Genomic DNA, 109,674 nt, shown 5'->3' on the forward strand with positions numbered 1-109,674 from the left:
CTCGGCGAGCCGGGCACGCACGTCGCGGACGAGCTGACCCGCGTTGGCGCCGCGCAAGCCAAGGACGAGCCCCTCGACCGTCTCGCCGTTGCCGTCCGACGTGACTGCCCCATAGCGCGTCAGCGTCCCGATCTTGACGCTCGCGACGTCGTTGACCACGATCGGCACGCCTTCGCGGGTGTCGACGACGATGGCCTTGATGTCTTCGATTGATCGGATGCTGCCTTCAATTCGGACGAGGGCGCTGTCCTCGCCCTGGTTCACCCGTCCGGCGCCGTCGTTGCGACTGTTGGCTTCGATGGCGCGGCGAAACACGTCGTACGAAATGCCGCGCGCGGCAAGTGCATCGTTGCGCGGCACGATTTCGAAGGCCCGGACATAGCCGCCAAGCGCATTGACGTCCGCAACGCCGGGGACCGTCCGCAGCGCGGGACGGATCACCCAATCCAGCAAAGTTCGGCGCTCGGCGAGCGAGAGCTCAGGGCTGTCGATCGTGAACATGAACATCTCGCCCAGTGGGCTCGTGATTGGCGCAAGACCTCCGCTCACTCCGTCGGGGAAATCACGCGCGATGTTCGATAGCCGCTCCGATACCTGGTTGCGCGCCCAGTAGATGTCGGTGCCATCCTCGAAGTCGACCGTGATGTCGGCCAGTGCATATTTCGTGGTCGAACGAAGGACCTTCTTGTGCGGCAATCCAAGCAGTTCAAGCTCGACGGGGACCGTGATGCGCTGCTCGACCTCTTCGGGCGTCAGGCCCGGCGCTTTCATGATGATCTTCACCTGAACCGGAGAGACATCGGGAAACGCGTCGATCGGCAGGCCGGGCAGGAGAACGGCACCAGCGCCCATCAGCAGCAGCACACTCAGCAGAACGAACAATCGCTGCGAAAGCGCGAACGCAACCAGGCGCCGGAGCATCTATTGCCCCAGGCCGGAGAGAATGCCGCGAAGCGCCGAGATGCCGCCGATCGCGATCTCGTCCTGCTCCGTGATGGGACCGGACACCACGACATGGTCCTGGTCGTCCGCAACAAGCTTGACCGGGACCAGCCGGAAGCCACCGGCTGTGGCAACGAACACCGCGGTCCGTTCGCCCCGCCGCACCAGCCCACTGTAGGGAATTTCCCACGCGCTTTCGCCGGCGGAGAGAAAGCCGATGCGGGCGGCGGAGGTCTGACCGGGATGCAGCTCTCCATCGTTGGGGATTTCCGCGCGAACCAAAATGGTCTGGGTGGCAGGGTCGATGGTCTCGGAGACCAGCACGACCTTGCCGGGGATGGAATAGCCCTCGATCTCGACTTTCGCGCCGGTACGGATTGCTCGAATATTGGCTGCAGGGATCGCGATCTCCGCCCATAGCGGTGAGAGCCGCGCCAGCTTGACGAGCGGAGCGGATTGTTCGAGTCGCTGCCCCGGCGACACCGTGACCTCGACCACGGATGCGGTTTGCGGCGCATTGACCGTGAGCGTGCCGCTGATCGCCGCTTCCTGGCCGAGCCGAAGAATTGCCTCGTCGGACATCCCGCTCAGATGCAGCATCTGGCGCCGCTCGGCGACCACGAGAGCGGCCTGGCGCGCTTCGGCCTGGCTGGCCTCAAGTACGCGCTGGGGCACCGCCTTGCCCTCGAACAGATCCATGTTTCGCTTGAGCTGCTGGCTGGCGAGATGCTCCTGTGCGATCGCGTGCAGGTAGTCGCGCTGTTGAGAGACGAAACTTGGACTCTCCAGCGTGACAAGCGGCTGGCCGGCCGAGGCGCGGTCACCGCGCCCGACGAGGAGAGTGGCGACCATGCCGGCCACGGGCGCGCTGACGACCCACATTTGCTGTGTGGGGATCACGATCTTGACGGGATAGGGCAGCGTCAGATCGGTCCGGATCGCGACCGGGTGGGTCACGCGAACTCCGAGATTGCGCGCCTGGGCATCGCTCAGCTTCAGCTCGTCCTGCGCCATCGCCACGGAAGGTAGCAAGCTCAATGCAACCGCAGCGAGCGTACGAGCGAGCGCGCCGCGGGAAGAGGCGAGAAGGAGAATTTCGTGACGGACTCGCATGAGGAATGTCCCACGCTCACCGGCGAGCGAAGTGCTGTTCGATTGCAGGTTTGGCTTACTCCACCACCGCGTTGGTGAGTTGATCTGCCTCAAGCGGCTCAAGCGAGATACCCAATTGCGTGCGGTGGCCCGATTGCTGCCGCCCGACGCTTTGCTCTCTATCTGACCGTGCCGGGAGCTCAATTCCTGGCTCTTCATTTCGACGATTTCCATTGTCGTAACAGGGCGGTTCATTGCAGCTCCGCAGGTTGCCTGCACCAGGTGCATGTCTTGAAAAGCGGACGTTATGGGCGTGTGCTGGCCGTCCACGCTCACGACGTTCGGCTGTCTTCTTCCCGCGATCAGGCCTTCCTTGAAGTTTTGGACGGGAGCGGCAAGGGCCGAACGCTGCGGTGGAACGGGAGCCGATTCGTCGAGAGATAGCGAGAACCTTTCGTATCGGCTCCCCGGCCTCGGTTACGATGGACGCTTCCTTCCCGTGATCATCGCCTTCATCAGGTTCTCGCTGTGCTCGAAGCTCGCCACCAGGACGCCAAGCACATGGACGACGACGAGGCCGATCGTGAGGTTGGCGAACGCCTCATGCACCTCCTCGACCCATTTTGCTCCCCAGAAGGTACCGGTCGTCATCATGTAACCGGTGGTGCAGGTGACGATCAGCGTGACGATCAGCGCCACGACCATCGTGCCGCCGGCTGGATTGTGGCCGAGATAGCGTGGCGCCCTGAGCAACGCCACGTCGCGCATGTAGGCGAGCACCGCGCGCGGCGAGCGCACGAAGTCGCTGAAGCGCGCGTTGCGCGGTCCCACGAAGCCCCACGCGATCCGTAGCGCAAGCAGTCCGGCAATCGTGTATCCGGCGGCGATATGGACGTTCTCGATCTCGTCACCCGTCGCATAAGCGAGCAGAAACAGCCCGGCCAGCGACCAATGGAACACGCGCACGAAGGGGTCCCAGACCCTGACCGATGCCGGCGGCGTCTCGCCGCCGGCCTCGATCCCGTCGTTGATGGCGCTCATGGTGGCGCCCTTTACAGCTGGCCGACGATCTGGCCACTGGTCGGATCGACGAACAGTTCGACCCGGCTGCCGGACTTGTCGATCGTATAGAGTTCGCCACAGGCATTCTTGAGCTTGGCCTTCTGAACCTTGTAGCCTTGGGCTTCGATCTTGGCCTGCAGTTGTTCGAGCGGCAGCCAACGGGTCGCGGGGGCTGCCGTGCAGGGACGCCCGAGGCTGCCGGCATGAGCGGTCGCGGCGGCCGCGAGCAGGGCGCAGGCAGCAGCAGTGAAGACAGTGATCTTGCGCACGGTTCTCTCCGGTGTGTGTGGCCCGGCCACATCATGCGGCGAGGCAATGCGCGGACATTGGCAGAAGCGCCCTGACCGCCGCCTGTTGATCCACGTCAGCGATCTGTCAGGTCGATTGCGGCATACTTCGTAGATGCAACCATCTCGCTTTTTGGAATTCCTCGCGGTGCCATTGCTGGCGGGAGTTCTGCTCGCGTCGGTGCCTGCGGCAGCAAGCGACCACGATAGAGGCCCGCCCGACGCGGTGCGCCGCGCGGTCGAGGCGGGCGAGATTAAGTCACTCGCCGACATCCTCGTATCCGTCCGTGGCAAGCTGCCGGGCGAAGTTGCCGGCGTCGAAATAGAGCGCGAGCACGGCCGCTGGATCTATGAGTTTCGCCTCGTCGACGACAAGGGCCGGCTCTACGAAGCGTACGTGGACGCGCGCAGCGGCGAGATTGAACGCATCAAGGAGAAGTGATGCGGTTGCTGCTTGTGGAGGATGACCGACGGATCGCGGCCGATGTGGAGAAGGCGCTGCGCGCGGCTGGCTATGTGGTCGAGACCGTCCGCAACGGCGAGGAAGCCTGGTTCCGCGGTGACACCGAGGATTACGGCGCCGTTGTCCTGGATCTCGGTCTGCCCGGCATGGACGGTCTGGCGGTACTCAAGCGCTGGCGCGCCAACGGAAGGTCGATGCCGGTGCTGGTCCTGACGGCGCGTGGCAGCTGGGCCGAGCGCGTCGATGGGATCGACGCGGGCGCCGACGACTATCTTCCCAAGCCGTTTCGCATGGAGGAATTGCTGGCGCGGCTGCGCTCGATTGTGCGCCGCTCGGCGGGGCATGCCTCGCCACGGATTGTCGCGGGCGACGTCGAGCTCGACGAGCGTCAGATGAAGGTGACGCTGCGCGGCGCACCCGTCGCGTTGTCGCCGTTGGAATACCGCCTGATCGCCTTTCTCCTGCACCACCGCGGCCGCGTGGTGTCGCAGCAAGAGCTCGACGAGAACGTCTATGGCCACGGCGAGGACCACGAGTCGAACGCGCTCGAGGTGCTGGTTGGCCGAGTGCGCAAGAAGCTCGGTGCCGATCTGATCGAGACCAGGCGCGGCTTCGGTTATCTGGTACCGGAGACGCCGCCATGAGCTGGGGCTCGCTGCGGCTGCGACTGGTCGCTGGCGGACTTGTAGCTATCCTGATCGCGCTGACGATTGCCGGCGCCGGGCTGACGCTGCTGTTCGAACGCCACGTCACGCGCACCATCGGCGACGACCTCGACATCTATCTGAAGCAACTCGTCGCGGGTATCGACGCGGATGTGCAGGGCAAGCTGGTGGTGGGCCGGCCGCCGGCCGATCCGCGTTTTGCCGATCCACTTTCGGGCTTGTACTGGCAGGTATCGGACGACGCCGGTCAGGTGCTGCGTTCGCGTTCGCTGTGGGACACGGCGTTGGATCTGCCGCAGGATGAGCCGTCGCCGAGCGAATTGCACCGTCACGTCATCCCCGGGCCTGCGAACGCACGGCTCCTGGTCAGTGAACGCCGAGTGCTGCTCACCGTCGGCGACCGCCGCGCGCCGGTGCGCGTCGTTGTGGCGGCAGATCTCGCCCGCGTGTCGGCCGCCGGCTCGCAATTCGCCAGGGAGCTGGCGCTGGCACTCGGCCTGCTCGGGCTGGTGCTGGCGGCGGCCACCTCGATCCAGGTCGGACTGGGCTTACGTCCGCTCGACGCACTTCGCCGCGGCGTCGCGGACGTCCGCTCCGGGCAACGGAAGCATCTCCCCGTCGACGTCCCTGCGGAGGTGAAGCCTCTGGTGGAAGAGGTGAACAGCCTGATCGACGCCCAGGAACGCGAGATCGAGCGTTCGCGCAGCCGTGCCGCTGACCTAGCGCATGGGCTGAAGACGCCGCTCGCCGCACTCGCGGCCGATGTCGCGCGTTTGCGTCAGCGAGGTGAGCGGGATGTCGCCCAGGCAATCGAAGCCGTCGGCGACACGATGAGCCGTCACGTCGACCGCGAGCTGGCACGCGCCCGGGCGCGGGGGACGGCACGACAACGCGGCGGTATTTCCACGCCCCTCAGACCGCTTGTCGAGTCCCTGGTGCTCACGCTGGCGCGCACGCCGGCTGCCCAGCGGCTCGAATTCGAGACCTTCATAACCGGCGAGCCGAGCGTGCCGCTCGATCGCACTGATCTGGCCGAGGTGCTCGGCAATCTCCTGGAAAATGCCGCCCGTCACGCCAAGAGCAGGGTGCGTATTGGCGCCGATGCCTGCGCGAATCCGGCGATCTCGGTCGAGGACGACGGTCCAGGAATCGCGTCCGCTGAACGCGCCCGCGTGCTCGAACGCGGTGTAAGGCTGGATGAGCGCGGCGAAGGTGCCGGCCTCGGCCTCGCGATCGTTCAGGACGTGCTCAGTGCCTATGGATGGCAGCTTTTTCTCACCGATTCCGAACTCGGCGGACTGAAAGCCATCGTCGCGCCGGAGGACTGCCGCCGCCTCGTTGCGTGACCAGCCTGCTCGTTGCGCGACCCGACGACCCCGGGCAGCGTTGCGCTGTTTCTGTTCGTCAGCGCCTCACGATCGAGCCGGCACGGCCGATCAGGCGGGCGAGCTGGCGGAAGCGGCTGCCGACTCGGTCGGCGACGATGTCGCCGAGCCGGTGCTCGAACACCAGCATCAATTTGCGGCCCTCGCTGCGGAAATGCGTGGCGGGCAGGACGCCCGGACGCGCCGCCGAGATCAGGTGCGCGACGCGGAATGCGGCGCCCAGCAGGCGCGCGCGTTCGAGCTGGGCCGGCGTCAGCAGCCCCTGCATGGTGGTCGGCGGCTGGTTTTCCTCGCTCAGGCCGGCATAGCGATAGAACACGGACAGGCCGACGAAGGCGCGCTCGGTGTGGGTGATCGCGCCGAAATTGCCGTTGACGACGAGGCTGAGCGTCTGCTCGCCGCGATGGTCGGGATGCACGCGCCAGCCGATGTCGGACAGCAGGCACGCGGTGCGGCGCAGGCGGCGGTCCTCTTCGGTCTCGCGCAGCTTCACGACGCGCACGAGGCGGTCGGTCCAGGCGATCAGCTCGCGGGCGTGTTTCGCCGAGCGTGACAGTAACTGGTTCAGCTCCTCGGCTGCGCAGATCAGCCCGTCCTTGTTGCGTTCGGCCTCCGGCAGCTTCTCGTGCAGGAGGCCCTCACGCACACCGAAGGTCGAGAACACGATGTTCTTCGGCTTTGCAACGCGGATGACGTGCTCGAGCACCAGCGCCGCATAGGTGAGGAGCGGGCGCCGCGCATCGGCGACGATCTCGATGTCGGCGAGCATGTCGGCGGCAGCGAGGCGCCGGAGACGGCGGGAGAAGTCGAGCGCCTCGGCGGCCGAAATCGAATAGCCGTGCATCACCTGGAGCGGATAGCCGCTCTGGATGATGTGGATGCGCGCGAGCGCGCGCCAGGTGCCGCCGACGGCGTAGAAAGTGCGACCGCGGCCCGCGGTTAGCTGCGGCAACTCGTCGAGCTCCTCGCGCACGATGCGATCGGCCCGCTTGAGCGATTTGTGCGCGAGGTCCTGGAGCGCGAGACCGCCGAGCGGCAGCGTCACGCCGCTGCGCACGCTGTTCCTGCGCACGTCGATCAGCTCGAGCGAGCCGCCGCCGAGGTCGCCGACGATGCCGTCGGGAAGGTGGATGCCGGAGATCACGCCGAGCGCCGACAGCCGAGCCTCGCGCGGACCCGACAGGATCTCGATCTTCACCGCGCAGATGCGCTCGGCCTTGGCGATGAAGTCGGGGCCGTTGGAGGCGTCGCGGCAGGCCGCGGTCGCAATCGCGAACACGCGTCCGACCTGCATCACGCGGCACAATGCGCGGAAGCGCTTGAGCGAGGTCAGCGCCTTGTCGACGGCGTCGGGCGCGAGCAGACCCGTGCTCTGCACCTCGCGCCCGAGGCCGCACAGGGTCTTCTCGTTGAAGATTGGGATGAGGCTCCGCGTCAGTCCCTCGTAGACGACGAGACGGACCGAGTTGGAGCCGATGTCGATAACCGCGACGCTCGAGCCGCGCTTTCGCGGCCGCTTCACGTCGCAGATCCCCGATCAGGATTGATGACGTTCGTTCCGGCGCGTGAGACGACGCGGCGAGGATTCCTTGAGCGACTTTCCACGGCCAGACAGACTCGGATTTGTCATGAAGTAGTTGTGGACGTTGAAAGGCTCCTCGCCCTTCGCGGTCTTCATACGCGTTGACGACCCGTCCGGCAACAACTGCCAGCTCTGCTCATTGTCCTTCAGATTGGCGACCATGATCTGTTCGAGAACCTGCTGATGCACCGTTGGATTTTGCAGCGGGCATAGCACCTCGACGCGGCGGTCGAGGTTGCGCGGCATCATGTCGGCGGACGAGATATACACAGCCGCTTTCGCGCTCGGCAGGCCCTGGCCCATGCCGAAGCAGTAGATTCGGCCGTGTTCCAGAAAGCGCCCGATGATCGACTTGACGCGGATGTTCTCCGACAGGCCGGGGATGCCGGGCCTGAGGCAACAGATGCCGCGCACCACGAGCTCGACCTGGACGCCGGCCTGGGAGGCCTCGTAGAGCGCGTCGATGATGTCGGGGTCGACCAGCGCGTTCATCTTCATCCAGACCGCGCCGGTCCGGCCGTGCCGCGCATGCGCGGTCTCGCCTTGAATGTGCTCGATGATGCGCTTGCGCAGCGTCAGCGGTGACACTGCCATCTTCTCGAGGTCGCTGGGCGCGGCATAGCCGGTGATGAAATTGAACACGCGCGCGGCATCGCGGCCGATGGTCGGATCGGAGGTGAAGTAGGAGAGGTCCGTGTAGATGCGTGCGGTGACCGGATGATAGTTGCCGGTGCCGGTATGGACGTAGGTCGTGAGGCTGCCGCCCTCGCGGCGCACCACCATCGATAGTTTTGCGTGCGTCTTCAATTCGAGGAAGCCGTAGACGACCTGCACGCCGGCGCGTTCGAGATCGCGCGCCCAGCGGATGTTGGCTTCTTCGTCGAACCGCGCCTTCAACTCGATCAGCGCCGTGACGGATTTGCCGGCTTCGGCCGCTTCCGCGAGCGCGCGCACGATCGGCGAGTTGTTGGAGGTGCGGTAGAGCGTCTGCTTGATCGCGACGACGTCAGGGTCGCGCGCGGCCTGCTGAAGGAACTGCACCACCACGTCGAAGGATTCGTAGGGGTGATGGACGACGAGGTCCTTCTGCCGGATCGCGGCGAAGATGTCGCCGCCATGCTCGCGCACGCGCTCGGGGTGGCGCGGCACGTAGGGGGTGAATTCGAGGTCAGGCCGGTCGAGCCGCGTGAGTTGCGAGAGCTCGTTCATGGCGAGGACGCCGTCGACCAGGAACACCTCGTCATCGGCCGCCGACAGCGCATGCTGCACGAAGCTGCGCAACTGCTCCGGCATCTTGGCGTCGATCTCGAGCCGGATCACGGATCCGCGCCGGCGGCGCTTCAGCGCGGTCTCGAACAGGCGGACGAGGTCCTCCGCCTCTTCCTCGATTTCAAGCTCGGAGTCGCGGATGATCCGGAAGGAGCCCTGGCCGTGCAGATTGTAGCCGGGGAAAAGGCGGTTGATGAACAGGGCGGTCGCCTGCTCCAGCGAGATCAGGCGCACCGTGCCTTCGGCGGGCAGGCGGATGAAGCGGTCGATCTTGCCGGGCATGCGGATCAGCGCGTTCATCTGCCTGCCGTCGGCGGCGCGCGTGAGCTGGAGCGCGATGGTGAAGCCGAGGCTCGGAATGAACGGGAAGGGGTGGGCCGGATCGATCGCAAGCGGCGTCAGCAGCGGGAAGACGTTGTTGAGGAAATAGTCCTCGATCCAGGTCCGTTCCGACTTGGAGACGTCCTTGCCGTCGACCAGCACGATGCCGACCTCGGCCAGCGCGCTGCGCAGGTCGCGCCAGATCGCCTGCTGGTCCGAGGCGAGCTGGGAGACGGTACGGTTGATCAGGGCGAGCTGCTCCGACGGCGTCAGGCCGTCGGGGCTGCGTTCGGCAATGCCCTCGCGCACCTGGGCCTTGATGCCGGCAACGCGGACCATGAAGAACTCGTCGAGGTTATTCGCCGAAATCGACAGGAACCGAACCCGCTCCAGCACGGGGTGGCTGGGATTGACCGATTCCTCCAGGACTCGGCGGTTGAAATGCAGCCAGGACAGCTCGCGGTTGATGAACCGTTCGGGGCTCGACGCGATCGCCGGCAGGCCCTCGGCCTCCGATGCTTTCTCTTTAATTTCAATAGCTTGCGCAGAGTCCATCAGAAGTCGGTCCATCCTGTCTCGCCTCACTTTGCGACTTATGCGCAAAACCCCGGGGAGCATGTGTTACAGCGATGACGTTTCGATGACATTGATGTTCCGCCGTTCCGCCGCGTCAAGCCGTTGCAGAAGGCGTCGGGGTACAAGGGGCCGATCAGGGGTCCCGGAGCAACTCGGCGGCCAGCGCCCGGGTCACGGGGCGGCCGAGCCGCAGGGCTTCGCTGTCGAGCAGCTCCACGGCCTGCCGGGCCGCGGCCGAGGACCGCTCCAGGCGGGTGGCGAGGTAGCCGACTACGCTCTCGTCCACGGTGAGCTGGCGGTCGGCGCAGAACTTGACGATGAGGCCGCGAAAGAGCTGGTCGTCGGGGGGCAGCAGCGCGACCACCGGAACGGCCCGCAGACGCGAGCGCAGGTCGCGAAGCTCGATCTCCAGCGAGGCCGGCACCTCGCGTCCGGTGAGGAGGACGTAGGCGCCGTCCTCGCGGGCGAGGTTCATCAGGTGAAAGAGGGCTCGCTCGTCAAAATCCTTGGCCTTGAGATCCTCGACCACCAGCGCGCCGGTGGCGAGCGCGCCCGGGACGCCTGCCGCGGTCAGCGCATTGGCCGTGGTCGAGCGGGCGCCGGCTTCCTCGGCCCAGATCGCGGCGAGATGGCTCTTGCCGCTTCCTTCCGGGCCGGCCAGCCACATGATCCGGTTCGGCCATTCCGGCCAGCTGTCGATCAGGCCGAGACCAGCCGCATTGGCGGGGCCTTCGAGGAAGTTGTCCCGGCTTAGGCTCTCCGCATGCGGAAGTGCGAACGCCAATTGTCGGGGATGGACGCGGCCTGCCACGCTTGCTTTGCTCCATGCCGGCGCGCCGGCCCGTTTGAAGAGGTTCGACTTGATCGTGCGGGACTTGATCTTGCGAGACTTGGCCTTTTGCGGGGCCGCATCCCGGCTCATTTGGCCTCGATCGTGCTCATGTGCCGCAGCCACTCGACGAGATAGAGCGACACGGAGGAGAGCGTGAAGATCGTGACGAGGCCCATCAGGATGATATCATAAGGTGCCGGCTTGAAGCCGAAGGCAAGCGCCGCCAGCACCAGCGCCGCGAACGCCACCTGTGCCACGGTGTTGAGCTTGGACACCTTTGACGGCTTCATCTCGACCGGCCGGTCGAACAGCCAGGATACGATCACGGCGGCGACGATCATGATGTCGCGCGAGACCACCAGGATCACGATCCAGCGCGGGATCGCGCCCCAGATGCCGAGGGCCATGTAGATCGAGACCAGCAGTGCCTTGTCCGCGAGCGGATCGAGCAGGGCGCCGAGCTCGCTCGTCATGTTGAAGCGCTTGGCCAAAAAGCCGTCCACGGCATCGCTGATGCCGGCGATCAGGAAGACGGCGAACGCCACCTCCATTTGGCTCGACACAATGGCCCAGACGATGATCGGGACCAGCATGATGCGGCCCAGGGTAATGATGTTCGGAATACTCACGAAAGCGCTTCCCGGCACCCGGTCTGACCTCAAATCCGGCCCCCGCGGGAGGCTGAACCGGTTGATATCTACATAGTATAGGCAGGAGCGCCATGCGAGCCATTGCGTGTCCCCGGAATTCGACGTAACCAGCCGCAAACCCACTGGAAATCGGGCATGACCGACCGCAAAAACGGCCTCACTTACGCCGATTCAGGCGTCGATATCGACGCGGGCAACCGCCTGGTCGACCTGATCAAGCCGATGGTGCGCGCCACCGCACGGCCGGGCGCCGACGCCGAGATCGGCGGCTTCGGGGGCCTGTTCGACCTCAAGGCGGCCGGCTTCAAGGACCCGGTCCTCGTGGCCGCGACCGACGGTGTCGGCACCAAGGTCAAGATCGCGATCGAGACCGGGCTGCATGGCGGCATCGGCATCGACCTCGTTGCCATGAGCGTCAACGACCTCGTGGTGCAAGGCGCCGAGCCGCTGTTTTTCCTGGACTATTTCGCCTGCGGCAAGCTCGACCCCGAGGCCACCGCCGCGATCGTCGCCGGTGTCGCGGAGGGGTGCCGCGAATCCGGCTGCGCCCTGATCGGTGGCGAGACCGCGGAGATGCCCGGCCTCTACAAGGACGGCGATTATGACCTCGGCGGCTTTGCCGTCGGCGCTGCGGAGCGCGGTACGCTGCTGCCGCGCAAGGACATCGCCGCTGGCGATGCCGTGATCGGTCTTGCCTCATCGGGCGTGCATTCCAACGGCTTCTCGCTGGTGCGCAAGATCGTGGAACAATCCGGTCTCGGCTTCGCGGCACAGGCGCCGTTCGCGCCCGTGATGACGCTCGGCGGCGCGCTGCTGACGCCGACGCGGCTCTACGTCAAATCCTGCCTGCGGGCGATCCGCGAGACCGGCGCGGTGAAGGGGCTTGCCCACATCACCGGCGGCGGCTTCACCGACAACATCCCGCGCGTGCTCCCCAAGCATCTCGGCGTCGGCATTGACCTCGCACGTCTGCCGGTCCTGCCGGTGTTCAAATGGCTGGCCGCGCAGGCCGGCATCGCCGAGCTGGAAATGCTGCGCACTTTCAATTGTGGCATCGGCATGATCGCGATCGTCGAGCCCGACAAGGTCGATGAGGTCGTCGAGGTCTTCACCGACGCCGGCGAGACCGTGGCGCAGCTCGGCACCGTGATCCCTGCCGAAGGCGAGCACCGCGTCGTCTATAACGGCCACCTCGATCTGGCGCTGTGATGAAGCGCCGCGTTGCCATCCTGATCTCCGGACGCGGCTCCAACATGGCCGCGCTGATCAGGGCCGCCGCCGCCCCGGATTTCCCGGCGGAGATCTCGCTGGTCATTTCGAACAAGGCCGATGCGCTCGGACTGGAAAAGGCGAGGGCGAGCGGGGTGAAGACCGAGGTGATCGAGAGCAAGCCGTTCGGCAAGGATCGCGCCGGCTTCGAGAAGGTGTTGCAGGCAGCGCTCGACCGGCACGGCATCGAGCTGATCTGTCTCGGCGGCTTCATGCGCCTGTTCACGGCGGAATTCACCAGGGCCTGGTACGGGCGGATGCTCAACATCCATCCCTCGCTGCTGCCGTCCTTCCCCGGCCTCGATCCGCACGGCCAGGCTCTGCGCGCCGGCGTCAAGCTGTCGGGCGCGACGGTGCACTTCGTGATCCCCGAGACCGATGCCGGCCCGATCGTGATGCAGGGCGCGGTGCCTGTCAGCGACCACGACACGGGGGATACGCTGTCGGAGCGCATCCTCGAAGTCGAGCACCGCATCTATCCCGAAGCGCTGCGGCTGCTCGCGACCGGCAAGGTCCGGATCGAAGGTGATGTCTGCAGGACCGACGGAAGCGCGGCGTCGGAGAATTTTCTGGTGTCGCCGGTGGTGCGCTGAGCCAATCCGGCTTACTCGATATAACCTGCCGCCTCGCCTTTGCAGACATATCCGTAGATGCGGAAACCCGCGGCCGTTTCCTCTCCCGCAAAACGGATGCGTTTCAGGATTGCGCGGACAAGTTCGCGTTGATGCGTTGTCTCGGTGGATAGTTCAGCCCATTCCATCCAATCCCATCCGCTGCTCGTCCAGTGATAGAACCACTCGCCATCCCACTGGCTCAGGCCTCCGGTTTCCAGGTTTTTGCAGCGAAATCGAGGTTGATCGGACGAGGCAAGATCGAGCACGGCCTCGCGCAGCTCGCGCCATTTGGTGTCATTGGCGACCGAGTAATATCCGGATTGCTCAGTCATGCGCTCGTTCCAAACAAAATCCCCCGGCAGAGCCGGGGGCAACGTCATGATCTCTCGCTTGTCAAACTCGAGAGAAATCAGGAGACCTTGAGGTTCTCCGCGGATGTCTTGCCGCGGTTCTCCACGAGGTCGAATTCAACCGCCTGGTTCTCGTTGAGGGTGGAGAGTCCAGCACGCTCGACGGCGGAGATATGGACGAACACGTCCTTGTCGCTGCCGTTCGGCTTGATGAACCCATAACCCTTGGTCGGGTTGAACCATTTGACGGTGCCCTTTTGCGGCATCGCTAGTCTCCTCCACTAGATAAAAAAAGACGCGGCCGCTTTTTCGCGTGCCACGCCACAAACGGGCTTGCGGAAGTCTGTTCGAGTCTTGAGTCTCAATGTCGCGAAACGCACAGCAGAGCGGCCAATTCCGATTGTGTCCGATATTGCAACATGAAAATCGCGCGTTAGCAAGCAGAGCGCGAATTTCAAGATCGGGGTGGGTACCATCGTCTGCTATTTGCGACCTGTGGCCGCGGAACCACAATCGAGGGCAATAGCCTCGGCGACCGCGGGCCAACCGGTTGACCCTCCGTGGCAGTTCGGCACAAATCGCCACACGGCACGAGCCGCTCGTGTTGCATTTTTGCGGGCCGCCCTTTGCTTCGGGATTTTGTCGTCATGCGCTGCACCTCGCAGCCGTCCGGGACACGGCAGACGATCGGGCTGGACCGCGTCCGCCGGATCGCGGCAGCGGTCGCCAGGACCTTTGCAGCCAGGACCTTTGCAGCCATCGCGCTTGCGCTGGTCGTGACGATGTCGGCCGCGACATCCGTCCTCGCGCAAAGTCCGACACCCACTCCGACCCCGACACCCACGCCGACGCCCACGCCGTCGCCGACCCCGATCCCGATGCCGACCGCGACCAATTACGATCAGTCGGCCGGCAACAGCATGCTCAATTTCGGCTCGGGATTTCTGGAGCGGCTGGGCAACCAGGCCGCCAATGGTTTCAGCCGATCGTTCCGGACCAATCCCGGCGGCGGCGGTGCCTCCGCGAGCACGGAGGACCCGCGCTACCGTACCTGGTTCGAAGGCTACGGCATCTCGGTCCGCACCGACGCGCAGGGCGATTTCGTCGGCGACAAGCGCAGGACGTTTGGCGGCGTCGCCGGCCTCGGCGCGCGGCTCGCGCCCGGTGTCAACATCGGCTTCTCCATCGACCAGAGCCACACCGACATCGACGTGCCGCTCGCGCTCCAGTCGGCCACGCTCGACCTGACCCAGCTTGGCTTCAATGGTTCGGTCGACAAGGGCCCATGGACCTGGGCCTTTGCCGTGGTGCACGGTTTCGGCAAGGTCCGGTCCAGCCGCGACACCGGTCTTGGCCTTGCGACTGCCGGCTATAGCGCCGCGGTCGACGGTGCGCTGACCGAGATCAGCTATTACTGGACCAAGGACCAGATGCGCATCGTGCCCAAGGGCGCGCTGGAATATGTGCGCGCCACCAGTGCCGCGTTCCAGGAATCCGGCGGTCTCGATCCGCTCAGCGTCGGCTCGACGGCGCTCTCCCGCGCACGCGCGATGATCGGCGCCGAGATCGGCCGCTACTTCATCTTCGACCAGAAGATTCTGGACCTCTCGGCCTACGGCAAGCTCGTCGACAACTTCCACCAGGATCTGGGATCCATCCAGGTCAGCCTGGGCGCCCAGAGCATCGTGGTCCCCGGCATCGGCGAGAGCCGCTACGGCGCGGATGCCGGGGCCTCGGCTTCGCTCAGCCTGACCAACGTGGCACGGCTTTACGTCAATTACGACGGCAAGTTCCGCAACGAGCTCACCTTGCACCAGGGTACCGTCGGCTTCGAATACAAATGGTGAGTTGAAGCTCGTCCGCGCTCAGGTCGGCGTTGCCGCGACATAGCCCTCCAATCCAAACCCCTCGCGCGCGGCCGTCATCATCGGTACCAGCGCATTCGGATGGATGAACTCGTCGCGGAAGCAGGGATAGGTCCTGGCGTCGAAGATCTTCTTCAGCCAGTCGACCACAACCTTGTGACGCTCGGAGGTGCGGAACTCCCTGTGATAGGTGAGCCAGAGATCGGCGTGGTGGCTGACGCCGAGATCGACGGCAACGAGCGACGCACCGAGTGCGATCGACACCGTCGGCAGGAAGCCGATGCCGGCGCCGCGTTCGACGGCATAGAGCACGCCGACCGACGAATTGGTCTTGATCCCGACGATGCCCTCGAGCGAGTTCAACCCGAGCACACGGGCATAGGCGCCGTCGTCGACCTGCGGCGCGCTCTGCTTGATGATGCGGTGGTTCTTCAATTCGGCGAGCGTTGTCGGCACGCCGTAGAGAGTCTCGTACTCCTTGGAGACGAAGGGATAGATGTGGAGACGGCCGAGCTTGGCGACGATCAGATCGGGATTGGTCGGCGGCTCGAGCTGGATCGCGATATCGGATTCGAGCCGCGCGACGTCGGCCTGCTCCATCGCGCAGCGCAGGTCGACCGTGATCTTGCGGTAGGTCTTCTGGAAGTCGATCAGTCGCGGCAGGATCCAGAAATTCCCGGGGCCTTCCGTCACTGCGACGCGCACGGTGCCCGAGGTGTCGTTCGACGATCGCGAGGCGCGGCGGAAGACGTTGAAGGCATGACGCTCCATATGCGCAACGTCGGCGATCATTGCGGTGCCTTCATCGCTGAGCGTGAGTCCGCTCTGGTCGCGCAGGAACAGCTTGCACCCGATCCTCTCTTCGAGCCGATCGACGCGGCGCATCAAGGTCGTGGAGGTGAGCCCGAGCTCTTCGGCCGCATTGCGGAAACTTTTATATTTTGCGCACGCTAAAAATAGCTTTAAATCGTCCCAGGACGCATCCAGGGCTTCTTCACGGTGCTGCATCATCGCAGCACCCCGGTGCAATAACTGCTGCATACTCCTGATCCCCAACCGCTAAGCTCATCGTCGTAGCGGGGCACGAAAGCCTCGAACGATAGAGGCGTGATATGAGTATGGAAAGGGGCCCGTTTGCCGCAAGGCATGATTTCGATGCCTTGCCGCTGAGCCCGGATATCGACGTGCGCTGTGCGCAATTCTCCGAAATCGCGGCGCTTTCGGATATGGCGCACCGGCTCGTGCCGGGCGTGCAGATCGGCGCAGCGGAGCTTGCGAGGTACTTCACGTTCGACCCTCAGAGTATCCTCGCGTTCAGCCGGAAGGGCAACCTCGTCGGCGGCATGGCCTTCCTGTTTCTCAATGATCGCGGACACGATGCACTGCTGCTCGACGAGATCTGCCTCACCGCGCCCGAGACGCGCCATCTCGCGTCGGCGGACGAAGACGTCGCAGCCATCTACATCTGGGCGATCGCGGCGACGGGCCGCGGAATCGCCGGTCTCGGCAAGGCCGCGGCTCATCTGCGGCAGATAAGGTTTCGCGGCGCGGATTGCTATGCGCAGCCGTCAACGGTGGCCGGACGCGACATCATGAAGGCGACAGGCTTTGCGCCTGTCCCGAGCTTTCAACCCGACCTTTGGTGCTACGAGCGTCCCTGGCATCGGCAGCCGGTGTGCATGCCAGGCGCGATCATCCAATCAAGGAGCTTTGCAGATGCACGGTACTAGGATTCCTCTCGCCAAGCCCTGTTCCCGCGCCATCACCATCCGTCTCGCGCGCGATCCGAACGATCTCATGCTGGTGACCGCCATCCGCTCGGCGGTCTATCTCGCCGAGCAGGATTGTCCGTTCGAGGAGGAGTTCGACGGCAACGACATGGTCGCCGCGCATTTCATCGGCTTCGTCGGCAACGAGCCTGCGGGCTGCCTGCGGGTGCGGTTCTTCGGCGATTTCGCCAAGGTGGAGCGGCTCGCGGTGCGTCACCAATATCGCCGCTCGCGCGTCTCGTTCAAGCTGGTGCAGGCCAGCGTCGATTATGTGAAGCGCAAGGGCTTTCGCAAGATCTACGGCCAGGCGCAGGACCGGCTGGTCGATTTTTGGGCCCATTTCGGCGCCAAGCCGCTCGGTCACAATCGCAAGATCACGTTCTCGGATTTCTCCTACACAGAAATGCTGCTGGAGATCGAGCCGGGCCCGGACGCCATCACGCTGGACAGCGATCCCTATGTGATCATCCGTCCCGAGGGCGATTGGGACCGGCCGGGCGTGCTTGATGCCTCGGCGGGGCGGGCGGTGACCTCACCGCTGCGAGACCTCGCATTTGCCGACCGTTGAAACTGGTGCAGCTGCGCGCAACGAAATGCTGGCTTCCATGCAGGATGATCCGCCGATACTGGTCTGTGCGGATCTTCAGGTCGAATATCTGACCCCCGGCCGTCGCCATGTCGTCCTCGACGGCGATGCGGTGACGGCGCGTTGCCTGGAACTCCTCACGCTGTGGCGCAGCAATTTGTGGCCGGTCATGCACCTGAAGCGCATCGCGCAGGCGGCCTGGTTCAATCCGGCATCCGGGCTGACCAATTGGATCGCGGAAACCAGGCCGCGGCCGGGAGAGATGACGTTCGAGCACCCGCTGCCGTCCGCCTACAGTTCGTCGCGGTTTGTAGACTACATGTCCAGTATCCGCATCACGCGCTGCATTCTGATCGGCTTTTCCCTGGACGAGACCATCCTGGCCACCGCCGTCGACGGGTTTCATCGCAGCCATCGCTACCAGGTGGTCACTGACGCCGCGGCTTGCCGGCAGCCGGGCACGGACGATGCCGCCGCCTACAGGCACGCGGTAGTGAATGTCATCGGAAATTTTGCTACAATGCAGTCCAGCGCCGAACTGATCAGAACCAGCGGCGCCGTTGCGGTGTAGGCGTCCGCAACCGGCGGATGGGGTGAGAGATTGTCACGGGGAGAGGAGCTCAAGGAGCTGGCGAGCGATCTGTCGCGTGCCGCCGAGAAGGCGCGCAGGCTTGGTCTGCCCACGACACTCTACTTGCTCTCGATGGCGCTGGTGGAGGTGAGGGAAGCCGGTGCCGCCGCCGACGATGGTGGCGACGACGGCGCGGCGTGAGAGCTGCCACCGTGCGGCTCTGTGATGTGCGGCTCTGTCATGTGCGGCTTTGTGACATGCGGCTTTGTGCATCGCTGCTGAGCGTTTGCTGCCGACGAATTGGCGTTGCATGTTTTGCGCTGTCGCAATAGCCAAGGTACTTGCCATCAAGTGATGACGCCGGCTCTGCCTGCGACGTGACGCTTTCAAGGATCTCCGCAAATGTCCATGCTGCCCAATTCGCAAGAGGCCCGGGATGTGGCCTATCAGCTCCATCCCTACACCAACGCGCGCACGCATCAGCAGGCCGGTCCCCTCGTGATCGAGCGCGGCGAGGGGCCTTATGTCTTCGACGCGACGGGCAAGCGCTATTTCGAAGCGATGGCCGGCCTGTGGAGCGTCGGGCTCGGCTTCAACGAGAAGCGGCTGGTCGAGGCGGCGCACAAGCAGATGCAGGCGCTGCCGTTCTACCACACCTTCTCCGCGAAGTCGCACGGGCCCTCGATCGACCTCGCCGAGAAGCTGGTCGCGCTCGCGCCGGTGCCGATGAGCAAGGTGTTCTTCACCAATTCCGGCTCGGAGGCGAACGACACGGTCTTGAAGCTGATCGCCTACCGCTCCAACGCGCTCGGCCAGCCCCAGCGAAAGAAGGTGATCAGCCGCCTGCGCGCCTATCACGGCGTCACCATCGCCTCCGCGAGCCTCACCGGCCTTCCGAACAACCACCGCTCGTTCGATCTGCCGCTGCCGAACATCCTGCACACGGGCTCGCCGCATTTCTACAAGGACGGCGCCCCCGGCGAGAGCGAGGAAGATTTCGCGACGCGCCGCGCCGAGGAGCTCGATGCGCTGATCCAGAAGGAGGGGCCTGACACGATCGCCGCCTTCTTCGGTGAGCCGGTGATGGGGGCGGGCGGTGTCATCGTGCCGCCGGCGACCTATTGGGACAAAATCCAGAAGGTGTTGAAGAAGTACGACATCCTGCTGGTCGCCGACGAGGTGATCTGCGGCTTCGGCCGCACCGGCAAGATGTTCGGCTGCGAGACCTATGGCATCAAGCCCGACGCGATCGTGGTCTCCAAGCAGATCACCTCGAGCTATTTCCCGCTGTCGGCGATCATCCTGAACGATCGCATGTTCGAGCCGATCGCGGACGAGAGCAACAAGATCGGCGTGCTCGGCCACGGTTTCACCGCGGGCGGCCATCCGGTCGGCTCGGCGATCGCGCTGGAGAACCTCAAGATCATCGAGGAGCGCGGCCTGGTCGCGCATGCCGCCGAGCTCGGCGCCTACATGCAGGGCAGGCTGCGTGAGCTTACCAGCCACCCGCTGGTCGGCGAGGTCCGCGGCGTTGGCATGATCGCAGCCCTCGAGCTCGTGCTCGACAAGGGGCGCAAGACCGCAGCGGCGACGCCGGGCGCAGTCGGCGGCATCGCCAGCCGCATGCTCCAGGAGCGCGGCGTGATCTCGCGCAACATGCTGGATGCCATCGCCATCTGCCCGCCGATGATCGTCAACAAGGCGCAGATCGACGATCTGGTCGCCGCGATCTCGGGCGTGTTGAACGACATGAAGGGGGAAGTGGCGAAGCTGACGCCGGCGTAGGGGCTCGCTCTCTCCGCGTCATTGCGGGGAGCGAAGCCACCAAGCAATCCCGACAGTCTCCGCGAAGGCAGACCGGATTGCTTCGCTCCGCTCGCAATGAAGATGTGGAAGCAGCGAGGCTGATCGCTAGATAGAGCGTGATGAGATGAGGCTTGATCGCTGCAACGACGGAGGTGCACTCCCGCTCGCGGGAGAGGGTCGGGGAGAGGGTATTTCCGCAATGGGACAATCCCCAAGAGGAGAAAGCCCTCACCCGGCGCTTCGCGCCGACCTCTCCCGCAAGCGGGAGAGGTGAAGGAGCCGCGGCAATCGATTCAAACTAAAGCCATTCCGCTTTAAGCCCGCTGCACCCCGATCACGCGGCCTTTCTCGATCGCCAGTGCAAGCTCGCCGCGCTTCAGTTTCAGGGCGGCGTCGCCGAACAGCTCGCGGCGCCAGCCGCGCAAGGCCGGTACATCCGCCTCGTCGTCCGCCGCGATCTCCTCGAGATCGTCGACGGTCGCGATGACCTTGCTTGCGACCGCGTGGCGCTCGGCGGTCATCCGCAGCAGCACCTTCAGCAGCTCGACGATGGCCGCGCCGTTGGAGTTGTTGCGCGGTTTCTCCAGCTTGGGCAGCTTCGAGAAATCCCGCGCCAGCCCGCGCTCGACAGCGGCGATGATGTCCGCGCCCCATTTCGATTTCTCGAATCCCTTCGGCACCGAGCGCAGATGCGCGAGCTTCTCCAGCGTGGTCGGCGCGTGGGTCGCGATGTCGGTGATCGCCTCGTCGCGCAGCACGCGGCCGCGCGGCACGTCGCGGCTCTGCGCCTCCTGCTCGCGCCAGGCCGCGACCTCCATCAGCACCGCGAGGTCCTTGGGCTTGCGCACCCGCGTCTTCAGCCGCTCCCAGGCGCGCTCGGGATGGAAGTCGTAGGTTCTGGGCGAGGTCAGGACTTCCATCTCGATGGAGACCCACTCGCTGCGGCGGCGCTTCTTCAGGTCGGCGTCGAGCGCGGCGAACACGTCGCGCAGATGGGTGACGTCGGACACCGCGTAATGCATCTGCTCCTTGGTCAGCGGCCGCCGCGACCAGTCGGTGAAGCGGTGGGTCTTGTCCGGACGGTGGCCGGTCACCTTCTCGACCAGCGCGTCGTAGGCGATGCTGTCGCCGTAGCCGAGCACCATCGCGGCAACCTGGGTGTCGAACACCGGATGCGGGATGATATTGGCCTGGTGCCAGATGATCTCGATGTCCTGGCGAGCGGCGTGAAACACCTTCAGCACGCCCTCGTTGGCCATGAGCTCGAAGAACGGCTTGAGGTCGATGCCTCCGGCCAAGGTGTCGATGACAACGGCCTCCTCCGCGCTGGCCATCTGCACCACGCACAGCAGCGGGTAATAGGTGGTCTCGCGGAGGAACTCGGTATCGACGGTGATGACGGGGTGCTTGGCCAGCCGGCTGCAGGCAGCCGCGAGGTCAGCGGTGGTGGTAATCAAATCCATGAACGGCCCATGACACTTGACACCAGCCGTTCTGCCGAAAGTGCTGTGATGTCAAGGGGCTCTGAGCGAATTCGAGCCTTGCTTTTGGGCCGGAGGCACCTTTTACCGACGATAATCCTATTCGTACCGGACCCGCTGCGAGGATTTTCGCGCGCAGGGCAGCGCCACCACGAGGACGCACATGGCGACCAGAGCCAGTCCCAGGAACTCGATAACCAACAGATCCACGGCGAAATCTCCAGAAACATTGATAGATTTGTCGGGGGTACGTTGAGGGTCTGTTAATTCTCGTGGTTACCGGCGGCGTGGGCAGCCGGATGGTGGACGGGGAGTTAATTGGCGGCAAGACCACTGTCACGTCATCAGCTTCGGCAGGACGGCGGCCAGGGTGTCCACGGCGCTGCGGACCTTTGGCGGCAGCCGGGGCGAACGGGGCCACAGCGCGTGGCAGTCGTAGAGGAATTCAGGCTGGCCGCCGAAGAGGCGGACCAGCGCACCGGTGTCGAGGCGTTCGCGAACCAGCCAGTAGGGCAGCCAGGCGAGCCCCATGCCTTGCGCGGTGGCATCGGCGATCGCCTCCAGATCGTCGAGCCTCAGCCTGCCTGCGGGCATGATCTCGCGCGGAGACTCGCCCAGCTGCGGAAACAGCCACGGCCTGACGCGCCCGGAGCGGCGATAGATGATCGCCTGATGTGCTGCGAGATCGTCGAGCGATTTTGGCTTGCCGTGCGTCCGCAAGTACGAGCGCGCGCTGCACACCACCATGCGCTGGCTTGCGATGCGCCGCGCGATCAGACCGGACTGGTCGTCGAGATCGCCGGTCCGGATCGCAAGATCGTAGCCGGCCTCGATGATGTGAGCGATCGGATCGCCGAAGGAGAGGTCGAGCTCGAGATGCGGATATTTCCGCGCCAGCTTCATCAGCAAGGGGGCGATGCAGTGCCGTCCCAGCAGGGCCGGCATGGTCACGCGCAGCCTGCCGCGCGGCTCGGATAACTCGTCGGTGACGACGGCGTCGGCGGCTTCCGCCTCGGCGAGTACCGCGCGGCAGCGCTCGTAATAGGCCTGGCCGGCCTCGGTCAGGCTCTGGCGCCGCGTGGTGCGGTTGAGGAGGCGGACACCGAGGCGCTCTTCGAGGAAGTGCACATGCTTGCCGACCATCGGCCCCGACATCTCCAGCGCGTCCGCCGCGGCCGCGAACGAGCCGAGATCGACAGCCCTGACGAAGGCGGCCATGCTGGTGAGGCGGTCCATGATTGAAAACTCCTGGTTTCGACTGTTCGCTTGGTTAAGCGATTTATCGGCTTCCGCCGGATCGGCATAGCTCCATTCAATTCAACTGTTTAGGAGTGTATCCATGGTCCGCGCCGTTCGCTTTCATCAACATGGTGGTCCCGAAGTGCTGCGCATCGAGACCGTCGATGTTCCGCCACCGGCAACCGGCGAGGTGCAGATCCGGGTCAGGGCACTCGGTCTCAACCGAGCCGAAGCCCTGTTGCGGAAGGGGACCTATATCGAGACCGCGACATTTCCGTCGAGGCTGGGTCTGGAGGCGGCAGGCGTCGTCGAAGCGGTCGGGGATGATGTGACCAGCTTCGTGCCAGGCGATGTCGTGAGCATCGTCCCGCCGCTGTCGATGGTGCGATGGCCGGCCTATGCCGAGCTTGCGACGTTTCCGGCCGAACTCGTCGTGAAGCATCCGCCGGAGCTTGGCTTCGAGGCAGCTGCTGCGGTCTGGATGCAGTATCTGACGGCCTATGGCGCGCTGGTCGACATCGCCGGACTTGGGCCAGGGGACGTCGTTGTCATCACGGCGGCATCGAGCAGCGTCGGGCTCGCGGCGATCCAGATTGCGAACCGGATCGGCGCTGTCCCAGTCGCCCTGACGCGGAGCTCGATCAAGCGGCGGCCCTTGCTCGATGCCGGCGCCGCTCACGTTGTTGCCTCGGAGGAGGAGCCTATCGGAGCGCGACTGCTGGAGATTGCCGGTTCAAAGGGCGTCCGCGTGATATTCGACGCGGTCGGTGGTCCCGCATTCGAGCCACTGACCGCGGCGATGTCGCCGGGCGGGATCCTGATCGAGTATGGCGGCTTGAGCCCCGAACCGACGCCGTTCCCGCTCTTCAACGTGCTCGGCAAGAGCCTGACACTGCGCGGCTACCTCGTGCACGAGATCATCCGCGATCCCGTGCGCCTTGCGAAGGCAAAGGCGTTCATTCTCGACGGGCTGTCGGACCGAACGTTAGTGCCGGTCGTTGCCAGGACGTTCCGGTTCGAGGAGATCGTCGAGGCGCACCGCTTTCTGGAGTCCAACGCGCAGTTCGGCAAGATCGTGGTGACGATCTGAGATCGCGTCACCCAGCGACGGATTCGGCGCTCCACACTGTGGAGCGCCGAGGTCGTATGCGCGTGCTGTCGGCGGCTTTACGGCAGCTTCAGCGAGGTCTCGGCATTGTATGGCTTGAGCGTCTCGTCGGCGGCCTTCTGGGCGGCGGCGAGGGCTTCCTTCGGCTGCTTCTTGCCGTTCAGGACCAGCATCACCTCGTCCTCGAGGTTCTTGCGGACAGGAACGGTCTTGTAGGTCGCGAACCACGGCTTGGCGACGTCGAGCTGCTCGACGGCGGTCTTGGCGTCGGGGTTCTTGTTGAGGAAGTCGACCATGTCGGGCGTCTTGTAGGCGGCCATGTTGGGCGCGAAATAGCCGGTGGCGCGGCTCCACCAGGCGCTCTTCTCGGGCGAGGTCATCCACTTGATCAGCGTCCACGCGGCCTTCTGCCTGTCGGCCTCGAGCCCTGCCGGCATGATCAGCGAGGCGCCGCCGATCGGCACGGCGTTGCGGACGTTGCGCGGGATGAAGGCGACCTTGTAGGCGAACTTGGCGTTGTCGCGCACGTAAGTCAGCGAGCCCGTCGACAGCATCATCATCGCGGCATTGCCGGAGATGAAGGAGGTGCTGACGGCAGGGCCAGGCGTCGCGCCGGGTGCGTGGACCTTGTGCTTGTAGATGAGGTCGTTCCACCAGGTGAGCGCGCCGAGCATCGAGGGCGTGTCGTAATAGACCTCGCCGCCGAACTCCTCGTTGTAGTAGCGCCCGCCATTGCTCATGGTGAGCGTTTCCATCATCCAGCCGCAATAGTCGTAGGCGCAGGGGATCGCGATGCCCCATTGGGTCACCTTGTCGCCCTCGCGCTTGGTCAGCTTCTTGGCCCAGTCGGTGAGTTCGGCCCAGGTCTGCGGCGGCTTGTTCGGATCGAGGCCGGCTTCCTTGGCCTTGTCGGCGTTGATGTAGAGCAGCGGCGTCGAATTGTGGAACGGCACGCCGTAGACCGAGCGGTTGATCACGGCGTTGCCCTGCAGCGCCGGGAAGAACTGGCCCAGGAACTTCTCCTTGGTGGTGCCGTCCGCAGCGATCAGGCTGTCGAGATTGGTGAGCTCGTTCTCGATCTGCATGTCGAGCAGGAAGTTCGCCGACATGATCACGGCAGCCGGCGGCTTGCCGGCCTTGATCGCGGCGCGCGTCTTGATCAGCGTATCGTCATAGGATCCGGTGTAGACGGCGGTCGCCTTGACGCCGGGATGGGTCTCGTTGAACTCCTTGATCAAGGTGCCCATGTCGCGGGCGAGCTTGCCGTCGACCGGAACGGGGAAGAACAGATCGATCTCGGTCGGGCCTTCGGCCATCGCCGGGAACGCGAGGGCGCCAGCCAAGGTGCCGGCCATGGCGAGGCCGAGCATGAGCCTGCGGGAGAACAGCATCGGAAAATCTCCTATTTGATGCCTGAGGTGACGAAAGAGCTGATGAAGCGTTTCTGGAAGATCAGGAAGGTGACGAGCAGCGGCGCGATCACCATCAGCGTGCCCGCGGCGATGGTGCCCCAGGCCTGCGTGCCTTCGGCGGTCTTGGTGAACACCGAGAGGCCGACCGTGAGCGGCCGCTTGTCGGGCGAATTGATCACCATCAGCGGCCACAGGAAGTCGTTCCAGTGGCTGGTCACGGAGATGATGGCGAAAGCCGAGAAGCTCGGCATCGACAGCGGCACGTAGATGTGGCGGATGCGCTGGAACAGGCTGGCGCCGTCGATCAGGGCGGCGTCTTCCAGCTCGGTCGGGATCGCCTCGAACGCCTGGCGCATCAGGAAGGTGCCGAAGGCCGAGGCGAAGAACGGCATCATCACGCCGGCGAGCGTGTCGTAGAGGCCGAGCTGCGCCACGAGCTTCAGGTTCGGCACGATCAGCAGCACCGGCACCAGCATCAGCTGCATCAGGAACAGGTAGAAGATCAGCGTCTTGCCGGCGAAGTTCAGGCGGGCGAAGGCAAAGCCTGCCAGCGTGATCGTGACGAACTGCACCAGCAGGATGCCGGTGCAGATGATCGTGGTGTTGAGGGTGTAGCGCGGGAAATCGCCGATCTCCCAGGCATCCCTGACATTGTCGAGCGTCGGCTTCAGGCTCGGCATCAGCTCGGCCATGGCGTTGATGCCGTCCGAGGCCGGGCGCAGCGTCGCCACGACCATCCACAGGAACGGGATGAGCCAGACGATCGCAAGCAGCACCGTCAGCGCGAAGCCGAGCTTCGGCGTGATCTCGCCCCGGGTGGCGAGCGGGGCGTCCCTGAACAGGCGGTCGAGCAGCTTCATGACCCGCCCTCGCGGTTCGCCATGGTCCGGAAGGAGAGCACGGTGAGGCCCATCAGCGCGGCGAGCGTCAGCAGCGTCGCCGCCGAGGCCTTGCCGATGTCGTAATGCTCCACCGCCTGCTGGTAGATGTAGAACAGCACCAGATTGGTCGAACTGGACGGCCCGCCCTGGGTCATGACGAAGACGTGGTCGACCTGCGTCACCGCGTTGAGGATTGCGATGACGGTGACGAACAGGAAGGTGGGCTTGAGCTCCGGCAGGATGATGTGGCGCAGGCGCTGATATGGGCCGGCGCCGTCGAGATGCGCGGCTTCCATCACGTCCACGGGCACGGCCTGGAGGCCGGCGAGGAAGAACAGCATGTAGTAGCCGGCGTTCTTCCAGATCGTGATGACCATGATCGCATAGAGCGCGATGTCGGGGTCGCCGAGCCAGTTCGGCAGCACCGGAAGCAGCCGGCCGATGTAGTAGTCGAGCAGGCCGACATTGGGCAGGAAGATGAACAGGAACAGCGCCGACGCCGCGACCATCGGGATCAGCACCGGTAGGAACAGCGCGGCGCGCAGCGCGCTGTTCACGGCATGGGTGCGCGCAAGCGCCAGCGCGAACAACAGCGCAAGCGCGATGCTCGGCACAGCCGTGCCCACGGCGTAGATCAGGTTGTTGACGACGGCACCGGTAAAGGCAGGATCGGCCAGCACCGCCGCGATATTGTCGAGACCGGCGAAGCGCAGCGGCGCCTTCGGTGTGGCGCGCTGATAGAGCGCATCGATGAGCACGCGGCCCATCGCGCCATATGTGAACAGCGCGAGGAAGACCAGCGAGGGCAGCAGCAGCAGATAGGCCGGCAGCGAGGCTTTGACGCGGGCGGTGAGGCGCTTCAGCACGTCGAGGCGTGGCGCCGCCGAGGTCGCGACCGGGAGAGCCGCGGGTTCGGCGAGGCTCATCTCACCGCGCCGGGAAATTGAGCGCATAGTCGCGGCCGTCCATTCCCGCGGGCGGGGCGAACGGGAAGCGCAGATTCTCGTCGAGGAAGTCATGGCTGTGCACGACGAGGCTCTCGTCGTCGATCAGCACGACGCCGTAGGCCGGCGGCTCGTGGCTGGCGAGGTGCGGCGCGCTCTGGTCGAGCTCGAACCAGACCTGATGGTTGGTGCCGCGCAGGGTCGAGAACGGGATCTTGCCCCAGCTGCCGAAGATCGGCCGGTGCACATGGCCGAAGAAGAGATGGCGGATGCGCGCGCGATAAGGCGCGATCACCTCGGCGAATTCCGCGCTCTGCTTCAGCCCGATCTCGTCCATCGCGTGCACGCCGACCGGGAAGGGCGGATGGTGCATGAACACGACGAGCGGCATGTCCGCGGGCGCAGCCGCGAGCGTGCTCGCCAGCCAGCCGAGGCGCTTGGCGCACATCTCGCCGGCATGGCTGGTCTCGTCCAGCGTATCCAGAAACACGAACAGGCCGTGCTCGGTGGTGCGCGTGCCCTGCACGAAGCCGTTGGCATCGCGCGGCGCGGCCTTCAGCGCATCGAGGCAGGTGACACGGCGGTCGTGATTGCCGACCATGGCGATGTAGGGAATCTTCAGTGCAGCCATCGCCTCGGCGAAATTGGCGTAGGATTCCGGCTCGCCCCAATGGGTGAGATCGCCTGTCACCACTGCAAAGGCGGCATCGGACTGATGCTGGTTGATGTCGGCGATGGCGGCGTCCAGCCGGGCGCGCGGGTCGAGGCCGTAGAGCTTCAGCCCGGGATTCGCGAGATGCGTGTCGGTGATGTGGATGAATTTGAAGGGCATGGCGCGCTGTCGGGACGGTTGGAGGATGGACGTCTCCGGCAAGACGACCCTGACAGGCGGTTAGAGCGCGTGTGTTTCAGTTTGATGACAGTGGTTCCGCGGGACGCGACGTGTCCACAATGCCCGCGGACAGAAATGGACCAGCGCAAGGCGCAATCCCTGCCGTGGATCAATTCAAGATGGTGGTGCGCGGTTGAAGCTTGCCTCACGTCCCGCAGAACGTCTGCAGCACCCGCTGATCCGGCAGCGGCGGATCGGCGTAGGCGGCGTAGTCCGGCTGGTCCTCGAACGGCCTCGCCAGCACCTTCACCAATTCCTCGAACGGCGCGTAATCGTCATCGTTCACCGCGGCCTGGATCACGGCCTCGACGCGGTGGTTGCGCGGGATGAACATCGGATTGACGGCGTGCATGGCCGCTTGCCGCTCCGCCGCTGTCTGCGGTTCGAGCACGAGACGCGCGCGCCAGCGTCCGGCCCACTCGTCGAACGCGCCGGGCTCCATGAACTGCGCGCGCACGTCGGCGGCGTCATCACCGGCGGCGTCACAGAGCTTGCGGAAGGTGAGCGTGAAGTCGGCCTGGTTCTTCGCCATCGCATCCAGCAGGTCCTGGATCAGCGCCTCGTCGCCGTCGCGCTCGGTGAAGAGGCCGACCTTCCCGCGCAGGCCGGCCTGATAGGCCGCGCTGAACGTGTCGGAGAAAGCGCCGAGAATGTCCTGGGCTTCGGCGACCGCCTTCTCCTGCTCGTCGGAGAACAGCGGCAGCAGGCATTCGGCGAGGCGCGTCAAATTCCACAGCGCGATGCGCGGCTGGTTGGCATAGGCGTAGCGGCCCATCTCGTCGATCGAGGAGAAGACCTGCGCGGGATTGTAGGCGTCCATGAAAGCGCAGGGGCCGTAATCGATGGTCTCGCCGGAGATGGACGTGTTGTCGGTGTTCATCACGCCGTGGATGAAGCCGACGAGGAGCCAGCGCGCGATGAGATTGGCCTGACGTTCAACGACGGCCGCGAGCAGGGCGTGGTAAGGGCGCTCGGCTTGCAGCAGGTCCGGATAGTGGCGGGTGATGACATGGTCGGCGAGCCGGCGGATCGCCTCGGTGTCGCGGCGGACGGCGAAGAACTGGAAGGTGCCGACGCGGATATGGCTGGAGGCGACGCGGGTCAGCACCGCGCCGGGCAGCGCGGTCTCGCGGATGACGTGCTCGCCCGTGACGACCGCGGCGAGCGAGCGCGTGGTCGGGATGCCCAGCGCGTGCATCGCTTCGCTGACGATGTACTCGCGCAAGACCGGACCCAGCGCGGCGCGGCCGTCGCCGCGGCGGGAGAACGGGGTGGGGCCCGAGCCCTTGAGCTGGATGTCGCGGCGGACGCCGTCCTTGTCGATGACCTCGCCGAGCAGGATGGCGCGGCCGTCGCCGAGCTGGGGGACGAACTGCCCGAACTGGTGGCCGGCATAGGCCATGGCAATGGGATCGGCGCCGGCGGGAACCGTCTTGCCGGCCAGGATCTCGGCACCCTCAGGGGTCTCCAGCAGGTCCGGATCGAGCCCGAGCTGGATTGCCAGCGGCCGGTTCAGCTTGATCAGCCGGGGGGCGGCGACCGGGGTCGGCGCGACGCGGGCGAAGAAGCTGTCCGGCAGCGCCGAATAGGAGTTCTGGAAGGGGAAATGCACCGTCATGGGCTCAAGATAGGGCTGGAACGCCCGATGGCAAAGGCTCGGCCCGTGAAAATGGGCACTTCTAGCCCAAAACAGGGCGTTCCCTTGGTTGCCGCCTTGATCCTAGCGAGGTAAACCCTGCCGCAAATTCGGACCGGCCGTGACAGGCCGTTCGATTCGCATCCTCCGACATTGATTTTGGGACGACCATGCATCGCTACCGGTCACATACATGCGGCGCTCTCCGCGACAGCAACATCGGCGAGACGGTCCGCCTGTCAGGCTGGGTCCATCGCGTTCGCGACCATGGCGGCGTGCTGTTCATCGACCTGCGCGACCACTACGGCCTGACCCAGTGCGTGGTCGATCCGGACTCGCCGGCGTTCTCGCTGGCCGAAAAGCTGCGCTCGGAATTCGTGGTCAAGATGGACGGCAAGGCGCGCCGCCGCCCCGAGGGCACCGACAATGACGATCTGCCGACCGGCAAGGTCGAGGTCTATGTCAGCGAGATCGAGGTGCTGGGCCCGGCCGGCGATCTGCCCCTGCCGGTGTTCGGCGACCAGGAATATCCCGAAGACATCCGTCTGAAATACCGCTTCCTCGATCTGCGCCGCGAAAAGCTGCACCAGAACATCATGACGCGCGTCGAAATCATCAAGTCGATGCGCAGGCGCATGGAGGGGCAGGGCTTCTTCGAGTTCAACACCCCGATCCTGACCGCGTCCTCGCCGGAAGGCGCGCGCGACTTCCTGGTGCCGTCGCGCATCCATCCCGGCAAGTTCTACGCGCTGCCGCAGGCGCCGCAGCAGTACAAGCAACTGCTGATGATGTCGGGCTTCGACCGCTATTTCCAGATCGCGCCCTGCTTCCGCGACGAGGACCCGCGCGCCGACCGCCTGCCGGGCGAGTTCTACCAGCTCGACGTCGAGATGAGCTTCGTGACGCAGGAGGACGTCTTCGCCGCGATGGAGCCCGTCATCACCGGCGTGTTCGAGGAATTTGCGAAGGGCAAGCCGGTCACCAAGGGCTGGCGCCGGATTCCGTTCGCCGAGGCGCTGCGCAAATACGGCAGCGACAAGCCGGACCTGCGCAACCCCATCGAGATGCAGGACGTCTCCGAGCACTTCCGCGGCTCCGGCTTCAAGGTGTTCGCGCGCATGCTCGAGGGTCCCAAGAACCAGGTCTGGGCGATCCCGGCACCGGGCGGCGGCAGCCGCGCGTTCTGCGACCGCATGAACTCGTGGGCGCAGGGCGAAGGCCAGCCCGGCCTCGGCTACATCATGTGGCGCGAGGGCGGCGAGGGCGCAGGCCCGCTCGCGAACAACATCGGGCCCGAGCGCACCGCCGCGATCCGCGCACAGCTCGGCCTCAAGGAAGGCGATGCCGCCTTCTTCGTCGCCGGCGATCCCGACAAGTTCTGGAAGTTTTCGGGCCTTGCCCGCAATAAGGTCGGCGAGGAGTTGAACCTCACCGACAAGGAGCGGTTCGAGCTCGCCTGGATCGTGGACTTCCCGATGTACGAGTACAACGAGGACGACAAGAAGGTCGACTTCTCGCACAACCCGTTCTCGATGCCGCAGGGCGGTCTCGACGCGCTGAAGTCGCAGGATCCGCTGACCATCAAGGCGTTCCAGTACGACATCACCTGCAACGGCTACGAGATCGCCTCCGGCGGCATCCGGAACCACGTGCCGGAAGCGATGGTGAAGGCGTTCGAGATCGCAGGTTACGGCGAGCAGGAAGTGGTCGACCGCTTCGGCGGCATGTACCGTGCCTTCCAGTACGGCGCGCCGCCGCATGGCGGCATGGCCGCGGGTGTCGACCGCATCGTGATGCTGCTGTGCGGCACCACGAATCTGCGCGAGATCTCGCTGTTCCCAATGAACCAGCAGGCCATGGACCTCCTGATGGGCGCGCCCTCGGAAGCCACCACCAAGCAGCTCCGCGAGCTGCACATCCGGGTGAACCTGCCGCAGAAGTGAGTGAGGCAACGCCTCTCCTCATGCACGGAGAGGCGCGCTCTCTCCTCCGCGTCATTGCGAGCGCAGCGAAGCAATCCAGAATCTTTCCGCGGAACGAGTCTGGATTGCTTCGTCGTAAGAGCTCCTCGCAATGACGCGGAGCAGAGAGCCGCCTGTCTCTTCCTACAGCCCCGTCGACGCCTCGATCTTGAACTGCGCCAGCGCGATGATCGGTTCGTTGTCGAGGACATCGATCAGCTGAAGCAGCGGCAGCTTGCCGAACGGAGTCAGCTTGATGGTGAGCGTTTGCCCTGAGGTCGCGACGAAGCCGGCGAGCGCATCGACCGCGACCTTGGCATCGAGATTGGAGGCGGCGATCTTCTCGCCCTGCGCCCGGATCGTCGCGACGATGGCGCTACGCGCGGTGTCACGGCTGACATTCTGCATGCGCGCGAACTGAGCCACGACCAGATCGACCACGCCGCGGTCGCGCAAGGACAGCTCGATCGCGCCGGTCTCGACCTGCGTCAACTGATCCATGGCCTCCGACCGGTCCGTCGTGGTGAAGAGGTCGCGCGGCACGTTGGCAAGCGCAAAACTGACCTGCGCTTTGGCGAGGTTGCCGAGATCGAGCGTGGCGGGCGCCAGCGCGAAGGCGCTAGAGGATTCCGTCCAGGCCGCGCCGAGATCGAGGTCGATCGCGAGCTTGTCCACGCCTGCCACGATCAGCGGCTGCAGCGCCGGATTGGCGGGATCGGTCGGTGTGACCATCTTCACGACCAGATTGGCCTTGCTCGGGATCGATCCCACCAGCTGGCCCCAGTTCAGGCTGATCGTGTCGACGGTGATGGGCTGCCGCGCGGTGTTGTGGGGCGCAACCACGCCCTTGACCTCGGCGCCTTCGAACACCCGGAACAGGCCCAGCATCTGGTCGGGCGAGGGCGGCTGCCCGGGATTGCTGAGACCGGAGGCCCAGTGCATGAAGTTCGGCATGCTGAAGGATTTGAGCGCGAAGCGCTCCATCTTGAACTGCCCCTGCGGCGAGGGTGCATCGACGCCCTCGATCGCGAATTCGTCCTGCCGGTAGCGGATCGCGTTGATCTTCCCTGTTCCCTGCGGTGTGCCAATCGAAGTCTTGCCGATCTCGGCCTTGCCGATGCGAATACCCTCGTAGAATCCGGCGACCTTCTCCATCAGCTCGCGCGTTTGCGCCTGCGTTGGCGGGGCCGACTTGTCCTGCGGCAGCATGGCAAACATCTCGAACAAATGGAGCTTCGACGGCTGCACGTCGATGTCTTCCATGGCGAAGCCGTCGACATCCATACGCAGGCCCCGCGCGGACTTGAGCACATAAGGGCCGCTCGAGATTTGCCGGTAGACTCGGCGGTAGCTGTCGTCACCGCTCGTCTGCGGATCGAGTGCGGCGAGGATCGGGGTCGAGTCGAAATCATTGACGATGATGCCGGAAATCTCGCCAGTCAGCTTGTCCGCCTTGCCCGGCTGCGTCACGTTGATCGTGAAGGTGGCGCGGTCCGTCTTCATTGCATCGACCTTGCCGCGGCCGAGGTTTTGCAGCGCGAGGCCGGAATAGACGACTTCACCGCTGCCGACGCTGCTGCCGGCGTCGAAGCTGGTGTTGATGGACGGCATCGTCACGGACGTGGCCGTCACGCTCGCGAACTGGTCGAGCACGAACCGGTACATGTCGCTCAAGGAGCTCGATGCCGGCACGCTTTGAACGCGGAGGGGACCCGCATAGTCGCGCAGCGTCACCTGCGGGATCTTGTAGGCCACTTTCAGCTTGCCGGGTCCGACTTCGTCCAACCCAATCTCGACGCCCGAGATGTCGATGCCGTCAGCAGCGAAGCGCGTCTCGCCGGTCTGGCGGACGCCGGTGCTCCTGAAGGCGCCGATCTTGACGTGCCCTTGCGACGGGTTGCCGGGCACGACGACGATGTCCTCGATCGTCAGCGTCCGGGTCGCGAGCTCGAACGTGATCTTGCCGTGGCTGGCCTTGCCGCCGCCCGAGCGCATCTGCTCGAAGGCTGCCTCGACCTCGCTGGTGGCCCGGTGCTGGACGTAGAGATTGAAGCCGAGCCATCCGCCGGCGCCGAGCACGGCTGCCACGATCAGGCCGATCAGGATTCGCTTCATTCCCAGCTCCAGTTGCTCGTTCTGCACCGCGCAACCTGCCATATTCGGCAAACGCCGCGCGGTCCAGGGAAAGCTATGGTTTTCAGACAGTTGACTGCGCGCCCTGTTGATGGGGGCGCAATCGGATGTTGCCACCGGGGCACCCGGCGTGCTTCATCCCGTTTCCATGACCCGGAAATACCGTTTCGCTTGGGCGGCAGCTCCGGATCATGCATTTTGATGCCGGTAACGTGAGGCGAGACTCCGCATGTCGTCCTATTCTGATGATCTCCACCAGGCGGCGCTGGCCTATCATCGTCTGCCGCGCCCCGGAAAGCTCGAGATCCAGGCAAGCAAGCCGCTTGCCAACCAGCGCGACCTCGCGCTGGCCTATTCGCCGGGCGTGGCCGCCGCCTGCACCGAGATCGCCAAGAACCCGGCCGAGGCGGCCACGCTCACCACCCGCGCCAACCTGGTCGCGGTGGTCTCCAACGGCACCGCGGTGCTCGGCCTCGGCAATATCGGCCCGCTGGCCTCCAAGCCGGTGATGGAGGGCAAGGCGGTCCTGTTCAAGAAATTCGCCGGCATCGACGTGTTCGACATCGAGATCGCCGCCGACACCATCGACCGTGTGGTCGAGACGGTGGCGGCGCTTGAGCCGACCTTCGGCGGCATCAATCTGGAAGACATCCGCGGACCGGAATGCTTCGAGATCGAGGCGCGCTTGAAGGAGCGCATGAAGATCCCGGTCTTCCATGACGACCAGCACGGCACCGCCATCATCGTCGCCGCGGCGATCACCAACGGCCTCAGGCTGAACGGCAAGAAGCTGTCGGAGGTCAAGATCGTGGCCTCGGGGGCAGGGGCCGCCGCGCTCGCCACGCTGAACCTGCTCGTCTCGATGGGCGCGCAGCGGAAGAACATCTGGGTCTGCGACATCGACGGTCTCGTGCATGAGGGGCGCAATACCTCGATGGACCGCTGGAAGGCGGTCTATGCGCAGAAGACCGACAAGCGCACGCTCGCCGACGTCATCGGCGGCGCCGATATCTTCATCGGGCTCTCGGCACCCGGCGTGCTCAAGCCCGAGATGGCCAAGGCGATGGGCGACAAGCCCTTGATCATGGCCCTTGCCAATCCCGTACCGGAGATCATGCCGGAAGAGGCGCGAAAGGCGCGCCCCGACGCGATGATCTGCACCGGCCGCTCCGACTACCCGAACCAGGTCAACAACGTTCTCTGCTTTCCCTTCATCTTCCGCGGCGCGCTCGACGTCGGCGCCACCGCGATCAACGAGGAGATGAAGCACGCCGCCGTCGAGGCCATCGCGCAGCTCGCGCGCGAGGCGCCGTCGGATGCCGTCGCGCAGGGCTTCGACACCGGGGAGACGCAAGGCTTCGGCCCGGGCTCGCTGATCCCGAGCCCCTTTGATCCCAGGTTGATTTTGCGCATCGCGCCGGCAGTGGCCAAGGCGGCGATGGAATCGGGTGTCGCGACGCGGCCCATCACCAATTTCGACGAATACACCGCGCTGCTCGAGCGCTTCGCCTTCCGCTCCGGCCTGGTCATGAAGCCGATGTTCGCCAAGGCCAAGACCCAGCCGGTGCGCGTGATCTATGCCGAAGGCGAGGACGAGCGCGTGCTGCGCGCGACACAAGTCGTGCTGGAGGAGAACCTGGCCCGGCCGATCCTGGTCGGCCGTCCTTCGGTCGTGGAGGCGCGCATCAAGCGCTTCGGGCTCTCGATCCGCGCCGGCAAGGACTTCGACCTCGTCAATCCCGAGGACGATCCGCGCTACCGCTCCTATGTGCAGTCCTATGTCGAGGTTGCCGGCCGCCGCGGCGTCACGCCGGATGCAGCCCGCACGGTGGTGCGCACCAACAACACCGTGATCGCCGCGCTCGCGGTGACGCGTGGGGAGGCGGATGCCATGCTTTGCGGCGTCGAGGGCCGCTACATGAGCCATCTGCGCCACGTCCGCGAGATCATCGGCTTCTCGCCGGGGATCAGCGACTACGCGGCGCTCGCGCTGCTGATCACCAGCAAGGGCGCCTTCTTCATCGCCGACACGCAGGTTCGGCCCAACCCGAGCGCGGAAGAGCTCGCGGAGATCGCATCGCTCGCCGCGGTCCACGTGCAGCGCTTCAACATCAAGCCGAAGATCGCCTTCGTCTCGCACTCGGATTTCGGCAGCTACGACACCGAGTCCTCGCGCAAGATGCGGCGGGCGACCCAGCTGTTGAAGGAGAAGCATCCGGAGATCGAGGCCGACGGCGAGATGCAGGGCGATACCGCACTCTCCGCCGCTGCGCGAAAGATGGTGCTGCCGCACTCCAAGCTGGAGGGCGAGGCCAACATCCTGATCATGCCGACCCTCGACACCGCCAACGTCGCCTATCAGATGATCAAGTCGCTGGCGGACGCGCTGCCCGTCGGCCCGATCCTGGTCGGCCCGGCACGCCCGGCACATATCCTGACGCCGTCGGTGACCGCGCGCGGCATCCTCAACATGACGGCTGTTGCAGTCGTCGAAGCGCAGGAGCGCGCCGCCCGGCAGCAGCCGACGTTGTTCACGTAGTTGCTTCGTACCCCCTCAAGATATTTAGGGAGCGCTCGCTCGGCAAACTCGTCATGCCCGGGCTTGTCCCGGGCATCCACGTTCTTCGTCCCGCGAGGCAAGCCGTGGATGGCCGGGTCAAGCCCGGCCATGACGCCGAGAGCGTTTTGGCCGATCACACTGCTCTCGGTTCGATTCCGCTAAAGCATGATCCGGAAAAGTGCGTAGCAGTTTTCCGAAAAGATCATGCTTAAACAACAACCTAAAGCGCGATGACGATTCATCCTAATCGCATCGCGCTTTAGGGAGCGCGAACCGAACGGAGCGCCGCTCCCTTTTGAATTCCTCGCAGCTCTCCATTTCCGCGTTTGAAAACCGCGAACGGACTCTTCATAATCCCCTCAAGCGTTCCGTGCTGTAGCGCTTTGCCAAGAGGCCGATCATGCCAGCGTTCGTGACTTTCGGGCGAATCCTGTTCGCCGTTCTGTTCATCTACACGGGCGCGACCAAGCTCTTTGCCATCCAGGCGACCGCGGACTTCATCGCCACCAAGCTCGTAGTGCCTGATATCATCGCGCCTTACGCCACGCAGGTCGAGACGGCGACGGCCATGACCACGCCGCAGCTGCTGGCGATCGCGGTCGGCGGACTCGAGGTCATCGCAGGGCTGATGATCGCGCTGAATCTTGGCGCGCGCTTCTTCGCGCTGCTGCTGATCATCTACGTCGCCGTCGCGACCGTCCTGTTCTACGATTTCTGGAACCAGACCCCGCCGGACAACGCCAAGATGCTGGTCGACGCGCTCAAGAACCTGTCGATCATCGGCGCGCTCTGCATGATCATCGGCTACGGCCGCACCACGCGTCCGGCCGAGGCGGCCTACGGCGACGTGTAGCGATCAATGCGTCCTTGGGGGCGCGATCTCGCGCATCCAGCGGGAAATCGTTGCGCTGCCCGTTGCATCGGTGCCGTGCTGCAGGCCGAGCAATGCGGCCTCGCGCGCTGCGCGGGGCGTAATGCCGTAGGCTGCCTTGAACGAGCGCGTGAAATGCGCGTCGGTGCCGAGCTGCCAGCGCCGCGCGACCTCGCTGATGCGCGGACCACGCGAGCCCGAATTGGCGAGATCGAAGAACGCGCGGTGCAGCCGACGGCTGCGAATGTAGTCCGCGATGCCGCCGACGGGCGCGAACAACCGGTACAGTGAGGCCCGGGACAGGCCGAAATGGGCCGCGATCGAATTGGCCGACAGATCCTCGCTGGCAAGGCCAGCCTCGATATATTGCCGAATCCGCATCAAGGACGGGCTCGCAGCGACGGTATGGTCGGCGTCAGCGTCGCCACGTTCGAGCTCGTTGCGCAGGCACGCGGCCAGCAGCGAGACCGTGCCCTCGACCACCGATTGGCATTCGTCGAGCGTCATGCGGGGAGCAAATTCGACCAGAGCGGTGAGATGTCCCGCCAGCAGTCTTGCGATCACGCTGCTGCCCGGCAGGACCAGGCCGTGCAGGTCGTCGACTCGCAAGAGATGGGTGCCGAACATCGGGCGCGGCACGACCAGCGTGATATTCTCGAAAGCCGTCGCCTTGGTCTCCAGGGTCTGGGCGAGGTCGAACAGGCAGATGTCGCCGGCACGCACACGGATCGGCCGGGTGCCCGCGACGCCGTCATAGCCACCCTTCAGATAGAGCTGGAGAATGATGTGGTCGACGCCGCTGCGCGCAATCGTTTCGGGGGTGCGGCGGAAACGCTGGCCGCTGGCACGGCTCAGCCCGATCAGCACCGGCCCCATGGCGTAGGAGCTGATGTCGGCGCGAAACGGGCCCGGTTCGTCGGCGGCGAGCTCGTCGACGTCGAACAGCGTGGCGACAGATTCTCGCCAGGCGGCGACGTTCGCATCTGCCTCCATCCGATCGGCAGTGAAGCCGAATGCCGGTAGCAGGGACGAAATCGCGGCTGCATCATCAGTCAGTCCGGAGGCGTCTGTCGGACCTGTCGTCGTGCAGTCGTCGTTCATGGTGTCCGTGGTCGCGTCTCGATCATCGTTGAGGCCGGAGCCGGCCAGCCGGGCCAGTCATCGCAAGGATATCCGGAGGCCGCGGAGGGCGTCGGCGGGAGACCCGAGCCCCGGCGTATATGGTGATCATTCCGCAGAGGGAAAGCGGCTCGTTTGTATACCAATGATGCCGTCTCGGGGCAGGCAGCACCCAATTGGCGTCTTCCGCCACGATCCAGGCCGTCCAGTCTTGCGCTTTTGTCTCAGTCTATTGATCCGGTGTTTCTCAGTCGTCAGCTCGTATTGACGCAGCACCACGGACGTCGGCTATAGCGCCATCACCGCCGTCGGGGCCGATTATCGGGTCTCGGCCAATATGCTAGCTGGCTTTGCGCTGGCCGGCGGCGGCGCCAATTTTTGCTTGATGAACCCGCGGGATACACAAAGGTGTCCTGATGCCGGTACTGTGCATGGGGTTGTTCCTCCGATTCTTGCCGGAGCCTCATCCCACCGGTGCGAGCGAAAGCCAGCCGGCCATGCCGGGAGGCTACTCCGGCCGCCACGGCGTCACGGTCACCTCATGTGCCGCGTCGAGCACGTACGGGGCGCCCGGCTTCAATCCGTGCGAAGCCAGCACCTCGTGAGGCGTCCGCGCCGGCACGCCGCCAAAACAGCCTTCGCCGCCAGGCAGCCGCACATGCGGGGCTTCCGATAGCCAGAACGCGTCGTAGCGGTCCATGAACATGTCGAATACGCCCGGACCGCCGATGATGGCGATCATGCCGGAGGCGACGTCCGCGAAGGCGCAGGCCTCATCGAAGCTTGCGTGCTGCGGATTCCACAGCGTCGCGTTCGGCATCTCCGGGTCGACGGTGAGGTCCCTGATCTTGCGGGTCAGGATCAGCCGCTTGCGCTTCGGCGAATTCGGCTGCTGCTCGTGCGAGTGCCGGCCATGCACGATCAGCGCGGCGCGATCGAGCGCCTGCTCGAAGAAGAGCTTGTCGCCTTCGAACTTCAGGCTGTCGGGCATCACGCGATCGGCGTCGGCAAGCATGCCGTCCGCCGAGACGATGACGTAGCCCTCGATACGGAAAGACAACGGCCTTCTATTCGGAAACGGTCGTCACCACGGAATTGACCGGGCGCTGGCTCACCGTCGGCAGCTTGGCGTCCTTGAGCAGCTCCTGGTCGTATTCCGGCAGTGTCGATGCCGGGAACTTGGCGCGCATCGCCACCACCTTGTAGCCGCCGGCCTTCAGCCGCTTGAGCAGCTCGGGCAGGGCTTCCGCGGTGTGCTTCTGGAAGTCGTGCATCAGGATGATGCCCTTGCCCTTGGTCTCGAGCTTCTTCATCACGGTCTCGACGACCTTCTCGGGCTTGGAGGCCTTGAAGTCGAACGAGTCGATGTCGCAGGAGAAGATCCCGACATTGCGGTTGCCGAGATAGGTGACCATCTCCGGCGGATGCTGGAGCGCCGGGAAGCGGAAGAACGGTGAGGGCGAGATGCCGCCGAGCGCCCATCTCACGGCGCTGAAGCCCTTCTCGATCTCGTCCTTGCGCTGCGCTTCTGTGAGCTTCTTGTTGTTGAGATTGGCGTGCGACCAGGTGTGGGCACCGACCGTATGGCCGGCCGCGTAGACCTGCTTCAGGATCTCCGGCTCATAGGTCGCGTGCTTGCCGATGGAGAAGAAGATGCCGGTGGTGCATTCGTCGGCGAGCGCCTTCAGCACCGCGGGCGTGTTGCGCGGCCAGGGGCCGTCGTCGAAGGTCAGCACCACCTCCTTGTCGCGCAGGAAGTCGAGCTCCTTGAAATGCTCGAAACCGAAGCCGGGACCGCCCGTGGTGTCGATCTCGACGGTGCGGGCGACGCCGAGCGCCCCCGGCGTGTTGCAGGCCGCGCGCGCCGGTTGCGGCGGCTGCTTGGGCGGAGGCGGATTGACGAACCCAGCTGGCGCGGCGCCTGTCGCGGGAGCGGCGGCCGGAGTCGTCGCGGGCGCCGACGCGACCGGCGTCGCCGCCGGTGCGGCTTGCGTCGCGGCTGCCGGCTTCGCGGCCGGTGTCTGCGACCATGCTGCGCCGGTCATCGCAACCGACATCGCGCCTGCCAAAATCAGTCCTGCCGCCACACGCATGGTGTTGTCCTCGAGATTGGCCCCGTTGTCCCGCCGCGGCTCTTCGCCTGTGGCAAAAACCGTCCTGCCCCAAACGATCCTAGCCTAGATGGTGCGGCATCGCCATTGCAACGGCTGTTTGACGCGCCCCGACACTTGTGCCCAGTCGGATGGCGCGCACCTGCGTCAGCTGTCGGCCAGCGCCCTGGCAATGGCCGTTTTGATCCGCGTGTCGGCCGGTTCGACCGCGGACGCAAAGACGTCGGCGATATAGCCGTCGCGGCCGATCAGGTATTTGTGGAAGTTCCACTTCGGAACTTCCTTCGGTCGCGCCTCGGCGGCCCATTTGTAGAATGGATGCGCTTTCGCTCCAATCACCACGGCCTTGGCCGTAACCGGGAAGGTAACACCATATTGGTGGTGCGCGGTCTCCGTGATCTCGGTTGCGCCGCCGGGCTCCTGGCCCCCGAAGTCGTTGGAGGGCACGCCGACCACGGTGAGCCCGCGGGGGCGGAATTCGTTCCAGAGCTCTTGCAGGCCGGCATATTGCGGCGTGTAGCCACAGAGCGAGGCAGTGTTCACCACCAGCAGCGGTTTGCCGGTGAACGCGGCGAGGCGGATGTCGTCGCCAGACAATGCGGGGAAGGAGAAGGCGTAGGCCGAGATCCGGCTCATGCCGCCATCGGCGAAAGCGCGTGCTGCCGGCGCGATCGCGCCTGCAACCGTTGCGACGATCATGGTCCTGCGATTCATCATGACGGCGTCCCCCGAAATGATCCGGGCCGCATGTTACCCCGGCGGCACGACCGGACTGCTCAACACCGCGTTATCGGGAGCGACGAACCCTAGTACAGGCGGACGATGAAATCGGTGCCTTCGCCGGTCTCGCCCTGGTTGATGCCTTGGTCGGAGACGATGATCGAGCCGCCGGACGTCAGCATCTCGTTGATCTTCGTCATGGTCTCGGCGGGGATCGCGATGCGGTCGAGGGCCTCGGCCGGACTGTCCGGCGTGACCACGGGCCTGGCGGCGACGGGGATCACGGCGGCGCCGCGCTGGCGGCGCACGAGGCGGCTTTCGTCCTCGCGTGCCGCGGAACGGGCGGAGACGGGCAGCGACACCACCGACCAACGCAGCGAATTGGCATCGGCCTTGTCGACTTCGGCGGTGAAGACATGCGTGCCGAGCGGCCGGTCGCTCGCGGCGATCGTGACGGGCACCTCGAACAGCGGCGCAAAATTCTGCCGCACATAGAGCTTCGAATCCTTGCGACTGATGAAGACGGCAATCTGGCCGGCCCGCCTGGGTGTTTCCGGCTTTGCGGCTGGCGCCGGGTCGGCAACGCGGGTCTCGTCCTTCTTTGCGTCGGGTGAAGCACCCATTGTCGGCGCCGTGGCCGGTGCGTTGGGCGTCTTCGCAGAGTCCACCGCCTCCGTCTTGACAGGCTCGGCTTTGACCGCCTCGGGCTTGTCGTCGTGACCTGGCTTGACTGTACCGGATGCCTCGGCCGTCTTGGCCTTGTCGGCCGGTGCGACGGCTTCCTCGCGCGCGAGCGCGCTGCCCGTGGTCACATCCGACATCACGGCATGGCCGACCGACGCGCGCAGGTCGAGCACGCTGTCGGCACTTGCAGTCTTCGCCTCCACGGGCTTGGTTTCGGCGGCACCCTTGTCGCCCTTCTCGCCGACAGTAGTCTGCCGCTCGAGGCTCGCCGTGGGCTGCGGCGGCACACGCACGGAGGCGAGCAGGGGATGGGAGAAGCTGTGCGGCGTCATCTCGCCGGGCGCGACGATGACGCGCGCGCCCATCCTGGTCCAGTTCCACATCTTCACCGCGAACGACATCGGCATGCGGATGCAGCCGTGCGAGGCCGGATAACCCGGCAACACGCCGGCGTGCATGGCGACGCCGGACCAGGTGATCCGCTGCATGTACGGCATCGGTGCACCGCTATAGATGTTGGAGCGGTGGAATTTGTGCTTCTGGATGACGCTGAACACACCCATCGGCGTCGAATGGCCCTTCATGCCGGTCGAGACCGGGGATTCCGCGAACGCGCCTTTGCTGTCGTAGACCGTCACCTTCTGCCGGTCGATCGAGACAACGATGACGAGCGGTCCTTGCGGCTTGGTGCCGGCTTCCTTCTCGGCTGTAACTTCTTTCTTGCCGACTGTGCGGCTCTTCTGCGGCTTCTGGCGCAGCGGCTCGGGACGCTGCCGGGCGTAATAGGAGCCGTCGGAATAATCCGTCCAATAGTAGAACGCTGCGTTTGCCTGGCTGGTCGTGCCGATGCCGATCGCGCCCGCCGCCGTCAAAATGGCGACCTGCCAAAGCTGCGCCGACTTGGCGGAAGAACCCGACCTGTTCACGCTGTTCATCCTCGAATCCATAATCCAAAATCAGACGTTAGTCTCACAAAGGGGATACGCGTTCACCAGCAAGGTGGTTCTGCGATCAGTTACTTTTGTCCAAGCCGTAGCAAAAAAGCCTCACGGAGCGGTAAACGGCGGCCGCGACCGGTTGCCTGTCACCTTCCTGTCGGGCTGTCGCGTTCCTACATTGCGGGGACTTGTTACCGGAGAGCTTCATGTCATCTCGTTTCCCCGGTCTTTCGGGCATCCGCTTGAAAGGCCTCGCTTTATTCCTCCTGGCTCTGACTGCGCCGATGGCGTCCGCATCTGCCGCCGACGAACCCGATCTGATCTTCCGCCGCTCGACCGTGTTCAAATGGATGAGCCCGAACGACAAGCTCGCGACTTATGGTCTCGACGATCCGGAAGTCGAGGGCGTCGCCTGTCATTTCACGGTGCCGGAGAAGGGGGGCTTCAAGGGGTGGCTGGGCCTTGCCGAGGAGGTCTCGGACATCTCGCTCGCCTGCCGCCAGGTCGCCCCGATCAGGTTCAAGCACAAGATGGAGCAGGGCGACGACATGTTCCGGCAGCGGCGCTCGCTGTTCTTCAAGAAGATGCAGATCGTGCGCGGCTGCGACGCCAAACGCAACGTGCTGGTCTACATGGTCTATTCGGACAGGCTGATCGAGGGGTCGCCGAAGAACTCGACCTCGACCGTGCCGATCATGCCGTGGGGACCGGCGGACACAAACGTCCAGAAGTGCGGCGAGTTCTTCACCCAGTGACGCCCTTGCGTTCACTCAGTGACGCGCTTGCGTTGGCTCAAAGACGATTGCCCGGTTTCGCGAGATGCGAACCGGTCAGCCGCACGAACATCTGAGGTACAGCCTCGAAGCCGCGGCTCGATTGCAGCGCCATTTCGCCAGCGTTGCCGCGAACGGGTGGTTCATCTCCGCGATCCCTCGGTGGATCCGCATCGCGCGGCGTTGCGCGATTTCCCGCCATCATGGTGGCCATCCCTCACGTGAATGCGCCCGATGAATCGGGCGTCTCGGTTTCGATGGCTTGGGTCGCGGCCGAACCGCCCCCGGTTCAATAGGACCCGGCCCTCGTTTGCCGCCCTGTTCAGCAGAAAAACGTAAAATGCGTATGAAGCGCTTGAGGCGGGAGCATGACGGCGCCGGTGCAAGGTGCGTTTCCGCGCTGGAGCCGGAACTTACCGGACCACTTTGAGCTGCAGCGAGACCTCTCTGAAATGACTGGCATTTTCCGAAAATCGTTTCGTCGTCACGGGCGGGACGAAACAATTCTCACGAAGACGAAACCATTTTCAGCTTTTCGCGCATCACGCGCGAAACCGCCCATGGTTATCAGCGTCACAACGACGACGGCGCACCGCCGGCCACCGAATTGGGATAAAAGATCATGCGCGCGCTCAGCTTCATCCTTGCTTTCGGTTTCGTGCTCGCCGGCTCCTCGTTCGCGGGGGCGCCTGACGGTAATCTCCCCGGTGTCGGCACCTTCCAGTACAGCGGCTCGCCCGTCACCATCACGCCAGCGCAGCCGATCGTGATCGCCGCGCGCCTCTGACCGCACACAAGACAACAGCCGGCAAGGCCATCATGTTGCTTCGTCTCTGCGCCGCGGCGTTCGTGTCCCTTCTGACGATCGGTTCTGTTCAGGCGCAGGTTCGCACACCCTCCCGGCTGCCCGATCCACGCAGCGAATTCGTGCGCCAGTGCGCGCCGCGCATGCTCGGGCGCTGGGAGCATCCGGAAGCGGTTTGCGGCTGCCTCCACGACCATGCCGCCGCTGCCGTTGAGGACCGCGATCTGCGCGAGGCGCTGCTGCGCGGCATCACCGAGACCGGCGTGCCGACGATCGAGACCGATTGGGTGCCGGTATCCAAGCAGGGTGAGATCGGCCCGACCTTCACCAAGATCGCCAAGCCGACCTTGCAGTGCATGTTCGATCCGGCGAAGTAGCTTCTCAGCTGATCATTTCGATTTCGGCCCGTGCCGCGGCACGCAGGAACTCGTGCGCGAGACACCCTTGTCCGTCATCTTGGCGCCGCGCACCTCCTTGACCTGACCGGCGGGGCAGGTTCCGTCATCCACGAGCACACGCTGCCCGAGCTTCAGATCGACAATGTCCTGCTCGCGTCCGACGCTGCCAGCACGCGCCGTCGAGGCAAGCGCGGTGGCGATCAGGAGCGAACAGCAGGCGGTGCGAAGAAGTGACATGACGGAAGCTCCCGGAATTGAAGCTGCAATGTAGGGGCCGGTCAGCGATTCTGATAGTGAAGCTTGGTTACGCCCGCCGGCCCGATCTGCTCTTGGCGTGCAAGGCTGAGCGCGATTCCCGCGCGAGCCGATCGGCGGACGCCACGAGTTGCGGAATTGCATGCCCCGAAAATCCCAGCACGAAGCCGGGCAGTGGACGCGCGCGCGAATAAGTGTCGGCCAATAGCCAGCCCTCGGCGCCGGCCGCTCGTTTGGCCAGCGCTGCCACCGACAGGTCGACCGAAGGATCGAACCGGGCGACAAGATGCAGTCCGTGGGATGGCACCGGCACGGATAGAGCGCCGTCGGATCTCGCCTCCAGCGTCTCGGCCAGCGCATCACGCGCCTCCCGATAGAGTTTTCGCACGCGCTTCAGGTTCGCGGCGAAGGCGCCGGAATTGAGCATGTCGGCCACCGCGCCTTCCATCAGCGTGCCGGGAAAGCGATCGAGCGCCGCGCGTGCTGCCGCCACGTCCGCGATCAGGCGTTCGGGCAGGGCGCAATAGCCGATGCGCAGGCCCGGAAACAGCGTCTTGGCAAACGTGCCCAGGTAGATCACGCGCTGGAGGCGATCGATGCCGGCGAGCGACATCAGCGGTGCGCCGTCATAGCGGAACTCGCTGTCGTAGTCGTCCTCGAGCACGAATGCGCCGGCGTGCCTTGCCCAATCCAGAAGTTCGAGCCGCCGCGGCATCGACATCTGCACGCCAAGCGGAAATTGATGCGACGGTGTGACGTAGGCTGCGCGCGCGGACGGCGCCGCGATGCGGCCGTTGGCAACACGCATCCCGTGCTCGTCGACGGGGACTGGCACCGCGCGATAGCCGCAATGCGCTATGGTTTTTCGCGCGGCGGGATAGCCGGGGTCCTCGCACCACACCTGGTCGTTGGACCTCAGGATCGCGCTCAGCACGATGCGCAGCGCGTGCAGCGTGCCCGAGGTCAGCATGATCTGATCGGGATCGCAGCGCAGGCCGCGCGCCGACAGTAGATGATCCGCAATCGCCGCGCGGAGCTCGCGGCTGCCGCGGGGATCGCCATAATGCAGGTGCTCGGCCCCGAACGCACGCATGCGGCGGCCGACGAAGGCGCGAAAACGCTGCACCGCGCGCTCGTCGATATGGGTGCAGCCGAGCGCGAACGCGCCTTGCCCGGGCGTTTCGACAACCACCTTCGGCTTGTTCCGCTCGGCGACCCGCGCAGGGATTCGTGCGGCGACGAACGTTCCGGAGCCAACGGTTGCGTCGGCAAAGCCGTCGGCGATCAGGCGCTCATAGGCGGTGACGACGGCGTTGCGCCGGAAGCCGGTCTGCTTGGCCAGCGTGCGCGATGGCGGCAGCAGCTCGCCGGGCTTGACGAGGCCGGAGACGATCGTCTCGCATAGCGCCTGATAGAGCCGGTGCGCGGCAGAGGCGCCGGCCGTGATGTGCGGCCCCGTGAGGTCGAGGGGCAGCTCGGTCTTGCCGGGCGCGGAGGAATTGGTCGGAATTTTTCGCATGGAATTGGAACTATCGCAGACCAAAAGCCCCGCTACAACTGCGCTGGAATTCTTCCAATCCGAGCGGGAGCGGCCGTGAGCCAGACTGAGACCTCAAATTCCTATCCGACGTCGGTGCGCAACCAGGTGAAGCGCCGGCACGACCGAGGCTTCTACGATTACGCCACGGTCCACCGCATCCTGGATGCCTCGATGCTGTGCCACGTCTCCTATGTGGTCGACGGCCAGCCCTATTGCACGCCGACTTTCTTCTGGCGCGAGGGCACCAGGCTCTACTGGCACGGCTCGAGCGCCAGCCGCATGCTGCGCAACCAGAGCAGGGGCGAGCGCGTCTGCCTGACGGTCGCCCATCTCGACAGCCTCGTGCTGGCGCGCTGCGGCTTCAACCATTCCGCCGACTACCGCGCGGTCATGGCCTTCGGCACGGCCTATCTCGTCACCGACCCCGAGGAGAAGGAGCGGGCCGTGATCGCCATGGTCGATCGCTTCTTCCCGGATCGCACCGCCGGCCTGCGGCAGAGCACCGCGCAGGAGATCAAGGCAACCTCCTTCATCGCGATGGAGATCGAGGAAGCCTCGGCCAAGATCCGGGCCAAGGGTGTCGCTGACGACGACGAGGACTATGCGTTGCCGATCTACGCGGAGCGCATTCCGGTCCGCACCGTGCTCGGCGCCCCGGAGCCGTGCCCGCGCCTGCTCGACGGGGTGAGCCGGCCCGCGACGCTGAATGGCTATTCCGAAGGCCGGCTGCTCGAAGATGCATTGCGGGATGCATATTTTGTGGAGTACCCGAACGGCTGAAATCGGCTAGTTTGCGCACTCCTTGAGAACCATTGAGATGCCTGGAGTTGCCCTGATGAATGCCGAAACGCAGCAGAGGATTCTTGACGCCGTCGACAGCGGCTTCGAAGCTCAGCTTGCAACCACCCGCGATTTCGTTGCGATCCCTTCGACCCGCGGGGCGGAGGGGCCGTGCCAGGACATGATCGGCGATCTCCTGCGGCAACGCGGCTACGAGGTCGACGATTGGCACATCAATGTCGACGATTTGAAGGATCTGCGCGGCTTCGGTCCGATCGAGCACGATTTTTCGAAGGCACGTTCCGTGGTGGGCACTTACCGTCCGCAGACCAATGGCGGTAAGTCGCTGATCCTGCAGGGGCACTGCGACGTGGTGCCGGCCGGCCCGCTGGAATTGTGGGATACGCCGCCATTCTCGCCGGTCATCAAGGACGGCAAGATGTTCGGCCGCGGCGCCTGCGACATGAAGTCGGGCACGATCGGTGCGCTCTATGCGCTGGACGCGATCAAGGCCGCCGGCTTCAGGCCGACGGCGCGGATCCACTTCCAGTCCGTGATCGAGGAAGAGAGCACCGGCGTCGGCGCACTTTCCACGCTGCAGCGCGGCTATCGCGCGGACGCCTGCTTCATTCCGGAGCCGACCGGCGGCAAGATGGTGCGCTCGCAGGTCGGCGTGATCTGGTTTCGCCTGCGCGTGAAGGGGCATCCGACCCACGTTGCCTTCGCAGGTTCGGGCGCGAACGCGATCATGGCGGCGTATCACCTGATCCAGGCACTGCAAAAACTCGAGATCGAATGGAACGAGCGCGCCAAGGCCGATCGTCACTTCAAGACGCTCAACCATCCCATCAACTTCAACCCGGGCATCATCAAGGGCGGCGACTGGGCCTCGAGCGTGCCGGCCTGGTGCGACGTCGACTGCCGGATTGCGGTGTTGCCGGGCTGGTCGATCGCCGATCACCAGAAGGAGATCATGGCTTGCGTTGCTGCTGCAGCGCGAAACCACCGCTTCCTGGCCAACAATCCGCCGGAGATCGAATGGTCGGGCTTCCTGTCGGAAGGCTATGAACTGACCGACGCCGCCGCGCCGGAAGCTGCGTTCGGCAAGGCCTTCAACGCCGTCTATGGCGGCGCGGTCGAGGACCTCGTCTTCACCGCGCTCACCGACACGCGCTTCTACGGTCTCAATCACGGCATTCCGAGCCTGTGTTTCGGGGCCAGCGGAGGCGAGATGCATGGCTTCAACGAGTTCGTCGACCTGGAGTCGCTGAAGAAGACGACCAAGGCGATGGCGCTGTTTATCGCCGAATGGTGCGGAGTGGAGAAGGCCTAGCGCGGTCGAGCGTCGCTCTCTCAACCGTCGCTGCGAGGCGCAAAGCGACCAAGCAATCCAGGCTGCCACGGCGGCAGGATCCTGGATTGCCTTGCTGCGCTCGCAAATGAGGGAAGCGGCCCATCAGATCCCCATTCAGGCGGAATATCTTGTCCGCTGCCCGAAACTCGGGCGTGCCCGAATCCTTTAAGCTTAAAATAAAGACTAGGAGGGCGACCTTGCCGGTGGCAGACTGACGTTCGGCTCGCTGGCCTTAAGTCCGCCGAGGAAAGCACGATGCGCGATTGGGATGACGCTTATGCCAATTCGGCCCATATCCCGGGCTCGGACAAGATGCCGGCGCTGTGGGCGGAGCGGGCGGCGACCTACCGCGCCGGGCTGAAGGAATTTCGCCCGGACATCGCCTATGGCGCCGGCGAGCGCCAGAAGCTCGACCTGGTCCTGCCCGACGGCGACAGCAAGGGCCTCGTCGTGTTCGTCCATGGCGGCTACTGGATGCGCTTCGACAAATCGACCTGGACCGATCTCGCCGAAGGCGCGCGCCATCATGGCTGGACGGTGGCGCTGCCGAGCTACACGCTGGCGCCGGCCGCGCGCATCTCCGACATCACAGCCGAGATCGCCGCCGCGATCGCCAAGGCGGCCTCGCTCGTCGCAGGTCCGATCCGGCTCGCCGGCCATTCCGCCGGCGGCCATCTCGTTACCCGCATGCTGTGCGACGACAGCCGCCTCGAGTCCGCCGTCTACAACCGCATCGCCGGCACGCTCACGATCAGTGGCCTGCACGATCTGCGTCCGTTGCTGAAGACCAAGATGAACGAGACGCTGCGCATGACGATGGAGGAGGCGACGCTGGAAAGCGCGGCGCTGCATCTGCCGCGCGGGCATTCGCCTGTGACCGCCTGGGTCGGCGGCAGCGAGCGGCCCGAATTCATCCGCCAGTCCGATCTGATGGCCAATGTCTGGACCGGCTTCGACGTGCCGACCCGCCTCGTCGTCGAGCCCGGCCTCAACCATTTTACCGTGATCGACGGGCTGAAGGATCCGTCCTCGCCGATCACCGCCCGCCTGGTCGGCCTCGACTGACGAAGCATGGAAGATCGATCGAAAGGGCCTGCCATGACGTCCAGCGACTACGATCCCACGAGCGAAGGCGCCGAGACCGATTTCACCCGGCGGATGTCGTATGGCGACTACCTTGCGCTGGATGCGATCCTGGGAGCGCAGCATCCGCTGTCGGAGGCGCATGACGAGATGCTGTTCATCATCCAGCATCAGACCACGGAGCTATGGATGCGGCTGGCCATCCACGAGCTCAGCGCCGCACGTCGGGCCATCGCGAAGGACGAGGTGCAGCCCGCCATGAAGATGCTGGCGCGGATGTCGCGCATCTTCGAGCAGCTCAACGGCGCCTGGGACGTGCTGCGTACGATGACGCCCAGCGAATATACCCGCTTCCGCTCGCAACTCGGGCAATCCTCGGGCTTCCAGTCGCGGCAATACCGGCTGATCGAATTTCTGCTCGGCAACCGCAACCACGCCATGCTGAAGCCGCACGCGCACGATGCGGAGACGACGAAGCTGCTCGAAGCCGAACTTGCGACGCCAAGCCTCTATGACGAGGTGTTGCGCCTCGCCGACCGCAACGGGCTCACGATGCCTGCGGCGGTGCTGGCGCGCGATGTCCGCGAGACCCACAGCCTCAACGAAGGCGTGCTGCAGGCCTGGCGTATCGTCTACGAGGCGCCGGAGACGCACTGGATGCTCTACGAACTGGCCGAGAAGCTGGTCGACTTCGAGGACTATTTCCGCCGCTGGCGCTTCAACCACGTGACGACGGTCGAGCGCGTCATCGGATTCAAGCGCGGCACCGGGGGCACTGGCGGCGTCAGCTATCTCAAGCGCATGCTGGAGGTCGAGCTGTTTCCCGAGCTCTGGCGCGTGCGCACGATTCTGTAGGGATGTCCATGACTCGGCTTCGCGTCTATGACGACACCAGGGCGTTGTTCCATTTGCCCGACGGCGTGATCTATCTCGACGGCAACTCGCTGGGTGCGCTGCCGCTGGGCGTTGCCGAGCGCGTCAATCGCGTCATCACGACCGAATGGGGCAACGAGCTGATCCGCGCCTGGAACACCGCCGGCTGGTACGCCCAACCGCGTCATGTCGGCGATCGCATCGCGCGGCTGATCGGCGCGGAAGCGGGCTCCGTGATGGTCGGCGACACGCTGTCGCTCAAGGTCTACCAGGCACTCGCCGCCGCGCTCGACATGAACGCCTCGCGCAAGGTGACCCTGTCGGATACCGGCAATTTCCCGACAGACCTCTACATGGCCGAGGGCCTGATCGAAACGCTTGGGCGCGGCCATCAATTGCGCCTGGTGGCGCCGGAGGAGATCGAGATCGCGTTGTCGGAGGAGGTCGCGGTGCTCTACGTCACCGAGGTCGACTACCGCACCGGCCGCCGCCACGACATGGCGAAGCTGACCGCGAAGGCGCACGCTCTCGGCATCGTCACGGTCTGGGATCTCGCGCATTCGGCCGGTGCGCTGCCGGTCGATCTCGCGGGCTGCGGCGCCGATTTCGCCGCGGGGTGCACTTACAAATATCTCAATGCCGGTCCCGGCGCGCCGGCCTTCCTCTACGTCGCACCGCGCCATGCCGACAGCGCTCGCGCCGCGCTGTCTGGGTGGATGGGCCATGCGAAGCCGTTTGCGTTCGAGCTTGCCTATGCCGCCGCCGGCGGCGTCGAACGCATGCGCGTGGGCACGCCGCCGGTGCTGGCCATGGCGGCGCTGGAGGCCTCACTCGACATCTGGGACCGCGTCGACCTCGCCGAGGTTCGCGCCCGCTCCCTGGCGCTCGGCGATCTCCTGATTGCCGAGGTCGAGCGCCGCTGCCCGTCTTTGAACCTGGTCACCCCGCGCGCTCATGAGCGCCGCGGCTCGCAGGTCTCCTTCGCATTCGAGGGCGGCTACGCCGCCATGCAGGCCCTGATCGCGCGCGGCGTCATCGGCGATTTCCGCGCGCCCGACATCATGCGGTTCGGCCTCACGCCGCTGTATATCGGCGAGAGCGAGATAGTGAGGGCGGCCGAGATCATTGAGGATGTGATCGCAGGCGAGGTGTGGCGCCGGCCGGAGTATCAGGTCGTGAACGCCGTGACGTGAGCAGGGAGGACCGGCGCCGCGGGCGGATCCTCCCCGCATTCATGCGCCGAACGTGCCGTAAGGCGCGAAATGCGCGTCGTAGGACGGGCCCTTGATGATGCTGTGGAGCTGCCGACGGCGAGCCCCCATGTTGCCGCCGTCATAGAGCGGGAAGCACATCGCATCGTTCATGAGTTCTGCCAGCGGGTGCATGTCGGTGTAGCTGTCGACCCCGACCACGCGCATGCAGTCGTAGACGACGTCCACGCAGGTCTCCGAGCAGAACACTTTCGTCATCACGGCGAGCTCGTGCTCCTTTCCGCCCGACAGATCGTATTGCTGGCAGGACTTCCAGGTCAGGTAGCGGCAGGCCTCGATCTTCATTTTGATGTCGGCCAGCATGTAGCCAACGGTCGGATAGTCGATGATGGGGTGCGGCCCGGAGCGGGCATCATTCCTGGCAAAGGCGAGGGCATGATCGAAGGCAGCGCGCATGACGCCGACGCAGGCGGCGCCGATCAGCGCGGCGGTCCAGGCGAAGTTGGTGGAGACGATCTTGATCCCGTCGCCGGGCTTGCCGATGATGTTGTCGGCGGGGACGCGGACGTTCTCGAACTTCATTCGCGGCGAGATCGTCGCCCGGTGTCCCGCCGTATCCAGAATTCCCGTCACCTGCACGCTGGGCAGGTTGCCTGGCACCATGATGACGGCTAGCGACTCCTGCGCGCCCTTGGTGGGATCGGTTCGGCACACTACTGCATACAGATGGCAGTTCTTGCCGTCCCAGCCGGTCCCATTCGTCGTGTAGTGCTTCTCGCCGTTGATCACCCATTCGTCGCCCTCGCGCCTGGCGAAAGTTTTCACGCCGTAGCGCGGATCGACGGCATCGAAGTTCGCGCCGCCCGTCACCTCGGTGAAGGCGAGCGCGCCGAGCCGGGTTCCATCCTCGATGAAGTCAGGCAGGAAGCGCTTCTTCTGCGCCTCCGTCCCGAAGAACACGATGGGTTTGACGCAGAGACCGGTCCCGAGCAGCGTGCTGGGCACGTTGACATCGACCGCGGCCAGCTCTTCGGCGGCGATGGCGAAGTCGAGTGCGGGAACGTCGGTGCCGCCAACCTCCTTGGGAAACAGTCCCTTGACGAAGCCGGCTTCGACCGCCTTCTTGTGAAACGGCCGCGTTGCATAGAAGCGCTCGTCCGGCTTGCTATACTGGCGGATCGTCGCGCGGACGTCCTTCAGCACCGTGTTGGCGAAGCTGCGCGCGCCTTCGCGAAGCGCGGCTTGCTCCGGGCTGAGCGTGAAATCAATAGGCATGGCTTCCTCCTCAAGACCTCGAGACATATCGACGCGCCGTCCCGTGGCGCGCCCTGATTGACGGGAAGAAGCCTATGTGCGTGCGCAGTAACGGTCTTGCCCGACAGCGCCCGGGCTTTGTGCTGACAGTGAACGAACTGTATTGGGCAGTCGTTCTGTCTCATCCGTTGCCGAATGTTTGTGCTGCGTGCTGGTGCTGTTCTGGCATGGAAAGTGCTTTTTCAGATACAGTGTCACTGTGTCGAGGATTTGCCATGGAGACCTGGACCACGAACGATCTGCCCGAGCGCGATCAGTTCAGCTATTGGAGAGAGGTCCTCTGCGAGGCCTATATCGCGCTCAATCCGGTGCGCGAGCCCGCGGTGGGCGGCTTTGCCGGGCATGTCACGGCCCATCCGCTTTCGACGATCAACGTCACCACCATCTCCTCCGGCCGTCAGAAGATCTATCGCGGGCGCTCCGAGATCAGCCGCATGCCGACGGAAGTCTATTTCCTCAATCTCCAGCTCCGAGGGCAATGCTGCATGCAGCAGGGCGGCCGTGCCGCGCTGCTCAATCCCGGCGAGTTCTCGATCGTGGACTCGACAGAGCCTTATCTAAACGACTACTGCAGTGACGATTGGGAGCAGTACTCGTTCCGGATTCCGCGGCATCTGCTGCGTCCGCTGCTGCGCAATCCCGACAGGGCGACGGCCACGATCGTCGCCGACAATGGCGGGATTGGTACTGTCGCCATCGATCTGCTCAAGTCGATCGTGCGCAATGTGGAGGGGCTGTCGCCGACCGGCGCAACACTGAGCAGCAGCATGGTCGAGCTCGTGGCCATATCGCTCGGTGCAACGCAGGCGACCCAGGAGATGGCGCGGGGCTCCGCGCGGCGGGCGCTATGTGCCTCCCTGGTCACTCACATCGAGACGAACGTCGCCGATCCCGAGCTGGCGCCGGCCAAGGTCGCCGACCATTTCGGCATCTCCGTGCGCTATCTGCACAAGGTCCTGGAGGAGGGCGGTCGCTCGTTCGGCCGCCTCGTCCTGGAGCAGCGCCTCGAGCGTTGCGCCAGGGATTTCGCGAAGCAGAAGGCGGATAGCGAGACGGTGACCGAGATCGCCTTGCGCTGGGGCTTCAACGACCTCTCGCATTTCAGCAGGACATTTCGCCAGCGGTTCGGAAAGACGCCGCGGGAATATCGCAGTGAGCGAGCGTGAACCGCCCCGGCGTCCTGTCAGGCAGCCCGCTCCAGCCGCCTGAATGCGCTGTCCATGTAGAGCAGGGGATCGACGTCCTGCTCGGCGATTCCGACCTGCAAGACCTCGCCCAGGAAGATGGTGTGGGTCTCGTAGGCCAGCCGCTGCACCACCTTGCAATCGAACGCGGCGAGCGCCGAAGCCAGCACGGGCGCGCCCGTGATCTGCGTCTGCCAATCGCCGGACGTGAACCGCTCTGCGCGGCGCGCTGATTTTGAAAAGACGTCGACAAGGTCGAGGTCGGCGGCGGCCAGCAAGTTGACGGCATAGACCTCGGACCGATCGATGACCTCATGCGCCGAGGCGTTCCTGTTGATGCAGACCAGCAGGGTCGGTGGCGCCGTGCTGACCGAGCTGATCGCGGTTGCAACCAGCCCGGCCCGGTGTCCGGCGGCGGCGCTCGTGATGAGTGCGACGCCGGAGGCGAATCTTCGCATACCCGACTTGAAGGCGTCGGCCCTCGACATCGCGTCGAAGGCAGGCTCGGAACGGTCCATGACAGTTTCGTTCATCATGCGCGTTCCGTCTGCCACTTGACGCCGGTGCTGCCTGCACTCTTCTCGCCGCCGCCCTTGAACGCCCCGCGATAGCGCGCGGCGGGGTGGCGGTCGTTCAGCCGGCCGCCGCTGCCGGGGAACATCTTCTCGCGCAATGTGCCCGGTGCGTATTCGCGCTGGGCAAGGCCGCGCTTCTGAAGCACCGGGATGACGTGTTCGATGAAGTCGCGATAGGAGCCCGGAAAATACTGGCAGATCATGTTGATGCCGTCGACGCCCGCATCCTGCCAGGCTTCGAGCTGGTCGGCGATGCTCTCGGGCGTGCCGACGATGCGGCTGTTGTAGGACAGCGCGTAGGCGAGGTCCTGGACGCGCGCCTTCTTGCCGGGGTTGCTGGCCTCGAACATGCTGATGAATCCGCGCAGGCCCTCGATGTTGGCCTGATCGATCGGCATGTCGCGGTCGAGCATGCCGAGGTCGATGCCCATGTCCCGGCTGATATGTGCGGCGAGCCCGTCATAGCTCACGCCCTTGTCGATCTCATCGGACTTGCGCCAGGCCTCTTCCTCGGTGCTACCCACGACGAAGGAGAAGCCCTGGATGAATTTCAGGTCCTCCGGGCGCCGCCCGTTCGCTTCCGCGACGGCGCGGGTCGCCGCGATGCCCTTGCGCGCGCCTTCGATGGTTGGATAGAGCACGAAGGTGCCTTCCGCATTGCGGGCAGCGAAGGACTGGCCCACCGGCGAGGCGCCGGCCTGGTACAGCACCGGCGTTCGCTGCGGTGAGGGGGAGCAGAGATGCGGCCCCAGCACCCTGTAGCGCTCGCCAGAATGATAGATGCGATGGATCTTGCTGGCATCGGCATAGACGCCGTTCTCCCTGTCGCCGAGCACCGCGCCTTCGTCCCACGAGCCTTCCCAGAGCTTGTAGACGACTTCCATGTACTCGTCGGCGCGGCGGTAGCGCTCGTCATGCGGGATGATCTCGTCGAAGCCGAAGTTCTGTGCGGCGTTGTGGCTGACGCTGGTGACGATGTTCCAGCCGATGCGCCCGTTGCTGAGATGATCCAGCGTCGACAGTCGGCGCGCAAAGCTGAACGGGTGCTCCGACATGATGGAGCTGGTGAAGGTAAGACCGAGATTTTCGGTGACGCCGATCAGTACCGCGGAGAGCGCAGCAGAATCGTTGCAGGGGATCTGCAAGCCTTCCCTGATGTAGGTGTCCCACGATCCCTTGTAGGCCGGATCGATGCCGACGACGTCAGCGAGGAACAGCGCATCGAAGCAGCCTTGCTCCAGGAGCTTGGTGAGCTCGATCCAGGTGCCGAGCTTGTCGAAATGCATCTGTGTGCTGTCGGGGTGGCGCCAGAGTCCGTGATAGATGTGGGAGACGACGTTCATTGAGAAGCAGTTGAGGATCAGACGATTGCGCATGGAAAGCCTCTGGGGTGCGAAGGGTTCGTCGGATCAGACGCTAGCGGAGGGCCGACGGAGCGTCTTGCTTATGTGCGCCCGGCGTTTGTGCTGGGAAGGAATAGCGGGGCAGCCGAGCATGAGGCGTTCGAGAAGAATTCTATGTGCTCGCGATGTCGAGCTTGAAGCAGCAGAACGCTTTAAACCTCTGACCGTCATCCTGAAGCGCGAGCGAGCCTCGAAGGCGACGGCGCGGCTGCATCGGGGCCGCATCCTTCGAGGCTCCCAGCACGGTGCTTCGCACCGCGCAGTTCACACCTCAGGATGACGGGGTAGACAGGCTCGAGTGCGTCCCCCACAACGCCGTCACGATTGCCTCGAGGCCGTCCGTCAGTGCCGCTGGTCCCGGCTGCAATATGATCGGCGACTTGATCTCGACGATGCGGCCGTTGCGCACGGCGGGGATGTCGCTCCAGCCATCGCGCGCACGGATACGGGCAGGGGCGACCTTCTTGCCGCACCAAGAGGCGAGGATGACGTCAGGTGCGGCCTCGCGCACCGCCTCCGTCGAAACGATGCGATCCTTTGCCGCCTGCCGATGCCGCAGTTCCGGGAAGACATCCGCGCCCCCAGCGATCTCGATCAACTCGGACACCCAGCCGATGCCAGAGATCAACGGATCGTCCCATTCCTCGAAATAGACCCTTGGTCGAGGCGAGGGGCGGGGCGTAGCTGCGATCGCCGCGACGCGCCGCCCCAAGCCTTGCGCGAGCTCTTCCGCGCGCCCGGCGGCGCCAACCAGTGCACCCAGCGTGCGGATCATCGCCAAGATTCCGGCGACGTCGCGCTGGTTGAAGACGTGCACATCGATGCCGGCGCGGACGAGGTCGGCGACGATCCCAGCCTGGAGATCGGAGAAGGCCAGTACGAGGTCCGGTTCCAATGCCAGAATCTTCGGGATGTCCGCCGACACGAAGGCCGACACCCGAGGCTTCTCGCGCCGCACCTGCGGTGGGCGGACGGCGTAGCCGGAGACGCCGACGATGCGATTCTGCTCGCCGAGCAGATAGAGCGTTTCGACCGTCTCTTCGGTCAGGCAGACGATGCGGCGGGGCGGGAAGTGGCGCATGGGAGGAGCATATGCGCAAATGCGGGCGTCGATGTCAGCATGGCCATTACCTCGGACGTCATTGCTTTGCCGCGCGAAGCAATTCACCCTGAAAGCACAACGAATTGGGAGGAGATGTGATGACGCCGCTCGAGAAACTTAAAGCGATGAAGATGCCGTTCGCCGAGCTCAAGGGCGTCGAGTTTGTCGAGGCCGAGAAGGACCGCGTGGTGGCGCGGATGACGGTCCGGCCCGATCTCTGCACGCTTCACCACACCATCCATGGCGGGGCGGTGATGGCGCTCGCCGATTCCGTCGGCGCGGCGGCGACCGTCATCAACCTGCCCGAAGACGCCAAGGGCACGACCACGCTGGAGAGCAAGACCAATTTCATCGGTGGGGCCAAGGAGGGAACCATGGTCATCGCCACCGCCACTCCGGTTCATCGTGGCCGGCGGACCCAGATCTGGACTACCCGGTTGGAAACCGAGGAGGGCAAGCTGGTCGCTGTGGTGACCCAGACGCAGCTGGTCCTGTAAGACTACGGGAGTTTGATTTCATTAACGAATTAGTCGCTCCCGCTGCCTCTAACTTGGGCAGGTGTCCGTCTTGAAAATTATGGTGCGATGCACAATATTGGGGGCCTAGGGATTCGAACGCCTCCTCGAGGGACACCAAGAGGAGTTCTGACGTGGTACTTGAAGAGACTGTCCGCACCGCTCCCGGCTATGTACGGACCTTGATCCAGCAGGAAGAACTGCCGCTCCTGCGCGATCATCTGCTGAGGCTCGATGCCGGCAGCCGACACGACCGTTTCAACGGCTTTCTCGACGACAGCTTCATCGAGCGTTACGCCGCCCGCTGCGCCGAGGACGGCACCGTGATCGTTGCCTATATCGTCGACGGCGTGGTCCGCGGCGCGGCCGAACTGCATCCGCCGGAAGATGATTGCTTGCCCGAAGTCGCCTTCAGCGTGGAAGCGTCTGCGCGCCGCCAGGGTGTCGGCACAGTGCTGTTCCGCCGCCTGATCGCGGAGGCGCGCTGGAAAGGCTACAAGCAGCTGCGCATCACCACGGGTGCCGAGAATCACGCGATGCGGGCGCTCGCCAGGAAGTTCGGGGCGCATCTGGCTTTCCGCCAGGGCGAATCGACCGGTACGATCGACCTCGCCAAGACGCCTGAGGCTGAGCTCGCCGATCTCGCGGCCTCGCCATTTACGGCCGGGCGCGCGCTTCTCAGCTTCAACAGCACTTGCTGGAAGCTTATCTCGAGCATGTACGGCAATCGCGCCGCATAGCCTGGAAGGTAACGGACAGGAATCAAAAAGCGGACCGGCACGGCCGGTCCGCTTTCGTATTCTGGGCGGTGAAATGAACGCTCAGGTGCCGGTGCGCTTGTCGTTGCCGAAACGGCGGACGACGCGGCGCTCGACCACCACGGAGCGCTGCGCGCCCTGTTCGCCGGCGATGACGCGCGTGGCAGTGATGCGGCTGTTGGTGCGGGCCTGCTTCTTTACCTCGGCCTGAACGACGTCGAGCGGCATTCCCATCAAGGCTGCGGCGATCTCGGCCTGCTGCGCCTGATCGTCGGTGATGCCGACGGCGGCGAAGATCGCCTCGTCCAGCGTGGGCGGATCGTGGCGCACGCGCCGCGTGCCATATTTGGTGTTCCAGTCTGCGCTCATAACGGCCTCGTTTGATGCCGGGATACCTAGTGCCCTGAATGTTGCATTGCAATATGAAATCGCTGTGGCAGCTCAGCTATGCACCGTTCGGGTGTCATGGCGGTGACGCAGCACCTGCGCCGACCTCCACCCGTTGCTGAGGCCAGCGCTTCAGAGCTGCGTCTCCGGCGTCGGTGAGCCGGTAAATCCCCCGCTCAGTGCGTTCGAACCAGCCATACACATTGTTAAGCAAGATCTTGCCGGCATCGGGACAGCGTTCGCGCACCTCGCGCACGCGCTTCGGGCCCTCGGCAAGCGCCGAGGCGCAGGCCAGTGCCTGCTGCCGATAGGCCGTCATGATCGGTGCACGGGTGCTGCCGCCGAGCACGGGATCGCCCTGGCGCCGCTGATGCTCGGCGACGAGGCGCGAGCGCACCTTCGGCTCCCGGCGTGGTGCCGCACTCGGCGGCTTCACCAGCACTTCGACCTGGCCGCGATCGGTCACCCCGAGCATGCCGAAGCCGAGACGGCGGCAGAGATTGCGATAACGCGCATCGCTCTCGCGTCCCTTGCCGCGCGTCGACATCTTCGCCGCGATCCAGACCTCGTCGCCGGCCGGCGCACGGTCGACCGCCTGCAGGATCAGCTCGAGATTGAAGACAAGCTTGAGCTCGCCGATGACCACGACCGGCGGATCGCTGGCGCTGAGACCGACGAGATCACAACCGCCGATCTCGCCCTTGACCGTGAAGCCGAGCTCTTCGAGGAAGCGTTTGACGGGCAGGTAAAGCGCGGTTTCCAAGGGAGTTCCGATCGCAGAATCAGTTGCGGCTAGTCTAGTGCCTTCTCGTCTCCGATTGAATCGAGCCGGTGTTCGGACGATCCGATCAAGACGCGATCACACCCGTCCACCTACCGGAATCAGCGCACCGGTGACGCCGCTCGCGGCGTCGCTGGCGAGGAACAGGATGACCTCGGCGAGCTCATGCGGCGTCACCCATCTCGAGAAATCGGCCTTGGGCATGTCGGCGCGATTGGCCGCGGTGTCGATGATCGAGGGCAGTACGGCATTCACGGTGACCTTGCCTTTCCATTCGTTGGCGAGCGCCTCGGTGAGGCGATGCACGCCGGCTTTCGAGGCCGCATAGGGCCCCATGCCGTTGCCCGCCTGGAGCGCGCCCATCGCGCCGATATTGACGATGCGGCCGGACTTGGACGCGGCGAGGTGCGGCAGCGCCGCGCGCGAGGCGTTGAGCGCGGTGAGCACGTTGAGCGCATGCATGCGCTGCCACGTCTTGATGTCGCCGTCGCCGACGGTCTCGAAGGCGAAGCCGCCGGCAATGTTGATCAGCGCATCGAGGCGGCCGAAATGCTTTGCCGCCGTCTCAACGGCCGTCGTCGCCTGCGCCGGGTCGGACAGGTCGACGCCGCCGATCTCGATGCGGTCGGCGCTTGCGGGGGTTTGCGATGGCGCGTGATCGATGCCGGCCACGCGCGCGCCGCGTGCCTGCGCCGTCTCGGCGACCACCTTGCCGAGCGCACCGAGTGCGCCCGTCACGATCAGGACCTTGTCTTGCATCATCGTTCTCCCGGCACGGGGGCCGATTGTAGATAGCGCTCCTTCAGCGCGGTCCGCTCTGCTGTGCCGAGCTTGAGCCCGTCGCGCAAATAGGTTTCGAGATCGCCATATTCGCTGCCGACCGCTTCGAAAGCTGCTGCCAGGTACGAGGTTTCGACGCTGCCGATCGCGTCGAGAACATCGGCCGGAAGGTCGGAGGCGTTTGAGGCGTCGCGCCTGTAGTGCCGGTTGGTCAAGAGGTAGTCCTCGGCAATGACGTCGTCGGGCACGCCCAGCGCATGCAGGATCAGCGCGCTGGCAAAGCCGGTGCGGTCCTTGCCGGCGGTGCAGTGGATCACGAGCGGCGCGCGGTCTTCCAGCAAATGGCCGAACAGCGCACGAAAGCAGTGCGTGTTGTGGCGAACATAGTTCCGGTAGGACTCGCGCATGAGCTCGAGCGCCACCGGCGCGGTGAGCATGCCCCGGGCGAGTTCGCCGCGCAGCGCGGCGACGACGGTCGGCTCGATCGGCAGCGAATGCACCGTGATCTCGTTCACGACGCAGATGCCGGCTGCGCGCTCCTCCAGGCCGCGGAAATCGAATGCGCTTCTGACGCCGAGCGCGCGTACGATCTCGACGTCGGCTGCGGTGAGCTGGCCGAGATGATTGGAGCGGAAGATGTGTCGCCAGCGCGTGATGCGGCCATCGGTGGTCGGATAGCCGCCGAGATCGCGAAAATTGCTGGCGCCTTGCAGGGCGAGATGGCGGGCAGGGGAGTCTGACATGAGATCAGCTTGGGTTATGTTCCATTGGACGCACGGCGGGCGTTCTCGAGCGCTACTAGAGGGGGCGATCATGGGCTGCCACAAGGCCATTCTTTTGGCGGTCACCATGCTGGCGGGCGGAATTTGCCACGCGCGGCTGGCTGATGCGCAGACGTTCCGGACCTATCGCTGTGCCGATGGTACACAGTTCATCGTTGGCTTTTATGATGGCGACAAGCGCGCCTTTTTGCAGATCGACGGCGAGCCCGTCACGCTCGCCAAGCGGCTGGCGGTCTCTGGCGCGCGCTATTCGGGGGCCGGTATCACGCTGACCATCGCGAAGGCAGGGACCACCACGGTCAAGCATCTGAAGCGGCCGGTCACGGCCTGCGCGGTGATCTGAACGGCGTGGTTCAGGCAGGAATCAAAAAGGGCCGAAACACCGTTGTTTCGACCCTTTCGAACTGCCGCCAGGCGCCTGAGAGAGCAGGCGGTTTCAAACCAACCACAGGCATCAGCGATCCCATTTCGGCTTGGCTTCGTCGACCGCATCCTGGTGATACCAGCTGTCGCTGCAGATCGAGACGTTCGAGGGCAGCGAGGCGTGATCGGCGGGAAAGCGGGTCTCGCCATAGCGGCGTCCCCCGAGGGCCGCACGGCCGCCGACGGGGAATTGGTAGATCTGCGCAGATCCGTGACTCAGACCATTGTTCATCATTACGATTTCTCCTTGGTCGAAGCGCCTTTGGCCTCCATGGTGCGCCCGACTCGTTCGATTGTGGTTACCGGAATCCCCATATCGGCCGCCCTTCCCGGATTGGAAAGTGCTGAAAAGGAAATCAGTTTCCGCCCATTTTGTGGGCAGGCAGCGTTCTGCATCCCCTAAGGCACTGTGTCGGTGACTAACGCCTAGGCCATTCCAAAGGTTGCTAGGCAGGGGTGTGCAGCTTTGCGAAAGTTGCCGGACGTTGATGCGCGTTTCATCGGCACCCTCCGGCAGCGACCCGGCTGCTCCAGAATCAGGCGTTTTTCGCGGGATTTTTGCGGTGCAGCTACACGCAAAGGTGCGCGGCTATGACGCACGCGGCTGCCGGGGATGCGCCGGCAGGCAGGAGCGGCCGGTCAACGTGGAAAACCGCCTGAACTGCGGCTTTTTGGCACGTAAAATGCTTGGGAAGGGCCGGCCGATGATGGCCGGGTACAAAACGTGCGGGGGCCTCCAGGCCCCCAACCTTTCGCATCATCTACAGAGAGGCTCAATGACCAAGTACAAGCTCGAGTACATCTGGCTCGACGGATATACGCCGACTCCGAATTTGCGCGGCAAAACTCAGATCAAGGAATTCGCGTCGTTCCCGACGCTCGAGCAGCTTCCGCTCTGGGGCTTCGATGGCTCCTCCACCATGCAGGCCGAAGGCCACAGCTCCGATTGCGTGCTGAAGCCGGTCGCGGTGTTCCCGGACGGCGCGCGCACCAACGGCGTGCTGGTGATGTGCGAAGTCATGATGCCCGACGGCAAGACCCCGCATCCGTCCAACAAGCGCGCCACCATCCTGGACGACGCCGGCGCCTGGTTCGGCTTCGAGCAGGAATACTTCTTCTACAAGGACGGCCGTCCGCTCGGCTTCCCGGAATACGGCTATCCGGCGCCGCAGGGCCCGTACTACACCGGTGTCGGTTACAAGTTCGTCGGCGACGTCGCCCGCAAGATCGTCGAAGAGCATCTCGACCTCTGCCTCGCTGCCGGCATCAACCATGAAGGCATCAACGCGGAAGTCGCAAAGGGCCAGTGGGAATTCCAGATCTTCGGCAAGGGCTCCAAGAAGGCCGCTGACGAAATGTGGATGGCCCGTTACCTGATGCTGCGCCTGACCGAGAAGTACGGCATCGACATCGAATTCCACTGCAAGCCGCTCGGCGATACCGACTGGAACGGCTCGGGCATGCATGCGAACTTCTCGACCGAGTACATGCGGACGGTCGGAGGCAAGGAGTATTTCGAGGCGCTGATGGCCGCCTTCGACAAGAACCTGATGGACCACATCGCCGTCTACGGCCCGGACAACGACAAGCGTCTGACCGGCAAGCACGAGACTGCGCCGTGGAACAAGTTCAGCTACGGCGTTGCCGACCGCGGCGCGTCGATCCGCGTTCCGCACTCCTTCGTCAACAACGGCTACAAGGGCTATCTGGAAGACCGCCGTCCGAACTCGCAAGGCGACCCCTACCAGATCGCTTCGCAGATCCTGAAGACGATCGCGTCCGTGCCGACCGACAAGAAGGCCGCGGCCTAAGATCCTCCCGGCCCGGGCTGGGGGGCTGGCCCGGGTTGGTCTCAATCCGCCGGAGCTGCAAGGCTCCGGCGGATTTTTGCATTTGAATGACGGCCGTTTCCCTGCCTGCCGACTGCGGCTCCGCGAAACTTGTCCATTGCCGCCGAAAGCGGGATAGAGTGCTCCAGGACGCGCGCAGGGCCGGGGACACGGCTGGTGTTTGAAGGCTTCTACAAGGTGAGATTTCAGCTCGGCGATGCCGTCGGCCGGAGCGTGATGCATGCCGGCAACGGCAAGATGCTCGGCGGCAATTCGGCCTTCGCGCATATCGGCACCTACGTGAAGACCAGCGAGGGTGTGGACGTCGTGATCAGCACCGTCCGCCATAACCCGGATCCGAGCTACCGCGCCATGGCGGGCACGGACGATGCGACCTTGATCGCGAAGGGCTGGGCGGACGGCGATCTCTATCGCTTCAAGGGCGAGCTGAAGGAGCTGCCCGGCGTGCCGTTCCAGTCGGTGATGACGCCGATCACGGAGGACGAAGTGCCGATCGCCGGCGGCGTCGGCGATGCCGGCATCGCCGACGGTCTCTACTCGATCCATCTGCGGATGCTTGACGGTCTCGACGGAGGCCTCACCGGCGTGATGCTGCTCAACCAGGGCCGCATCCTCGGCGGCGACGCATCGTTCCACTATCTCGGCAGCTACACCGCCGCGAAGGGCCGCTGGAAGGGCCAGATTCTCAACCAGGAGCACACGCCGGCCAAGGACGATCCGATCTTCGGCGGCCATGAGGTCGGCATCGGCTTCTCCGGCATCTACGATGCGGAGCAGGCGGTGCTCGAGGCGACAGCGCTTGCCGGCAAGCGCAGCCTGCGCCTGACCGCCGCGCTCAAGCTGATGCATCGCGCCTGATCGCGCCAGGAACCGCTCATGGAAAACGTTCGTCTGCTCTCGACGCTCGGCCTCATGGGTGCAATGCGCAGCCTGTCCTCGGCCTTCGAGACTGCAACCGGCATCCATGTCGATGCCGATTTCGCGCCGACCCTGGCGCTGCTCAAGCGGTTGCGCGAGGGCGCGGCCGCAGACCTCGTCATCCTCACCCGCGAGGGGCTCGACGAGATGATCGGCGAGGGGCGCGTGATTGCCGGCAGTGCGGCCGATCTGGCGCGGTCCTTCGTCGGCATCGCCGTGCGGGCCGGGCAGGCGCACCCCGATATCGGCAGCGAAGCGGCGCTGCGCACAACCCTGCTCGCAGCGCGGTCCGTCGCCTATTCGCGGCTGGGTGCGAGCGGCGTGTACTTCGCCGAGCTGATCGTGCGGATGGGGATCGCGGCCGAGATCAACGCCAGGGCCACCATCGTCGAGCAGGGATTTACGGCGGAGCGGCTCGTGACCGGCGAGGCCGACCTCGCCGTGCAGCAGATCAGCGAGCTGAAGCAGGTTGGCGGCATCGAGGTCGTCGGCCCGATCCCGCACGATTTGCAGACGCCGGCCGTGTTCTCCGCCGGCCGCATGACGAACGCGAAACATGACGACGCCGCCGACCGGCTGCTGCGCTATCTGGCATCGCCTGATGTCGTGCCCGTGCTGCGCCAATCAGGACTCGAGCCTTGAATTTGCCGGGACGGGGACGCAACGTGATGACCATGCGGACTTACCTCCTTGCCATGCTGTTCGCGCTCGCCGTGCCTCTGACGGCGCAGGCGCAATCGGCCGATCTCGTTCTGTGCGACCGGGTCGCCGCCGATCCCAGCGATCCCGACAAGCCGGCCGACGTGAAGGGCGTGGCGGAGATTGCGGTCTCCGACATTGCAACCGCGGTCAGGTTCTGCAAGCAGGCCGCGCCATCCTCGCGGCGCGCGATGTTCGCGCTCGGCCGCGCCTATGCGGCCAACAGGCAGACCGCGGAGGCGATCGCGGCCTGGCGCAAGGCCGCCGACAAGGGATCGAGCGCGGCCATGGTCGAGCTCGGTATTGCCTACGCCACCGGCTCGGGCGTCGCCAAGGACGAGGCGCTAGCGCGAAAGCTGTTGGAGAAGGCGTCGCAGGCGGGCAACCCCCGTGGCGTCAGCAATCTCGCCGCGCTCGGCGGCGCAGGTGGCGCCGCGCCGGCCGATCCCGCGCAGGCGCGCGCGCTGCTCGGCAAGGCTGCCGAGACCAACGCGGAAGCGCAGTACCAGCTCGGCCTGATGCTCTCCGAAGGCACTGGCGGTGCAAAGGACGACGTCGCGGCGCGTGCGTTGTTCGAGAAGGCAGCGGCACAAAACCATCCCGGCGCATTGGAGCGGATGGGCGCCTTCGCGCAGGAAGGCCGCGGCGGGCCCAAGGACAAGGACGCCGCGAAGGCCTATTACGAGCGCGCCGCGGCGCTCGGCGACGAGGACGCCAAGAAGGCGCTGGAGCGCATTCGCTGTCCCTATGCGATCAAGGACAAGCAGGGCAAGCTCGTCACCACGTTGTGCTTCTGAGCAGAGCCAGGACCTGACGGAACCTGGCTCGCGCGTACGTCGTTGACGTCCGGACAAAACGGAGCGCGATCATGATCCGCAAACTGGCATCGGGCGAATACCGCCTCTATTCCCGCAAGGTGAATCCGAAGACCGGCAAGCGTCGCAACCTCGGTACGTTCAAGAGCCGTGCAGCCGCCGAGAAGCACGAGCGCGAGGTGCAGTACTTCAAGCGCCATTGACGTGTGGAGGGCCTTTTCCGCGCGCCGGACGCAAAAAGTCCCAAAACAACCCCATGCACAGTAGCCAAGTCATTGAAATCACACGGCTGCTGATTTTTCGAAATCGATTTGACCCGTCAGGCAAAACAGGGGCATAGTGGCATGGTGGCGGGCGGGCGTCCGGTGACCGGTCCTGCGCGGAAAAGCCGGTGGCTTCAGTGCGGCGACGATGCTAGGTAGCCCGCAATTCCTTTCCGATATTGTGGGTTCAGGCGTTGCTGGACGGGCTCTATAAGGTTGAATACGGCGTGAACGATGCGTTCGGCTGCAGCATCATGTGCCTGCATGACGGCAAGATGCTGGGCGGCAATTCGGGCTTTGCGCATCTTGGCACCTACGACGAGCGCGATGGCGAGATCATCGCCGAGGTCATCACCGAGCGGCATAACCACGATCCAAACTACAAGCCGCTGCTCGGAGCCGATGTCGCCTCGATCGGGGCGCGCGGCCGGCTCTACGGCAACCAGATCCGTCTCGAGGGCGGCGCGAATACCATGCCGGGCGCCAGATTCTGGGCCAATCTCACGCGGCTCGACGATGGGGCGCTGCCGTCGCGCGGCACGATGGGGCAGGGCGGCATCGCCAACGGGCTCTATGGGATGAGCCTGCGCGCGCTCGATGGGATCGACGCCGGACTGTCCGGCGTGATGCTCCTGATCGATGGCCGCATCCTTGGCGGCGATGCGTTCTTCTACTATCTCGGCTCTTATTCCTCGGCGGACGGCCGCTGGAAGGGCGAGATGCTGAACCAGGAGCACACGCCGGCGAAAGGGGAGAACCCCGTGTTCGGCGGCTACGAGGTCGGTATCGGCTTCTCCGGGACCTGCACGGAAGACAGCGGCGAGCTCGAAGGCATCGCGCTCGCCGGCAAGCGCAGCCTGCGCCTCGCAGCCTCGCTCAAGCTGATGCGAAGAGCTTAGGACTGTTTGCCGGAATCAAGCATCCCTCACGCGTGGCCTGCGTGAATGGGCCAGTGGCTCCGGCAATTCGGAATCCACTTTTACACGCCGGGTCGTATCCCGAAGCGGCCGAGGCCAGGGAGTTTGAGCGCCGGGCGCCGGATGTCGAGGCCGAGCACGGCACCGAAGAAATTGATCTCCAAGCCTTCGACCCAGCCGATCGAGAAGCCAACGTATCCGGCAAGCGAAGCATACATGCCTGTGCCGGACGCCGTTACGCCGAACCATCTGCCGGTATACGGGAAGTCCTTGCCGATCGCGGTCGGCGGCAGGACGGCTCGGAGCTCAGGGACGGAGTCGAGTGCGGCCTGCACGAAGGTGTTCGAATTGGGACCAGGCCAGACGCTGTAATCTCCATAGGATCGAAACTTGTAGTTTTCGATCACATCTCTGATTTTCGGGATCAGCGCCTCGGCGCGCTTTCCATCTACGGCTACAATGGTTTCCGGCGCGGCGCCGAACCACCGCCCGTCCGGTGCGAAGCCGTTGGTGCGGATCGGCTCGCCCCACGCCGTGTAGTCATACCGGGTGTAGGTCGCCGCATCCTTCTCTTTTACGACGATCCAGGTGTGAATTGCGAAGATGCTGCGCCATCTCACTGTTCTCGCCCCGAATACCCGTACTACGGCTTCGCGATGATCGGCCGCGGCGGTCAGGAGTCCCGCGCTCGACCGATCGGCCGTTTGCCAATTCTGGCGGCCATCGCCCAGCCAGAAATATCTCGCCGCTGATGCGGTAAGCGGTGCGACGACGAGGAACAGAAAGATGAGCAAGGGCTTCTTCAAGGGAGCAGTACGGCAGGGGCTTCGACCAACCATATAGTTCGCATGAATACCGCCGCCATAGCTGCTCCCATTGGTTCCCAACGCGCTTGTCGCCAGAGCCGGACGGGACCTGAGATCAAGTCGTTGTTCCGCAACCGCACCAGGATTGGAGCGCGCCCATGGACATGAAGGAAGCCGCGGCAATGACAGAAGCCTCCGGGCTGACGGACGATCAGGGCGGTATAGAGCAGGCTTCGAGCCCGCGGCCGGGTTCCGGAGAGCAAAGAGGGGCTGCCAGCCCGCAGCTCCACGCGCCCGCGTCGGACTCCGCAAAGCGATGGGCCGACCAGTTGCGCGAGGTGACAGTGAAGGCGCCTTTAAGGTCCTTGCTTGTTGCTTTCCTGGCCGGAGCATGGATCGCTCGCCGCCGATAGGAGCGCGCGCCTTGCGCGTTTCATCACGAGGAACCCAGCGATTTTCGGAGCTGGCTGGCAGATGGAGGGAGAGGACAAATGAGGCTTCTGGCGGCGGCCGTGACCATTCTTCTGGGCACCGTTTCGTTCTCCATGGCGCAAAGCTCGGGAGGTTCTTCAGGCGGTTCTTCATCCAGCGGCGGCGCGGGCGCAGCTGGTTCGAGCGGCGCGGGTGGCTCGACGCTCTCGAATGGGACGACGCTCAGCGGAACTGGCGGTTCGCCAGGCCCCAACACGCTCAATGCAAAAAATCGGGGAGTGACGGGCGCGAAACTCGGTGCAACCCCTTCTGATCAGGACGGTGGTGGATCTCGACCGACTTACAACACGCCGGCCGCCAACGCTGCCATCCAGCAGCTCGGAAATACCAATACGGGCATCCTCAAGAAGTGACGATCATCAATACCGGGCGGCGGTTCGACCACCTAGAGGTAGGTCATCGGGGTCTATAATCCCCAAAGCTGCGGTTTGAACGACTGTATTGCGGCCGGGTGGTGCGCTGGTCCCGGGCTTCCCCTGGAAGCCCGTATGGCCTATGACGCTGCAACGCAAAAATCCCCCCAAAAGACCTCATGATCCGCCTCGACAACGTCAGCAAGCAAGCCGGCCACCAGATCCTGTTCATCGAAGCTTCCGCCGCCCTGAATAAGGGCGAGAAGATCGGCCTCGTCGGGCCGAACGGCGCCGGCAAGACCACATTGTTCCGGATGATCGCCGGCGAGGAGCTGCCCGACGAGGGGCAGGTCTCGACCGATCGCGGCATCACCATCGGCTATTTCAACCAGGACGTCGGCGAGATGAGCGGCCGCAGCGCGGTGGCCGAGGTGATGGATGGCGCGGGCCCCGTCAGCGAGGTTGCGGCCGAGCTGCGCGAGCTCGAGGCCGCGATGGCCGATCCCGACAAGGCCGACCAGATGGACGAGATCATCGCGCGCTACGGCGAGGTGCAGCATCGTTTCGAGGAGTTGGACGGCTATGCGCTCGATGGCCGTGCGCGCGAAGCGCTGTCCGGCCTCGGTTTCAGCCAGGAGATGATGGACGGCGACGTCGGAAAACTCTCCGGCGGCTGGAAGATGCGCGTGGCGCTGGCCCGTATTCTCCTGATGCGTCCCGACGTGATGCTGCTCGACGAGCCGAGCAACCATCTCGATCTCGAAAGCCTGATCTGGCTGGAAAAATTCCTGCACGACTACGAAGGTACGCTGCTGATGACCTCGCACGACCGCGAGTTCATCAATCGCGTCATCTCCAAGGTGATCGAGATCGATTCCGGCTCGCTCACAACCTATACCGGCGATTACGAATTCTACGAGCAGCAGCGGGCGCAGAACGAGAAGCAGCAGCAGGCCCAGTTCGAGCGCCAGCAGGCCATGCTGGCCAAGGAGATCAAGTTCATCGAGCGCTTCAAGGCGCGCGCCTCGCATGCCGCCCAGGTGCAGAGCCGGGTGAAGAAGCTCGACAAGATCGAACGGGTCGAGCCGCCGCGCCGCCGCCAGAGCGTGGCGTTCGACTTTCTGCCGGCGCCGCGCTCGGGCGAGGACGTCGTCGCGCTCAAGAACGTGCACAAGGGCTATGGCAGCAAGCGCATCTATGATGGCCTCGATTTCATGATCCGCCGCAGGGAGCGCTGGTGCGTCATGGGTGTCAACGGCGCCGGCAAGTCGACGCTGCTCAAGCTGGTCGCGGGCGCGAGCGAGCCGGACCAGGGCACGGTGGCGCTCGGGGGCAGCGTCAAGATGGGCTATTTCGCCCAGCACGCGATGGACCTGCTCGACGGCGAGCAGACGGTGTTTGAGTCACTCGAATATGCATTTCCGACCGCCGGGCAGGGCTCCTTGCGCGCGCTCGCCGGCTGCTTCGGCTTCTCCGGCGACGACGTCGAGAAGCGCTGCCGCGTGCTGTCCGGCGGCGAGAAGGCGCGCCTCGTGATGGCCAAGATGCTGTTCGATCCGCCGAACTTCCTGGTGCTGGACGAGCCGACCAACCATCTCGACCTCGCCACCAAGGAGATGCTGATCAATGCGCTGTCGGATTTCGAGGGCACCATGCTGTTCGTCTCGCATGACCGGCATTTTTTGGCGACGCTGTCGAACCGGGTGCTGGAGCTGACACCCGAGGGTATCCACCAGTATGGCGGTGGCTACACGGAATATGTCGCGCGCACGGGGCAGGAGGCGCCGGGATTGCGGAGCTAGCGCGTGCTAGCGGTCGGTCAGTCACTTCTCCCTGCGGGAGGGGTGACTTGCCGGTTGACATCGCGCGGTCAAGCTCACCGCTTCAGTTCTTGCCTGCGATCTTGGCGATTGCCTCGATCTCGTTGGTCCAGATGCCGCCGGAGTAGCCTTGGGGAAGCCGCGCGAACACTTCCGGCGTATCGATGCCGGTGGAGTACTCGCCGCCGCTGTAGGGACCGAGCGCGAACACCGCGCTGTTGACGTCGTTCATGCGTGCGAGGAAGCGATCGGGCCAGCCCCATAGCCAGGGAGCGGCGTTGATCGGCACCAGCACCATCGCGTTGCGGCAGGCCGCCGGGACGAGGCCGGTCCAGCCATAGCCGATATAGCGGGTCAGGCAGCTCCGGATAGCCCTGCGCGAGATCGTGCGGACATCGGGGGTGAGACGACGGATCTCGTCGATGGGCTCGTCACCGCCATAGACCATGACCATCCGGCGCCGCTCGGCCGGCAGTGCGTTCAGCACGCCGGCAAGTCTCTCGCCTTCGTCCGGGTCGCGGCTCTTCACGTTGATGAGGAGCTTTCTGTCGGGGAAGGCGGCGAACACTTCCGATAGTGTCGGCATCATTCCGACACCCTTGCCGCGGAAGGGGAAGGTCTTGCCGCCGTCGGCGGTGTAGCCGTAACCGATGTCGAGTGTCTTCAGCTTTGCCATGCTCTGCGCGCGGGTGACGCCGTTGCCGTCGGTCCGGCAGTCGAGCGTCCAGTCGTGGAAGACGGCAAACTCGCCGTCGGTGGTCGGGTGCACGTCGAGCTCGACGACATCCGCACCAGCCTCGAAGCTCGCGCTCATCGAGCGCAGCGTGTTCTCGAGATAGTCGTGCGCCGGCGGCAGCATCCGCGCGGCGGTGCAGGTGTCGTTCTTAAGGTCCCGCTCGTCGAAGCGTTGCGCCATGCCGCGATGGGCGAGCAGGACTGTCTTGCCGCCCTGATGCGGTGCCAGAAGGCTTGTGTTGTTGACGTAGATTCCAGCTGCGACGGCAATCGTGATTGCCGCGGTCACTCTCAGTTTCCTGCCCACCGGACATTCCTCATTCCACGATCTATATCTCCGGTGTTTGAGGTTGATTTGCGGCACTCCGCGCATGGCGGCCCCGTGCAAGCGTTGTCTTGAATGCTCCGAGTCCGGTCGCTACGCTTTCACTAAAAAGGGAGCGAACACCATGAAGCAGTTGCGGATCGGCGACATCACCATCGATGCGGTGATCGAGCGGGAGGGGCCGTGGCGGCGGCCGCAGGATTTTTTCCCGGCTTATGACGAGGCCGTGTTCGCCCGCCACCTGCCGACGATGGAGCCGGAGGTGTTCGACGCTGCGCGCGGCATGATGGTGATCACCTATCAGACCTTCGTGGTGCGCACGCCGCGCTACACGATTCTGGTGGACACCTGCACCGGCGAGGAGAAAGGACATCCGGCGCCCTTCGATTTTCCCGGCAAGGAGCGCTGGCGCAACGAGCTGTTCGCGCTCGGCATTGGCTTCGACCAGATCGACTACGTCTTCTGTACGCATCTTCACATCGACCACACCGGTTGGAATACAACGTTGCGCGACGGCCGCTGGGTGCCAACGTTTCCGAACGCGAAATACGTCTTCCACAAGGACGAGTACGCGGCCTGGGAGGCCGAGCATGCCAGGGGCAACAATCCGCCGGGCACGGTCTTCCGCGACAATTGCCTGCCGATCGTCGAGGCCGGGCAGGCGCTGCTGGTGGATGACGACTACGCGCTCGACGACACCGTGACGCTGACGCCGACGCCGGGGCATTCGCCCTCCCATTGCTGCGTCAACATCTTCTCCAAAGGCCAGCGCGCCGTGGTCGCGGGCGATCTCATGCATCACCAGATCCAGTGCCGCGAGCCGGACTGGTCGGCAAAGCCGGACTGGGATGCAAAACAATCAGCGGTGTCGCGGCGAAAATTCTTTGCGTCGGTTGCCGACACCGACACGCTGATCCTGCCGATCCATTTTCCAGCGCCGACGGTGGGGCTGATCAAGCCGCTGGACGGAGCGTTCGATTACCGCTTCAAGCGGGAGTGACTCTTTCCGTCATGGCCGGGCCTGTCCCGGCCATCCACGTACTTTGCCGCGCGGAAACAAGAACGTGGATGCCCGGGACAAGCCCGGGCATGACGCGTTCGTGGAGCAACTGCTCGCTGAAGGAGCAACGGATTCGCAGCGCGCCTTACGCGCCGGTCTCGCACTTCTTCATGAAGCTGTTCTTGGCGGCGCCGGCGAGCGGCTTGCCATCGGCGCTGACCGCCTTGGGTGCGCAGGCGTCCGCCTTGCACTTCTTCAGGAACGAGGTCTTGGCGGCGCCGGCAAGCGGCTTGCCGTCCTTGCCGACGGCTTTGCTCTCGCAGGTTTCCTGCGCGAAGGCAGAGCCCGCCGCAAAGGTGGCAACGATCGCCGCCAGGAATATCCGCTTCATCATGGGTGTCTCCCTAAACCAGAAATGGTGGCCGGATTGGAGCCGGGAATCATGGCGCAATCAAGCAGGATGAGCGGACGTCGTCCGGTCGCCATGCAGTTTTTTCCAGCGCGGTCGGAGACCGTCATCCTTGTTGCACTGCTCGCTGACCCGGCCCCGCGATCCTGCTAGCGTTGTCCGGTCGAGATGGAGAGGGAGCATCATGATGGACGCCGTGATCCCGAAAGACCAGGCTGCCGCCGATCGGCATTCTCACCTGGTTCGGCCCCAAGACATGGACTGGCAAAAGACTCGCTTTCCGGGGTGCGAGGCCAAGACGCTGCTGTTCGATCGCCGCACGGGCCTGATGACCGCCCTGATGCGCTTTGCGCCGGGATCGGCGCTGCCGGACCACGAGCATGTCGGCATCGAGCAGAGCTGGGTGATCGAAGGCGCGCTCGTCGACAAGGAGGGCCCGGCCGAGGGCATCGCATGCAAGGCCGGCGAATTCATCTGGCGCGAGGCGGGCAGCCGTCACGCCGCCTGGTGTCCGGACGGCGCCTTGATCCTGGCGATCTTCCAGGTGCCGAACAAGTTCTTCGAAGCCGACGGCCGCGTCGTCGACGCCGCCGGTCAGGACTGGGACGAAACCTGGGGGCATACCGGCGCGCAACGGGCATCTCGCGGCTAGCACCTCCTCAGGCGCCTCGCGCGAGCAACGTCTTGAAGTCGGCCCGCGCGCGCTGCGCTTCGGCGCGTGCGACGTCCGAGGTATCGCCCATGCCGAAATAGCCGTGGATCAGGCCGGGGCCCTCATGATGCTTGACGCGGACGCCGGCGGCTTCCAGTGCCCGCGCATAAGCGGCGCCCTCGTCGCGCAAGGGATCGAACCAGGCGGTGGTCACGATGGCCGGCGCGACGCCCGCAAGCGAGGCGGCACGCAACGGCGAGACGCGCCAGTCCGTGGCATGGCCGGGATCGGCGAGATAGTGGCCGCAAAACCATTCCATCGTGGCGCGCGTGAGGAAGTAGCCTTCGGCATTCTCGGCGCGCGAGGGATAGCGCGCGTTCTCGCGCGCATCGGCGTAAGCGCCGAGGACGTCGGTCACGGGATAGACCAGCATTTGCGCGGCGAGCCTGATGCCGGCATCGCGGCAGGCGATCGCGGTGGTGGCTGCGAGATTGCCGCCGGCGCTGTCGCCGGCAACGCCGAGGCGCCTTGCATCGCCGCCAAATTCCGCGACGCGGTTGAAGACGTCGCCGACTGCGGCGAAGGCGTCCTCGAAGGCGCCGGGAAAGCGCGTCTCGGGCGGACGGCGATAATCGACGGAGACGACCACCGCGTCGGTCTCGATCGCAAGGTTGCGCGCCTGCCGGTCGTGGGTCTCGAGGTCGCCCGCGACCCAGCCGCCGCCATGGAAGAACACCACGGTCGGTGCCGGCGTGGTGCCGACCCGATAGACGCGTGCATCGAGCGGCCCGGCGCCGCCTTTCACCTTGATGTCCTGCACGGTATCGACGGGCGGAGGCGGTATGGCCGCGCGCGAGGCAGCCAGTGCGCGCAAGGAATCGCGGGCGCTCTGTGGCGTCATCGTGGCGGGATCGCGCATCGGCATGAGCGGAATGATCTGGGCGATGACGGGATCGAGCGGCGCGGCCATGACGGGTCCTCCGGGATTCTTGGTCTTGCTTGCGGGCCAGCATAGATTTTGCGCGCGGCGTCGGCAACCGGCGCCGCAACGCCGGACGAACGGGCAGGGAGGTTCAAGAGTGGAATTCGAAACGCTGGTCCAGTCGCGCCGCAGCGTGCGCGGCTTCAGGAACGAGCCGGTGCCGCGCGCGGTGATCGAGGCGATCATCGAGAGCGCCAAGCGCGCGCCGTCGTCGATGAACACCCAGCCCTGGCATGTCCACGTGCTCGCCGGCAGCCCGCTGGAAGAGGTGCGCCGCCGCAACATGGAGGAGATGGTCGGTGGCGCCAAGGTCAAGCGCGACATCGTCAGCCACGGCGAGTACCAGGGTGTGCACCGCACGCGGCAGGTCGACATCGCCAAAAAGCTGTTCGGTGCGATGGGAATCGCGCGCGACGACAAGCCGATGCGGCAGGACTGGGTGTTGCGCGGCTTCCGCCAGTTCGACGCGCCGGTCTCGCTGGTCCTGACCTACGACCGTGTGCTTGATCCCGGCGCGGTCTGCCATTTCGATCTCGGCGCGCTCTGCTACGGCATCGTGCTCGCGGCATGGGACCGCGGCCTCGGCTCCGTGATCAACGGACAGGGCATCATGCGTTCCGACATCGTGCGCGAGGTCGCCAGGATTCCGGAGGACGAGGTCATCATGACCTGCGTTGCGATGGGCTATCCCGACGACAGCTTTGCCGCGAACGCCGTTCGCTCGGACCGCGAGCACAACCACGAGTTCGTGCGTTACGTGGGTTTTGCCGATTAGCACGACAGGAGGAGATTATTCTCTGGCGGAATTTTTTGGTGCGGAGACCCAAGCGGCCTCTTGCAATCTCGAAGGTGCAGGAGGAACAATGTGCGGACTGAGAGGTTTGTTGCTGGCGCGAGGGAATTGACATGCGGCGGCTGGCTAGCCTGGTTCGACGGTTCTTCGGTCCGCGACTCCGGCACAAGATCGATGACGATCCAAGTCTTCCTTTCACACCCGAAGAGTTCGGCCGGCTGATACGCAGCGGCCGGCACGAGGACATGAAGCTGCTGGCCGAGGGGCTGGCTTGCCGATCAATCCCGCGCCGCGCCAGCCATCGCGCTACTCATTAGGCCGCGTTCGAGATCGGTCTGCCGTGCTCACCGCGTGAGCGCGACCTGCTTGAATGAGTGGACCAGCGCCTTCTCCAGCTTCCCGTTCATCCCACAGAGAATGTTGTAGGCCTCCGCGCGTGGCATGGTCGGCTTGTAGTGCCGGTGCTCGATCAGCGCCGCGAAAATGTCCGAGATCGTCAGAATTCGTACGATGTCGCCGATGCTCTCGGCGCAGAGCGCGTCGGGATAACCGCTCCCGTCGAGGTATTCGTGATGATGGCGAACAGCATCGAGGATCTCCGGCGAGATCCCGTCATGCCCCTTGAGAAACTCGTAGCCGGCGGCCGGATGCGTTTCGATCAGCGCGCGTTCGGCGGCATCGAGGCGGCCGGGCTTGTCGAGGATGGCGAGCGGTATCTGCGCCTTGCCGATGTCGTGGAACATGGCAGCCGAGTAGAGACGTTCCAGGTCGGCCCTGCCGACGCCGAGGCTCAGTCCGAAGTCGATGGCCACGCCGGTCACGAGCAGGCAATGCTGATAGGTTCCTTCGTGATGGCGCCGTACCGTCATGAGCCACTCCGTCAGGCCATGCTGGATGATGCGGTCGGCAATCTGGCGACCGGCTTCCTTGGTGCCGTCGACGTCGAGCGGTTGGCCCAGGGTCACAGCCGTGAACATCGATGCGATCGCGGTCGCGGCGGTCTCGACGGCGTTGTCCGGTTGCGACGTGTCGCCTGACGAAGCGGATGGACCGTCCGCCGGATCGGCCAGCGCCGCCAGCAGCCTGGTCCGGCTGACTGTGCCGGGAAGCACCAGCGTCGCCCCGAGCGCATAGGCTTGCGAGATGCAGACGTGGGAGGCGTGCTCGAGCAGGAAGATGCGCTTCCTGGCCTTCGCCAGCTTGCCGGCCCGCTTCTTGATCGCGGCGATGTTATCGACGTCGCGCAGCTCCGCGCGGATGACGATGGCGGCCGGCGTCTGCGACAGCCTGGAATCGGCATCGAGTCGCTCGCCGGCAATGGTGAATTTCTCTTCGAGGATCGAGCAGACGCCCGAGAGCTTGTCGGACGTGTCGGCCAGCACATGCAGGAAGGGGCGATCCGTTCGCGTCTGACGGATGCCGCCCTCACCATTGACCGGGCCGGATCTGGTTGGCGCGTGCTGCACGATCTGACCTGCACTTTTCGACTGTATGGATGTCAAACACCAGGTGGAATGTTCGAATCTATTTGCTCTGAGCCGCGGTCTGCGCAGGCGCTGGTGCGCCTGCAGGTTTCTTCTTGCCGTCAGCCGTAACGAAGTGAACTCCAGCCGTGGTGCCGTCGATCCAGACCAGTTCGCAGCGCCGATAGGCGAGGCCGGTCGACGACAGCAGCATGAAGAACTCCTTGGCCTGGAGCACGTCGAGCGTGCCCTCGACCTCGATCTTGGCGCCGCTTTGCGACACGTCCAGCAATACGCAACGGCGTCGCCAGGTGCCGTCCGATCCCATGAGATTGACCGGCTGCCTGTGGTCCATTTTCACGCGAGAGGCTTTGCGACCGTCGAATTTCATCGGCTAATCCCCATCTTTGCGCCGCGATGTTCCCGACTGCTCTCCGTGGCGTTCGCGGCAATTTCCCCCCAACGCACCGTCCACTGGCTTGTTGATAGAAGCAGTGTCTCGAAAATATGCTGCGCGCGTTCGCGCTCGGCGAAGGAAAGCCTTCTGCCGCAGCGATTGCCCAAGATGGCCAACGTGGTCTGCCAGTTCAGCCGCGAGGCACGGCAGGCCATCACGAGACCCTCGCAATCGTCGTCGGTCATGACATGCTCGACGATTTCGATGGGAGCCCCCGAAAGCACCGATAGGGCCGTGACGAGGTTGGCGGTCTCGCCGCGGATGGCGAAGCGGTTGACCGTGGAATCGTTGAGCTTGCCGATGCGGTTGAGCGCGACGATCTCCGGCCGCGCGCTTGCATAGGCGGCCGCGCAGGGCAGCTTGGGGACGATTGGCGCGGCCGCTGCGGCTTGAAGCGAGACGGTCGCCTTCGGCCCTGTGCCGGATTTCGGAGCCGGTGAGGCCGACAGCAACTTCCGCATGACCGCGTCTGGCGTGTCCGGTCTGAGTGCCAGCGCCTTCGTGAGTCCATCATCCGTCAGGCACTTCCCGACCAGCGCGGCGTAGGCGGCGTCAGAGAAGCGTGCCTCGGTATTGGCGATCAGCGCAATACAAACGCCGCGGGCGCCGCCTTCGATCAGCGTCTCGATCACCGGCGGATCGATCGGCGCGCGGGCGGCGATCGCGCGTTGCTGCCGTTCGCCGCTCGAGGCCGCGATCGATTTGAGCTCGGCTGTGGACAGTGACTGCGATCTCAGCAAGACGGGGCACGCCACCTCCGGATCGTGGTGTGAGGCGAGACGCCGCACGGTCTTCGGCGGAGCCACCGCGAGCTCCGCGAGTGCCGTGCTGAGCTCAATCAACGCATTGGCCTCAACCCGCTCCGTCAGCCGCAGCAGAACGCCGTCGACCACACTCGCGAGCAATTCCTGAGGCCGGTCGCGGCTGCCGGTGAGCAGCTGCATGATGCCGGAAAGAATGCGAGCGCAGCGGTCCTGCGGACACGTTGCGACCGCGGCCTCCAACTCGACCAGAACATCAGCAGGCGAATTTGCCGTCATGGCAGGGGCCTGAAAATTGAAATAACTTTGACGATCAAACGACCGGTATTGCGCCTCAAAGTCGTTAATTTTGAATTTTAGATATCGAAGGTCGGGTATTTGAGCACCATCGGCGGTGCGGGAAACGCTATCGAAATTCGGCGAGACAGGACGGGCCCGCTTGTTCTTTCAATGAGCTCCTCGCCAATTGCTCAGGACACGTTAAGATTGATCCTTTCAGGGCAACGGAAAACCGAAGGGGGAAACGAACCGGCACCGCGGCCTGACGCACGTCCACGCGACGTTGCGTGTCCTGTTTTCATGAACAGCATTGACGATGTACCGAGATTGGCAATCAAAACATTTCGCTTCGCAGACGTCGACGAATTTCGAAGTGCGATACGCGGGCTGAATTTCGAATTCACGCCTTTCGTACGGAGGATTTCGGCTGAGCAGACAATCCTGTCGTTGCCCGGCTGCGACGTGAATCTGACGCAGACGTTTCCGCGAATGGTCGATGCGCAGCTGGTCGAGAATTGCACGGCGATCGGCTTCACGATGGACGACCTCGACGTACCCGTTCGCTTCAATGGCTCGCAGCGCGCCCGACCGGTCGTGGTCATTGGCAGCGGCGGCGCCGCCTACACCACCGTTGAGGAAGTGCAGCGACAAATCGCCTCGGTGGTTTTCAGGCCGGAGGTGCGGGACCGAGGCTGGCCGGCCACGCTCTCGAGCTTCAAGATTTTCGAAGTCTCGGCGGCTGGCTTGCACCGGCTGCGCACCGTGGTTCGTGAGGTGCTGGCCGAGGCGTCCGGCCCGGCCGAGGCACCGGAGCTTTCGTTGAAGGGCGCGGCAATGAAGGAGTCCCTGCTCGGAGCCGTCGACGAGGCCTTCGAAAGCGTCGTCTCGGCCCGCTGGACCCTCGGCCCCAACGACGAGCGGAATTTCAGGATGTTCCAGGATATCCGCGCACTGCTGACCGAGGATATGTCGCAGCCGATCTACAGCGATGAGATCGCGCGCAAGCTCGGGCTGTCCGTTCGCACCATGCACGATGTCGTCCGCCGCTATCGGGGCATGAGCCTGCACCGCTATTTGCGCCTGCGCCGGCTGTGGCTGGTGCGGCGGCAGCTTCTCGCCGGCGCTGATAGCGTCAAGGCGGTCGCGCTGGCGTTTGGCTTCTGGCATCTCAGCGATTTCTCCAGAAGCTACCGCGTCCAGTTCGGCGAGTCGCCGTCGCAAACGCTGGGCCGCGGTCGCGGACGATAGTCCGACAAATCGAGTAGGGACGGGCGCCGGTTTCGTGCTACCGTCCGGCCATGAGCAATCGCATTCTCGTTCTCTACGGTTCCTACCGTTCCGACCGCATGGGCATCCGCCTTGCGAATTTCGTCATCGATCGGCTGCGCGGCCGCGGTGAGGAGGTCGAATTCATCGACGCCAAGGCGATCGGCCTGCCGATGCTGGACCGAATGTACAAGGAATATCCCAAGGGTGCCGCGCCCGAGGCGCTGGAGAAGCTGGCCGGGCAGATCCGCGGCGCCGATGGCTTCGTCTTCGTCACCGGCGAGTACAATTGGGGCATCCAGCCCGGCCTGAAGAATCTCACCGACCACTTCCTCGAAGAGTGGTTCTGGCGTCCGGCCGCGATCGTGAGCTATTCCGCCGGCCGACTGTCCGGTGCGCGCGCGGCGACGGCCTGGCACGGCACGCTTTCGGAGATGGGCATGGTGGTGGTGTCGAGCACCATCGGCGTTGGTCCGATCGCGCAGACATTGTCGGCGGACGCAGAGCCGATCGGTGAGGGCGGCAAGGCGCTGGAGCGCTCGTTTCCCCGCTTTGCCGACGATCTCCTGTGGTGGATCGAGGCAGCGAAAGCGCAGCGGGCGCGGAAGGCACCGCCTTATTAGGCGGCCCTGACCTCGCCGAGGAAGCGGTCGAACTGTCCGGCGAGATCGCGCGACTGCGTCGAGAGCTGCTCGGCGGCGCCCAGCACCTCTTTCGCTGCAGCTCCCGCGTCGTCGGCGGCGCGCTGCACGCCGGAGATGTTGCTGTTGACCTCCTGGGTGCCGCGGGCGGCCTCCTGGACGCTGCGGGCGATCTCCTTGGTGGCCGAGCCCTGCTCCTCGATCGCGGCGGCGATCGCGGTGCCGATCTGGTCGATCTCGCCGATGACGTCGGCGACGTTGCGGATCGCAGCCACGGTCTCGTCGCTTGCGGTCTGGATCGCCGTGATCTGCTCGGAGATCTCGGTGGTGGCCTTGGCGGTCTGGCCGGCCAGCGACTTCACTTCGGAGGCGACCACGGCAAAGCCGCGGCCGGCATCGCCGGCGCGGGCGGCCTCGATGGTCGCGTTCAGCGCGAGCAGGTTGGTCTGTTCGGCGATGCTCTGGATCAGCGTGACGACGTCGCCGATCTTCTGGGCGCCCTCGGCGAGCGCGCGGGCGGTGTCGCCGGTGCGGCGGGCGTTGTCGACGGCGCGGGCGGCGATCTCGGTGCTTTGGGCGACCTGACGGCCAATCTCCGCGATCGAGGAGGTCAGCTCTTCGGTGGCGCTGGCGACGGTCTGCACGTTGCTTGAGGTCTGTTCGGAGGCGGCGGCGACCACCGCGGCCTGGCTGTTGGTCTGCGCCGCCGTCGAGGTCATCGACTGCGCGGTGCTTTCCATGGTCGCCGAGGCCTGGGACAGTCCGCCGACGAGCTCGGTGACCTTGGCCTCGAAGGCACGGGTGAGATCGTCGAGCGCCTGCGCTCGGCGCATCTTGCCGTCGTTCTCGGCCTGCTTCTCGGCGGCGAGCCGGTCGGCCCGGATCATGTTGTCCTTGAAGACCTGAACCGCCGCCGCCATGGCGCCGATCTCGTCGGTGCGCTCGGCGCCGGGGATCTCGCCGGCAACGTCGCCATCGGCAAGCTGTGTCATGCGCGTCGTCAAGCCGACGATCGGGGCGCAGACGCGGCGGCGGACCATCACGATCATGCCGGCGCTGGCGATCAGCACGGCGAGAAGGCCGGCCAGCGCGATCGTGAAGCTGGTGCGCGCCGCCGAGGAAGCGCCGGCGAGGATCTCGTGCGCGTTGTCGTAAAACGCATCGCGAACGCCGATGATGGAGCCGAGACCCTTTTGCGACGCCGCGTAATAGGTGTCGACGTCGTGCTCATACTTGCCGCTGACGGCACCGTCCTTGACCAGCTTGAGCTCGCGGCCGAATTCCTCGACGTAGCGCGAATTCAGCGTCTCCAGCGCCGCGCCGACATTGGCCGGGGTCGCCGGATTGCCGCGCAGCTCCATCAGCGCCATCACGATCTGGTCGCTGCGGCCCTGCATACGGGCGACGTCAGCCTTCTCAGCGTCGGTTGCGACCTTCTTGCCGCCGACGAGGTTCTTGTGCACGCTTGCATTGAGGCCGCCGATGTCGCGCAGCGTCATGGCGATGTTGGCGTAATTGGCCTGGCGGTAGGCATCGCCATTGAGAATCGCCATGCGGCGAACCTGCTCGTTCAGTAGCGCGGTGACGTCGGCATTGAGCACGGCATTGTCGGCGACGACCTTGCGGGCCGCGTCCTTGCGCGCGTCCGCAGGCCCCGCGATGGCCTTGTCGATCGCCTCGCGCAGACCGGTGAACTTCGAGTTGATGGCGTCGATGCTGCCGCCGATGGCGTTGCCGTCGTCGAATGGGCCGGGCAACTCCTTGCGCAGCGCGTTCATCCTGTCGCGGGCGCCGTTGGTTGCCTTGCGCAGCCTGTCCTGCTCGGCAAGCTGGGCCGGATCGACAGTGGCGGGGCCATAGAGGATGTTGGTGGAAAAGCCCCGCTCGGGATTGAGGTAACGCGGAATGTCGCTGACGGCGCGGACAATCGCCAGCCGGCCTTCGGCTTCGCTGATCCGATCCGTCGTCTGGTATTTGGTCACGGCGACGTAGACGGCAAGGCCGCCGCCCACGGTCGAGAGCGAGACGATGGCGCTGGTCAGGAGCGTACCGATTTTCATGATCTGTCCGGCAATGGCTTGCGACGAGAGTTAAATTTGCACGGACAATAAATACCCCGTGTTAATCTCGGGTTACGCTCCCTGGCGGCCAATTCAGCCGGATGCGCGGTCGAGCCGCGACAGGATCTCAAGCGTGGCGCCGTCGCGTTCACCCGCAAAATATCGGGTAATCGCCTGATCGAAGATCGGCTCGTCGGACACGGCGCCGAACAGCGTCATCGACGAGCGGAATTTGGCGTCGTCCGGCGCGCCCAGGATCGCGTTGATGGTCCGTCCCTCGACGGCGAGCACGAGCCTCGTGCATTCGATCAGGCGCGCCCCGAGGACGGGATGGGCGAGATAGGCCTTGGCCTCCGCGCGGGATCCGATGGCATAGCGCTGCGACATGGCGCTGAAGCCGAGGCCTGCGACCTGCGGGAAGATGAACCACATCCAGTGAGTCTGCTTTCGACCCCGGGCCAGTTCGGCCTGGACGTCGCGATAGACCGGGTCCTGGGCCCGGACAAAGCGGTTGAGATCGAAGAGATCGGTCATTGGATACCTTTGGGAGGCTTGCCGGCCGCGATTATGCCTAACTTTTGGCTCCCAATGTGGTAGCTGGTATAGAGTCTCCGGGTGGGGGTGGGCACCCCCGGGGTCGATTTGGGGATCCGATGGTTTCCGACGCAGCAAACGCCGAGAGGCTGTTGTCGCGCCGCCGTGTGGGGCGGGCCGAGACGATTTTACTGTCTGTGGCAGCGGTCGCGCTGGCGCTTGGCGTCGCCGCGTGGATTTCTGATATCGGCGATTCGACCCCGCTGGTCTCTGCCGCGTTGCCGCCGGCCAATGCTCCTTCGTTCGAGGACCGTTTCGCGTCGGCTTCCGGCAGCCCGCCGGCCCGCGAGTTCGGCCTGCGGGCGTTCGAGCGCTCCGCCGTGAATGCGGTCCAGCTCAAGCTGCGAGATGCCAAGGCGATGCTCGCCCAGAGGCTTCAGGGCGACGACTGGCGCTCGATGCTGACCGATGACGAGCAGTCCGCAGCCGAAGAGGCGAGGCCCTCGCACCGCGCCGACGCCATCCCGATGCCGCGCTCGCGTCCGGTCCAGGCAGATCTGGCCGCCCAGATCGCCTCCAGCCAAGCCTATGCTGATACCGGCTCCAGGGCCGACAACCGCAACTTCTTTGAAAGATTCACCGACAAGATCAAGCTGGCTTCGTTGACGCCGGATAGCGGGCTTCTGACAAAGGCGCCGGATCTCGCCTCCCTCGGCTACGACTCGCGAACCGCGGTCTACGACATCTCGGCCAAGGCGGTCTATCTGCCGAGCGGGGTGGCGCTGGAGGCCCATTCCGGCCTGGGCGCGCTGATGGACGACCCCGACCACGTCGACCGGCGGATGGTCGGCGCGACGCCGCCGGCAACCTACGACCTCAAGCCGCGCGAAAAGCTGTTCCACGGCGTCCGGGCCCTGCGCATGACGCCGACTGAGGGCACCAGTGCGCTTGGCCGCGTCGGTCTGCTCACGCACAACTACTTGCTCGGGCCGCGCGGCGATTCCAACGGCTGCGTCTCGATCAAGGACTATGACCGTTTCCTGAAGGCCTACGACAATGGCGAGTTCAACCGCCTGGTCGTGGTGCCGAGCCTGCGCGGGACGGCGACCGCTTCGCAGCGCGCGAGCACCAATTCCTGATCTTGCCTGCGACGGCGGGGCTGCCGTTTCCCCTTCGTTAAGCCGTCCTCGCCCAGAAGCAGCCCATGAGTGATCCATCAAGTTCCGAAACCCCGCTGCGCACGACGTTCAAGATCAAGCTGAACGGTGACACGTTGGCGATCGCGACCGTCGGTCAGGCCTATCAATTCCTCACCAACTTCAAGTCGGTCGAGTGGATGGAATTTCGCTCCCTGCACGAGGACGCAGTCGCGGCCCTGGAAGGCGCCGCCGGTAACGCTATGCTGGCGGTGCAGGCGACCAACGCCGTGCGCGCATTATTCGTCAGCGCCAAGCTGCTCTGAGAGCTCCGCAAAGCCTTCTCCTCGCAACTTGAACTCCGCTATAGGAACGGGCAAACGGTCCGCGAAGACCGTCGCAACGCCATTTGTTTGAAACTTGCTTCAAGGGAGAGACCCCATCATGAAACGCCGTACGTTCCTCAAGGGCGGCGCGGTCGCCGGCGCGACGACGCTGGTTGCTGCACCTGCGATCGCGCAAAGCGCGCCCGAGATCAAATGGCGCCTGACCTCGAGCTTCCCCAAGTCGCTCGACACCATCTACGGCACGGCGCAGACCTTCGCGAAATACGTCGCTGAGGCCACCGACAACAAATTCCAGATCCAGACCTTCTCGGCGGGCGAGCTCGTGCCCGGCCTCCAGGCGCTCGATGCCGTCAGCACCGCATCGGTGGAGATGGCGCAGACCCCGCTCTATTTCTACATCGGCAAGGAGCCGGCGCTGGCCTATGCCACCGGTGCGCCGTTCGGCATGAACCATCGCCATCAGGAGTCGTGGTGGCACTTCGGTGGCGGCGCCGACCTCACCAACGAGGCGCTCAAGCCCTTCAAGGCGCACGCCATCCTCTGCGGCAATTCCGGCACCCAGATGGGCGGCTGGTTCCGCAAGGAGATCAAGACCGTCGACGATCTCAAGGGTCTCAAATTCCGCATCGCCGGCATGGGCGGCCACGTGCTGGCAAAGCTCGGGGTCGTCCCGCAGCAGATCGCGGGCGGCGATATCTATCCGGCGCTGGAGAAGGGCACGATCGACGCGGTCGAGTTTGTCGGTCCCTATGACGACGAGAAGCTCGGCTTCTACAAGGTCGCCAAATATTACTACTTCCCCGGCTGGTGGGAAGGCGGCGCCATGCTGCACATGGTCGTCAATGACGAGAAGTGGAATTCGCTGCCCAAGCACTACCAGGCGATCGTCAACCAGGCGGGCGCGGCGGCCGGCGCCTGGATGCTCGAGAAGTACGACAGCGTCAACCCGGCCGCGCTGAAGCGGCTGATCGCGAGCGGCACTGAGCTGAAGGCGTTCCCGCAGCCGGTGCTGGAAGCCTGCTACAACGCGACCCAGGACCATCTGAACGAGCTCGCCGCCAAGAGCGACCTGTTCAAGCGGACCAAGGAGAGCCACGACGCGTATATGAAGGAGCTGCTCTTCTACACGCAGATCGCGGAGAATTTCTACGACAATTATCTGCTCAGCAAGATGCGCAACAAGAGCTGACGTGAGGGGCGCGGTGTTCACGCCGCGCACCGTCATTCCGGGGCGCGCCTCTTGGCGCGAGCCCGGAATCCATTTCACCGCGTGGTTTGCTGCCCGATGGATTCCGGGTTCGCGACTTCGTCGCGCCCCGGAATGACAGCGGACCGGCTGTTTACGCCGTCCCTAACCCCAGTTTCGCATAAATCCGCCTTGCATAGGCTCCGAACGCATCGGTCGTCTTCAGCGGAAGATCGCGCGGGAAGGGCAGGTCGATCGCGAAATAGTCGGCCATCCTCGCCGGGCCCGCCGTCAGCACGGCGCAGTGCGAAGACAGGAAGACGGCTTCCTGGATCGAATGCGTGACGAAGATGATGGTCTTGCCGCTCTCGCGCCAGATCCGCAGCATCTCCAAATTCATCTGCTCGCGCGTCAGCGCGTCCAGTGCGCCGAACGGCTCGTCCATCAGGATCAATTTCGGATCGTGGATGAAGGCGCGCGCGATCGCCGTGCGCTGCTGCATGCCGCCGGAAAGCTGTTGCGGATATTTCTGCTCATAACCGGCAAGGCCGACCAGATTGAGCAGATCGCGCGCCCGCTCGCGCGCGGCCTTCATCGGCAGGCCGACGATCTCGGCGGGCAGGAGCACGTTGTCGAGGATGGTCCGCCATTTCAGCAGAAGCGCCTGCTGGAACACCATGCCGATGTCGCGGGTCGGATCGAATGGGCTCCTGGCATTGCCTATCCTCACGGTGCCGCCGTCGGCGCCATGCAGGCCCGCCAGGATCTTCATCACCGTCGTCTTGCCGCAGCCGGACGGGCCGACCAGCGAGACGAGTTCACCTTCCTGCACGTCCATGGTGACGTCGGACACCGCCAGAAACTCGGCGCCGCCGCTGCGATAGACCTTTCGGACGCCTTGCAGGCTGATGAAGGGCTCCGAGCTCATGCCAGCCATTTGTTCAAATTCGCGGCGACGAAAGCATCGTCGCTGAGGTCGGCGTGCTCGCGGCAGACGCGGTCGATCTCCTCCTTCTGGCCGGGGCTGAGCCCCTCGTTTGGATCGAGGCACCACAGACCTTTCATCAGGCCCTGGCGCCGCAAGACCTCGTGGCAGCCGGCGATGCATCCGTGGAAATTGTTGGCGACGTCGAAGAACGCGCTGTTGCAGTCGGTGACGCGGGCATCGAGCGCGAGCAGGTCGGCGGGCACGCTGTCCCTGTGCCGCGCCGCCTTGCAGCGTGCAAACTGCTGGATGGCGCTCGCGGTCCAGACCGACCAGTGGCCGAGCAGCCCGCCCTTGAAATAGGTGCGCGTGGTGACGCCCTTGTCGCGGAGATCGAACGGCAGCATCAGGTCGAGCAGGATGTGGTCGTCATTGCCGGTGTAAAGCGCGACGCGGTCGAGCGCGCCGGCGGCTGCGACGCCGCGCAGAACATCGAGGGTACGGTAGCGGTTGAACGGTGCGATCTTGATCGCAATGACGTTGTCGATCGAGGCGAAGCGCTGCCAGAACCGGCTCGACAGGACGACGCCGCCGACGGCCGGCTGAAGATAGAAGCCAACCAGCGGAATCTCGGCGGCCACGGCGGTACAATGCGCGATGATCTCGTCCTCGGAGGCGCTCTTCATCGCGGCGAGGCTGAGCAGGCCCGCATGATAGCCGATGTCGCGTGCAGTGCGGGCCTCGGTGATCGCCTGGGAGGTCGGGCCGGCAAGGCCTGCGACCATCGCGAGCGGACGCTTGGTCCAGCTTGCGGCGGTCTCGGCGGCGAGCTCGAGTACGGGACGGTAGAGGCCGACGTCCCGGATCGCGAACTGCGTGGTGTGCACACCGACGGCAAGGCCGCCCGAGCCGGCGTCGATGTAATAGCGCGTCAGCGCACGCTGATGCGTCTTGTCGAGCTGTCGCTCGGCGGTGAGCGCGAGGGGATGCGCCGGCAGCACGGTGCCGTCGGCGATCAGCTTGCGGATTTCGCTGTTGATCTGGCTGTGGTGCATGATGTCCTATCCGAATTCGGGGCCGGCGACGGCGAATGGCATTTCCTCGGCCATGGCGGTGGCGGGGCCGAGACGCATGCGCTGGAAGGGTCGTTCGATGGTCCAGCCGGACGCTGTCAATCCGTCCAGGAATGCGGCTTGCGACGCGACGGCGTCGAGCAGGAGCGGTCCGTCCTGCGACCGCGCGATCGCACTGACCAGGATCAGCGCGGCTGTGGTGTGATCGGCGAACAACGGGCCGATATGGCACGCGGCTCGGCCGTCCCGCACCAGTGCGATGGCGCCGTTCGTGGAGACGATGCGCGAGCCGGGTCGCTGTGCGAACGCCGAGAGAAGGGCGGTGCGGTCGAGGCCGGTCGCCTGCCGGTCCCGCGCGCGAAGTGTATCGAGCGTTGCGGTTGACGGAGCTTGCCCGGACGCGGACGCAGATTTCACCAGCTTCAGCCGGCGCAATTGCGAGGTCGGAGCGAAGCCGAGCGGCCCGTAAACCTTGGCGCCGTCGGGCGTCGCATCGAGCCAGCACGTCAGCCCGTTCTTGCGCGCCGCCTCGAGGCAGGCATCGACGAGTTGCGTGGCAAGACCGCGGCGGCGGTGGCTTGCCGTCACCAGCACCATGCTGATCCACGCATTGTTGCCGGAATAGGGCAGCAGGGCCGCAGTCGCGACCAGCCGTGCGCCGTCGCGGATGCCGAATACGACGCCTTCACTCAAGAAGAAGCGCCAGTCCTCGATCGTCTGGTTCCAGTGCGCTTCGGTCGAGAGCGCAAGGCCGGCGGCGGCGTCCTCGACGCCGAGCCGGACGATGCGCGGACCGTCAGTAGCGGCCATCGCGCACCTCGTATTTGGTGGGCTTGCCGAGGCTCGGCATGGCGCGAGAGACCCAATCCGCGGTCCAGGCGATCAGTTGCTCGGTGTCAACGACGGGCAGGCCGAACAGTTCGACCGCCTTCGACGTGTCGGTCAGCCAGGCCGTCGGCTCTTCCTTGCCTGTCAGCACCGGCGCGCGGCCGAACCTTGCGCCGAACTTCGCCGCGAGATCGCGCACCGCGAGGATCTCGTGGCCGCTGACGTTGATCGGCGAGGTCGGCGTCGTGCAATGCGCGAGGCAGCGCAGCGCCTGGGAGGACGCATCGCCCTGCCAGATGAAGTTGACATGGCCGAGGCTGACGTCGATCGGTGCGCCCGTCAGCACTTTCGTCGCGATATCGTGCAGCACGCCATAGCGCATGTCGATCGCGTAGTTGAGGCGGAAAAGGCGCCCCGGCGTGCCGAATTTGTGCGAGAAATATTCGAACATGCGCTCGCGGCCGACGCAGGACTGGGCGTATTCGCCGGGCGGGTTCGGCGCCATGTCCTCGCTCGAGCCTTTGCCGTCGACCGGCACGAACGGATAGATGCAGCCGGTCGAGAACGCCACGATGCGCGAGGAGGGGAAGGCCTGCGCGACCAGCGCCGGCACATGCGCGTTCATCGCCCAGGTCAGCGACAGATCGCCCTCGGCGCCGAACTTGCGGCCGGCCATGAAGACGATGTTCGGTGCCTTGGGCAGCGCTGCAATCGCCTTCTCGTCCATCAGGTCGCAGTTGATCGTTTCGATCCCGCGCGCGTGCAGCCAGTCCTTCACGCCGGCGTCGCTGAAGCGGGCGACGCCGATGACGCGGCGATCCGGCGCGGCGGCTTTCGCAAGGCCCGCCAGCGTCGGGCCCATCTTGCCGGCGACGCCGAGGATCATGATGTCGCCCTCGACCTTCTTGAGGTCGTCGATCAGCGCCTGGCTCGGCCGGCACAGGAGATCGTCGAGTGCCGCGATGTCGGGAATGGTCTTCGGCAGCGTCTGGCGGGTGAGCAGCATGGGTACTTCGTCCTTGGTCTTCAGGTCTGCCTGGCGTCGCCGACCACGAACATGCGTTCGAGGGCGAGGACCAGGCCGTAGAGAGCGACACCAAGCAGCGTCAGCAGCACGACCGCCATCACCATCGCGGGCGTGTCGAGCGAGGACTGCACCTGGATCATGAGGTAGCCGAGGCCGCGCTCGGAGGCGATGAACTCGCCGACGATGGCGCCGGCGACCGCGAGGATTGCGCCGACCTTCATCCCGGAGAAGATGTAGGGCAGCGATCCCGGCAGCTGGATCTTGCGGAACAGTGTCCAGCGCGATCCGCGCAGCGATTTGACGAGATCGAGCAGGTCCGGCTCGACTTCGCGCAGGCCGCGCGCGGTGGTGAGCAGGATCGGGAAGAAGCAGATGCTGAAGGCGATCAGGATGTTCGGCACGATGCCGTAGGAGAACCAGACGATGAAGAGCGGGCCGAGCGCGACCTTCGGAATCATGTTCAGCGTGACGAACAGCGGCAGCAGCACGAGGCTGAGCAGCGGTGCCCAGCTGAAGATCACGGCAAGCGCGACGCCGACGAATGCGCCGAGCGCGAAGCCGCCGAGGATCTCGATCGCCGTCACCAGCGTGTTGGCGCCCCAGGCATAGCCCGTGGTCCCCAACGTCTGAATTGTCGCAAGCGGGGAGGGCAGGATGAATTTCGGGACCTGGAAGGCATCGACCGCGACCTGCCACAGCACGAGCACGGCGAGGTGCACGATCAGGATGATCGCAAAGCTGCGCGAGGTGCGTGCCCCGTCTCCTGCCACCGCATGCTCCCTGTTGCCGACAGCCACCCTGCTGCGTGTCGCGAGCCTAGCCGGACTCGAGGGAAGTTTCAACCAGTTGGTTGATTAGGGCCGGAGCGACTGGAGCACGAGGTCGGCGACGTGCCGGCGGCGGGCGCGCCGCTGGGCCCGGCTCGACAGGTCCTTGCCGAAGATCGCCGACAGCGTCGGCGTGTTGGAGAAGAAGAAATAGCTGAGGCCCGCAATGGAGATGTAGAGCTGGACGGGATCGATCCCCTTGCGGAATACGCCAGATCGCACCCCCTCGTTGAGGATGTGGGAGACGCTTTTGACGAGCGGCGAGTGCATCGCCTCCAGCCGGGTCGAGCCGCGGACATGACGGGCGCCGCCGCGGTTCTCGTCGTTCAGAAGCACGATGAAATCAGGGTTTGCCGCCAGGTGATCGAACGACGCCTCGATCAGCTTGCGGATCGCCTTCTCCGGCGGCAGGCCTTCGAGATTGAGCCTGCGCTCCTGCTCGCGGATGTCCTCATAGACCCATTCGAGCACGGCGAGGTAGAGCGCGTCCTTGTCGCCGAAATAGTGGTAGACGAGCTGCTTGTTGACGCCGGCGCGCTCGGCGATCTCGTCGACACGGGCGCCCGCAAAGCCGTGCCGGGCGAATTCCTGGCGCGCCGCGGTCAGGAGCTTCCTGCGGGTGGCGACGGGGTCGCGGCGCTGCGGCACGGTGTCGCCAGATCGTTTTGCGGGCATTTCCAACCAAACAGTTGACAAGTGGAGGGCGGGCTTGTTGCATTGGTATCCTCACAAGGGGAGAGCGACAAGCCGGGTCGCGGCAACGAGGAGAGATGCGATGAAGCGTTTGCAGGCGGCGGGCTCGGCCCTGGTGTTGGCTCTGGCGCTCGGTGCGACGGCGATGCCCGCGCATGCGGGAGAGGCCGTCAATCTGATCCTGAACTGGACGCCGACGGCCGACCACTCGCCGTATTATTACGCCAAGGCGCAGGGCTGGTACGAGAAGGCGGGCATCGACCTCACCATCGAGACCGGCAAGGGCTCCGGCGTCTCCGCGGCCAAGGTCGGCTCCGGCGGCTCGCCCTTCGGCGTCGCCGATCTCGCCACCATGCTGGTGGCCAAGAGCAAGGGCGCCGACACGGTTGCGGTGATGAGCGTCTATGCCAATACAGGCCAGACTTTCTACTGGCTGAAGAGCTATGGCGTGAATGGCGTCAAGGATTTCGCCGGGCACAAGATCGGCAATCCGCCCGGCGATGCCTCGCGCGTGATGTGGCCGGCCTTCGCCAAGGCGGCGGGGCTTGCGCCCGACTCCGTCGGCTTCGTCAATGTCGGGCCGACCGCCAAGATCGCGGCACTGAAGAGCCACACGGTCGATATCATCAGCGACTTCTACAACGAGCACGATCTGAAGGTAATCGAGTTCGGCGGCGATCTCGGCTACGTCAACTGGAAGGACATCGGGCTCAACCCTTACGGCAATTCCCTGATAGTCAACGGCGCTTACTTGCAGAAGAACCCGAAGGTCGTCGAAGACTTCGTGCGCGTCACGCAGAAAGCCTTCGCGGCATGCGTCGCCGACGTGGCTCCGTGCCTGAACGCGCTGCTCGAGCAGGTCTCGGGGCTCGACCGGGCCAACCAGGAGCGCCAGTGGGAGCGCATCAAGTTCCTGATGACGGACGAGTTCACGACCACCAAGGGTCTCGGCTGGATCGACGGCGAGCGGATGAAGAAGGACTACGACCTCGTCCACACTTATCTCGGCATGGAGAAGCCGTTTGACGTGACGACGGCGTTCACAACGAAGATGCTGGATCCGAACATCAAGATGGATGCGAGCAAGGTGAAGAAGTGAGCGGCGCTTGACTGCTAGCTGCGTCAGCCCTTCTTCATGTCGTAGACGTGTTCCGGCCCGGGAAAGGCACGCGACCGCACGTCGGCGGCATACCGTTCGACCGCCGCTTCGATGGCCGGACCGAGATCGCCGTAGCGCCGAACGAATTTAGGGGTTCGTGGCGAGAGCCCAAGCATGTCCTCGAGCACGAGCACTTGGCCGTCGCAGGCCGCGCTCGCGCCGATCCCGATGGTGGGGATCGCGATCGTTTCCGTGATCTTGCGCGCCAACGGCTCGGCCACGGCTTCAACGACGACTGAGAACGCACCGGCATCGGCGACCGCCTTCGCATCGTCCTCGATCGGCCCCCAGTCGATCTCGTTGCGCCCCTGGGCGCGAAACGAACCGAGCGTGTTGATGGATTGCGGCGTAAGGCCGATATGACCCATCACCGGGATGCCACGCCCGGACAGGAATGCAATCGTCTCCGCCATGCGCACGCCGCCTTCAAGCTTCACCGCGCCGCATTGCGTTTCCTTCATGATCCGTACCGCGGAGTTGAACGCTTGCTCTCTGGAAGCTTCATACGATCCGAACGGCATATCGACCACGACCAGCGCCCGCCTGGATCCCCGCATCACCGCAGCGCCCTGAAGGATCATCATGTCGAGCGTGACCGGCACCGTCGTCTCGAAGCCGTGCATGACGTTGCCAAGGGAATCGCCGACCAGAATGACGTCGCAATGCTGATCCACCAGCGCCGCCGTGTGCGCATGATAGGAGGTCAGCATGACGACCGGCTCGCCTTGCTTGCGGGCGCGGATGTCCGGGGCTGTCTTGCGTCTGATGGAAGACTGAATTGACATGATCGGCTCCGTCTGCGGGACGCGCATCGAAACCAGATGGCACGACCGTGTCAATCCGGGTGAGGGGTCCTGCAATCACATGGATGGCGCGACATGCGAGGGCAGCGGGCGTGCGCCGTCTCCACGGCCGCTTCCGCGTGACTGCTGCACTCATAGTTCAAGCGAGCACGCCTGACTTTCGTCTTCGTGGCCCAGCGTAGCGGTCCTGACGGTGCGCTGCGGAGCCGGGGCCCGGGCCCATGTTGGCGGTGAGCGTGACCGGCTTGGGCGCGCCATGCGCAGCAGAGTTGTGCGTCGCAGCGCGTGTCCGGACACGACAACGACGGTCCAACCAGTTCAGGTCCCCACGCAACCCCACGGAGACATTAACCGACCGTTAACCATATCCGCCGCATCGTTAACCATTCAATAACAGGGAACGAGTCGGCCGCTATGCAGGCTGCAGCAAAAGTCCAACGTCAAATGGTGCGCCTGCGCGGGCGCTCCTATGTGGCCTTCGTGTTCACGCCGACGGTTCCGATCCAGGACTGGCTGCAGGAGATCGATGCCACCATCGCGCGTTCGCCGGGCTTCTTCGCCGGCCGGCCCGTGGTGATCGACCTGTCCTCGGTCGATCTCAGCCAGTCCGGCATCGGCCATCTGCTCACCAGCCTTCAGGACCGCAACATCCGCGTGCTCGGCATCGAGGGCGTGGAGGAGGGCCGGCTGACCTCCGGGATGCCGCCGCTCTTGTCGGGCGGGCGCAGCTGCGTGGTCGAGCCGAGCGCGCCGAAGAAGGCCGACGTGAAAGTGGAGACCAAGCCGACATCGTTGCTCCTCGAAAACCCCGTGCGCTCGGGCCAGACCGTGATCTTCCCGGAAGGCGACGTCACCATTCTCGGCTCGGTCGGGTCCGGCGCCGAGGTCGTTGCCGGCGGCTCCATCCACGTCTACGGCGCGCTGCGCGGCCGCGCCATGGCGGGCGTGAACGGTCACACCAGCGCGCGCATCTATTGTCAGAAGATCGAAGCCGAACTGCTTGCAATCGATGGGTTCTACCAGACCGCCGACGACATCGACGAGGCCTTGCGCGGGCGGCCCGCCCAGGCCTTCCTGCAAGGCAACACCATGCGAATTACTGCGCTGAACTGACCAGAAGGAGATAATTGAGATGGCCAAAGTACTGGTCGTGACATCAGGCAAGGGCGGGGTCGGCAAGACCACGACGACCGCCGCGCTGGGAGCGGCGCTCGCGCAACGCGGCGACAAGGTCGTCGTCGTCGATTTCGACGTCGGCCTGCGCAACCTCGACCTCGTGATGGGCGCCGAACGCCGCGTGGTGTTCGATCTCATCAACGTGGTGCAGGGCGTCGCGAAGCTGCCGCAGGCGTTGATCCGCGACAAGCGGCTGGAGAATCTCTGGCTGCTGCCGGCCTCGCAAACCCGCGACAAGGACGCGTTGACGGAAGAGGGCGTCGGCAAGGTCATCGCCGATCTGCGCAGTCGTTTCGACTGGGTGATCTGCGACAGCCCGGCCGGCATCGAGCGCGGCGCCTCCATGGCGATGCGCTTTGCCGACGAGGCCGTGATCGTCACCAATCCGGAGGTCTCCTCGGTGCGCGACTCCGACCGCATCATCGGCATGCTCGATTCCAAGACCGTGCGGGCCGAGAAGGGCGAGCGCGTCGAGAAGCACATCCTCATCACCCGCTACGATCCCTCCCGCGCCGCGCGCGGCGAGATGCTGACCATCGACGACATCCTCGAGATCCTGGCAACGCCGTTGCTCGGCATCATCCCGGAGAGCCAGGACGTGCTGCGCGCCTCCAACGTCGGCTCGCCCGTGACGCTGTCGAATGCGGACGGCGCGCCGGCACGGGCCTATATCGACGCGGCGCGGCGGCTGTGCGGCGAGACGGTCGCCATGCAGGTGCCGGCCGAGCGCAAGGGCTTCATGGATCGCCTGCTGCGACGGAGGGCTGCATGAGCATGGGTTTGCTTCGGCTTCTCCGCGGCAACAAGGCCACTGCACCGGTCGCGCGCGAACGGTTGCAGATCCTGCTTGCCCATGAACGCGGAATGCGCGGCCAGCCCGATCTGCTCGGCGTGCTGCGTGAGGAAATTCTGGCCGTCGTGTCCAGGCATGTGACGCTGGACCCGACCAAGGTCATCGTCCGGCTCGATCGCGGCGACGAGGTTTCGACCCTGGAGGTCGATATCGAGGTGCCCAACGATTTCGAGCGCAAGAAGGTGGCGGTCGCGTAAGGTTCCGCGGCCGAGGACTCCCGGTTTTGGGTGGGTGAGAAGGCGGTCCGCCGGGCATGGCGGGCCGCCTTTGTCTTGCTTACATCGACGGGACGGAACGAGCTCGGGGCCTCGATCGTTGTGAGACACCCGCGGTGGCAGTTGCGTGCTGCACCGCAGTCCCCTCGAGCGAGAGACCGCCCATGATGTCCGAGGTCCAGGTTCATACCGTTGCCCGGCAGATGTTCGAACAGCACGGTCTTGCTGCAATCGCGAAGGCCGCCGAGCAGGCCCAGGCCTGCGAGGGCCGCGGTGAGACCGAAGAGGCCAGGGAGTGGCGTCACATCGTGGACGCCATGAAGATCATGCGCGGCCCGCATCAGAGCTGACATTCGTAAGCGCGAGCGTCTTCAACGCTCCCCGCGATCGCTGCCTTGCGGCGACGTGCGGTTCTGTGTCTGTGGCTGCCCGCGCTCGCGTGTCTCCTTGCAGGGGAGTGGCTCCCACGAGCCGTCCGGCGCCTGCTGATAGGCACTGCATGAGGACGAGGTGGATTTTTCCTCGCCTTTCTGGGCGTCGGAATTCCTCGCCTGTACGGGCGCAACCAGCACCGTGGCGGCCGCAATCGCGCCGGCGAAAACGAAATGGATACTCCGCATGAGGACCTCCTGTTCGAATTCGAAGAGGTCGCATGCTTTCGAGGATTGTGACGATTTTGGGCCGGAGCAGTGGTTCCGTCGCGGAGTGCTTAATGCGGCGAGTGCTTAATGCGGCGAAAGCCCCGGCTCGCTAGCCGCCCTTGCCGCGGATCAGGCCGGCGAGGTTGGTCTTCTGGGCTTCGCACCAGCCGGGCATGCCGAGCCGGCGCTGGTCCATGTCGGTGGCCTGGGTCGCGACCGCGACCTCGGCCATCAAATCATCGTCCTGCTTCTCGCCCAGCTTGCCGCCGGTGTGCATCCAGGCAATCGCCTTGCGCACCTTCTCGGTGGTGCCGTCGGGCAGGTGCATCTGCTGCGCCTTCTGCACCAGGTCCTGATAGACGAGGTCCGTGTTGGGGCACTCGACCTTGGCTGCGAAGGCCTGCAAGACCATGGTCACATAGATCGACCGCGGCGGCGCGTCGGCGGCCTGGGCCGGTGCAGCCAGCAGTAACAGGCCCGTCATCAGAAAACCGGTGCGCATCCCTGGAACCTCCTCCGTTTTTTGAGAGGCTAGCGTCCGTCGCGCCGCTCCGCAATGGTGCGCGGCGCAATTGTCGTCGGTCCAGGCGGTGGGCTAACCTGCCGCTCCCCAGCCTCGGAGCACGACATGAGCCTGTTCAGCACGCCGTTCGATCCAGCACGCGACACCGCGCTCGTCACCGGCGCGGGCAATGGCATCGGCCGCGCGATCGCGCAGGCCCTGGTCGGCGAGGGCGTCCGCACCATGTTCGCGGATGTGAGCGCGGAGCGGGTGCACGCCGCGATCGGCGCCAGCGAGCAGCCCGCTCTGGCCGTGCCCTGGGTCGGCGATCTCGCCAGGCTCGAGGCCTGCGACGAACTGCTGGCTGCCGCACATGCGGCGCTGGGCGAGGTCACCCATTTCGTCCACAGCGCCTCGCCGCCGCGGCGGGAGGCCGATCATGCCCTCGGGGTCGATCGCAGGACCTGGCAGGAGATGCATGCCGTCAATCTCGACGCGGGCTTTCACCTGGGGCGTGAGCTCGCAAAACGGCTGATCGCGGCGAAACGACCGGGCTCGTTCTTGTTTCTGACCTCGCTGCATGCCGGCACCCCGCGCAACCTGCCGCATTATTCGACGGCGAAGGCGGGGCTGGCGATGCTGGTGAAGGAGTTGGCCAAGACGTTTGGCCGCCACGATATCCGCGTCAACGCACTGGTGCCCGGCGCGATCGCGGCCGGTGGTTTCGTTGCGGATCCCGCGCTGGCGCGGCACATTCCGCTCGGGCGTCTCGGCGAGGCCAAGGACCTCGTGCCGATGGCGCTCACGGTGCTGTCGAACAAGCTTTCCGCTTACGTCACCGGCGCGGCCTTCGTCGTTGACGGCGGATTGTCGCTGACGAACTGGTTCGAGCCGCCGACGCTTGAAGAGTAAAGATCGTTCCGATTTCGTCGGAACCAACTTTGACGTCTTGGTTTGACGCGTTTCTCAACGCGAACCGGCATCCACTTCGCTTGAAGACGCTGTGCTTAGCGCTGCCAGGCCGGCACCGGATCGAGCGGCGTGCGATAGAGCTCGTTGTGATCGCGATCGGTGACGCGCACCGCGCAACCCTTGTGCTGCAGCTCTGGCTTCACCTGCGACAGCTCGCATGCCAGCTGATCGGCGCGATCGGAGGCAACCTCGATGTCTTCGAGGATGATTCCCCCCTGGTTCTTGAACTCTTCACCAACCACAAGATCGAAAGAGTAGTAGGGCATCTGAGTTTCCCCGTGTGACGATCTGAGCTTCAGTGCAAGTCTCAACACATCCCGGATGATACCACTGAGTCGATAGCTGCCGAATGAACAGGCCGCGCAATCTCTGAGCTTATGGCGCAGAAATGATGTGCAGCATGTGAGTGCGTTAACATTTTATTAAATATGGCTGCGCGACCATGAGGCATGGAATTGCAGCAGAACCGGGCTCCGGGAACCGGCAGCTGCACGAGAAGGCCGGCGGCATAGATCCCGACGGCCTTTTCTCTTGTACGGAAGACGAGCGAGGCATCGCTTCCCGTAGTCGCCCGGACTCAACGGATCACATCGACTCGGACAACGTGCGCGAGATCGCGACGTCGTGCTGTCGCCTGGCATTGCCTAAAGCGCGATGCGATTAGGATGAATCGTCATCGCGCTTTAGGTTGTTGTTTAAACATGATCTTTTCGGAAAACCGCTGCGCACTTTTCCGGATCATGCTTTAGAGCGCGATGAAATCAGGACCAATCGTCATCGCGCTTCAGGTTGTTGTCTTGAGCATGGTCTTTTCGGAGATCCGCTGCACGCTCTTCCGGATCATGCTCTAACGCAGCGGCATTGGCGGACGCACGATAGGTCCATCGTCATCGGCAACGGCTTGCGTCGTCGTGGCCGGCGCAGCTGGCGGCGGGACCGCGGCGGCCTGCGATGGCGGCGGCGGAGGTGCGAGCGGCGCGGGCGAAGAGGCCGGCATGGAGTTCCGTGCCACGGCCGGCTTGGGCTTGCGAACCGGAGGCGCGGCAGGCTGCGGCGGGAGCGCAGCGGCGCGTGCGCGCGGATCGACCGGTGGCTTCGCTTCGGCTGCCGGCTTCGGTGCAGGCGGCTTCGCGATCTCACGCGCCATCTGCTCCTGCCCGGCCTTCAGCTCGGCGATGCTGGCCTTGAGCTGCTCGATCTGCTGCGCCATCGCGGCGAGATCGCGCGTCATCGATTGCACCGACTGCGTTGTGTCGACGGGCAGTGTCGCGGCAGGCGCGACCGCGGCAACTTGAGCGGCGGGCGGCGGCGCAGATTGGTTGGCTGATTGATCCGCCGTGGCTTCCACTGCGGCCGGTGGGGCCTGCGCGGCGGCGACCGGCGCGGTCTGCGACGTCGCAGGTAGCATCGAGGTCGTGGGCAGCAACGAAGCCAGTGCCGGCGTCCATTCGGCCAGCATTTGCGTTGCCGTTTCGCCGTGCTTCTCCCAGGCGATGCTGGCGGCCACGCTGGCGCCGGCAAACAGGAACGCGACGGACGCACCGCGCAGCCACCTGCCGACCGAGGATCGCTTCTGCCTGGCAGGACCGTCGCTGGAGGTGACGCGGACAGCCGTGTCGACCAACGGTGCCGCGGCGGGCTTTCCGTAAACGACGTTGATGGTGGGCTCGGGCGCACGCGCCGGCTCCGGAGTGAACTTAGGCTCCGAAGTGAGCTTGGGCTCCGGAGTGAGCTTGGGCTCCGGGGTAAACTTGGGTTCCGGACGCGGCGCGATCTCCGGCGCCAGCGCAGGAGACGCGCTTGTAGACCGCGAGGCCGGCACGATCTCGGGAGAGATCTGAACCGCGTCGTGGGGGTCGTTGTCCTTGACCGTGTCCTTCACGATCTCATCGACGATTTGCTTGGCATTCAGCGTCGCGAGCATCGCAACTCCTTTGAAGCCTAGTGTTTGAAGCCTAGGTCGTCCGCATTGGCGCGGCGCCGATCGGTTGAGGTGAGCCCATCCCGAGCCCCGTGGCTCACGAGTCCAGCCGGGTTTGACCAAAGCAAGGCGAGGGGATGGAGATGATGCGACGGTCCTCCGCCGTTTGTGGTGATGGAACCCGGTTGATCGAACACGCGCACGTGTTCCTCTCCCGCCTTGTTTTCAGCACGATTTTGGCGATATGTGGCGGTGCTGGGGGTGCTGCTATCCGCTATCGGGGGGGCCGGCGGTGCCAAGATCTCTACTCGTTTTGTTCGTCGCAGCCTTGTTGCCGCTGGGCGGCTGTATGCAGACGACACTCTCGCCATCGACGGATGCGAGCATGACGCCGCGCGACCGTCAGTTGCTCGCGCATACGCCTTACGCTCAGGCGAAGGTGCCTGAGCAATATCTCCGCCATATCGTGGACTACCACCGCAAGGAACAGCCGGGCACGATCCTGGTCGATACCGATGCGCGCTATCTCTATTACGTCCTCCCCGAGGGCAAGGCGATCCGTTACGGCGTTGCGGTCGGCGAGGAAGCCATGGCGTTCTCCGGCGTCGCGCGGGTCGGCCGCCTGGCGGAATGGCCGGACTGGGTTCCGACGGCGGACATCCAGGCGCGGCTCGGCCCGTATCCGGCGCGCGTTCGAGGCGGTCCCGCCAATCCGCTCGGTGCGCGGGGCATCTATCTGTATGTCGGCAACAAGGACACGCTCTACCGCATCCACGGCACCAACCAGCCCGAATATATCGGCCAGGCGATCTCGTCCGGCTGCATCCGGATGCGCAATGAGGACGTCATCGATCTCTACGACCGGGTAAAGCTCAATTCGACGGTCGTGGTGCTGCCGCCAGGGCAGAACGCGCAGGCCGAGACGGGCACGCGCTGGCGCGGTTGAGGGCCGCGCCGTCGGCTGGCTTGATTTCCGCCAGCCGTTACTTGGCTTAGTTCTCAGGCCGCGCAACACGCCATTGCAGCGTCGTGGCAATGCCGTTGGCGTCGCCCGGCGCCTTGTCGGCGGGTGAGGTGTAGAGCGGACGGTAGCGGTACGCCCACATCTTGCTGCCGTCGTCGCGGCTGATCACGGTGAAGTCGCCGACGGCCTTGGCGTCGGCCGTCGCCGCCAGCGGAACCCAGCTCTCGGTGCACTTGCCGTTGCAGTTCGAGGTCTTTCCGGTGGTGTCGCGCTCGTAATAGTAGAGCGTCATGCCCTTGAGGTCGACGAGCTTGGCGCCCTGCTTGGTTAGGATGACCTTCGCCGGCGCGACCGCCGGCTCGACCTTCGGCGGAGGAGGGTCGCCGCCGCCATGACCGCCGGCGACCGCCTGACCGCCCGAGAGCGCGATGGCTGCAACCACGATGAGCAACCTGAACATCCGAAACACCGCCCTGCAAAGTTAATCGCGCGTTAAGCGCCCAATGCGGCCGAGGTTAGCAGGCGAAGGTTAGTTCCTGGTTTCATGCGCTGCGACAAATTCAGGCATGACTTGGGATTAGACTTGCGCGTCGCGTAGCGGGGCCCGGCTGAGCTCATTGCCGGCGGCAATGGCCTTGCGCAGCAGTCGCATCAGCTCCTCGCTCTCCTTCGCGCTGAGGCCACGCAGCATGATGCGCTGCGCGGATTCGACGGCCGGCGTGATCTTGCGCAGCGTGCGCCGGCCTTCATCGGTGATCTGGAGCTCTCGCGCGCGGCGGTCGCGGCTGGAGGGGTGGCGCTCCGCGAGGCCCTTCTGGACGAGGCGATCGATCACGCCGGTGATGGTGGTGCGGTCGTAGGCGATCAATCCGGCGAGCGTCACCTGATCGAGTCCCGGATTGGCCTTGATGGTCGCGAGCGCGGCGTATTGCACCGGCGTGAGATCGAATCCGGCGTCTCCGACCTCGGCCAGGAACACCGCCACCGCGATCTGCTGGAAGCGGCGCGCCAGATGCCCTGGCATGTCGTTATTGTCTTTCACCGACGTCTCCGTGGAGGGCAGGGAGGTTTTGAGGACCGTTGACAAGTATACTGATCGTCAGCATACTGAGCAATATCCAAACAGAAATTTGACGGGAGAGGTGCTCATGCAATTCCATCTGAATGGATTTCAGCCGGGCGACCCCGAGATTGCCGATCCCGCCGAGCGCGTTCAGGCATCGGGCGCAACGGGCGCCGTGCCTGACGAGGTCGATGTTCTCATCGTCGGCTGCGGACCTGCCGGCCTGACGCTGGCCGCCCAGCTTGCGCAGTTTCCTGACATCAAGACCTGCATCGTCGAGCAGAAGCCGGGCCGGCTGCTGGTCGGCCAGGCCGACGGCATCGCCTGCCGCTCCATGGAGATGTTCCACGCCTATGGCTTCAGCGAGCGGGTGCTGAAGGAGGCCTACTGGGTCAACGAAACGACGTTCTGGAAGCCGGATGAGCGGATGCCGGAGAAGATCGCCCGCAGCGGCCGGGTTCAGGACGTCGAGGACGGGCTGTCGGAATTCCCGCACGTCATCCTCAACCAGGCGCGCATCCATGACTGTTTCCTCGACGTCATGCGCAGATCGCCAACGAAGCTCGAGCCGTATTACAGCCGACGCGTGCTTGATCTCCATGTCGATCCTGTCGCCGATCATGCCGTGAGCGTGCGCCTCGAACGCGTCGATGCCGCGCACGAGGGCAAGGTCGAGACGATCAAGGCGCGCTACGTCGTCGGCTGCGACGGCGCACGCAGCACGGTGCGCAAATCGATCGGGCGCGAGCTGCATGGCGATTCCGCCAACCACGCCTGGGGCGTGATGGACGTGTTGGCGGTGACGGATTTCCCGGACATCCGATTCAAGTCGCTGATCCAGTCGGCCAGGGACGGCAGCCTGCTGATCATTCCGCGTGAAGGCGGCTACATGGTCCGCATCTATGTCGAGCTCGCAAAACTCGATGTCGGCGAGCGCGTTGCGAGCCGCAACATCACCGCCGACGACGTGATCGCCAAGGCGCAGCGGATCCTGAAGCCGCATACACTGGACGTGAAGGAGATCGCCTGGTGGTCGGTCTACGAGATCGGCCAGCGCCTCACCGACAAGTTCGACGACGTGCCGGAGGCCGAGACCGATACGCGCCTGCCGCGCATCTTCATCGCCGGCGATGCCTGCCATACGCACAGCCCGAAGGCGGGGCAGGGCATGAACGTCTCGATGCAGGATGCCTTCAATCTCGGCTGGAAGCTCGCCGGTGTCCTCCGGAGCCGGTGCGCCCCAAGCCTGCTGCATTCCTATTCGGCGGAGCGCCAGGCGGTCGCGAAAGAGCTGATCGATTTCGACCGCGAATGGGCGGGGATTCTCGCCTCGGCCGCCAAGGCCGGCGGCGCCGATGCCGCCAAAACGCAGGACTATTTCGTCAGGCACGGGCGCTATACCGCGGGCACGGCAACGCATTACAGGCCATCGGTGCTCACCGGCGTGGCTTCGCATCAGCACCTCGCGCAGGGCCTCGTCATCGGCAAGCGCTTCCATTCCGCGCCGGTGATCCGGCTGGCGGACGCCAAGCCGGTCCATCTCGGCCACGCCGCGCAGGCCGACGGCCGTTTCCGCATCTACGCGTTTTCGCCTGCGGAGGATCCTGTGGCTGCCGGCTCGGCCATTCGCGCGCTGTGCGGCTTCCTCACCGAAGCTCGGGAATCACCATTGCGGCGATACACGCCTGTTGGCGCCGACGTCGACAGCGTGATCGACCTGCGTGCCGTCTTCCAGCAGGATCATCGTCAGCTTGCCGTCGCGGCGATGCCGTCGCTGCTGCTCCCGCGCAAGGGCCGCTATGGTCTGATCGACTACGAAAAGATGTTCTGCCCGGACCTCAAGGGCGGCCACGACGTTTTCGCAATGCGAGGGATCGATCGAAAGAGCGGCTGCATGGTCGTGGTGCGGCCCGACCAGTATGTCGCGAATGTGCTGCCGCTCGACGATTATGCCGGGCTTGCATCGTACTTCGACCGCTTCATGCTGAAGGTGATCTGACGCCCGGTGTCGAGTTCCCTGCACGTACAATTTAAGAAAGTTCTTCGCGGGCAGATTTCATCGATCGTAACATGTGTATCCAAAGATGCAGTCATCCACTCGGGGCAGCGGGGCACGGGAGGATGAAATGAGTCAGAGTCAGGCGGAGACGCGCCGTCAGCAGAATGTCGCTAAGCGGTCGATGACCAAGGAGGCCCAGCAGTTGGCCGGGTTGATTGCCGGACTGCGCAAGTCCCTCGAAGCGATCCACAAGGAACGGACGAGCACAAAGCTCAGCGGCGCCGAAATGGGTTTGCTCGACGAGCGTCGCAACAATCTGTTGCTCACCATTGCAGCCCTCGATGACCGCCTCTCGGCGGTGCAGGGCCTGATCAATCTCGGCCGCCCCCACGTTATCCGCGTGCATTAGCGCCGATCCGGCGCAGCAGGATTGGCTCCGTTGCCGATGGCGCGGGGCGTGCCCATACCGCCTGCGGATGGCACCAAATTGCCACGCTCCCGGCGAATTGCCGCCAAAACCCGCTGTCACGAGAAGGCTGGGGGCAGGGCGACGCTAGGGGATGCGAATTGGCCTACAAAATGGTCGCAGAACGCGACAACGAGAAGTACAGCTTCGCCCGCGAGAGCCGGTTGGTCATCGTGGCGAAGGCAAAGGTGTGGGCGAGCGAGGGATGGCGGGTCGTCATCACCGACCAGGACGGCAAGGCCTACGCGCCGCCTGAATTCGATCAGCAGTCGGCGGCGTGATCGCGAGACGGGGCGAGGGGACGACAGTTTGACGTCGTTGTTTCGACCTTGGCGCGGCCTGACTGTGCCTCTGATGACTGTCGCAGCCGCCATCGTGCTGACGGTGACGGATGCTGCCGCGCAAAATCTCGACGCCGGCAAATCGCCCGCGAAGCTCTTTGCTGACGGCTGCGCGACTTGCCATCGCAGTCCGCGCGGTCTCGCCAAGGGCCGCTTCAGCCTGACGCTGTCCTGGTTCCTGAAGGACCACTACGCAACCAGCGCCGACTCGGCCAGGGCACTCGCCGCCTACCTCGTGTCGGTCGATGAATCGCCGCCCCGGGGTGCGGCCAAGCCTGACGCAAAGCCGCCTCGATCCGCGCCGCGTCAGCCCAAGCCGGTGCAGAGCCAGTAGGCGCGCCCCATCGGGCCGGCATCAACGCACCGTGGTCTCCGAAAACAGGTTGATGACCACGACCCCGGACACGATCAGCGCGATGCCGACGAAGGCTGCGGCGTCCAGGATCTGGCGGAACAGCACGAAGGAGACGGTGGCGGTCAGGATGATGCCGACTCCGCCCCAGATCGCATAGGCGATGCTCAACGGGATGACCCGGATCGCCACCGACAGCGCGTAGAACGAGGCGACGTAGAACAGCACCATCGCCAGCGTCGGCCAGGGACGGGTGAACTGCGCGGACTGCTGCAGGAACGCCGACGCGGTGACCTCGAACACGATGGCGAGGGCAAGAGCCGTATAGGCGTTGAAGACGGAGCTCATGCGGAGACTAGGCCGACGATGGCTGACATATGACGGCGCATACCACGCGGGGGTGACGTGCCTGCGACAGCCTGGAGCGCGGCGCAAAGGCTCTGTCGGTCGGCCCGGATGACCAAGCCGCCGCGCGATGAATCGCGCAGCGGCTCCGTGACACAGCGACGGTCGAACGTGGCTTCAATCGATCCGCACCGAAAGCTCGATGTCGTCGGCGAAGGCCGTGGACATATAGCCGCTTCCGGGCTTGCGCATGCGGGAGAGATAGTCCGGGCTGTCGTCGGCGTTGTCGGCGACGATGATCGCGCCCGGCTTGAGACGGTCTTCGAGCAGATCGAGGATATCCTGGTAGAGCGCCTTGGCACCGTCGAGCAGCACGAGATCGATCGTTTCGGGCAGATCGGACTTCAGCGTCGTCAACGCATCGCCTTCGCGAATGTCGACGAGATCGATCATGCCGCCGGCCGAAAGGTTGTCCCGGGCTCGCGCCGCCTATGCCGACGCCATGGCCGACATGTTCTGCGCCTATCTTGCGAGGTTGTCGCGGCGCTGAGGGATTGCTGGCATCAGCGTTCGAAGGTTGATTGTTATTCAGATTTCGGGGGATTATGGGTTAACCTCGCCGCGTTCGTCATCCATTCATCGAGCACCCGCGCCATGCACGTTCTCCGCGCCCAGTTCCGCATCGAGACGCAGCGCGCGCTGGAATTTGCCGCATCTCGCGGCTTCGGCGCGATCGTGGCGGCGGACGAGCGCGGGCCGCGGGCCTCGCACGTGCCATTCGTGCTGACCGAGCGCGGCGGGCACACTGTCGTGCAGATTCACTTCACCGCCAAAAATCCGCTTGTGGCGCTGGCCGATGGCAGCAGACGATTTCTGCTGATCGTTACCGGCGACGATGCCTATGTCTCCAACGACTGGTATGCCTCACGCGACAACGTCTCGACCTGGCTTTACGAAGCGGTGCACCTGTCGGGCGTGGCCCATCTGCGCGGGCTCGACGAGAACCGCGGACACGGCGATGCACTGCTCGCAGTCTCCGAGGCGCGCTTACCGAAAGAACCCTGGGACCTCGCGCAGATGGAGCCGGGCAAGCGCGAGAGCATGCTGGCTGCGGTCCGCGTCGTCGATCTCGTGGTGGATGAGGTCGAAGGGCAGGCCAAGCTCAACCAGCACAAGAGCGATGCTGACCATGTCGCGGTTGCCGATCGATTGGCGCGGTCGGAGGAGTCGGGTCACCGGCGGCTGGCGCGCAAGATGCAGGCGCTGCGGCAGGGGCTTGGATACGAGATGCCGTAACGCTTGCCCAACGCAACGTTTGACCTTACGGACCTTCCTCATGCTCGTCATCTCCATTCAGAGCCAGGTGGTCCATGGCCATGTCGGCAACAGCGCGGCTGCCTACGCCGTGCAGGCGGAGGGCGTGAACGTTGCGGCGGTGCCGACGACGCTGCTGTCAAACCATCCGCGCTACCCCAGCCTGCGCGGGCGGGTGCTGGAGAGCGACCTCGTCGCCGATCTCCTGAAGGGCGTCGAGGAGCGCGGCCTGGTCGACGAGGCTGCGGTGCTCGTCACCGGCTATTTGGGCTCGCCGGGCAATGCTGCCGTGATCGCCGATTTCGTCGAGCGGGCGCTCACGCGGAATGCGAAGCTCGTCTATCTCTGCGATCCCGTGATCGGCGATGACGGCCGCGTCTATGTCGCGGACGGCATTTTGGATGTGGTTCGGCACCGGCTGCTGCCGGCGGCGAACCTCACGACGCCGAATCAGTTCGAGCTCGAGCTGCTCTCCGGTCTCACCATTGCCGATGCCCAGGGCCTCCGCGCGGCGTGCTCCGCGCTGGCAGCGGCGGGCCGCGTCGACGTGGTCGCCACCGGTTGCATGCTCGCTGACACGGCGGCGGGGCAGGTGGAGACGATCCTGTGCGCCGACGGGCGATTGTCGCGCTTTGCGACGCCGCGCTTGCCGATCCGCCCCTACGGCACCGGCGACCTCCTCACCGGTCTGATCGCGGCGCATCTGGCCAAGGGCGAAGCGATGGAGTCGGCGGTACGGCTTGCGGTCGACACGATCTTTGCGGTGCTGGTGCGCACGCAGGACGCCGGCTCCGCCGAGATACGGCTCGTGCCGTTGCCGACGCGCGGGCCCGACGCCTGACGGTTCAGGTCGCGCGCTTGACGGCCGATTGCGCCGACTTCTGCTGCTTGGCCGGGCTCTTCTGCTCGCGTGCGGCGTGCGCCTTGGGCGGCTTGGCGCTGGCGACCGCCCGCGTCTTCTTCTGCCTGACGTTCGCGGCTTCCTTGCTGTCGGTCGTAACGCCGCGGCGCGAGATGTATTCCTTCCCGTCGATCGGGCCGACATGCGGCGGATCGCGGCCGAGATAGGGGCGGCCGATGCCGTACGCCTTGCCGTTGGCATCGACCCACTTCCACAGGATCTCGGTCGAGACCCAGCGCTGCGCGCGGTTGTTGCCCTGGGTGCTGACGATGTCGGCGGCCATGCCGTGGCCGTAGCCGCCCCGTGTGCTTCCGCCGTGATAGGACCGGTCGGAGGCGGCCTTGAGGCCGCTCGCGATCGACTGGCGATAGTCGTCGCGGAATGCGCTGGTGATTCCCGGCGACAGGCCGGCGGCTTCGGCTGCGAGCAGCGTGCGGAACAGCTTTTTCTTGAAACTCTTGTCCATGCCGCCGATGACGTAGTCCAACATCGACATGCCGGCGCGCTCGGCCGCCTTCGGATCCTTCCAGCCGAAGTCCTGATCGACCAGCTTCGTGAAGCTCCGCATCACCGTGACCGTCTTGCCCTTGCGCTTGACGGTGACGGCGCGCCGCTCCTGAACCTTGATCGTGTCCTCCTTGGCGGTGCGCTGATAGAGCGCCCAGAGGTAGCGGTCGATGCAGGCCTCGATGACGAAGCATTCGTCGAGCACGGCGACGGTGTCGGCCGGCGGAGATGGCTTGGCCGCAGGCGTGGCGGGGCCGCTTGCGATCGCCGCAGGTGACAGCGCGTCCGTCGTCACGATCTCGGTGGGATCGGCGGATGCGAGCTTGACGGGCTCTGGGTCTGGCGCGGGAGTAGGGTCAGCCTCGCTGACGATAGCTTCCGGTTCAGGCGCAATCTGCGGTGCGGGCGCCGCCTCCGTCGGCAGGATCAGCGCCGGGTCGGCTGAAGCGAGCTTGACGATTGAGGCATGCTCCTCCGGCGTGTCCTGCGACGTCGCCATCGAGGCAGGCGCCGCAGCGACGGCGGCGGCGATGTCGGCGGTCAAGGCGATGCCGTCCTCGATCGTTGCAGCGCGCGGCACGTCGGCGAGCTCAAGGCGACTGACATCCTTGACGCGCGAGACGGCAGCCACATTGGCGCCGCTGTTCTCGATGAGGGCAGGCGCATGGGCGGAGAAAGACAACACCAGCCAGCCGGCGAGAACGGCCGAGGGGCACGACACCGCCACCAGAAGAGACCGCCGATCGTTCATGATCCCTGCCTCCAAACGGTTCTGTCCGAACCATCTTGTCCGAACAGTCATGATGCAAACGGTTGACGAAACAGTCTTGCACGGAAAGGCACGCAGTTCGTCGATTGTTCGGGGGATGGTGTGGCGGCGCAATGGCGCAATCGGCGGCTGCGGGCTTTTCGCGGCGGGTGTTGCCGAGCTGCAACGCGAGGGTTCCACGCGGTGCCTTGCCCGAGGCCGTGCCGCAACTTTGCGGACGCTGCTGCGTTGGAGGCGCCATGACGCATCCCACGCTTCGTCCCATGGACGCCTTCGATCCCACCGAGCCCGCCATCCTGCACGATCGACTTTCGGACACGATCATCACCTGGACCGCCGATCAGGCCGATGACTACCGCCGTGCCAGCAGGCCCGGTGGAGATGGAACCGTAGTCTGGAAGACCTATCTCTTCGATGGCTGGGGCAATGTGCTTGGTGGCTGAGTACCGCCCGCGGAAACGCCATGTCGCGGCCAGCGTGATTCGCCCAAGGCCCTGTACGCATTAGGCATATCGCCATGCGTCGCGCGCGCTGTTGCGATGCAACAAAGTATATCGCAATGCAGCAATTTGCGCCTAAATATGCTCCGACCTTCACCTTCGGAGCATCACCATGAACAAGAAGACTTTGACGATCGCCGCCGCCATCCTGACGATCGTGGGCGGCAGCGCCGCCGTCGCCGCCGAGCTGCCGACCTACGAGGCCAACGGCCTGCCGGTCTCTCCGCTGCAGGTGCGCGTGATCGGGGCTGCGCATGTCGAGCAGCAGGTCGCCGCGCCCGCCACGGTCGCCTCGGTTCACCAGGCGAAGGTGCTCGGCCCCCGCAAGGTGACGACCGCGGACGTCACCACGGGCGCGGCCCGCTAAGCCTGAGTTTGCCTGAGGCAGCTGGGCCTCGCGCAGAGCGAGATTCAGCGCTTCGGGCGGCCACTGGCATCACGACGCCGCATGCGCATTGCGCCGGCGGCAGTCACGGTTCTGCGCGGCTACGCGGCATCGTCGCGATGCCTGCGTGCCAGCCCTGCAACCGCGAGGGTTGAGCGGCTCAGCGCGCCGACATATCGCTTGATCCATGGATCAGCGGGCGAGCGGCGCTGACGCTCTCACTCAGAAGAACGATGCAGCGCCGGCACTGCTCGGCGTGGTCTGCGGCCTCGCCGCGGCGCTGTTCTGGGCGCTCGGCTTTGCCGCCACGCGGCACGGCCTCAAGGTCGGCTTCACGCCGGTCGATCTCCTGGTGCATCGCTATGTCTGGTCGGGCATCGTGTTCCTGCCGCTGGTCGCGCGTGCGGGCATCTCCGATCTCTGCGGCATCGGCTGGAGCAGGGGCCTCGTGCTGATGGTGCTCGGCGGCCCG

At 64.9% G+C, this 109,674-nt stretch carries 119 protein-coding genes and 1 pseudogene (2 of these 120 only partly in view); 59 read left to right on the plus strand and 61 right to left on the minus strand.

All coding sequences use genetic code 11. From position 1 onward, the window contains the following. The 4 genes from ACM42_RS25175 to ACM42_RS25190 all read right to left on the minus strand — a co-directional run. Positions 1-921: the 5' end (the start) of an efflux RND transporter permease subunit gene (locus ACM42_RS25175; protein WP_271530417.1), read on the minus strand. The gene continues 2,154 nt to the left of window position 1, outside the view; only the first 921 of its 3,075 coding nucleotides appear in the window; it begins with the start codon at positions 919-921; its stop codon lies off the left edge, out of view. Further along, positions 922-1,956 carry an efflux RND transporter periplasmic adaptor subunit gene (locus tag ACM42_RS25180; protein ID WP_271530726.1) on the minus strand — a complete coding sequence of 345 codons (1,035 nt, stop codon included), beginning with the start codon at positions 1,954-1,956 and terminating at the stop codon, positions 922-924. It lies immediately after the preceding gene. 555 nt (positions 1,957-2,511) lie between these two features. Next, a complete protein-coding gene (locus tag ACM42_RS25185; protein ID WP_271530418.1) occupies positions 2,512-3,075 on the minus strand; it encodes a cytochrome b/b6 domain-containing protein in 564 nt (187 codons plus the stop codon). Positions 3,076-3,086: 11 nt separating this feature from the next. Further along, positions 3,087-3,365, minus strand: coding sequence for a PepSY domain-containing protein (locus ACM42_RS25190; RefSeq protein WP_271530419.1), 279 nt, complete (start codon positions 3,363-3,365; stop codon positions 3,087-3,089). A 133-nt stretch (positions 3,366-3,498) separates the two neighbouring features. Here ACM42_RS25190 and ACM42_RS25195 point away from each other — a divergent pair, with 133 nt between their 5' ends. The 3 genes from ACM42_RS25195 to ACM42_RS25205 are packed head-to-tail and all read left to right on the plus strand — an operon-like array spanning position 3,499 to position 5,857. After that, positions 3,499-3,825, plus strand: coding sequence for a PepSY domain-containing protein (locus ACM42_RS25195; protein ID WP_271530420.1), 327 nt, complete (start codon positions 3,499-3,501; stop codon positions 3,823-3,825). Beyond that, positions 3,825-4,490 carry a response regulator transcription factor gene (locus ACM42_RS25200; RefSeq protein ID WP_271530421.1) on the plus strand — a complete coding sequence of 222 codons (666 nt, stop codon included), beginning with the start codon at positions 3,825-3,827 and terminating at the stop codon, positions 4,488-4,490. Before ACM42_RS25195 ends, ACM42_RS25200 begins: the two co-directional genes overlap by 1 nt. Next, a complete protein-coding gene (locus ACM42_RS25205) occupies positions 4,487-5,857 on the plus strand; it encodes a sensor histidine kinase (RefSeq protein ID WP_271530422.1) in 1,371 nt (456 codons plus the stop codon). The genes ACM42_RS25200 and ACM42_RS25205 overlap by 4 nt, the downstream gene beginning before the upstream one ends. A gap of 58 nt (positions 5,858-5,915) precedes the next feature. On the opposite strand, the gene ppx is transcribed toward ACM42_RS25205, so the two are convergent. The 4 genes from ppx to ACM42_RS25225 all read right to left on the minus strand — a co-directional run bounded on the left by ppx (position 5,916) and on the right by ACM42_RS25225 (position 11,105). Then, entirely contained in the window at positions 5,916-7,418 is a 1,503-nt protein-coding gene (ppx, locus tag ACM42_RS25210; RefSeq protein WP_271530423.1) for an exopolyphosphatase, read from the minus strand. Positions 7,419-7,433: 15 nt separating this feature from the next. Continuing rightward, complete coding sequence (locus ACM42_RS25215; protein ID WP_271530727.1) at positions 7,434-9,623, minus strand: RNA degradosome polyphosphate kinase; 2,190 nt, start codon at positions 9,621-9,623, stop codon at positions 7,434-7,436. Positions 9,624-9,777: 154 nt separating this feature from the next. Beyond that, a complete protein-coding gene (locus ACM42_RS25220) occupies positions 9,778-10,455 on the minus strand; it encodes a DnaA ATPase domain-containing protein (RefSeq protein ID WP_271530728.1) in 678 nt (225 codons plus the stop codon). A 107-nt stretch (positions 10,456-10,562) separates the two neighbouring features. Then, positions 10,563-11,105: a CDP-alcohol phosphatidyltransferase family protein gene (locus ACM42_RS25225; protein ID WP_028180509.1), complete on the minus strand. Its 543-nt coding sequence runs from the start codon at positions 11,103-11,105 to the stop codon at positions 10,563-10,565. Between the two features lie 156 nt (positions 11,106-11,261). On the opposite strand from ACM42_RS25225, the gene purM reads away from it, so the two are divergent. Next, positions 11,262-12,335 carry a phosphoribosylformylglycinamidine cyclo-ligase gene (gene purM / locus ACM42_RS25230; protein ID WP_028180510.1) on the plus strand — a complete coding sequence of 358 codons (1,074 nt, stop codon included), beginning with the start codon at positions 11,262-11,264 and terminating at the stop codon, positions 12,333-12,335. Continuing rightward, entirely contained in the window at positions 12,335-12,988 is a 654-nt protein-coding gene (gene purN / locus ACM42_RS25235) for a phosphoribosylglycinamide formyltransferase (RefSeq protein WP_271530424.1), read from the plus strand. Before purM ends, purN begins: the two co-directional genes overlap by 1 nt. 11 nt (positions 12,989-12,999) lie before the next feature. Here the strand turns inward: purN and ACM42_RS25240 are convergent, their stop codons facing one another. Further along, positions 13,000-13,389 (minus strand): DUF6678 family protein, encoded by a 390-nt coding sequence (locus ACM42_RS25240; protein WP_271530425.1) that lies wholly within the window; start codon positions 13,387-13,389, stop codon positions 13,000-13,002. Between the two features lie 29 nt (positions 13,390-13,418). Further along, a complete protein-coding gene (locus ACM42_RS25245) occupies positions 13,419-13,625 on the minus strand; it encodes a cold-shock protein (RefSeq protein ID WP_028180514.1) in 207 nt (68 codons plus the stop codon). 381 nt (positions 13,626-14,006) lie between these two features. Here ACM42_RS25245 and ACM42_RS25250 point away from each other — a divergent pair, with 381 nt between their 5' ends. Continuing rightward, on the plus strand, positions 14,007-15,206 hold the full coding sequence (locus tag ACM42_RS25250; protein WP_271530426.1) for an autotransporter outer membrane beta-barrel domain-containing protein: 1,200 nt from the start codon (positions 14,007-14,009) through the stop codon (positions 15,204-15,206). Between the two features lie 18 nt (positions 15,207-15,224). Here the strand turns inward: ACM42_RS25250 and ACM42_RS25255 are convergent, their stop codons facing one another. Beyond that, complete coding sequence (locus tag ACM42_RS25255; protein ID WP_271530427.1) at positions 15,225-16,265, minus strand: LysR family transcriptional regulator; 1,041 nt, start codon at positions 16,263-16,265, stop codon at positions 15,225-15,227. A 71-nt stretch (positions 16,266-16,336) separates the two neighbouring features. Here ACM42_RS25255 and ACM42_RS25260 point away from each other — a divergent pair, with 71 nt between their 5' ends. The 5 genes from ACM42_RS25260 to ACM42_RS25280 all read left to right on the plus strand — a co-directional run bounded on the left by ACM42_RS25260 (position 16,337) and on the right by ACM42_RS25280 (position 19,935). After that, positions 16,337-16,954 (plus strand): hypothetical protein, encoded by a 618-nt coding sequence (locus ACM42_RS25260; protein ID WP_271530428.1) that lies wholly within the window; start codon positions 16,337-16,339, stop codon positions 16,952-16,954. Continuing rightward, complete coding sequence (locus tag ACM42_RS25265; protein ID WP_124158925.1) at positions 16,941-17,561, plus strand: GNAT family N-acetyltransferase; 621 nt, start codon at positions 16,941-16,943, stop codon at positions 17,559-17,561. Before ACM42_RS25260 ends, ACM42_RS25265 begins: the two co-directional genes overlap by 14 nt. A gap of 25 nt (positions 17,562-17,586) precedes the next feature. Continuing rightward, entirely contained in the window at positions 17,587-18,150 is a 564-nt protein-coding gene (locus tag ACM42_RS25270) for an isochorismatase family protein (protein WP_271530729.1), read from the plus strand. A gap of 30 nt (positions 18,151-18,180) precedes the next feature. Continuing rightward, the gene (locus ACM42_RS25275) at positions 18,181-18,351 is read left to right on the plus strand and encodes a hypothetical protein (RefSeq protein WP_271530429.1); all 171 of its coding nucleotides are present in this window, start codon (positions 18,181-18,183) and stop codon (positions 18,349-18,351) included. Between the two features lie 201 nt (positions 18,352-18,552). Next, positions 18,553-19,935: an aspartate aminotransferase family protein gene (locus ACM42_RS25280; RefSeq protein WP_271530430.1), complete on the plus strand. Its 1,383-nt coding sequence runs from the start codon at positions 18,553-18,555 to the stop codon at positions 19,933-19,935. A gap of 335 nt (positions 19,936-20,270) precedes the next feature. Here ACM42_RS25280 and rnd read toward each other — a convergent pair whose 3' ends face one another. Together rnd and ACM42_RS25290 are read right to left on the minus strand one after the other, a co-directional pair. Beyond that, positions 20,271-21,419 carry a ribonuclease D gene (gene rnd, locus ACM42_RS25285; RefSeq protein WP_271530431.1) on the minus strand — a complete coding sequence of 383 codons (1,149 nt, stop codon included), beginning with the start codon at positions 21,417-21,419 and terminating at the stop codon, positions 20,271-20,273. Between the two features lie 354 nt (positions 21,420-21,773). Further along, on the minus strand, positions 21,774-22,673 hold the full coding sequence (locus ACM42_RS25290) for a LysR family transcriptional regulator (RefSeq protein WP_271530432.1): 900 nt from the start codon (positions 22,671-22,673) through the stop codon (positions 21,774-21,776). A gap of 103 nt (positions 22,674-22,776) precedes the next feature. Here ACM42_RS25290 and ACM42_RS25295 point away from each other — a divergent pair, with 103 nt between their 5' ends. Next, entirely contained in the window at positions 22,777-23,766 is a 990-nt protein-coding gene (locus tag ACM42_RS25295) for a zinc-dependent alcohol dehydrogenase family protein (protein WP_271530433.1), read from the plus strand. A gap of 77 nt (positions 23,767-23,843) precedes the next feature. On the opposite strand, the gene ACM42_RS25300 is transcribed toward ACM42_RS25295, so the two are convergent. The 5 genes from ACM42_RS25300 to ACM42_RS25320 form a co-directional block, all read right to left on the minus strand. Beyond that, complete coding sequence (locus ACM42_RS25300) at positions 23,844-25,175, minus strand: ABC transporter substrate-binding protein (protein WP_271530434.1); 1,332 nt, start codon at positions 25,173-25,175, stop codon at positions 23,844-23,846. 11 nt (positions 25,176-25,186) lie between these two features. Next, positions 25,187-26,056 carry a carbohydrate ABC transporter permease gene (locus ACM42_RS25305; protein ID WP_271530435.1) on the minus strand — a complete coding sequence of 290 codons (870 nt, stop codon included), beginning with the start codon at positions 26,054-26,056 and terminating at the stop codon, positions 25,187-25,189. Beyond that, positions 26,053-27,003, minus strand: a complete 951-nt coding sequence (locus ACM42_RS25310) for a carbohydrate ABC transporter permease (protein ID WP_271530436.1) — start codon at positions 27,001-27,003, stop codon at positions 26,053-26,055. The genes ACM42_RS25305 and ACM42_RS25310 overlap by 4 nt, the downstream gene beginning before the upstream one ends. 1 nt (position 27,004) lies before the next feature. Beyond that, a complete protein-coding gene (locus ACM42_RS25315) occupies positions 27,005-27,853 on the minus strand; it encodes a phosphodiesterase (protein WP_271530437.1) in 849 nt (282 codons plus the stop codon). Positions 27,854-28,058: 205 nt separating this feature from the next. Then, complete coding sequence (locus ACM42_RS25320; protein WP_271530438.1) at positions 28,059-29,531, minus strand: protein adenylyltransferase SelO; 1,473 nt, start codon at positions 29,529-29,531, stop codon at positions 28,059-28,061. A gap of 188 nt (positions 29,532-29,719) precedes the next feature. On the opposite strand from ACM42_RS25320, the gene aspS reads away from it, so the two are divergent. Next, positions 29,720-31,492 (plus strand): aspartate--tRNA ligase, encoded by a 1,773-nt coding sequence (gene aspS, locus ACM42_RS25325; protein WP_271530439.1) that lies wholly within the window; start codon positions 29,720-29,722, stop codon positions 31,490-31,492. A 162-nt stretch (positions 31,493-31,654) separates the two neighbouring features. On the opposite strand, the gene ACM42_RS25330 is transcribed toward aspS, so the two are convergent. Beyond that, a complete protein-coding gene (locus ACM42_RS25330; protein ID WP_271530440.1) occupies positions 31,655-33,625 on the minus strand; it encodes a hypothetical protein in 1,971 nt (656 codons plus the stop codon). 247 nt (positions 33,626-33,872) lie between these two features. Between ACM42_RS25330 and ACM42_RS25335 the strand changes: the two genes are divergently transcribed. Both ACM42_RS25335 and ACM42_RS25340 read left to right on the plus strand, forming a co-directional pair. Further along, the gene (locus ACM42_RS25335) at positions 33,873-36,182 is read left to right on the plus strand and encodes an NADP-dependent malic enzyme (RefSeq protein ID WP_271530441.1); all 2,310 of its coding nucleotides are present in this window, start codon (positions 33,873-33,875) and stop codon (positions 36,180-36,182) included. A gap of 421 nt (positions 36,183-36,603) precedes the next feature. Further along, positions 36,604-37,056 carry a DoxX family protein gene (locus ACM42_RS25340; RefSeq protein ID WP_271530442.1) on the plus strand — a complete coding sequence of 151 codons (453 nt, stop codon included), beginning with the start codon at positions 36,604-36,606 and terminating at the stop codon, positions 37,054-37,056. A gap of 3 nt (positions 37,057-37,059) precedes the next feature. On the opposite strand, the gene ACM42_RS25345 is transcribed toward ACM42_RS25340, so the two are convergent. The 5 genes from ACM42_RS25345 to ACM42_RS25365 all read right to left on the minus strand — a co-directional run bounded on the left by ACM42_RS25345 (position 37,060) and on the right by ACM42_RS25365 (position 42,643). Beyond that, the gene (locus ACM42_RS25345) at positions 37,060-38,175 is read right to left on the minus strand and encodes a helix-turn-helix domain-containing protein (RefSeq protein WP_271530443.1); all 1,116 of its coding nucleotides are present in this window, start codon (positions 38,173-38,175) and stop codon (positions 37,060-37,062) included. 526 nt (positions 38,176-38,701) lie between these two features. After that, positions 38,702-39,253, minus strand: a complete 552-nt coding sequence (locus ACM42_RS25350; protein ID WP_271530444.1) for a dihydrofolate reductase — start codon at positions 39,251-39,253, stop codon at positions 38,702-38,704. A gap of 7 nt (positions 39,254-39,260) precedes the next feature. Beyond that, positions 39,261-40,286, minus strand: coding sequence for a polysaccharide deacetylase family protein (locus ACM42_RS25355; protein ID WP_271530445.1), 1,026 nt, complete (start codon positions 40,284-40,286; stop codon positions 39,261-39,263). 165 nt (positions 40,287-40,451) lie between these two features. Continuing rightward, on the minus strand, positions 40,452-41,021 hold the full coding sequence (locus ACM42_RS25360; protein ID WP_271530446.1) for a glutathione peroxidase: 570 nt from the start codon (positions 41,019-41,021) through the stop codon (positions 40,452-40,454). Positions 41,022-41,110: 89 nt separating this feature from the next. After that, entirely contained in the window at positions 41,111-42,643 is a 1,533-nt protein-coding gene (locus tag ACM42_RS25365) for a L,D-transpeptidase (RefSeq protein WP_271530447.1), read from the minus strand. 209 nt (positions 42,644-42,852) lie between these two features. Between ACM42_RS25365 and ACM42_RS25370 the strand changes: the two genes are divergently transcribed. Further along, positions 42,853-43,401, plus strand: a complete 549-nt coding sequence (locus tag ACM42_RS25370) for a CreA family protein (RefSeq protein WP_028180735.1) — start codon at positions 42,853-42,855, stop codon at positions 43,399-43,401. Positions 43,402-43,438: 37 nt separating this feature from the next. On the opposite strand, the gene ACM42_RS25375 is transcribed toward ACM42_RS25370, so the two are convergent. Beyond that, positions 43,439-43,633, minus strand: a complete 195-nt coding sequence (locus ACM42_RS25375) for a hypothetical protein (RefSeq protein WP_333921892.1) — start codon at positions 43,631-43,633, stop codon at positions 43,439-43,441. 408 nt (positions 43,634-44,041) lie between these two features. Between ACM42_RS25375 and ACM42_RS25380 the strand changes: the two genes are divergently transcribed. Both ACM42_RS25380 and ACM42_RS25385 read left to right on the plus strand, forming a co-directional pair. Beyond that, complete coding sequence (locus ACM42_RS25380; protein ID WP_271530448.1) at positions 44,042-44,206, plus strand: hypothetical protein; 165 nt, start codon at positions 44,042-44,044, stop codon at positions 44,204-44,206. 32 nt (positions 44,207-44,238) lie between these two features. After that, positions 44,239-44,601 (plus strand): hypothetical protein, encoded by a 363-nt coding sequence (locus ACM42_RS25385; RefSeq protein WP_239623295.1) that lies wholly within the window; start codon positions 44,239-44,241, stop codon positions 44,599-44,601. Positions 44,602-44,613: 12 nt separating this feature from the next. Here ACM42_RS25385 and ACM42_RS25390 read toward each other — a convergent pair whose 3' ends face one another. Further along, positions 44,614-44,859, minus strand: coding sequence for a DUF6719 family protein (locus ACM42_RS25390; RefSeq protein ID WP_194387655.1), 246 nt, complete (start codon positions 44,857-44,859; stop codon positions 44,614-44,616). Positions 44,860-44,926: 67 nt separating this feature from the next. Then, complete coding sequence (pdxR, locus tag ACM42_RS25395) at positions 44,927-46,396, minus strand: MocR-like pyridoxine biosynthesis transcription factor PdxR (protein ID WP_271530449.1); 1,470 nt, start codon at positions 46,394-46,396, stop codon at positions 44,927-44,929. Positions 46,397-46,471: 75 nt separating this feature from the next. Between pdxR and ACM42_RS25400 the strand changes: the two genes are divergently transcribed. The 5 genes from ACM42_RS25400 (at position 46,472) to kynU (ending at position 51,700) form a co-directional block, all read left to right on the plus strand. Next, positions 46,472-47,197, plus strand: coding sequence for a pyridoxamine 5'-phosphate oxidase family protein (locus ACM42_RS25400; protein WP_271530450.1), 726 nt, complete (start codon positions 46,472-46,474; stop codon positions 47,195-47,197). Between the two features lie 55 nt (positions 47,198-47,252). After that, positions 47,253-48,530 carry an ArgE/DapE family deacylase gene (locus ACM42_RS25405; protein WP_239623299.1) on the plus strand — a complete coding sequence of 426 codons (1,278 nt, stop codon included), beginning with the start codon at positions 47,253-47,255 and terminating at the stop codon, positions 48,528-48,530. A gap of 276 nt (positions 48,531-48,806) precedes the next feature. Continuing rightward, positions 48,807-49,616, plus strand: coding sequence for an alpha/beta hydrolase (locus ACM42_RS25410; RefSeq protein WP_271530451.1), 810 nt, complete (start codon positions 48,807-48,809; stop codon positions 49,614-49,616). 33 nt (positions 49,617-49,649) lie between these two features. After that, the gene (gene kynA / locus ACM42_RS25415) at positions 49,650-50,489 is read left to right on the plus strand and encodes a tryptophan 2,3-dioxygenase (RefSeq protein ID WP_271530452.1); all 840 of its coding nucleotides are present in this window, start codon (positions 49,650-49,652) and stop codon (positions 50,487-50,489) included. A gap of 8 nt (positions 50,490-50,497) precedes the next feature. After that, entirely contained in the window at positions 50,498-51,700 is a 1,203-nt protein-coding gene (kynU, locus tag ACM42_RS25420; RefSeq protein ID WP_271530453.1) for a kynureninase, read from the plus strand. Positions 51,701-51,739: 39 nt separating this feature from the next. Here the strand turns inward: kynU and ACM42_RS25425 are convergent, their stop codons facing one another. Then, positions 51,740-52,993: an acyl-CoA dehydrogenase family protein gene (locus ACM42_RS25425; protein WP_271530454.1), complete on the minus strand. Its 1,254-nt coding sequence runs from the start codon at positions 52,991-52,993 to the stop codon at positions 51,740-51,742. A 254-nt stretch (positions 52,994-53,247) separates the two neighbouring features. On the opposite strand from ACM42_RS25425, the gene ACM42_RS25430 reads away from it, so the two are divergent. Further along, on the plus strand, positions 53,248-54,198 hold the full coding sequence (locus ACM42_RS25430; protein ID WP_271530455.1) for a helix-turn-helix domain-containing protein: 951 nt from the start codon (positions 53,248-53,250) through the stop codon (positions 54,196-54,198). Between the two features lie 17 nt (positions 54,199-54,215). Here the strand turns inward: ACM42_RS25430 and ACM42_RS25435 are convergent, their stop codons facing one another. The 3 genes from ACM42_RS25435 to ACM42_RS25445 all read right to left on the minus strand — a co-directional run bounded on the left by ACM42_RS25435 (position 54,216) and on the right by ACM42_RS25445 (position 57,275). After that, positions 54,216-54,752, minus strand: a complete 537-nt coding sequence (locus ACM42_RS25435; protein WP_271530456.1) for a flavin reductase family protein — start codon at positions 54,750-54,752, stop codon at positions 54,216-54,218. Then, the gene (locus tag ACM42_RS25440; protein ID WP_271530457.1) at positions 54,749-56,167 is read right to left on the minus strand and encodes an LLM class flavin-dependent oxidoreductase; all 1,419 of its coding nucleotides are present in this window, start codon (positions 56,165-56,167) and stop codon (positions 54,749-54,751) included. The genes ACM42_RS25435 and ACM42_RS25440 overlap by 4 nt, the downstream gene beginning before the upstream one ends. 298 nt (positions 56,168-56,465) lie before the next feature. Then, positions 56,466-57,275 (minus strand): cobalamin-binding protein, encoded by an 810-nt coding sequence (locus tag ACM42_RS25445; RefSeq protein WP_271530458.1) that lies wholly within the window; start codon positions 57,273-57,275, stop codon positions 56,466-56,468. Between the two features lie 119 nt (positions 57,276-57,394). On the opposite strand from ACM42_RS25445, the gene ACM42_RS25450 reads away from it, so the two are divergent. Then, positions 57,395-57,793 (plus strand): PaaI family thioesterase, encoded by a 399-nt coding sequence (locus ACM42_RS25450; protein WP_271530459.1) that lies wholly within the window; start codon positions 57,395-57,397, stop codon positions 57,791-57,793. A gap of 152 nt (positions 57,794-57,945) precedes the next feature. Continuing rightward, positions 57,946-58,551 carry a GNAT family N-acetyltransferase gene (locus ACM42_RS25455; protein ID WP_271530460.1) on the plus strand — a complete coding sequence of 202 codons (606 nt, stop codon included), beginning with the start codon at positions 57,946-57,948 and terminating at the stop codon, positions 58,549-58,551. A gap of 81 nt (positions 58,552-58,632) precedes the next feature. Here the strand turns inward: ACM42_RS25455 and ACM42_RS25460 are convergent, their stop codons facing one another. The 4 genes from ACM42_RS25460 to ACM42_RS25475 all read right to left on the minus strand — a co-directional run bounded on the left by ACM42_RS25460 (position 58,633) and on the right by ACM42_RS25475 (position 61,260). Continuing rightward, positions 58,633-58,938 carry a hypothetical protein gene (locus ACM42_RS25460; RefSeq protein ID WP_028182079.1) on the minus strand — a complete coding sequence of 102 codons (306 nt, stop codon included), beginning with the start codon at positions 58,936-58,938 and terminating at the stop codon, positions 58,633-58,635. A 94-nt stretch (positions 58,939-59,032) separates the two neighbouring features. Then, the gene (locus tag ACM42_RS25465; protein ID WP_271530461.1) at positions 59,033-59,719 is read right to left on the minus strand and encodes a DUF2161 domain-containing phosphodiesterase; all 687 of its coding nucleotides are present in this window, start codon (positions 59,717-59,719) and stop codon (positions 59,033-59,035) included. 96 nt (positions 59,720-59,815) lie between these two features. Beyond that, positions 59,816-60,496 carry an SDR family oxidoreductase gene (locus ACM42_RS25470; protein WP_271530462.1) on the minus strand — a complete coding sequence of 227 codons (681 nt, stop codon included), beginning with the start codon at positions 60,494-60,496 and terminating at the stop codon, positions 59,816-59,818. Then, positions 60,496-61,260, minus strand: a complete 765-nt coding sequence (locus ACM42_RS25475) for a tyrosine-protein phosphatase (RefSeq protein WP_271530463.1) — start codon at positions 61,258-61,260, stop codon at positions 60,496-60,498. The genes ACM42_RS25470 and ACM42_RS25475 overlap by 1 nt, the downstream gene beginning before the upstream one ends. Before the next feature lie 70 nt (positions 61,261-61,330). On the opposite strand from ACM42_RS25475, the gene ACM42_RS25480 reads away from it, so the two are divergent. Beyond that, on the plus strand, positions 61,331-61,642 hold the full coding sequence (locus ACM42_RS25480) for an MliC family protein (RefSeq protein WP_271530464.1): 312 nt from the start codon (positions 61,331-61,333) through the stop codon (positions 61,640-61,642). 111 nt (positions 61,643-61,753) lie between these two features. On the opposite strand, the gene ACM42_RS25485 is transcribed toward ACM42_RS25480, so the two are convergent. Beyond that, positions 61,754-61,957, minus strand: coding sequence for a DUF2735 domain-containing protein (locus ACM42_RS25485; RefSeq protein ID WP_271530465.1), 204 nt, complete (start codon positions 61,955-61,957; stop codon positions 61,754-61,756). A gap of 541 nt (positions 61,958-62,498) precedes the next feature. Between ACM42_RS25485 and ACM42_RS25490 the strand changes: the two genes are divergently transcribed. The 6 genes from ACM42_RS25490 (at position 62,499) to ACM42_RS25515 (ending at position 67,166) form a co-directional block, all read left to right on the plus strand. Further along, positions 62,499-63,533 carry a glutamine synthetase beta-grasp domain-containing protein gene (locus tag ACM42_RS25490; RefSeq protein ID WP_271530466.1) on the plus strand — a complete coding sequence of 345 codons (1,035 nt, stop codon included), beginning with the start codon at positions 62,499-62,501 and terminating at the stop codon, positions 63,531-63,533. 195 nt (positions 63,534-63,728) lie between these two features. Then, positions 63,729-64,430: a GrlR family regulatory protein gene (locus ACM42_RS25495; protein ID WP_271530467.1), complete on the plus strand. Its 702-nt coding sequence runs from the start codon at positions 63,729-63,731 to the stop codon at positions 64,428-64,430. 18 nt (positions 64,431-64,448) lie between these two features. Next, a complete protein-coding gene (locus ACM42_RS25500) occupies positions 64,449-65,132 on the plus strand; it encodes a substrate-binding domain-containing protein (RefSeq protein ID WP_271530468.1) in 684 nt (227 codons plus the stop codon). A 32-nt stretch (positions 65,133-65,164) separates the two neighbouring features. Continuing rightward, positions 65,165-65,986, plus strand: a complete 822-nt coding sequence (locus ACM42_RS25505) for a tetratricopeptide repeat protein (RefSeq protein ID WP_271530731.1) — start codon at positions 65,165-65,167, stop codon at positions 65,984-65,986. Positions 65,987-66,057: 71 nt separating this feature from the next. Then, entirely contained in the window at positions 66,058-66,207 is a 150-nt protein-coding gene (locus ACM42_RS25510; protein ID WP_007609497.1) for a hypothetical protein, read from the plus strand. 254 nt (positions 66,208-66,461) lie between these two features. After that, a complete protein-coding gene (locus ACM42_RS25515; protein WP_271530469.1) occupies positions 66,462-67,166 on the plus strand; it encodes a hypothetical protein in 705 nt (234 codons plus the stop codon). A gap of 80 nt (positions 67,167-67,246) precedes the next feature. On the opposite strand, the gene ACM42_RS25520 is transcribed toward ACM42_RS25515, so the two are convergent. Continuing rightward, complete coding sequence (locus ACM42_RS25520; RefSeq protein ID WP_271530470.1) at positions 67,247-67,978, minus strand: DUF3750 domain-containing protein; 732 nt, start codon at positions 67,976-67,978, stop codon at positions 67,247-67,249. Positions 67,979-68,481: 503 nt separating this feature from the next. Between ACM42_RS25520 and ACM42_RS25525 the strand changes: the two genes are divergently transcribed. Both ACM42_RS25525 and ACM42_RS25530 read left to right on the plus strand, forming a co-directional pair. Beyond that, positions 68,482-68,835 (plus strand): hypothetical protein, encoded by a 354-nt coding sequence (locus tag ACM42_RS25525; protein WP_271530471.1) that lies wholly within the window; start codon positions 68,482-68,484, stop codon positions 68,833-68,835. Positions 68,836-69,014: 179 nt separating this feature from the next. Further along, the gene (locus tag ACM42_RS25530) at positions 69,015-70,637 is read left to right on the plus strand and encodes an ABC-F family ATP-binding cassette domain-containing protein (RefSeq protein WP_271530472.1); all 1,623 of its coding nucleotides are present in this window, start codon (positions 69,015-69,017) and stop codon (positions 70,635-70,637) included. Between the two features lie 82 nt (positions 70,638-70,719). Here the strand turns inward: ACM42_RS25530 and ACM42_RS25535 are convergent, their stop codons facing one another. Next, on the minus strand, positions 70,720-71,697 hold the full coding sequence (locus ACM42_RS25535; protein ID WP_271530473.1) for a glycerophosphodiester phosphodiesterase family protein: 978 nt from the start codon (positions 71,695-71,697) through the stop codon (positions 70,720-70,722). A 142-nt stretch (positions 71,698-71,839) separates the two neighbouring features. Here ACM42_RS25535 and ACM42_RS25540 point away from each other — a divergent pair, with 142 nt between their 5' ends. Then, positions 71,840-72,715 (plus strand): MBL fold metallo-hydrolase, encoded by an 876-nt coding sequence (locus ACM42_RS25540; protein WP_271530474.1) that lies wholly within the window; start codon positions 71,840-71,842, stop codon positions 72,713-72,715. Positions 72,716-72,860: 145 nt separating this feature from the next. On the opposite strand, the gene ACM42_RS25545 is transcribed toward ACM42_RS25540, so the two are convergent. After that, complete coding sequence (locus ACM42_RS25545) at positions 72,861-73,109, minus strand: hypothetical protein (protein ID WP_049820148.1); 249 nt, start codon at positions 73,107-73,109, stop codon at positions 72,861-72,863. A gap of 202 nt (positions 73,110-73,311) precedes the next feature. Here ACM42_RS25545 and ACM42_RS25550 point away from each other — a divergent pair, with 202 nt between their 5' ends. Next, positions 73,312-73,776 (plus strand): cupin domain-containing protein, encoded by a 465-nt coding sequence (locus tag ACM42_RS25550; protein ID WP_271530732.1) that lies wholly within the window; start codon positions 73,312-73,314, stop codon positions 73,774-73,776. Positions 73,777-73,783: 7 nt separating this feature from the next. Here ACM42_RS25550 and ACM42_RS25555 read toward each other — a convergent pair whose 3' ends face one another. Continuing rightward, positions 73,784-74,746 (minus strand): alpha/beta hydrolase, encoded by a 963-nt coding sequence (locus tag ACM42_RS25555; RefSeq protein ID WP_271530475.1) that lies wholly within the window; start codon positions 74,744-74,746, stop codon positions 73,784-73,786. Positions 74,747-74,855: 109 nt separating this feature from the next. On the opposite strand from ACM42_RS25555, the gene ACM42_RS25560 reads away from it, so the two are divergent. Further along, entirely contained in the window at positions 74,856-75,533 is a 678-nt protein-coding gene (locus ACM42_RS25560) for a nitroreductase (protein WP_271530476.1), read from the plus strand. 362 nt (positions 75,534-75,895) lie between these two features. Here ACM42_RS25560 and ACM42_RS25565 read toward each other — a convergent pair whose 3' ends face one another. From ACM42_RS25565 to ACM42_RS25575, 3 genes are read right to left on the minus strand one after another with little or no spacing between them, the layout of a single operon-like run. Next, positions 75,896-77,017: an HD-GYP domain-containing protein gene (locus tag ACM42_RS25565; protein WP_271530477.1), complete on the minus strand. Its 1,122-nt coding sequence runs from the start codon at positions 77,015-77,017 to the stop codon at positions 75,896-75,898. A gap of 58 nt (positions 77,018-77,075) precedes the next feature. Continuing rightward, positions 77,076-77,405: a PilZ domain-containing protein gene (locus ACM42_RS25570; RefSeq protein WP_271530478.1), complete on the minus strand. Its 330-nt coding sequence runs from the start codon at positions 77,403-77,405 to the stop codon at positions 77,076-77,078. After that, positions 77,402-78,511: a DUF2336 domain-containing protein gene (locus ACM42_RS25575; protein WP_271530479.1), complete on the minus strand. Its 1,110-nt coding sequence runs from the start codon at positions 78,509-78,511 to the stop codon at positions 77,402-77,404. Before ACM42_RS25575 ends, ACM42_RS25570 begins: the two co-directional genes overlap by 4 nt. A gap of 300 nt (positions 78,512-78,811) precedes the next feature. Between ACM42_RS25575 and ACM42_RS25580 the strand changes: the two genes are divergently transcribed. Next, positions 78,812-79,759: an AraC family transcriptional regulator gene (locus ACM42_RS25580; protein WP_271530733.1), complete on the plus strand. Its 948-nt coding sequence runs from the start codon at positions 78,812-78,814 to the stop codon at positions 79,757-79,759. A gap of 50 nt (positions 79,760-79,809) precedes the next feature. Beyond that, the gene (locus ACM42_RS25585; protein WP_271530480.1) at positions 79,810-80,400 is read left to right on the plus strand and encodes an NADPH-dependent FMN reductase; all 591 of its coding nucleotides are present in this window, start codon (positions 79,810-79,812) and stop codon (positions 80,398-80,400) included. Here the strand turns inward: ACM42_RS25585 and ACM42_RS25590 are convergent. Then, the gene (locus ACM42_RS25590) at positions 80,397-82,478 is read right to left on the minus strand and encodes a methyl-accepting chemotaxis protein (RefSeq protein ID WP_271530481.1); all 2,082 of its coding nucleotides are present in this window, start codon (positions 82,476-82,478) and stop codon (positions 80,397-80,399) included. The genes ACM42_RS25585 and ACM42_RS25590 overlap by 4 nt on opposite strands. 93 nt (positions 82,479-82,571) lie before the next feature. Then, positions 82,572-83,012, minus strand: a complete 441-nt coding sequence (locus tag ACM42_RS25595) for a DUF1810 domain-containing protein (protein WP_271530482.1) — start codon at positions 83,010-83,012, stop codon at positions 82,572-82,574. A gap of 119 nt (positions 83,013-83,131) precedes the next feature. On the opposite strand from ACM42_RS25595, the gene ACM42_RS25600 reads away from it, so the two are divergent. The 3 genes from ACM42_RS25600 (at position 83,132) to ACM42_RS25610 (ending at position 85,684) form a co-directional block, all read left to right on the plus strand. Continuing rightward, entirely contained in the window at positions 83,132-84,151 is a 1,020-nt protein-coding gene (locus ACM42_RS25600) for a DUF2778 domain-containing protein (protein WP_271530483.1), read from the plus strand. Between the two features lie 65 nt (positions 84,152-84,216). Next, the gene (locus tag ACM42_RS25605; protein WP_024338019.1) at positions 84,217-84,474 is read left to right on the plus strand and encodes a hypothetical protein; all 258 of its coding nucleotides are present in this window, start codon (positions 84,217-84,219) and stop codon (positions 84,472-84,474) included. A 118-nt stretch (positions 84,475-84,592) separates the two neighbouring features. Beyond that, positions 84,593-85,684 carry a TRAP transporter substrate-binding protein gene (locus ACM42_RS25610; RefSeq protein ID WP_271530484.1) on the plus strand — a complete coding sequence of 364 codons (1,092 nt, stop codon included), beginning with the start codon at positions 84,593-84,595 and terminating at the stop codon, positions 85,682-85,684. Positions 85,685-85,835: 151 nt separating this feature from the next. Here the strand turns inward: ACM42_RS25610 and ACM42_RS25615 are convergent, their stop codons facing one another. The 6 genes from ACM42_RS25615 to ACM42_RS25640 form a co-directional block, all read right to left on the minus strand. Beyond that, positions 85,836-86,618, minus strand: coding sequence for an ABC transporter ATP-binding protein (locus ACM42_RS25615; RefSeq protein ID WP_271530485.1), 783 nt, complete (start codon positions 86,616-86,618; stop codon positions 85,836-85,838). Continuing rightward, entirely contained in the window at positions 86,606-87,661 is a 1,056-nt protein-coding gene (locus tag ACM42_RS25620) for a dihydrodipicolinate synthase family protein (protein WP_271530486.1), read from the minus strand. The genes ACM42_RS25615 and ACM42_RS25620 overlap by 13 nt, the downstream gene beginning before the upstream one ends. Positions 87,662-87,667: 6 nt before the next feature. Then, entirely contained in the window at positions 87,668-88,489 is an 822-nt protein-coding gene (locus ACM42_RS25625; protein ID WP_271530487.1) for a GNAT family N-acetyltransferase, read from the minus strand. Further along, positions 88,476-89,513, minus strand: a complete 1,038-nt coding sequence (locus ACM42_RS25630; RefSeq protein WP_271530488.1) for an NAD-dependent epimerase/dehydratase family protein — start codon at positions 89,511-89,513, stop codon at positions 88,476-88,478. Before ACM42_RS25630 ends, ACM42_RS25625 begins: the two co-directional genes overlap by 14 nt. A gap of 20 nt (positions 89,514-89,533) precedes the next feature. After that, positions 89,534-90,304: an ABC transporter permease gene (locus ACM42_RS25635; protein WP_028180813.1), complete on the minus strand. Its 771-nt coding sequence runs from the start codon at positions 90,302-90,304 to the stop codon at positions 89,534-89,536. An 84-nt stretch (positions 90,305-90,388) separates the two neighbouring features. Beyond that, positions 90,389-91,036 carry a TetR/AcrR family transcriptional regulator gene (locus ACM42_RS25640; protein ID WP_028180814.1) on the minus strand — a complete coding sequence of 216 codons (648 nt, stop codon included), beginning with the start codon at positions 91,034-91,036 and terminating at the stop codon, positions 90,389-90,391. A 100-nt stretch (positions 91,037-91,136) separates the two neighbouring features. Here ACM42_RS25640 and ACM42_RS25645 point away from each other — a divergent pair, with 100 nt between their 5' ends. Beyond that, entirely contained in the window at positions 91,137-92,153 is a 1,017-nt protein-coding gene (locus tag ACM42_RS25645; RefSeq protein WP_271530489.1) for an ABC transporter substrate-binding protein, read from the plus strand. Positions 92,154-92,176: 23 nt separating this feature from the next. Here the strand turns inward: ACM42_RS25645 and panB are convergent, their stop codons facing one another. After that, positions 92,177-92,998 carry a 3-methyl-2-oxobutanoate hydroxymethyltransferase gene (panB, locus tag ACM42_RS25650; protein WP_271530490.1) on the minus strand — a complete coding sequence of 274 codons (822 nt, stop codon included), beginning with the start codon at positions 92,996-92,998 and terminating at the stop codon, positions 92,177-92,179. Positions 92,999-93,430: 432 nt separating this feature from the next. On the opposite strand from panB, the gene minC reads away from it, so the two are divergent. The 4 genes from minC (at position 93,431) to ACM42_RS25670 (ending at position 95,610) form a co-directional block, all read left to right on the plus strand. Further along, positions 93,431-94,129, plus strand: coding sequence for a septum site-determining protein MinC (gene minC, locus ACM42_RS25655; RefSeq protein WP_271530491.1), 699 nt, complete (start codon positions 93,431-93,433; stop codon positions 94,127-94,129). A 19-nt stretch (positions 94,130-94,148) separates the two neighbouring features. Next, positions 94,149-94,964, plus strand: coding sequence for a septum site-determining protein MinD (gene minD, locus ACM42_RS25660; protein WP_271530492.1), 816 nt, complete (start codon positions 94,149-94,151; stop codon positions 94,962-94,964). Then, positions 94,961-95,242 carry a cell division topological specificity factor MinE gene (gene minE / locus ACM42_RS25665; RefSeq protein WP_271530493.1) on the plus strand — a complete coding sequence of 94 codons (282 nt, stop codon included), beginning with the start codon at positions 94,961-94,963 and terminating at the stop codon, positions 95,240-95,242. The genes minD and minE overlap by 4 nt, the downstream gene beginning before the upstream one ends. A gap of 182 nt (positions 95,243-95,424) precedes the next feature. After that, the gene (locus ACM42_RS25670; protein WP_271530494.1) at positions 95,425-95,610 is read left to right on the plus strand and encodes a hypothetical protein; all 186 of its coding nucleotides are present in this window, start codon (positions 95,425-95,427) and stop codon (positions 95,608-95,610) included. A 21-nt stretch (positions 95,611-95,631) separates the two neighbouring features. Here the strand turns inward: ACM42_RS25670 and ACM42_RS25675 are convergent, their stop codons facing one another. Together ACM42_RS25675 and ACM42_RS25680 are read right to left on the minus strand one after the other, a co-directional pair. Then, entirely contained in the window at positions 95,632-95,880 is a 249-nt protein-coding gene (locus ACM42_RS25675; RefSeq protein ID WP_271530495.1) for a hypothetical protein, read from the minus strand. Positions 95,881-96,010: 130 nt separating this feature from the next. After that, positions 96,011-96,403 (minus strand): hypothetical protein, encoded by a 393-nt coding sequence (locus tag ACM42_RS25680; protein ID WP_271530496.1) that lies wholly within the window; start codon positions 96,401-96,403, stop codon positions 96,011-96,013. Between the two features lie 126 nt (positions 96,404-96,529). On the opposite strand from ACM42_RS25680, the gene ACM42_RS25685 reads away from it, so the two are divergent. Continuing rightward, entirely contained in the window at positions 96,530-97,315 is a 786-nt protein-coding gene (locus ACM42_RS25685) for an SDR family NAD(P)-dependent oxidoreductase (protein ID WP_271530497.1), read from the plus strand. Between the two features lie 95 nt (positions 97,316-97,410). On the opposite strand, the gene ACM42_RS25690 is transcribed toward ACM42_RS25685, so the two are convergent. Both ACM42_RS25690 and ACM42_RS25695 read right to left on the minus strand, forming a co-directional pair. Next, complete coding sequence (locus tag ACM42_RS25690; protein WP_035676244.1) at positions 97,411-97,641, minus strand: DUF6894 family protein; 231 nt, start codon at positions 97,639-97,641, stop codon at positions 97,411-97,413. Positions 97,642-98,222: 581 nt separating this feature from the next. Beyond that, positions 98,223-99,299, minus strand: a complete 1,077-nt coding sequence (locus tag ACM42_RS25695; RefSeq protein WP_271530499.1) for a hypothetical protein — start codon at positions 99,297-99,299, stop codon at positions 98,223-98,225. A gap of 346 nt (positions 99,300-99,645) precedes the next feature. Between ACM42_RS25695 and ACM42_RS25700 the strand changes: the two genes are divergently transcribed. Next, on the plus strand, positions 99,646-100,242 hold the full coding sequence (locus ACM42_RS25700; RefSeq protein WP_271530500.1) for a L,D-transpeptidase: 597 nt from the start codon (positions 99,646-99,648) through the stop codon (positions 100,240-100,242). A 46-nt stretch (positions 100,243-100,288) separates the two neighbouring features. On the opposite strand, the gene ACM42_RS25705 is transcribed toward ACM42_RS25700, so the two are convergent. Then, complete coding sequence (locus ACM42_RS25705) at positions 100,289-100,720, minus strand: COG4315 family predicted lipoprotein (RefSeq protein ID WP_271530501.1); 432 nt, start codon at positions 100,718-100,720, stop codon at positions 100,289-100,291. A gap of 117 nt (positions 100,721-100,837) precedes the next feature. Then, positions 100,838-101,302 (minus strand): MarR family winged helix-turn-helix transcriptional regulator, encoded by a 465-nt coding sequence (locus ACM42_RS25710; protein WP_271530502.1) that lies wholly within the window; start codon positions 101,300-101,302, stop codon positions 100,838-100,840. 106 nt (positions 101,303-101,408) lie between these two features. On the opposite strand from ACM42_RS25710, the gene ACM42_RS25715 reads away from it, so the two are divergent. The 4 genes from ACM42_RS25715 to ACM42_RS25730 all read left to right on the plus strand — a co-directional run bounded on the left by ACM42_RS25715 (position 101,409) and on the right by ACM42_RS25730 (position 104,463). Further along, the gene (locus ACM42_RS25715) at positions 101,409-103,322 is read left to right on the plus strand and encodes an FAD-binding monooxygenase (protein WP_271530503.1); all 1,914 of its coding nucleotides are present in this window, start codon (positions 101,409-101,411) and stop codon (positions 103,320-103,322) included. Positions 103,323-103,449: 127 nt separating this feature from the next. Beyond that, the gene (locus ACM42_RS25720; RefSeq protein WP_028179792.1) at positions 103,450-103,731 is read left to right on the plus strand and encodes a hypothetical protein; all 282 of its coding nucleotides are present in this window, start codon (positions 103,450-103,452) and stop codon (positions 103,729-103,731) included. 158 nt (positions 103,732-103,889) lie between these two features. Further along, positions 103,890-104,069 (plus strand): hypothetical protein, encoded by a 180-nt coding sequence (locus ACM42_RS25725; RefSeq protein WP_210343494.1) that lies wholly within the window; start codon positions 103,890-103,892, stop codon positions 104,067-104,069. Between the two features lie 73 nt (positions 104,070-104,142). Beyond that, positions 104,143-104,463: a hypothetical protein gene (locus ACM42_RS25730; protein WP_271530504.1), complete on the plus strand. Its 321-nt coding sequence runs from the start codon at positions 104,143-104,145 to the stop codon at positions 104,461-104,463. A 21-nt stretch (positions 104,464-104,484) separates the two neighbouring features. On the opposite strand, the gene ACM42_RS25735 is transcribed toward ACM42_RS25730, so the two are convergent. Continuing rightward, positions 104,485-104,829, minus strand: a complete 345-nt coding sequence (locus ACM42_RS25735) for a DMT family transporter (protein ID WP_028179789.1) — start codon at positions 104,827-104,829, stop codon at positions 104,485-104,487. A 174-nt stretch (positions 104,830-105,003) separates the two neighbouring features. Beyond that, positions 105,004-105,315, minus strand: a pseudogene (locus ACM42_RS25740) (O-methyltransferase); the annotation flags it as partial. 165 nt (positions 105,316-105,480) lie between these two features. On the opposite strand from ACM42_RS25740, the gene ACM42_RS25745 reads away from it, so the two are divergent. Both ACM42_RS25745 and pdxY read left to right on the plus strand, forming a co-directional pair. Beyond that, a complete protein-coding gene (locus ACM42_RS25745; protein WP_271530505.1) occupies positions 105,481-106,122 on the plus strand; it encodes an FMN-binding negative transcriptional regulator in 642 nt (213 codons plus the stop codon). 40 nt (positions 106,123-106,162) lie between these two features. Beyond that, positions 106,163-106,981, plus strand: a complete 819-nt coding sequence (pdxY, locus tag ACM42_RS25750) for a pyridoxal kinase (RefSeq protein ID WP_271530506.1) — start codon at positions 106,163-106,165, stop codon at positions 106,979-106,981. A 4-nt stretch (positions 106,982-106,985) separates the two neighbouring features. Here the strand turns inward: pdxY and ACM42_RS25755 are convergent, their stop codons facing one another. Next, positions 106,986-108,299, minus strand: a complete 1,314-nt coding sequence (locus ACM42_RS25755; RefSeq protein ID WP_271530507.1) for a hypothetical protein — start codon at positions 108,297-108,299, stop codon at positions 106,986-106,988. 257 nt (positions 108,300-108,556) lie between these two features. On the opposite strand from ACM42_RS25755, the gene ACM42_RS25760 reads away from it, so the two are divergent. The 3 genes from ACM42_RS25760 to ACM42_RS25770 form a co-directional block, all read left to right on the plus strand. Then, positions 108,557-108,760, plus strand: coding sequence for a hypothetical protein (locus tag ACM42_RS25760; RefSeq protein WP_271530508.1), 204 nt, complete (start codon positions 108,557-108,559; stop codon positions 108,758-108,760). A 169-nt stretch (positions 108,761-108,929) separates the two neighbouring features. After that, positions 108,930-109,184, plus strand: a complete 255-nt coding sequence (locus tag ACM42_RS25765; protein WP_271530509.1) for a hypothetical protein — start codon at positions 108,930-108,932, stop codon at positions 109,182-109,184. A gap of 205 nt (positions 109,185-109,389) precedes the next feature. Next, on the plus strand, positions 109,390-109,674 hold the 5' end (the start) of the coding sequence (locus ACM42_RS25770) for a DMT family transporter (protein ID WP_271530510.1). 636 nt of this gene lie beyond the right edge of the window; the window shows 285 of its 921 coding nt (coding positions 1-285); it begins with the start codon at positions 109,390-109,392; its stop codon lies off the right edge, out of view.

Source organism: Bradyrhizobium sp. CCBAU 25338, from assembly GCF_028128965.1.
GTDB lineage: Bacteria > Pseudomonadota > Alphaproteobacteria > Rhizobiales > Xanthobacteraceae > Bradyrhizobium > Bradyrhizobium liaoningense.

Excerpts from the sequence above, each read along its gene's own strand:
- ACM42_RS25355 (WP_271530445.1), bottom strand. The coding sequence starts at position 40,286 with ATGCGTGTGGCGGCAGGACTGATTTTGGCAGGCGCGATGTCGGTTGCG.
- ACM42_RS25745 (WP_271530505.1), top strand. The coding sequence starts at position 105,481 with ATGCACGTTCTCCGCGCCCAGTTCCGCATCGAGACGCAGCGCGCGCTG.
- ACM42_RS25215 (WP_271530727.1), bottom strand. The coding sequence starts at position 9,623 with ATGGACTCTGCGCAAGCTATTGAAATTAAAGAGAAAGCATCGGAGGCC.
- ACM42_RS25545 (WP_049820148.1), bottom strand. The coding sequence starts at position 73,109 with ATGATGAAGCGGATATTCCTGGCGGCGATCGTTGCCACCTTTGCGGCG.
- ACM42_RS25380 (WP_271530448.1), top strand. The coding sequence starts at position 44,042 with ATGCGCGCGCTCAGCTTCATCCTTGCTTTCGGTTTCGTGCTCGCCGGC.
- ACM42_RS25250 (WP_271530426.1), top strand. The coding sequence starts at position 14,007 with ATGCGCTGCACCTCGCAGCCGTCCGGGACACGGCAGACGATCGGGCTG.
- ACM42_RS25630 (WP_271530488.1), bottom strand. The coding sequence starts at position 89,513 with ATGCTGCTCACCCGCCAGACGCTGCCGAAGACCATTCCCGACATCGCG.
- ACM42_RS25540 (WP_271530474.1), top strand. The coding sequence starts at position 71,840 with ATGAAGCAGTTGCGGATCGGCGACATCACCATCGATGCGGTGATCGAG.
- ACM42_RS25550 (WP_271530732.1), top strand. The coding sequence starts at position 73,312 with ATGGACGCCGTGATCCCGAAAGACCAGGCTGCCGCCGATCGGCATTCT.
- ACM42_RS25450 (WP_271530459.1), top strand. The coding sequence starts at position 57,395 with ATGACGCCGCTCGAGAAACTTAAAGCGATGAAGATGCCGTTCGCCGAG.
- ACM42_RS25260 (WP_271530428.1), top strand. The coding sequence starts at position 16,337 with ATGAGTATGGAAAGGGGCCCGTTTGCCGCAAGGCATGATTTCGATGCC.
- minE (WP_271530493.1), top strand. The coding sequence starts at position 94,961 with ATGAGCATGGGTTTGCTTCGGCTTCTCCGCGGCAACAAGGCCACTGCA.
- ACM42_RS25705 (WP_271530501.1), bottom strand. The coding sequence starts at position 100,720 with ATGTTCAGGTTGCTCATCGTGGTTGCAGCCATCGCGCTCTCGGGCGGT.
- ACM42_RS25370 (WP_028180735.1), top strand. The coding sequence starts at position 42,853 with ATGTCATCTCGTTTCCCCGGTCTTTCGGGCATCCGCTTGAAAGGCCTC.
- ACM42_RS25445 (WP_271530458.1), bottom strand. The coding sequence starts at position 57,275 with ATGCGCCACTTCCCGCCCCGCCGCATCGTCTGCCTGACCGAAGAGACG.
- ACM42_RS25600 (WP_271530483.1), top strand. The coding sequence starts at position 83,132 with ATGGTTTCCGACGCAGCAAACGCCGAGAGGCTGTTGTCGCGCCGCCGT.
- ACM42_RS25470 (WP_271530462.1), bottom strand. The coding sequence starts at position 60,496 with ATGCAAGACAAGGTCCTGATCGTGACGGGCGCACTCGGTGCGCTCGGC.
- ACM42_RS25305 (WP_271530435.1), bottom strand. The coding sequence starts at position 26,056 with ATGAAGCTGCTCGACCGCCTGTTCAGGGACGCCCCGCTCGCCACCCGG.
- ACM42_RS25310 (WP_271530436.1), bottom strand. The coding sequence starts at position 27,003 with ATGAGCCTCGCCGAACCCGCGGCTCTCCCGGTCGCGACCTCGGCGGCG.
- ACM42_RS25440 (WP_271530457.1), bottom strand. The coding sequence starts at position 56,167 with ATGCGCAATCGTCTGATCCTCAACTGCTTCTCAATGAACGTCGTCTCC.
- ACM42_RS25265 (WP_124158925.1), top strand. The coding sequence starts at position 16,941 with ATGCACGGTACTAGGATTCCTCTCGCCAAGCCCTGTTCCCGCGCCATC.
- ACM42_RS25345 (WP_271530443.1), bottom strand. The coding sequence starts at position 38,175 with ATGAACGACGACTGCACGACGACAGGTCCGACAGACGCCTCCGGACTG.
- rnd (WP_271530431.1), bottom strand. The coding sequence starts at position 21,419 with ATGGATTTGATTACCACCACCGCTGACCTCGCGGCTGCCTGCAGCCGG.
- ACM42_RS25570 (WP_271530478.1), bottom strand. The coding sequence starts at position 77,405 with ATGAAATTCGACGGTCGCAAAGCCTCTCGCGTGAAAATGGACCACAGG.
- pdxY (WP_271530506.1), top strand. The coding sequence starts at position 106,163 with ATGCTCGTCATCTCCATTCAGAGCCAGGTGGTCCATGGCCATGTCGGC.
- ACM42_RS25720 (WP_028179792.1), top strand. The coding sequence starts at position 103,450 with ATGAGTCAGAGTCAGGCGGAGACGCGCCGTCAGCAGAATGTCGCTAAG.
- ACM42_RS25685 (WP_271530497.1), top strand. The coding sequence starts at position 96,530 with ATGAGCCTGTTCAGCACGCCGTTCGATCCAGCACGCGACACCGCGCTC.
- ACM42_RS25390 (WP_194387655.1), bottom strand. The coding sequence starts at position 44,859 with ATGTCACTTCTTCGCACCGCCTGCTGTTCGCTCCTGATCGCCACCGCG.
- ACM42_RS25320 (WP_271530438.1), bottom strand. The coding sequence starts at position 29,531 with ATGACGGTGCATTTCCCCTTCCAGAACTCCTATTCGGCGCTGCCGGAC.
- kynU (WP_271530453.1), top strand. The coding sequence starts at position 50,498 with ATGACTCGGCTTCGCGTCTATGACGACACCAGGGCGTTGTTCCATTTG.
- ACM42_RS25280 (WP_271530430.1), top strand. The coding sequence starts at position 18,553 with ATGTCCATGCTGCCCAATTCGCAAGAGGCCCGGGATGTGGCCTATCAG.
- aspS (WP_271530439.1), top strand. The coding sequence starts at position 29,720 with ATGCATCGCTACCGGTCACATACATGCGGCGCTCTCCGCGACAGCAAC.
- ACM42_RS25340 (WP_271530442.1), top strand. The coding sequence starts at position 36,604 with ATGCCAGCGTTCGTGACTTTCGGGCGAATCCTGTTCGCCGTTCTGTTC.
- ACM42_RS25510 (WP_007609497.1), top strand. The coding sequence starts at position 66,058 with ATGATCCGCAAACTGGCATCGGGCGAATACCGCCTCTATTCCCGCAAG.
- minD (WP_271530492.1), top strand. The coding sequence starts at position 94,149 with ATGGCCAAAGTACTGGTCGTGACATCAGGCAAGGGCGGGGTCGGCAAG.
- ACM42_RS25730 (WP_271530504.1), top strand. The coding sequence starts at position 104,143 with ATGACTGTCGCAGCCGCCATCGTGCTGACGGTGACGGATGCTGCCGCG.
- ACM42_RS25410 (WP_271530451.1), top strand. The coding sequence starts at position 48,807 with ATGCGCGATTGGGATGACGCTTATGCCAATTCGGCCCATATCCCGGGC.
- ACM42_RS25240 (WP_271530425.1), bottom strand. The coding sequence starts at position 13,389 with ATGACGTTGCCCCCGGCTCTGCCGGGGGATTTTGTTTGGAACGAGCGC.
- ACM42_RS25645 (WP_271530489.1), top strand. The coding sequence starts at position 91,137 with ATGAAGCGTTTGCAGGCGGCGGGCTCGGCCCTGGTGTTGGCTCTGGCG.
- ACM42_RS25675 (WP_271530495.1), bottom strand. The coding sequence starts at position 95,880 with ATGCGGAGTATCCATTTCGTTTTCGCCGGCGCGATTGCGGCCGCCACG.
- ACM42_RS25505 (WP_271530731.1), top strand. The coding sequence starts at position 65,165 with ATGCGGACTTACCTCCTTGCCATGCTGTTCGCGCTCGCCGTGCCTCTG.
- ACM42_RS25330 (WP_271530440.1), bottom strand. The coding sequence starts at position 33,625 with ATGAAGCGAATCCTGATCGGCCTGATCGTGGCAGCCGTGCTCGGCGCC.
- ACM42_RS25485 (WP_271530465.1), bottom strand. The coding sequence starts at position 61,957 with ATGATGAACAATGGTCTGAGTCACGGATCTGCGCAGATCTACCAATTC.
- ACM42_RS25555 (WP_271530475.1), bottom strand. The coding sequence starts at position 74,746 with ATGGCCGCGCCGCTCGATCCCGTCATCGCCCAGATCATTCCGCTCATG.
- panB (WP_271530490.1), bottom strand. The coding sequence starts at position 92,998 with ATGTCAATTCAGTCTTCCATCAGACGCAAGACAGCCCCGGACATCCGC.
- ACM42_RS25335 (WP_271530441.1), top strand. The coding sequence starts at position 33,873 with ATGTCGTCCTATTCTGATGATCTCCACCAGGCGGCGCTGGCCTATCAT.
- ACM42_RS25590 (WP_271530481.1), bottom strand. The coding sequence starts at position 82,478 with ATGAAAATCGGTACGCTCCTGACCAGCGCCATCGTCTCGCTCTCGACC.
- ACM42_RS25755 (WP_271530507.1), bottom strand. The coding sequence starts at position 108,299 with ATGAACGATCGGCGGTCTCTTCTGGTGGCGGTGTCGTGCCCCTCGGCC.
- ACM42_RS25385 (WP_239623295.1), top strand. The coding sequence starts at position 44,239 with ATGTTGCTTCGTCTCTGCGCCGCGGCGTTCGTGTCCCTTCTGACGATC.
- kynA (WP_271530452.1), top strand. The coding sequence starts at position 49,650 with ATGACGTCCAGCGACTACGATCCCACGAGCGAAGGCGCCGAGACCGAT.
- ACM42_RS25480 (WP_271530464.1), top strand. The coding sequence starts at position 61,331 with ATGGGCTGCCACAAGGCCATTCTTTTGGCGGTCACCATGCTGGCGGGC.
- ACM42_RS25625 (WP_271530487.1), bottom strand. The coding sequence starts at position 88,489 with ATGGCCGCTACTGACGGTCCGCGCATCGTCCGGCTCGGCGTCGAGGAC.
- ACM42_RS25595 (WP_271530482.1), bottom strand. The coding sequence starts at position 83,012 with ATGACCGATCTCTTCGATCTCAACCGCTTTGTCCGGGCCCAGGACCCG.
- minC (WP_271530491.1), top strand. The coding sequence starts at position 93,431 with ATGCAGGCTGCAGCAAAAGTCCAACGTCAAATGGTGCGCCTGCGCGGG.
- ACM42_RS25700 (WP_271530500.1), top strand. The coding sequence starts at position 99,646 with ATGCAGACGACACTCTCGCCATCGACGGATGCGAGCATGACGCCGCGC.
- ACM42_RS25475 (WP_271530463.1), bottom strand. The coding sequence starts at position 61,260 with ATGTCAGACTCCCCTGCCCGCCATCTCGCCCTGCAAGGCGCCAGCAAT.
- ACM42_RS25500 (WP_271530468.1), top strand. The coding sequence starts at position 64,449 with ATGGAAAACGTTCGTCTGCTCTCGACGCTCGGCCTCATGGGTGCAATG.
- ACM42_RS25365 (WP_271530447.1), bottom strand. The coding sequence starts at position 42,643 with ATGAACAGCGTGAACAGGTCGGGTTCTTCCGCCAAGTCGGCGCAGCTT.
- ACM42_RS25760 (WP_271530508.1), top strand. The coding sequence starts at position 108,557 with ATGACGCATCCCACGCTTCGTCCCATGGACGCCTTCGATCCCACCGAG.
- ACM42_RS25270 (WP_271530729.1), top strand. The coding sequence starts at position 17,587 with ATGCTGGCTTCCATGCAGGATGATCCGCCGATACTGGTCTGTGCGGAT.
- ACM42_RS25300 (WP_271530434.1), bottom strand. The coding sequence starts at position 25,175 with ATGCTGTTCTCCCGCAGGCTCATGCTCGGCCTCGCCATGGCCGGCACC.
- ACM42_RS25695 (WP_271530499.1), bottom strand. The coding sequence starts at position 99,299 with ATGCTCGCGACGCTGAATGCCAAGCAAATCGTCGATGAGATCGTGAAG.
- purM (WP_028180510.1), top strand. The coding sequence starts at position 11,262 with ATGACCGACCGCAAAAACGGCCTCACTTACGCCGATTCAGGCGTCGAT.
- ACM42_RS25360 (WP_271530446.1), bottom strand. The coding sequence starts at position 41,021 with ATGATGAATCGCAGGACCATGATCGTCGCAACGGTTGCAGGCGCGATC.
- ACM42_RS25180 (WP_271530726.1), bottom strand. The coding sequence starts at position 1,956 with ATGGCGCAGGACGAGCTGAAGCTGAGCGATGCCCAGGCGCGCAATCTC.
- ACM42_RS25765 (WP_271530509.1), top strand. The coding sequence starts at position 108,930 with ATGAACAAGAAGACTTTGACGATCGCCGCCGCCATCCTGACGATCGTG.
- ACM42_RS25640 (WP_028180814.1), bottom strand. The coding sequence starts at position 91,036 with ATGCCCGCAAAACGATCTGGCGACACCGTGCCGCAGCGCCGCGACCCC.
- ACM42_RS25735 (WP_028179789.1), bottom strand. The coding sequence starts at position 104,829 with ATGAGCTCCGTCTTCAACGCCTATACGGCTCTTGCCCTCGCCATCGTG.
- ACM42_RS25375 (WP_333921892.1), bottom strand. The coding sequence starts at position 43,633 with ATGGCCACCATGATGGCGGGAAATCGCGCAACGCCGCGCGATGCGGAT.
- ACM42_RS25245 (WP_028180514.1), bottom strand. The coding sequence starts at position 13,625 with ATGCCGCAAAAGGGCACCGTCAAATGGTTCAACCCGACCAAGGGTTAT.
- ACM42_RS25605 (WP_024338019.1), top strand. The coding sequence starts at position 84,217 with ATGAGTGATCCATCAAGTTCCGAAACCCCGCTGCGCACGACGTTCAAG.
- ACM42_RS25405 (WP_239623299.1), top strand. The coding sequence starts at position 47,253 with ATGAATGCCGAAACGCAGCAGAGGATTCTTGACGCCGTCGACAGCGGC.
- ACM42_RS25460 (WP_028182079.1), bottom strand. The coding sequence starts at position 58,938 with ATGAGCGCAGACTGGAACACCAAATATGGCACGCGGCGCGTGCGCCAC.
- ACM42_RS25315 (WP_271530437.1), bottom strand. The coding sequence starts at position 27,853 with ATGCCCTTCAAATTCATCCACATCACCGACACGCATCTCGCGAATCCC.
- ACM42_RS25680 (WP_271530496.1), bottom strand. The coding sequence starts at position 96,403 with ATGCGCACCGGTTTTCTGATGACGGGCCTGTTACTGCTGGCTGCACCG.
- ACM42_RS25205 (WP_271530422.1), top strand. The coding sequence starts at position 4,487 with ATGAGCTGGGGCTCGCTGCGGCTGCGACTGGTCGCTGGCGGACTTGTA.
- ACM42_RS25185 (WP_271530418.1), bottom strand. The coding sequence starts at position 3,075 with ATGAGCGCCATCAACGACGGGATCGAGGCCGGCGGCGAGACGCCGCCG.
- ACM42_RS25575 (WP_271530479.1), bottom strand. The coding sequence starts at position 78,511 with ATGACGGCAAATTCGCCTGCTGATGTTCTGGTCGAGTTGGAGGCCGCG.
- ACM42_RS25295 (WP_271530433.1), top strand. The coding sequence starts at position 22,777 with ATGGTCCGCGCCGTTCGCTTTCATCAACATGGTGGTCCCGAAGTGCTG.
- ACM42_RS25670 (WP_271530494.1), top strand. The coding sequence starts at position 95,425 with ATGATGTCCGAGGTCCAGGTTCATACCGTTGCCCGGCAGATGTTCGAA.
- purN (WP_271530424.1), top strand. The coding sequence starts at position 12,335 with ATGAAGCGCCGCGTTGCCATCCTGATCTCCGGACGCGGCTCCAACATG.
- ACM42_RS25290 (WP_271530432.1), bottom strand. The coding sequence starts at position 22,673 with ATGGACCGCCTCACCAGCATGGCCGCCTTCGTCAGGGCTGTCGATCTC.
- ACM42_RS25530 (WP_271530472.1), top strand. The coding sequence starts at position 69,015 with ATGATCCGCCTCGACAACGTCAGCAAGCAAGCCGGCCACCAGATCCTG.
- ACM42_RS25610 (WP_271530484.1), top strand. The coding sequence starts at position 84,593 with ATGAAACGCCGTACGTTCCTCAAGGGCGGCGCGGTCGCCGGCGCGACG.
- ACM42_RS25620 (WP_271530486.1), bottom strand. The coding sequence starts at position 87,661 with ATGCACCACAGCCAGATCAACAGCGAAATCCGCAAGCTGATCGCCGAC.
- ACM42_RS25585 (WP_271530480.1), top strand. The coding sequence starts at position 79,810 with ATGAGCAATCGCATTCTCGTTCTCTACGGTTCCTACCGTTCCGACCGC.
- ACM42_RS25195 (WP_271530420.1), top strand. The coding sequence starts at position 3,499 with ATGCAACCATCTCGCTTTTTGGAATTCCTCGCGGTGCCATTGCTGGCG.
- ACM42_RS25435 (WP_271530456.1), bottom strand. The coding sequence starts at position 54,752 with ATGATGAACGAAACTGTCATGGACCGTTCCGAGCCTGCCTTCGACGCG.
- ACM42_RS25615 (WP_271530485.1), bottom strand. The coding sequence starts at position 86,618 with ATGGCTGGCATGAGCTCGGAGCCCTTCATCAGCCTGCAAGGCGTCCGA.
- ACM42_RS25715 (WP_271530503.1), top strand. The coding sequence starts at position 101,409 with ATGCAATTCCATCTGAATGGATTTCAGCCGGGCGACCCCGAGATTGCC.
- ACM42_RS25200 (WP_271530421.1), top strand. The coding sequence starts at position 3,825 with ATGCGGTTGCTGCTTGTGGAGGATGACCGACGGATCGCGGCCGATGTG.
- ACM42_RS25525 (WP_271530471.1), top strand. The coding sequence starts at position 68,482 with ATGAGGCTTCTGGCGGCGGCCGTGACCATTCTTCTGGGCACCGTTTCG.
- pdxR (WP_271530449.1), bottom strand. The coding sequence starts at position 46,396 with ATGCGAAAAATTCCGACCAATTCCTCCGCGCCCGGCAAGACCGAGCTG.
- ACM42_RS25425 (WP_271530454.1), bottom strand. The coding sequence starts at position 52,993 with ATGCCTATTGATTTCACGCTCAGCCCGGAGCAAGCCGCGCTTCGCGAA.
- ACM42_RS25490 (WP_271530466.1), top strand. The coding sequence starts at position 62,499 with ATGACCAAGTACAAGCTCGAGTACATCTGGCTCGACGGATATACGCCG.
- ACM42_RS25430 (WP_271530455.1), top strand. The coding sequence starts at position 53,248 with ATGGAGACCTGGACCACGAACGATCTGCCCGAGCGCGATCAGTTCAGC.
- ACM42_RS25690 (WP_035676244.1), bottom strand. The coding sequence starts at position 97,641 with ATGCCCTACTACTCTTTCGATCTTGTGGTTGGTGAAGAGTTCAAGAAC.
- ACM42_RS25255 (WP_271530427.1), bottom strand. The coding sequence starts at position 16,265 with ATGCAGCAGTTATTGCACCGGGGTGCTGCGATGATGCAGCACCGTGAA.
- ACM42_RS25580 (WP_271530733.1), top strand. The coding sequence starts at position 78,812 with ATGAACAGCATTGACGATGTACCGAGATTGGCAATCAAAACATTTCGC.